Source organism: Streptomyces sp. NBC_01707, assembly GCF_041438805.1.
Classification (GTDB): Bacteria; Actinomycetota; Actinomycetes; order Streptomycetales; family Streptomycetaceae; genus Streptomyces.
In genome coordinates this window covers 9,351,912-9,467,254 of record NZ_CP109190.1, presented here as the reverse complement: position 1 = coordinate 9,467,254, position 115,343 = coordinate 9,351,912, and the positions used below count along the sequence as shown (strand labels likewise).

Here is a 115,343-nt window from a genome sequence, read left to right as displayed (position 1 = left end):
CAGCCCGACTGCCCCGCCAAAGGCACGCACCTCCTGTGCTTCCGGTGCGAAGTGTTCGTCTACACATCGGGGTTTCAACGAATCACGGCAGTACAGGACAGGCATCGGCATGACCGACACGCTACGGAACCTCCAGCTCTCGGGCCACAGGTTTCGCGCTGCCAGGCACGGCACCGTGCCAAGTGCAGAGAAGCGCGTTCGCCTCCTGCGGCCAGGAAGCCTTCTTCGAAGGCCACGTTCACGCACTGCGGACTTTGGGCGGGGCGCCGAGGACCAATGTCCGTCACAACAACCTGAAAGCCGCCGTTGCCAGGGTGCCGGGGCAAGGCCGGGAAGAGTCGAGGCTGACCGGTGGATCGCGTTCCGTTCGCACCTCGGCATCGAAAGCTTCTACTGCCGGCCCGGCATCGAAGGCGCCCACGAGAAGGGCGGGGTCGAAGGGATGATCGGCTACTTCCGCCGCAATCACTTCGTTCCCGTCCCTTCTCTGCGCGAAAGCGATTCCAGAGGTCCTGCCTGTAACTGCTGGGGGCAGGGGCGGACCAAATTGGCTTGTGCCACGAACACAGCTCGCCCTAAGGTCAGATCACTTCGACGACACGTTCCCCAGAAACACGCCGCAGAGCGGGAGCGTCCCACCTCGCTGAGGTGCCGAAGGGGCGGCAGCAGTCTTTGTCGACCCTTCCTTTCGGAGGTCTCCTTCATGAATGTCGGTATCGGCCTACCCATCGGCGACCCGACCACCCTGCTCACCTGGGCCCGGCGCGCCGACGCCGGGCCCTTCAGCACACTCGGCCTGCTCGACCGGCTCGTGTACCACAACCCCGAACCCCTGGTCGCGCTCGCCATCCTCGCGGGCGCTACCTCCCGCATCCGCGTCCAGACCGAAGTGCTGCTCGCCCCGCTGCGCGATACCTCTCTCCTCGCCAAGCAGGCCGCCACCTTGGACCGTATGACCGGTGGCCGCCTGGTCCTCGGCCTGGGCATCGGCGGCCGGGACGACGACCACCAGGTCACGGGGATCGACAAGCGCACCCGAGGCCGACGCCTCGACGAGCAGATGGCGGTGATGCGCCGCCTCTGGTCCGGCGAGCCGTACCGCGACGGCGTCGGCCCGATCGGACCCGCGCCAGCCCGGCCCGGCGGCCCCGAGGTGCTCTTCGGTGGCTTCAAGCCCGTCGCGCTCGAACGCGTTGCTCGCTGGGGGGACGGCTTCCTCGCAGCCGCGGCGCCCTCGTGGGCGGGCGGCCTGTTCGACACCGTCCGCACCTTCTGGAAGGAGTACGGCCGCGACGGCGAACCGCGCATTGTCGCGCAGATCAATGTCGCCCTCGGCCCTCAAGACGTGATCGACGACGCCCAGGCCAACATGCACGCGTACTACACCTTCACCGGCATGGCCGACCAGATGGTCGCCGGATTGCTCACCACACCCACTGAGATCCGCGATGCGATCGCCCGCTTCGCCGACCTCGGCGCCGACGAAGTCATGCTCTACTGCTACGGCCTCGACCCGAACCAGGTAGACCGCCTCGCCGATGTCCTGTGACGGCTTGAGCGCGCACGGCCGGGCGGTCGCCGGGCTGGTGGCCGAAGAATGCCGGGCCACTTACGTGGGTGCTCGGCACTCCCGATCGCGCCCGTCTCGTCGAGTACAGCGTGGGTCGGATCCCCGGACAGTCCCGCTCGAGTGACCCCCACCGGCACCCGAGCCTGACCGCGCATGGACTTCACCGGATGCCGGTATAGCGCCGTCACAGTTCCCGTAGAGATCAGCTACGGCGTTCCCCGCCGCCCTCAAGCCACATCGATGATGCCACGCAATCGGTCCAACCCGGAGCTTGTCGTCATGGCTGCTTCAGGAAACACTGAAGCCCGGCGACCGGACCGGTATCTCCGACGTCGACGCCGACGACAGTCTCACCTCCGACCAGCGCGCCGAGCGCGGTGACTACGTGCGTGGGCTGCGCGGCTCAGAGTCCCCCCGGAAAGCCCCGGTAGGAGAGGGTGTTCGGCGTGCGGAGCAGGGCATCGGTCGGTAGCCCCTTGGCTACCCGATGAGGCCGAGCCAGTGGCGGTACACGGAGGCGAAGGGTTCGATGCCATCACCACCGCGACGGCTCGCCTCCATCAACCACGCGCAGGTCCGCCGGGCCTCGTCGATGACGCTATCGGTATAGCCATAGCGCACTTGGTGTTGGGCAAACTCGTCCTCGTCCTCGACATGGACCTCGCCGGCACGAGGCCGCACGACATCGAGATCGAGGTCCACCGTGCGCACGACGGTCCCGTCCGCGTTCCACTCAGACACCGTGCACACGTCGCAATACATCTCGGGGCCCGGGTCCACACAGAACGTGGCCGTCCACCACTCACCGCGCGGGACCAACATCACGTACGCGAACCGGCTTCTCCAGCCGCCCGTATCCGAACTGATAGGGACACCCTGAGCCGTGCCCAGCCACACGCCGTGCTCGTCCTCACCGAGCCGGGTAGCAGTCCACTGGGCGCTCAGGCTGCCGTCGTACTTCCGGATGTCGACCAGCACGGAGGTGCTCTCTGTGATCACACCAAGACGCTAACCCGACGGTGGTCTCATCTTCCTGTCGTCGACATCCCGCCCAGCGCGGCGGCACCGGAACAACGCCCCTTACTGGCGCGGTGTGGCCTACCTGCCGAACCGACCTAAGGGCTGTCCCGCAAATGATCGGTGCAGGGTTCCTATCCTCCTCACCTCGTTCACCTCTGAAGTCGGTGCTGAGGAGGGTGTCCTGGAGGTCTGGGGCGTCGGCGAAGGCTGTTGGTGCTCGTGTCTGTCGGTGTCGACCACCGGGAACCGCTGCTCGTGTTCCAACTCCTCGGCTGCCCCGTACGACCACGCGCCCTACTGCCCCGCAACTGAGCATGAAGCGAAACATCCATCCGCTGGTTCACGCCCTCGTCTCGGTTCGGTGACGGGGCGGGACCGGCTTGGTGAGGGGCCGTACGTTGTATCGACATGAGACCCCGTATCGCCGTGATCGGCAGCGGCCCCGCCGGCCTTACCTTCGCCCGCGTCCTGCACCGTCATGGTCACCCTGTCACCGTCCTCGAACGCGATCCCGCCCGCGACGCCCGCCCAGCGGGCGGCACGCTGGACCTGCACGAGGGGCTGGGCCAGCTGGCGCTGGAGAAGGCGGGGGTGCTGGCGGAGTTCCAGGCGCTGTCCCGTCCCGAGGGGCAGGCCATGCGCATCCTGGACGCGGACGGGACCGTCCTCCGCGACTGGCAACCTCGTCCGGGTGACCGGGCCAACCCCGAAATCGACCGCGGGCAACTCCGTGACCTGTTGCTCGGGCCCCTGGACGTTCAGTGGGGGCGCGTCGTGACGGAGGTGGTGCCGGAGAGCCGGGATGGCGTGCTGGTCAATTTCGCGCACGGGCGACGGGAGACGTTCGACCTCGTGATCGGCGCGGACGGTGCATGGTCCCGGGTCCGCCCGGCGGTCTCGTCCGCGACGCCGCAGTACACCGGCGTCACCTTGGTCGAGACCTCACTGGACGACGTGGACACCCGCCACCCCGACCTCGCCCGGCTGGTCGGCGACGGTTCCGTGGCCGTGTACGGCGTGAACCGCGCGCTCGTCGCCCAGCGCAACAGCGGCGGCCACGTCAAGGTATACGCCCAGTTCCGCGTCCCACTGGACTGGCACACGACCCCGGACCGGCATGTGGGCCTCAACCAGCACGCGGGCCTTGGCCTGGCCGACGTCGAGGCCGTGCGATCAAGCCTGCTGGCTCTGTTCGACGGCTGGGCCGCTCCCGTCCTCGACCTCCTCCGCCACGGCACAGCTTTCGTCCACCGCCCCCTCTACGCCCTTCCCGTGTCCCACACCTGGGCCCACGTCTCCGGGGTGACGCTACTGGGCGACGCCGCCCACCTGATGCCCCCATTGGGGGCCGGCGCGAACCTCGCGATGCTGGAAGGCGCCGAACTCGCCGAGTCCATTGCCGCGGCCCCCGGCCCTGGAGATCTGGACGAGGCCGTCCGCGCCTTCGAGGAACAGATGTGGGCACGGGCCGGCAAGTGGGCGAACATCACGATGGCTGGTCTGGAACGCCTCGTGAGCACGGACCCCTCCGAAGCCCTCGCTCTCTTCGACGAGGTCCAGTCTTCCTGATTGCCGAGCGCGAGCGCATGGTCCAGTCCGCCGGTCCCTCGCCCCCGGACTGTCCCGGCGCGAATAGCGTTGCCTCTGGTGCCCCCAGGACCCGCAGGGCAGATCGACCGGCCCCTCCGTGCGCGGGTACGTCCTGGGGTTGCCTCCGTGGTGAGCGACCTGGCCGAGGCCGGTCCCAAGAACGCCGCTAGCGGTTGCCGGCCGTCGGTGTTCCGGCGGTCACAACCGGACCAAGTACGCACCCGGCGACGGCGCCGTCTGCCCAGGAATCATCTGTGGCTTCTCTGACCGATGGCTGTTCTCACCGCATGGCCGGCGCGCATTGCCAGACGACTTGTGGGGTTTCCTTTCACTTCACTGCGTACGGGTCGGCGGGAGTGCGGGTACGGCCCACACACGTAGCCCCGCGTCCGAAGTTTCCCTGCGCACGCCGCGCCCAACGCTGTGACCGAGGGGAAACGATGCGCACGACGCACGCATCCCTTCCCCCTGCCCTGGACACGGGTCCTGGCGGCCCAGTTGCCCGGTTCCTGTGCGGTGGGGGTGTCGTCGAGCACCTGCTGCACCGCAACATCACGGCATACGAACGGCGCTCGGATACTCGTCAGCCCAATCGGCCCTCCGCTTGTCCGCAGCCCCCTTCGCTCTATGCCGTGTGGCGAGGGGCAGTTGCGGCTCCGCCAACGCGGATCCGTAGCGGCCGCAGGCCCGATCGAGGGCGGCTTCAAGGTCGCATGCTTTGTCGTCCCGAGTGCCGAGGCTGAGCTGGCGAACGGCCCGCTCGGCCGGGAACAGTTGTTCACTGCGGAGCGAGATTACGCGGGCGCGTTGGAGGCCGAGGAGGGCCAGGAGGTCACGGTGGCACCGAGGTCGGAGGTGCCAGTCGAAGACAGCGCTTCCGCGGCGTTGCCCGGTTGGGTCAGTGATCTGCAAGGGCGTTCTCTGAGTCCACGACCTGCGCCAGCAATCCGTAGTACTGACTGGTGCGGCTCTCGAAGTCCGCCCGTGCTGACAGGCCGAGGTTCCGGTCGTCTGGCACGCGCAGCATGCTCAAGTACCCGGATGCGGGTTCGGCCTCAGTGAGGACCCGTTCGAACTCGCCGGCGAGTTCCTCGCCGGCGCGTGCGGTCTGGTGGACCTCGGCCCCGGCATCCAGCAGGACTTGCAGCGCGACGAGCAGGGCGACAGTGGGCGGTCCGGGGGCGACAGGATCGACGCGCACCGACAGGGTGGCCTCCATGTTGTCGGCGAGACGGCGGGCGGCGGTGTGGGCGTGTTCGGCCGAGCTGCGGTCCATGTCCATGTGCCCCAGACCCGACACTCCGGCGTCGAGTACATCGCGCGCGGTGCGGGCGCCGGCCGCCTCCACATCCCGCACCGCCCGACTGACCGACACTTCCTTGAACAGTCGCGCGACGGGGACAGCGCTCACCAAAACGCCGAGCGTCAGTACCCAACGAAAGAACGGCCGGTGCCGCATAATGTCTCCCCTCGCCCCTCGGCCGACCCCGCACCCCAACCGCTGCCTGGCCAGCCCGAGTTCATGGTCTGCCCGCACGGCCCCTTTGCTCAAGCCTTCAACGGTCTCTCTTGCGCCGACGACCACTACGCCTCGCCCCGGTCATCGCGGTGTCGGCGGCGACAGCAGGGATGCCGATCGCCTGCCCCTCGCCTCGCGATGACGTTCCTCAGACACTGGCGAGCTGGCCAACCAGGACCGTGGTGACGCTGACGTCCCTCTGCCACCTGACCCTGGTCGCGGGCGTCAACCTCGAGCGCGTGCACTCCTCCGACCTGAAGCAAGAGGAAGCCTCTTAACCCGCCAGAGGAATTACTCGGCGGCCTCACGGCCGGTCGGGCTCGGCCCGGCCGGCAGGCTCTGGACCACCCGAACCACCCGCAACCTCACCGCCACCCTGGAACGGCTCCGCGTCGACCGACAGCTCGAAGAGGCCCTGCCTCACGACGCCGACCCGATTCACCTCGCGCTCGTCTTCGGCATCGACGAGAAGACCGCCATCCGCTATGCGGACTCCGCACGGGCCCTGCTGAACCAAGCCGCCGAACAGCGACTTCGGTGAAGTCTGCTTGGCTCGTACACGCCTTTGATGGGGAGCATGCCGTCAGGGCAGATTCAGCAGCCGGGGCCGATCGGCGGAGACGATGTCAGGGCGAGCGCGGCGATCCGCAGCTCGGCCGCCCACGTCCGCTGGTCAGACCCCAACGTGTACTCAATGCAGCACCCACATTGCGGGATCAGCCCTACGAACGATTGCTCCTCAACGGTTTCGACCTCCGTCTCCCACCAGTCATCCGTCGCCAGGTCGGCGGGATCGATTTCCCCGTTGATCAGCCTCGCCGCCAGCCGACGCAGCGCGTGGCGCCGTGCCAGGCCCGGATCAGGCAACTCGATTCCGGCCTCGGAGAGTGCTTGCGTGAACGCGTCGCGGATATCGCGGGTATCCGCGTTGCGAGGTCGCGGATATCGCGGGTATCCGCGTTGCGAGGCAGACCGGCAAGCTCGCGCAACATCGGGGTGTCCAGCCCTGCCGCGAGTGCCTCGGCAGCAATCATCGGTAGGTCCTCCGGCCGGATCTCATCCGCCTGGCAACGGCACGCCACCTCATCCAGAGACGTGTGGCCCGGCCCGCGCGCTGCGCGGGCCGGGCCGGGCCGCCGGCTTCCCTCTGCGCCGTCAGCCCTGGCGGGCCTTGTAGCGCGGATTCTTCTTGTTGATCACAAAGGCCACGCCCCGCCGGCGGACTATCTGTGCCCCCGGCATGGACTTCAACGAGCGCAGCGACTTACGTACCTTCATAACTCTGCTTTCCTCGTGCCGGATCCTGTCCGGACGCCGGCCTGTTGCTTCAGTAGTGGGCGAATGCCCCGCGGCCGTAGGGGCGACGACCCCCAAAGTCCCGGTGCGGAACGGGTGGGCTGCCGACGTGATCCCGACGCCGGTCTCCGGACAGGTGTTGCCGTCCTCCCACTCAATCGACCTGGCCGGGTCCGCGGCCGAACGCGTCAGGAAGGCGACGTCCACGCCACGGTCCCGAATGACGACCTGAGCGTGACGACGGGTCGCACACCACTACGCGCCATGAAGTCCTCCTCCCACCAACACAGCGGGATTGACCCGATCATGCCAGCTATGTGAGGTGTAACAGCCGACCCGACCACTCCATTCCCGCTCATTCCGCCACAGGCCGGGCGGGTGCGGAGAACACACTGGACAACCCCGCTCACCCGCAGGCCGACCTGGAACACCAGCTTCAAGGCGGTGCAGTTCCGCGCGGCCGTGGCGAACTTACGGCAGGTAGCGCTTCACCAGCCCATCCGCGCACGGCTCACCCCACTGACGTACCGGCTGTGGATTCCCGAGCCGGGCCGATCGAAGGTTGATGATCGTGAGTTCGCGCCATCGAGAGTGGAGCGGCACGGAGTACTGGGCGTCACAAACGGCGGATCACCGTCCGGCTACCGTTGCCCCGCATGACCCACACCGACATCGAGATCACGGCGGAGTTGGTCCGGGACCTGCGGCGCGACCAGCACCCTGACCCGACCGATCACCCCTTGAAGCTCGGCGCGCGTGGTTGGGACAACCAGCTGTGGCGGCTCGGCGACGACCTCGCCGTCCGGTTGCCCTGGGCGACGCAGACCGCGGACGCGCTGCTGCGCAAGGAACACGCCTGGCTGCCCGATCTCGCCCCGCACCTTCCGCTGCCCGTGCCTGTCCCGCAGCGCCTCGGTGAGCCCTCCGAACGGTTTCCGCGGCCCTGGATCGTCACCACCTGGGTGCCGGGCAAGCCCGCCGACCGCGCCCCCGCCACGCACGCTGTGGAGGCAGCCGATACCTTGGCCGCCTTCCTGACGGCTCTGCATCGACCCGCTCCCAGCGGGGCGCCGGACGGTCGTGACCGCGGAGGACCGCTGACCGACAGTGCCGAGGGGTTCGGCAAGATGCTCGCCTCGGCCACGGAGCTGCGACTGGTGCCCGACCCGGACGGCGTCCGCCCGGTCTGGGAAGAGCCACCGCGGCGCCCGACTGGGCGGGCCCTGCGCTGTGGCTCCACGGCGACCTGCATCCGGCCAACGTTCTCACTGCGGACGGCACCTTCTGCGGTGTGATCGACTTCGGTGATCTCTTTGCAGGTGATCCCGCCTGCGACCTCGCTGCCGCATGGATCCTGCTTCCGGACGGCGCCACCGACCGCTTCTATGGGGCCTACGAGCCGACCCCCGGACGCAGCGACCCTGCGTCGCGCCCGCGGCTGGGCGGCGGAAGGCCCTCGCCTGCATCCTCATCGGAGATGCCGACGTTCACGGCCGCCCCCGCGGCAAGCCCACCTGGGGCCCACCCGCCCACGCCACGCTGCGACGCCTCATCGCAACGGCCCGCCGCTGATCACGCCCTCAAACTTCGATGACAAACACTCAAGGCTCGCTGTCACAGGACACCCCCTCCCCCACGGTGCGCGCCCCTCGGCCCGACGGTGGAAACACGGCGCAGTGAGGGGCAGGCCCAGGCAAGCCGGTCGGCGGCAGACCAGTCGACGAGCGGAAACGTGGGACACCGTCGTCGCTGACGTCGCGTCCTGGCCACCGTGTTCCAGGACTGGGCAAGCCTGCCGCACGGTGAGCTTGCCCAGGGTCCTGTCGGGCTTGCCCGGCACGCGTGACCGGTCATTCCGCGGCCGTGACCGGCGACCGAACGTGTGACCGATCTGATCGAAGCCATCGGCCGAACCACACGTCACGGCGTGACCGATCCACCCACCCTGGGTGTCCGGAGCAGCTGGATCCCCGGCCCAACGGAACTCCAGCGCCCCCAGCGGTGGAGTGCCCAGGTGTGGCTACTCGGACTGTCCAGCCGCCCTTGGGTGCGACCCCCGACCGGCCCCTCCGGCGTCCAAACAGGCCAGGGCGGGCAAGCTTCCCCGAGGGCCTGCGGTCGTCAGGCTGGGATCGGGGGCAAACCGCCCCAGCGCAGTGCGTGGCGCATGGTCGCGGTCATCCACTCCATCGCCCCGGCGTCGGTCGGTTCGGTCATCCGGAACGCGGCGCTGATCGAGCGCATGCCGCCGTTGTGGCGGGAGGTGCCGGCCATGTACTCCCGGACGTGGACGCGCGGCTCTTCGCCGCACCGCTGCCGGCGGTGCGCGCCGGCGAGTAATTGTCAATTCCGGTGGATCGGTACTGCCGCCTGGTTATGCGCTGAGGTGTTCGTGGAGCATCTGCCAGGTTCCGGCGTTACTGACGAGCACGTTGGTGCCGCGGCCGCTTCCTGATCGCGGCTGGCCGTCGATGGCTCCGGTCCAGGTGAACCGGTAGCGGCATACCGCGTGGTCATTGCCGTGGGCGATCCACTCCAGGTCGTCGATCCGGTAGATCTCATCACGGATGGTGGCGAAGGTCTTGGAGATAGCGGAGAGGACGGCTTCGCGGCCGCGATGCGATCCGTCGGAGAACCAGTAGACGGCATCGCGAGCGATCAGCGGGACAAGCCGGGTGATGTCGTGGCTGTTGGTGGCCTGCTCGTAGATGCGGATGAACTCAGTGAGCGCGGCAGTGGGTTCAGGCATGGGCTGGTCCTCTTCTTCCTCTCGCGGCGCGACAAGTGGCAGGGGGCTATGGACGAAGCCGGCGATGATGACGCCGCATGCGACGATGCCTATGAGGGTGTCTGTCCAGGCCTGTACCGGGCAGGCCTCCGGTCCTGCGCATAGGCGAGCTTCGCGTTGCGTTCCGAGTGCTGGTCTTGCGGGTGAGCACCGCGATGACCAGGCCACGCGGGTGCAAGGTGATGTCGCCGGTCAGCGGTCCGGCGGGATCCTGAGGGCGCAAGGCATAGTGGAAACCGGTGAGCACCAGGGCCTTGTCCCGGGCGCCGTGGGGGTGTCGGGACAAGAGCGGGCGATCGGTACAGCCCCTCGGCGCCGACCGCCGGGGTGCACCACCGGCACGCAGGGCGCACCAATTCCAGGACTCCACGGTGCGCCACGTCATCAGCCGTGCGCGGCAGCCGGCAGGCACCCAACCGAAACCCTCGATCGCCTCGTATGTGGACTGAAAGGTCAAGAACCCTTACCGTGGACACATGGCGCGTCCCCGAAGCTTTGACGAGAAGCAGGTTCTGCAAGACGCGCGCGAACAGTTCTGGAACCGGGGCTACTCGGCCACATCGATGGACGACCTCATGTCGGCCACCGGACTGGGCAAGGGAAGTCTGTACGGGGCGTTCGGCGACAAGCGTCAGCTTTTCCTGCGCACACTCGACGACTACCGCAACGAGCAGCTCGACAGCGTCCGGCAGATACTCGCCGGACCGGGTTCGGGGCTGGAGCGCTTGGGCCGCCTCCTCGACGGCGCCGCCGCCGGTTACGCGAACGACCCCTGTCGGCGCGGCTGCTTCCTCGCCAACAGCACCTCCGAACTACACGGCCAGGAGTCCGAAGTAGTCTCCCGGGCCCGGGCAACGTATCAGGAGATACAGGACCTTCTGGCTGCTTGCGTGAAGGATGCGCAACGCGAGGGTGTTTTGGCCACAGGTGCCGATCCACAGGAGGTGGGCAACCTACTGCTCGCGGTTCTGCAAGGCATCGAGTTCCTCGCCAAGACCGACATGGATACCTCGGCCCTCGTACAGATCGGCCGTTCCGCGCTGTTGAACCTTCCCCGGCCCTGACTCACAACAGCCGAGTCGACGCGAGGCGCGATTGCGGTGCATTCAATCCCGTCGGCGATGACTGGCAAACACCAGCCCCAGGGGGATTGGAACGACGCCCTTCCTCGGCAGCACCCACCGCGGCAGCCCGCTGTCGAGCGGCCTGGCCTGTCGGGTCGGCACTGCTGTCGTAGCGCCAGCTGCTGGGCGGCCCGCAGCGCGGTTCCCGGGTGTCCAAGGTCTTCCGCAATGGCTTTCGTAAAGGCCATGCCCGGTTGAAGAGGGCAGCCAAGTCGGACAGAAGCTGCGATCGCATCATCGCCCGACGCGTGGTCGGCAGCCACCACACGTGACCGTCCGGGCGAATTGCTGCGGTGCGTCAGGCACCGCCCCCGCCTTGCCGCGTCAATTCGACGTGCCTGGTCCGATCACTCGGAGTACGCCTGGGCGACCTTGAGCGTGTCCTCGTACAGGTACAACTTGACGATCTTGTCGCCCGCTACCTGGAAGTACATGGCTACGGGCATGCGGTACGTCCTGCCCGTGCTCTTCGCGACACGCGTGAAGTGCCCGAGCATGACCGCGCGGTCACCGTCGACGAGTAGCGCTTCGACCTCGTCGACGTTCTTCTCGGGAACGATGTTCGACCCCAGCGTCCGCAGATAGTCGGCCACCTCGCTGCCCTTGGAGCGCCGCCCGGTCCAAGGGAGGGACTCCGATCCGGGGACATACCAGTCGATGTCGTCGGCGAAGACCTCTGCGACCTTGTCCGGGTCCCCTCCGGCCAGTAGGCCGAAGAATCGCTCAACGGTGTCACGCGTGGTCATGATCAGTACCCTCCGAAGCGGGGATAGGGGCTAGTAATCCCGGGGAGTGCACAGAACCGCACGCCGCATCTGCAGCGCGGGAACGACACACACGGAATAAGAAGGGGCGGCGGCGACGCCCCGAAACGTTTTGGACCGCACGGTCAACTAAAGGAGATATGGACCGCTAGGTCAACAACTTCGGAGGGTGACACCTCCCACAGGGACCGTTGGCAACCCGGTGATCGAGGGCGCACGATGCGGGACGGCTCTTGGAGCCTCAAGACCGGGTGGCGGAAGCCGTCGTCGGCGTTCTCGTAGCCGAGGGCGGCCGGCGTGGGGACATACGGAGTGGCGGCTCCAGGGCCCCTCGCTCCCCGCTGGTCGCGACCGGTGCAGCAGGTTCGCTGCCCTGACCGCGAGGATGGGGCGGGGGCGCCATCGAGCAGACGGGCATCCTCCGAGCGCCCGTCCGCCTTGGCCGCCGCCTTGTCGACACAAGCACCGATGCCGCATCCGGGTACGGCGCCGGCTCGACGACCCCAGGACTGCAAACCGCCTCGGGCGTTCAGCCCATCCGACTCGTCGCACATTCCCGGTCACCGGCCCCTGGCCCGTCCAGGGAGCGCGGACGGCCGGGGCGAGAACTCAGCCTCGCCCCGGCCTGTGACCTTACGGTCGGTTCGCCGCTTGCGGCGGCACCTGTCAGCGCAGCGTGTACGCCGTGGGGAGGGTCTGCCTCACAGTGTTGCCCTCGCTGTCGGTCGCGCTGATCCGCAGCCCGACGCCCTTGGCGGCCTGGTCCCGCCGAGGGTTCTTGATCGTCGTGGTGAAGGTGCTCCTTCCGGTTGCCCTGGTGGTCGCCGGGCGCCAGGTCCTGCCCCCGTCGAAGCTGGTCTCCGCCTTCAAGGAGCTCACCTCGGGCGCGGTGGTGATGCGCTCCTGGTAGTAGCCGACGACGGTGATCTCGTGGGTTTCCCCGGCCTTGGCGGTGTTGTCCAGGGCGAGATCGAAGTCGTAGCGCAGGAAGATGAGCGGCTCCGGCCGGCACGCCTCCTTGTTGCTGCCGACCACGTCACCCATGCACGGGCTCAACTCCGGGGCGTCACCCTTGGCCGGCTTGGCGGAGGTGTACTCCCACACCGTCCTGACGTCGTTGGTCTTCGCCTCGAACGTGTACCGGGCCGACTTCGCCGGCAGGTCGTAGGAGACGAGGTCACCGCCCTTACAGCCGGAGAGCGCCAGCATCCCTGCGGCTGCGAGCACCATGAGGGCCCCCCTGCGGCGCCGTGCCGATGGCACACCGGTGTTCATCGTGTTGGTCTCCTTAGCGGTTTCGAGTGCCTTCACTGGGTCGCGTAGCTGAAGTCGGCGAGGTGCTCCGTGCGACGCTCGATTTCGTCACCGGACGCGTTCAGCAGCCTGAAGTCGCAGGTGGAGTCGAGGTTCGGCAGGGTGGGCGAGGCAACCGGCCCGCAGGCCGGGACATCGGCGAAGTCGTGCGAGATGAGCTCGTCGTCGACGATGCCGATCAGCGCCTGGCGGCCGCCGCCACTGCCCGTCAGATAGACCGTGGGGTAGAAGGTGTCGCCCTGTCGGCACCCCGAGCACGGTCCGGCCTTGACCGTGAAGCCGGACTTGGTCCGCACCTGCGGCACGGCCCCCGGTACGGCCGGCCCCGCGTTCCAGTGGATCTGGTTCCTGCCGGTGAGGACCATGTCGTTCACCTCGGTGCGGTTGTGCGCCAGGAAGGAGTCCGCTCCGTGGTCGGCCCAGGAGGCGGTGAACCGGCTGATCGCGTCGTCCTGCCGCTTGACGAAGGTGGTCATGGTCTGCCGCGTGGAAGGGTGCGGCAGAGACACCTGTGACGTGGTGGGGGTGGCCCGGAATTGCTGCATCCAGCTCAGCTGGTGGACCTCCCCGGGCCGTGCCGCGTGGAAGGAGAGGTCGACCCGGTCGAGATCGCCCTTCTCGACCTGGTAGGCGTTCGGCCGGATCTGTCCGTCGTCGTGGTACCTGGCGGCGTACGCCCTCGGCACGACGCTGCCGCCGAGACTGATCCCGACGTGCGACCGGTCGGCCTTGATCCGCTTGATCAGGCCTTCGGCCTGAGCGTAGGGCACGGTCACGATGGGCAGTGCGGCGTACCGCTGGACCGCCGGGCAGCTCTGCGGGCCGTCCGCACACTGGTCCAACGTCGAGGGGCGTCCCAGCGAGGTGAGGCCCGGCGCCGCGACCAGCACGCCGACGGCGCCGGCCGCGGCAGCGGCAGCCACCCGCTCGTCCCGGAGCTTCGTGAAGTCGCAGGTGTCCTGGCAGATGTCGGTCGGTGTCAGGAGTACGAGCTTGCCCCGGGCGTCGACGTCTGCGAGTTCGGCGGCGGATCCGGTGCCCGCGTGGACCACCGGCAGGTGTCCCTTGATCGGCAGCCGGGGAACCGGAATCGCGGCTTCGCGGAAGCTCGGATCCCCGTCGTCGTTCAGCCACATCTGCGTCTCGGTGAGCGCGGCGTCCGGAGTCACATAGCGGGCCGAGAGGCTGGAGGGGGCACCGCCGCCGATGGCCTGCATGGTGACGACGGGAGTCGTTCGCGAGCTGTAGAAGTCGTGAGTGAAGGTGCCCTCACTCACCTTGCCCGTGGACAGCACCCACCAGTTCGGCTCGCCGGCCTTGTAGTCGGCCGAGAGCGTGGTGCTCATCCCCCATGCCCCGGTCGCAGAGACCCGGTCGACGACGTCCGTCGCGTTGTAGGTTTCGGTGGACTCCGGGTACTGCACGCGCAGCGGCTTGGCCTTGCGCAGGTCCAGCGTCACCGTGGTCGCCTTGGTGAGGCTCACCTCCGGTGTCATCGGGGCGGCTTGCTGCCACTCGCCGGCCGCGTCCCGCCAGCTGACGGGCATCTGCACCGCATAGGTGCCACGGAAGAGCGACTTGGTCATGGTGTCCGTACCGGATTCGACCACCGGGCCCGCGTGCAGGTGGACTTTGTTGTCGACCGGCATGAACGTGGCGGTGCCGTAACGGACTTCGGTGGCACCCGCCGGCGCGACGACGTTCAGGGTCAGCGGGAACTTCTGGGCTTCGAGGAAGGTGTGGATCCCCGAGCTCAGCCGCACCGCGCCCGCATCGTCCCGGGCGGTCAGCAGCCCGTTGTAGCCGCCGAAAGCCCCGTCGGCGCTGCCGAGCACCCTGCCGTCGAGCGTCACCGATACCTCGGCGGACCCGTTGGCCGGGACGACCACCTTGTCCGCACCGAGGGTGAACAGGCCGGCCGCAGCAGGCCGGCCGTCAGCGAAGGAGACCGGCATCGTGAGATGCAACGTGAGCGGCTCGTCGCCGCGGTTGGTGTACGTGATCTTCTTCGTCACCGGCGAGTGCGGGAAGGCCAGGCGGCCGAAGTTCAGGTTCCCCTTCGGGACGATCCGCGGATTGGTCGCGGTCGCGAGGTCCACTCGGCCGGTGCCCTGGGCGTACATGTCGTGCCCCAGGTCCGTGGCGGTGTCCATCAGCAGCGCCTTGATCTGCTGACCGGTCAGCTCCGGATGCTGCTGGGCGACGATGGCTGCGGCGCCGGCCACGTGGGGTGTGGCCATCGAGGTCCCGTCGGCCGAGGTGTAGTACTGGTCGACCGGCGTGCCCATGGTCGTGCCTGCGGCGCGTGCCGCGACGATGTCGACGCCCGGAGCCGCGATGTCCGGCTTGGCGGCGCCGTCCCCGATCCGTGGTCCGCGGTTGGAGAAGTCGGCCATCTCGCCGTTCTTGTCGACGGCCGCCACGGTCAGGGCATCGTCGGCGGAGCCCGGAGCGACGACCTTCTGGGGGACGAAGCCGGAGTTCCCGGCCGCGACCACGAACAGGGTCCCGGTGGCGCGGCTGAGCTCATTGAGCGCCTGGCTCATCGGGTCGGTGCCGTCGGTGGGCTCACCGCCGAGGCTCATGTTGACGACCTTGGCCCCCGAGTGGGCGGCCCAGTCCATGGCCGCGATGATCCCGTCGTCGGGGCACTGCCCCTTGTCGTCGCAGACCTTGCCGACCAGGAGCTTGGCCCCGGGGGCGACTCCCTTGCGCAGCCCCTTGGACGCGGCGCCGCTGCCGAGGACCGTGGACGCCACATGGGTGCCGTGTCCGTGCCCGTCCTTGGCGCCCGTGGGACTGCCGGTGAAGTCGACCTGCCCGGCGATGCTTCCGGACACGTCCGGGTGGGTGGCGTCGATACCGGTGTCCAGCACCGCCACGGTCACGCCGGTGCCGTCGTAGCCGCGTTCCCAGGCGACAGGCGCGCCGATCTGCGGCACCGACTGCTCGAGGTCGACCTTGGAAAGGCCGTTGAGCCAGACCTTCTTGACCCCGGCCAGGGAGCCGGCGGACCGGGCGGCGGCGGACTTGGAGTCCGTCTTGCCCCGTACCCCCTGCCACCACCGTCCGCTGTCGGCGATGTTCATCGAGCGGCCGTTGATGCTCGGGAGCGACCTTCCGCCCGTCGCCCCGGCGACCTTCCGCGTCTTGTCGGCCCCGGCCGCGTCGGTGTAGGTGACGAGCACCGGCACCGCGTCTCCCTTGCCCGCCGCGACGAGCGTCACCAGCTGGGTCAGGTCGAAGAGACCCCAGTCGAGCAGTCCCTTGCCGACCATCGCGAGGGCGTCGTCGGGCACGAGGTACATCTGGCCCTGGCGGGTGATGGTGTGGAATGCGACCGGCGGTCCATCGGGCCGCGCCGCGCTCTCGATGTCGCGGACAACCGGCTTGCCGTGGTCGTCGACGCCGACGTGCACCTTGTCGCCGGTTATCAGGGTCACCGGGACGGACCCGCCGGACGCGGAGACGATCCGCGCCAGGTCGTGGTCGGCGATCACCGTCGGGCTCTTCGTCTGTACGACACCGGAAAGCGGCATCTGCCGGGTCGGCTCGGCAGCGTATGTCGCCGTGGTGGACGCGACCATCCCGAAGACGGTCAGACCAACGGTCACCGCGCCCAAGCGTCTACCGAGACGCTTCCTTGCGCTTCGCCTCATCTATGGGTCTCCTGTGAATGAATGAGTGGAATATCGGGGGATGTTCGACGTGGAGGCGTGCAGAACGTCGGCGATCGGATTCCCGGTACGCGCGAGGGCCCCTTGCCCTCTCCAGCGGACTGGGTCGGGTGGCGCCTCGTGCCACCGGCGATCACGGTCTGACCTGGGCCTCCGCGCTAGAGCGGTTCGTACTCGCCGACAGCGGCGGCATCACCCGCGTCCTCGGTGGTCGGGGCGTCTGCCGGGCCGGCCTGCGGTCCTGCCGGTACCGGTTCGTCCTTCGCACGGCATGCCGAAACGGCCGGGCCATCTGCCGGTTCGGGCGTCAGCGGTTCTGCGGGCAACATGGGCACGAGTGTGCAATCGAGCCGGGTTCCGGCTCGATTGGTCAGATGCGGGAATTATTCGCTCGCTCGGGCAGGCGCTTTTCTTCGTCCGCGGGCGACGGCGGTGGAATTTACTCGTCGGCCGCCGGCGATCGCCCCTGCTCGCCGGTGAGGCCCAACTCCACGACTCTGATGGCGAGCGCGGTCCGCGACGTCACGCGCAGCTTGCGCATGGCTGACTTCAGCTGGCTGGCCACGGTCTGTGTCGACACCACCAGCACCTCGGCGATCTCCCGGTTCGTCCGGCCACCGACCAGCAGGCGGGCCACCGCCAGTTCGCGCGGGGAGAGCCGGTCGCCGTAGCTTGGCCGGCCCCGGCCTCGTGCCTGGGTCTCCCACCCTCGCCCGTTCAGGAACCGCGCCACCCGGTCGGCGTCATTGTGGGCGCCGAGGGCCGACAACCCCCGCAAGACGTCGGACAGTACGGGCAGGCCGACCTCGTGCCGACCGTCGGCGAGCAGGCAGTGGGCGTGGTGCTCCCGGGCGAGCAAAGCGTCGTACGGGCGCGGCAGACCCTCCCATGCGGTGGCCGCGCCGGCGAACAGCACCGCGGCGTCGGCGAGCCGGCCCTCGGCTTGGGCCAGGATCGCGCGGCACAGGACCAGGGACGCCTGCGGCGCCTTAGCGTCCTTGTCGCCCACGGCATGCTCGAAGGCGGTCACCAGGTCGGCGGCGGGGCCGAGCCGGCCTGCGGCCACCAGAGCCGCGACCCGGACCGGGGTGACCTCGACGGCGCGGGGCCAGATTCCGGTGCCGACGGTGCTCTCGCTCGGCCCCTCGGTGAGGCGGAGCGCCTCGTCGACGTCGCCGTCGCGCAGACACAGTTGCGCCAGCGCAGCCGCGGCCTCGATGCGTTGCTGGTCGTCTCGCCCTGCGAAGCGCAGTCGCTCCTGTGCTTCCTCCCGGTCACCGGCGGCGGCCTGCAGCAGGCCCGCCACGAGGGCTGCCTCGCAACGGTCCTTCAGCCGCACCCTGTCGTCATCGTTGACCAGCCGTGCCGCCCGATCGGCCAGTCCAGCCCAGGCACCGGTGAACCAGTCGAGGTGGGCCTGGGACGAGGCGATGCTGTCGAAGCTGTCCAGGAGCTCGTAGCGCTCGGCGAGTGCCAAAGCCTTGGCCAGTCGTTCCCCCGCCTCGTCGTACCGTCCCCACCGCATCGCCTCCTCGCCGACGTTCGTGTGGCCCGCCGCGACGATGGACGCCGCCCGGGGATCGACGGGTTCGTCCGGGATCTGCAATGCCGCGGTCCACCCGGCCTCCTCGCCGAGCATGAGCAGCGCGAAGGCGCGCTCCACGGACAGGAGCAGCCGGTGGTGGGGCGCGATCGACATTGCCACTGCGGGTGCCTCGTGCAGCCACCGCAGATGCTCCGAGACCGGCCGTGCGTTCCCGAGGGGCAGGGCGAGGAGGGTACGCGCTCGCGCCGCCTCCAGTGCGTCCGGGGCGAGGTGGGGCACGGCTCTCAATATCTCGAGCCGGCCCGCTTCGATTTCTCCCGCCACCATGAGCACCCGGCCGATCTGGAAGCGGACCAGTGCCTGCTGTTCCGGCGTCAGCGCCTGGATCCCGAGGGCCGACTGCAACGAATTGATGATCTTCGAGTACGGGTCGGAGCCGGACAGCGCCTGGAACTGAATCTTCATCACCAGTCGTACCAGCGGCTCCGCCGGCAGGGCGACGCTCGTGACCAGGCTGTGCAGCAACAGTGCCGCAGTGGCCACGTCACCGGACTGCGTGGAGAGATCGGCCGCCTGCTCGGTGTACCGGCACGACGCCTCGACGTCGCCCGCCAGCCGGAAGTGCCTCGCCAACTGCGCCACCGGCTGCAGCGGTCGGCCCTCCAGCGCCCGGCCGGCACGCAGGTGCATGGCACGCCGTTCATGGGCCGGCATGGCCTCGTACACGGCGTGGCACGCAAGGGAATGACGGAACGACCACTGCCCCGGCCCGGCCTCATGCAGCAGGCCGCAGCCCAGTGCGTCGGCCGCCTGCGCAGTGAACCGGTCTTCGGGCAGGCCGGTCACCGCTTTCAGGGTCACGTAGTCAGCCGGGCCGGAGAGTACCGACACCGCGTAAAGGACCGTCCGGGTATCGTGCGGGAGCCGCCCGACGCGTTCAAGCATGGCGTCGCGGATCGTGGGCGGCACCTCGATGCGGTCCAACCGGCGCCGCGCCCACCCGCCGTCCTGGCGAATCAGGTCGGCCCGGTCGTGCATCAACCGCACGGACTCCTCCACCGCCAGTGGTATGCCTTCCGTTCGTGCATGCAGGAAGGCCGCGAACTCGGCCGATACATGGTCGTCGGCCAGCATCGAGGAGACGAAGGCGGCGGTTTCGGCGATCCCCAGCGGCTTCAGCGTCAGCCTGACCAGGTGCGCGTCGGCCGGCAACCGGGAGGTGAGCCGCAACAGCAGCGAATCGGGCGGCACCTCCTCCCGGCGGTACGTCACCACCACGCTCACGGGCTGGGGCCGGCGTGAGACCAGGAACAGCAGGAACTCCAGGGTCGCCTCGTCGGCCCAGTGCACGTCCTCAAGTACCAGCACCCCCACGTCGAGTCGGCTGAACACCTCGACGAAGGCGCGGAACAGCCGGTGCCGGGCCGCGGTCGCATCCTCCAGCGGCTCCGGCGCCGGAGGCAGGTCGTCCGCCCACTCGGGGAACAACGGCCTCAGCGCACCGCCCAGGCCGCTGAGCCGCAGCCCGGACACGCTGCCGACGCCGTCGCGCACGGCATCCACGACCGCGCCCAGCGTGTACGGCACGCGCAACTCCGGGCAGGCACCGACCATCGCGCGGCACCCGCGCTCGGCCTGGGACTCCAGGAACTCCCGCAACAGCCGGGACTTCCCGATGCCCGCCTCACCGTCGATCAGGACCACGGCGGGCGGTTTCCCGAGCGCTGCGCCGAGCGCGGCGACCTCCCGGTCCCGCCCCACGAACCGCGGTACGGAAAGCGCTGGAATCGGACTGGCATCGGTACTGGCCCGTCTGACCAACGCGCGCCCCCTCGGTCGATCACCGCTACGCCAGTGCTGAACTGTAGCCGCACCGGCGCGCGGGGCGGTGTCGCCGTGACCGCCCATCAGGCCATGGCCGAAGACCTGCCCGGATCCGTCGTCGGCCTTGTCCGTCCGCCTGGGGCGTCGGGGCGGTGTCGCCCGGCCCCGTCCCAGCATTACGTCATGCAGTAGGTACTGGTGCTGCCGCTGGGGCACGGCTATGGCCGAGTACGGGCTGCGGCACGAACCCGGCCTGATGCGGCACCAGTAGGGCTTTGTCAGGTGGTGTCGTAGGGCTGGCATGCGGAAGGTGCACCAGCGGAAGCCGTCACGACGTCACCCAACTCATGCCGCTCCTGAACGCTGTGCCCGCATTCGCGGCCCGCGGGTCGATCGCGGCTACGACTTCGACAAGTACCGCCGTCTCATCCGCACCCGTGGGATCACCCCGATGATCGCCCGGAGCGGTACCCCGCACCGCTCCGGGCCGGGAAAGACCCGGGTGGGTCGACAAGCGCACCTTCGCCCGGCTCCACCAGTTCAAACGACTCCGCATCCGCTACGAGACACGCACCGACCTCCACCGAGCCCTGCTCCAACTCGCCTGCACCATCCTCTGTTTGAGACGACTTCGAACCTCATTCTGAAACGATCAGTTACACCGTCACGTGACAGTACCCTTGGACGAGGCGCCGGGCCTGCCGGCGCCGAGTCGCCAGCAGGGTCCGCAGGGCGGACGGCAAGCGTGCCGCCAAGGGCGCTGCGGATCGTCGACCTCGGGGCAGGTGATCATGCTGCCTGCAAGGGAAACGCGGGCCCGGCTGCGGCGCTCGGGCGACGCGCCGGGAGGGGGCCCTGTGATGACGTTTCGCTGCAACGCTCATCAGCTCGCGCCACACATTGCCTTGAGCCGGGTGCGGACGATCCGGCACCCTTCCTGTTACCGTTCGCCAACCCCAACGGGGAGTCAGGGTGATTGAGGAGCTCCGCGGGCGGGCAGCGACCGGGACCCCGTACCTTCTGTACGAAGTCTGTTTGCCGCCTGTACGCCTTCTCCATGTCTCATGGCGGACGGCTGTGAGCGTGGCGGGTGCGATCCCGTATGCCCACCGCCGTTTGCATGCTCCCGCACTTTGACAACGTTGTCTTTCCCTCGACGGTGCGTGCTTATCACGATGCTGGAGACGTTTGTGCCCATCAGATCCCATGTCCTCACGCCTCGCGTGATCCTTCCGAGACCCGCCCGCAGGCATCGTCGGCAACTGCGCACGGCAGTCGCCACGCTGCTCGCCGGCGCGCTCGGCTTCGCCACACTGGCCGGTGGCGTGACAGCCGCAGCACTGCCCGTCCCGACCACATCCGCGGGGTCCGCAGGGACATCCGGCGGCGCGGACTACACGAAGCTCGTCGACCCGTTCGTATCGACCGCCGGCGACGACGGCAACGACCTGCCGGGCGCGCAGGCGCCCCACGGTCTGGCCAAGGTCAACCCGCTGACAACTCCGAACCGCAACCACACCGGGTACGACTACAACGAGGACCACATCGCCGGGTTCACCGCGACGAACCTCGACGGCGTCGGCGGCTCGGGAGGCGGTGGCGACCTGTTGGTCGTCCCGACCTCCGTGCAGTACGACAAGCGCCCTGCCCCCAGCACGTACGCGCACGCGTACAGCCACGACGACGAGACCGCGACGCCCGGCCACTACGGGGTGGGGCTCGGCGCCGTCTCCGGAACCGGGTCGTCGGTGAAGCAGGACTCCGGGACCATCGACGCGGAGATGACTGCGACAACGCGCACGGCACTGCAGCGCTACAGCTTCCCCTCCGGGTCGGATCCCGAGCTCGTCCTCGACCTCGCGAACAACTTCACCAGCCGCACCCGCTCGACCATGAAGGCGACGACGCTCCCGGACGGGACCACCTCGATCGCCGGGCTCATCGCAGGATCGTTCAACGGCGCCTCGTACCAGCTGTACTACAACGCCACCACGAACGCCCCCGTGACCTCTCTGAAGAGCTGGGGCAACGACGGCAAGCTCAGCGACGCGACCACGCAGGACGGGTCCGACACCGGCGCCGTCCTCGGGTTCGACAAGTCTGCCGGGAACGACATCGAACTGCGCATCACGCTGTCGCCGATCAGCGCGGAACAGGCCGCGACCGACCAGCAAAACGAGGTGGGCGACCTCACCTTCGACCAGGCGCGCGCGCAGACGAAGGCGGACTGGAACCGCGCGCTCGGCGCTGTCGCGGTGCGCTCCTCGGCGAAGTCCGACCCCGGGTCGACGCTCACCAAGGAGTTCTACACGCACCTGTACCGCATGTACGCCCTGCCGGTGAACGCCACCAGCACCAGCGGCACGTACCGCGGCGCCGATGGTGCGGTGCACAAGGCGAACGGGTTCACGTACTACGACGGCTGGTCCACCTGGGACGACTTCCGTAAGTACTCCGTCGAGGCCTACATCGACCCGGCCACCTACCGGGACATGATCCAGTCGCTGATCGAGCTCTTCGCCGACACGCGTACCTCAGGCAAGAGCCTCGGCGGCATCACCCATTCCGTGCCGACCGTGCGCTGGGAGCGCTCGGCCGTGCTGGTCGCCGACGCGCTGTCGAAGGGCTTCAAGAACTTCGACCGGCTGGACGAGGCGTACCCGGCACTGCTGTCCTACTCCGGTTACTACACGGGGGCGCAGTTGCGACAGGGATACGTCACCGGGGATCCCGGTACGACCGTCCAGCGCGGCTACGACCAGTGGGCGCTGTCCGTCATCGCCGACGCGCTCGGCAAGAGGGACGACGCGAAGAAGCTCCGCACCCGGTCGACGATGGCGATCGACAACCTCGTGAAGTCCGGCGCCTGGACCGCGGCCGACGGCACCGAGGTCGGTCTGCTCACCCCGCGCGCCGCGAACGGCGACTGGCAGAGCGCCGATTACGAGAAGTTCGAGGCGGCAGGCCTCTACCAGGGCACGCTCTGGCAGTACCACTGGTACGACGCGTACAACATGGGCGGCCTCATCGAGGCCATGGGCGGCGAGAAGGCCGGCAAGGCCGCGGTCAGGCACATGTTCGGCGAGGACTCCAGTGTCGACGACGGATCGACCATGCTGCACTCCAACGCGAACGAGATCGACCTGCAGGCCCCGTACCTCTTCAACTACGTCGGTGAGCCGAGCCTGACGCAGAAGTGGGTACGTGCCATCTACACCGGCACGACCTGGAACCGCTACATCGCGACGGGCTCCACGAACGAGGCGCCCAGCTCCGGTGGCCAGTTCACCCCGCCGGTCAAGACCCAGGTCTACAAGCTCTCCCCGAACGGCTTCCTGCCGACCATGGACAACGACGCCGGCACCATGTCGACCATGTTCGTCGGTGCCGCCCTGGGCCTGTTCCCGGTGACTGCCGGTTCCAGCCAGTTCCAGATCGGCAGCCCGTTCTTCGACTCCACGACGATCACCTACGCCAACGGCAGCCGGTTCACGGTGAAGGCCGACGGCGTGTCTCCGAGCAACTACTACGTGCAGAGCGCGACCCTCAACGGCAAGCGGTTCGACAACACGTGGCTCGACTACTCCCAGATCATCTCCGGCGGGACCCTGGACTTCACCATGGGTTCCAAGCCCTCCCAGTGGGGCGCCCACACGGAGCCCGCGTACTCGCTGAACACCGACGGCGGCGACACGGGTGACGGTGACGCGGGAACGGGCAAGGGCGACACCGTCGTCTCCGCCCACCCGGGCACCGTCGCCACCGCCGAGAACGGCACCCTCGACGACAGCGTGAAACTCACCCTGGACGGACCGGCGTCCTTCGCCGCCCGCAAGGGAACCAGCCTCACCAAGACCGGGGCGGCGACCGTGACCGGCCTGCCAGGCGGTGTCACGGCGGACCTGCGCGTCAGCGGCTCACGCACGGCGACGCTGTCGCTCACCGGCACCGCGAAGGTCGACGCACGCTTCGGCATCACGTTCCACGACGCGGCCTTCGCCCACGGCGTGCGGGCCTCGACGGTGAGCGGCACCGGGATATCCCCGACCGACCCGCTCGTCATCTCCGCCGCCGCAGCGCACCGCAAGGCCCTGGGCGCGCTCGTCGACCAGGCGTCCCTGGTGCGCAGTGGCAACTACTCCGACGGCTCCTGGAGTCTGTTCCGGTCGGCGCTCGAACGCGCGCGGACCGTCCTCGCGGACACCACCTCGGCGACGGGCACGATCATGGCCGCGGACGACGCGCTGCACTCCGCCATCGACGCGCTGACCATCGACGAGGGCGGTTACGCCGTCCTGCAGGCCGAGGACCCCGACGAGAAGGAGGGCCCCAGCCTCGTCAGCGAGCGGAACAACTCGGACGGCGACCTCGGCGGCGTCACCGAGGGATCGTGGGAGCGGTTCACCAAGCTGGACTTCGGCGGCGTCGCCCCGCGCAGCATCTCCGTCCGCTACGCGAACTCGCAGGCGACGAACGCGAAGCCGAGCAGTGTCGACATCCACGCCGGCGCCGCCGACGGCCCTGTCGTCGCCACCGTCCAGCTCCCCGGAACCGGCGGCTGGCAGTACTACACCACGGTGCAGGCCGCCGTCACCGACCCGGACGCCCTGCTGGACGCGAAGAGCGCGACGTTCGTGTTCCACGCCCCGGCCGGCCAGCAGTGGGTGTCCAACTTCGACTGGCACCAGTTCTCGCCGTACGAGGTCTCCTCGTCGCCCTCGACCACGCTCACCACGCTGACCGCGGTGAACACCACCGTGACCGGCGACGGCTCGCTCCCGCTCAAGCTCACGAGCGGCATCTTCGAGAACGTGACGAACGGCGCGTGGGCGCAGTGGAAGGACACCGACCTCCGCAACGGCGCCGAGACCGTCACCGTCCGCTACGACAAGCCCCAGTCGCGCGCGGCGTCGGACTCGCACATCGAACTGCACCTCGGCTCGAAGGACGGCGCGAAGAAGGTCGACATCCCTCTCGACTACACCGGATCGGGCTGGGGCACCATCGCCACCACGACCGTGCAGCTCGACCCGAACGTCTTCACCGGCGTCCAGGACGTGTACGCGGCCTTCGTCTCCGGCACGCACACCGCCGCCCAGCCCTACGTGGGCAATGTCTACTCGCTGACGCTGTCGCAGGACGCGGGCGCCCCCGTGGGGTTCGACGCCACCGCGTTCCGGTCCCACAGCGGCGGCGGCCTCAAGAGCGAGCCGGTCGGTTGGACCGGCTCGGGTTCCACCACCGACCTCGGCGGCACCTACGACGGAGCGTGGGTCGACTACGGGGACATCGATTTCGGTGACTCCCCGAAGAGCACCGTCACGATCACCTACGTCAACAACTCCGCACGCTGCGGAACCGGGTCAGCCGTCCAGCTCTACCTGGACTCCTTCGACGCGGCCGACCCCGGCACGCCGTATGCGACCGTGCCGCTGCCGGTCACGGGTAGCGCGTGGTCCTCAGGAGGGACGACGAGCCTGACGCTGCCCAAGGCGATCACCGGCACGCACGCCGTCCACCTGCGGCTGACGACGAACCCGGACTCCTCGCACCCGTACGTCGCGAACCTGGGCCGGATCACCTTCAAGCACGTCGAGACGCCCGCCGTCACGGACAAGGCCGCCCTGCGGAAAGCGATCGGCCAGTACGAAGGGCTCTCCGGCGACGCGGAGCGGTACGACGCGATCGACTTCGGTGTGTACCGGCGCGAACTCGACGCCGCACGCACCCTCGCCGACGCCGAGGACGCCACGCAGGTCGAGGTCGACACACAGACGCGCAGCCTCACCCTGGCCGCCAACCAGCTGGTTCCTCTGCCGAGACTGAAGCTGGAGGACCTGGTCGCGACCGCGTCGGCCCTCGCTGACGACCGCTACACGGACGCGTCGTGGAGGGAGTTCACCGCGGCACTCGCCGCGGCGAAGACCGCGGTCGCGGACGGCACGTCGACGGACGCGACCCTCACCGCACGGTACGACACGCTTCACCATGCCCTGTCCGCACTCATCACAAAGCCCAGGACGGTGCCGGCCGCTCCTGACGCGGTGTCGGCGACCTCGTCAGGCACGAGCCTGACCGTCGCCTGGTCCGCACCGGAGGACACCGGCGGCTCGCCGGTCACCGGCTACAAGATCACCCTCAGCGACGGCCACCAGATCAAGATCGGCGATCCGGACAGCCGCAGCACGACGTTCACCTGGCTGCGGGCCGGCAGGTCGTACACGGCACGCGTCCAGGCGGTGAACGCGGTCGGCACCTCCCGGCAGAGCGCCGCCACGGCACCCGTGGTGATCGGTGGCGGCACGCCGCAGAAGCCGGCCGTGACGGATGTGATCACCGACGGCAAGCAGGTCCGCGTGACCTGGCGGGCGGCCGGCGACGGCGGTTTCCCGGTCATCGGCTACACCGTCGCCCTCGGCGACGGAACCACCGCGCACGTTCCCGCCACGACGGACACGGCGCTGCTCACGACCGCGGGCAAGGCCAAGACGCACACGGCCACCGTGACCGCGGTGACCCTGGCCGGAACCTCGGACGACTCCGCAGCGATCGCCTCGGCGTCCGCCGCGGCGGACGCCTCCGACCCGGCGTACGAGCCGTCCCCCTTCCCGGACGACACGTTGAACGCGACCTACGCTTCGGACACGTGGCCGGGGACCGGCGACGGGAGCGACTACTTCTACGACCTGCTCAACGGTTTCGACGACCTCGGCTCCGGCATCCTCGGCGCCAACACCAAAGTGCCGCACGGCACCGCGCTCACTGCTGAGAACGACCGGATCGCCGTGCGCATCAACAACGCGGCGACGCAGAAGGAGGTGGACCGGGCCGAGGTCGACGCCACGAACAGTTCCACCGTCACGATGGCCGACGGCCTCGGCTCCCGGCTCGGCCAGATCTACAACGACGCCCTGAGCGGCGGCCGGCTGCCGAAGACCAGTGCCCTGTTCTCCCGCGTCACGAAGGGCCTCGACAAGGGCGGAGCGGCGAAGGACCACTTCGGCTACCTGCGCCCGTACGTGCGGCTCGGGTTCGTCGGCGACGGCGGCGAGATCTACGAGTCGCAGGACGGCTCCTACGGCAGCCTCACCACCAGCGGCTCGTACCCCAGCGGCCACACCTACGGCGGCTACGAAGCCGGGACCATCCTCGCCACGCTCCTGCCGGAGCTTGCACCGTCGATCCTCGCCCGCACCTCGGAGTACGGGAACAACCGGATCGTCCTCGGGTTCCACTACCCGCTCGACGTCATGGGCGGACGCATCGGCGCACAGGCCACCGTGGCACACCGGTGGGCCGACCCCGACTTCGAGAAGCTGCTGACGCAGGCCCACACCGAAATGGAGAACGTGCTGCTCGCGCAGTGCGAGAAGGAGGGATACGGCGACACGCTCGCGGCCTGCGCGGGCGACTCCTACGCCGGTCTGAGCACGGCGCAGCACGTCGACCTGTACACGCGCCGCCTGACCTACGGGTTCTCCCAGGTCGGGAAGTCCGGGCAGGCTCTCAAGACGCCGGCCGACGCGGCAGCCCTGCTGATCACGGCCTTCCCGGGCTTCACCACCGAGCAGCGCACCCAGATCCTCGAGCAGACCGCGACGGACTCCGGGTACCCGCTCGACGTCACCGCGGACGGCGGAGCGAGCTGGGAACGCATCAACCTGGCGGCCGCGTTGGCGGCGAAGGTCGTCGTCAACACCGACGGGTCGGTCACGGTGAAGAACTTCTCGGACGCCACCAAGGCCGGTGTCGCCGACGCCAAGGCGATCACCGTCGGAGGCGTTTCGATCGACGGGTTCGACCCGGCCGTGTCCACGTACGTCGTGGACTGGCCGAAGAACAAGAATGTCCCGGCCCTCTCCGCCACACCGGCCCAGCCCGGCGCGCGGGTCAAGGTCACCGAGGGCAGTTCGATCCTCTCGTCGACCGGGTCCCGGTTCACCACCCGCACCATCAAGGTGACCTCGGCCAACGGTTCGGCCACCCGGACCTACACGGTCGGGTTCCAGCCCACGGACCACGATGCCCGGCCGGTCGCGGCCGGCGGCAACGGCGGTGACCGCACCAGCGGAGCATCCGACCTGTGGAACCGCGTAGGCAACGGAGCAGGGTTCGCCGGCGGCGCCGGATTCTGGGCGCCTGCGACGGAGTGGAGGCAGCCCATGTGGATCCCTCGCGGATAGCGCACACATGACCGTCGGACCAGCCGTGCCCTGTGCGACCGCGGCAGGATCCCGCTGACTGTCGGGAGGTGCACCACCATTGGCGGCCGGCCCCTCCGGGTGAACCACTGCTGTTCACCCGGAGGGGCCGTCGGCGTGACGGCGTGGCCGTTCACGGCGTTCCATCACCGGGTGCCGACGCGGCCGGTCGGGGAGCCCGGTCTCCAAGGCCCCCACCACCTGACCAGCGACGCACTCCGGACCCGGCCCCCTGGCGGGTGCTGGCACTCATCCACTCACGCGCAGGCCACCGTACCAAGGCCGGTGCCGATATCGAGACTGCTCGGCTTCAGACAGTCACCACGAAGATTGAGCCTGGCGACGTTGGCGAACCACTCGACATCAGGGGGCGCTCGACGCCTCCGGCTTGTCGCCGGAGCAACGAGCACGGCACTTGATGCCCCTGTGTCCAGCGCCGACATGCAGATGGGGTGTGGCGACAGATCACCGACGAGCAGGGCTCGACGGTTCGCCGGATCGGTCTCGCCGACAGCAGACTCCATGCGATTTTCAACGTTGTGAGTCACCCCCATGTACATGGCGCGGTGGACGTGTTGTGATGCCGCAAGCACGATTTTCAACGATAGAAAGCCGTGGACTGCAGCACGCTGTCGGCTCCAGCGTTCTGCAACCGGTGCGGCCTGGACAAGCCACCCGGCCGACGTGAGAACGGAGTTGCCCATGAGACCTCGGCAGGCGAGGCGACGATCGAGATCCCTGCGGAAGTGGATCGGTCTCGCCGCCGTACTGAGCACCGCCGCCATGACGTTGGCCGGTGCGGGATCCGCATCAGCACACGGCACGCACAGCCATCGAATTCCGACCGTCTCATCCGGCGACGCCCGCTTCGAGATTCTCTCGCCGACGCTGATTCGCTCCGAGTACGCGGGCGACAGGAAGTTCACCGACGCCCCGACATTCAACGCCATCGGCCGCGACGGTTTCACCCCGGCCGCCTACACAGCCCGGGAGTCCGGCGGCTGGCTCACCATCAGAACCACAGCCATGACCCTGCGGTACAAGGTCGGCTCGGGCCAGTTCGACGCGCAGAACCTCTCGGTGCAACTGGCGGCCGGCGGCACCCCGGTGACCGCCACCCCCTGGCAGCACCTGAACTGTGCGCCGGGGGCCCTGTGCGAGGCCGAGGGCCTGCAGGCCGGCGGAGTCGCCGTGGCATCCGATCACCGTGGCTACACCGGGACCGGCTTCGCCGCCGGATTCACGGGCACCGGAAGCTCGGTATCCGCTGACATCGATGTCACCAGCGCCGGTAGTTACCGGTTCGACCTTCGGTACGCCAATTCCCTCGGCGGCGACGGTCAGGCCCAGACCCGTACCCTGACCCTCTCCGTGGACGGCGGCGCGCAGCAGAAGGTGAGCCTGCCGGCGACGACGAACTGGGACACCTGGAGCCTTGCCTCCGCAGGCGTCCAACTCGGCGCGGGCCACCACACGCTCACACTGACCCGTACCGCGTCGGACTCGGGCAACGTCAACATCGACAGTGTCGCGCTGGTCCAGGCCGGCGCCGCGTACCCGCCCGTCTCCAGCACCGCGATCACGGACTGCCGATTCGGCGTGAGCTGCGAGACGGAGGCCGCACGAATCGGCGGAACCGCAGTCGGCGCCACCGACCACAAGGGATACGCCGGCAGCGGGTTCGTCGCCGAACTCGACAAGGGGTCGAGCCTCACCACCCACGTGGTGGGAGTTCCCGCAGACGGCACATACACCCTCCGGGTCCGCTATGCCAACGGCGTCGGCGGCGACGGCAAGCACGAGACGCGTACCGCCTCTGTGTCCGCCGGCGGCGTCTCCGACACCCTGTCGTTCCCCGCGACGACGAACTGGGACACGTGGGAAGCCGCCTCCCTGCCCATCACGCTGAAAGCGGGAGCCAACGACATCACCCTGAACTGCCCTGACGCGGCGAGCTGCCACGTGAACGCGGACACCGTCTCCCTGGCCGCGCCCACGTCCGCCGCTCCGCCGCCGCACGTGGCACTCGGCGGGTATCGCCGCGGACTCGACGGCGTCACGGGCAACGGCGATGCCCCCGTGACCACGCCCGGCGTGCTCAACCAGGACGGCTGGTACCTGCTGGACGACACCCCGTCGGCGCTCTACGACACCGCCTCACAGAAGATCACCCAACGCCCCGACCACGACGGCACGCCGTACCGCGACGGTTACATCTTCGGTTACGGACACGACTACAAGCAGGGGCTCACCGACCTGGCCACTCTCACCGGGCCACCCGCGCTGCTCCCCCGCTGGGCGTACGGCGTCTGGTACTCGGAGTACATCGACCGCACCGCTGCAGACTACGAGAACACAATCCTGCCGAAGTTCCGGTCCGAGGGCGTCCCGCTCGACGTTCTGGTCACGGACACCGACTTCAAGGCCGTGAACTCCTGGAGCGGCTGGGAGATGGACTCCACCAAGTACCCCGACCCGAAGGGCTTCTTCGACTGGTCCGCTTCCCAGGGCCTGCACAACACGCTCAACGTCCACCCGAGCATCCTCGCCTCCGATCCTCAGTTCGCCCAGGCGATGTCGACCGCCAAGGGCAAGCTGACCAAGGGGGGTTGTGCTGGGGACGCCGGCGTCACACACGACTGCTACACCTTCGACTTCGCCGACCCCGACCAGCTCAAGGCATACATGGACCTGCATCGGACCATGGACCAGCAGGGCAACGACTTCTGGTGGCTGGACTGGTGCTGTGACGCAACGCAGTCCTCGCTGCCGGGGGTGACTCCGGACGCGTGGATCAACCAGCAGTACGCCACTGCCACCGGCAAGACCCTCGGTCGCGGGTTCGTTCTCTCGCGCGCCTACGGCTCCCTTCAGGCCGGCGGATACAGCGGCCAGCAGGCGCTTCCCACCGGTCCTTGGGCGGACAAGCGCACCACCGTGCACTTCACCGGCGACACCTCCTCCACCTGGGGAACACTGAAGCTCGAAGTCGGCTACACGCCCAGCGAGTCGGCCGCAACAGGGATGGCCGCCATCACCCATGACATCGGCGGACACAACGACACCACGGGGCTGATGGGCTCGGAGACCTACACCGTCGGCGGGCAGACCCGCACCACGACCAAGCTGCCCGACGACCTGTACGCACGCTGGGTCCAGTTCGGTACCTTCCAGCCCGTCGACCGCCTGCACAGCAACCACAGCGACCGGCTGCCCTGGCAGTACGGCGCGGCAGCCAAGGAGTCGGCGGAGAAGTTCCTCGATCTCCGCGAGAACCTCGTCCCCTACACCTACACGCTTGCCGAGGAGGCGAACCGAACCGGCGTACCGATCGTCCGGCCCATGTACCTGGAGTACCCGGACGAGCAGCAGGCGTACGCGAACGCCGGCAGCGAGTACTTCTACGGCCCCGACGTCCTGGTCGCTCCCGTCACCACTCCCGGGACCTCCACCACGACCTCGGTCTGGTTCCCACCCGGCCGGTGGACCGACTACTTCACCGGCAGGACCTACACCGGTGGCACCACCCAGGATGTCACCACCGACTTGGGCTCAATGCCGGTGTTCATCAAGGCCGGTGGCATCATGCCCACCCGAAGCCACGACGTCGCCCATGACGACCGGAGCGCGCTCACCGACGTCACACTCACCATCGCTGCTGGCGCCTCGGGGTCCGCCAGCCTGTACGAGGACGACGGGACCACCACGGGCACGGGTCACAGTGCCACCACTGAGATCCGGTACAAGGAGTCCGGCGGGCGCCACACGGTGTCGATCAGCCCCACAAAGGGCTCCTTCCACGGTCAGGTGAAAGACCGTCAGTGGACCCTTTCGATCATTGGGGGAAGCGAGCCCACCCGCGTCACAGCCACGGGCGTACATTTGTCCCCGCACGCTTACCGCTGGGACGCGGCCTCGGGAACTCTGAACATCACCGCTCCACGGCACACTGTCCACGCCCCGATCACGGTGACCTACCAGTAGAAGCTGCAACCGCCTCTGCCCAGAACCACGACGGCCGCGGCAGATCGGCGCGACGCGCGTCCGATCCGCAGGCGGCCGCCGTGGCGCGGAACCAGGCCGTTTCGTTCGGATCAGCCGGTGCGGCTGAGGGCGGTGCAGGTCGCTCGACTGAACGCGTCTTCGGAGGCGAGCCATTCGATCGGATGTGGGCGGTGCCGGCTCCGCTGTGCGAGGGCCATGTGTCTCTTCGCTCAGCAAGCGGCGTGCGGAGGTGTGCACCGCAAACCAGGCGTCTCCTCAAGGGGGCAGTCGGCTTCTTCTGACCAACCGGCCCACAGGGCCTGCCGATTGCCCTCCGTCATCGCAGCGTCGCGTAGACGATCAGGTTGTTCACCGGGTGGCCCTGGGCGTCGAAGGTGCCGTCGCAGGTGACGAGACGGAGAACCCGGCCGTTGGTCGTGCCGTACACCTTCTTCGTGGGAAATGCCTTCTTGCTCACGGATTCCGTGCCGGTGACGGTGAAGTGGGCCACCTGACCTCGCTCGTTGCGGATGACGATGTCCGCGCCCTTGCCGATCTTTTTGAGATCGTGGAAGACAGCCCTGCCGAATCGGGTGTCGTTGTGCCCGATGACCACGGCTGCTCCGCGCTCGCCGGGGATCGCGCCTCCCGTGTACCAACCTGCTGTCATACCCTTCTCCGCCGGTGGGACTTCTACGGTGCCGTCCGCGTTGAGGCCGAGTCGCATCAGGGAACTCGTCACGCCGATCGAGGGGATGGCCACTTGGGTGGGGGCCGCGGGTTGTTCGGCCTCGGGGGCGGCGGAGGAGCGATACGACGGCGTCCTGGCGGAGTGGTGCGAGGGGGCGGGCGGCGGCTTCTCCGCGGCGTGGGTCATGCAGCCGGCGAGTGGAGCGAGAGCGAGGATGAGGGCAAGGCAGACATGCGTCGGGTGTGCGGCGGATCGCCGCAGCCGGTGGTGAGTACGGGGCATGTGGGTTCCAGTCGAGAAGGTGCGGCAACAGGCAGTGGCGCCGCCCCAGCTGGGGCGGCGCCACTGCTGGTGGTCAGCCGTTGCGGTGCACGGCCACGCGGCGGCGCAGGAGGAGGGTGCCCGCGCCCGCCAGGACGAACGCGGCAGCGGCCGAGCCCGCGAGGGCAGTGGTGTTGTCGCTCGTCGTACCCATCGGGCGCTCGCCCGCGGCCACCCCGCCACGGGGCTCGGTGGCGTCGCGCTTCGAGGGGCGGGCCGGGGCCGGGACCGCGCTGGGCCGGTCGCCCGCGGCCACGCCGCCACGGGGCGCCGCCGAGGGCGCCTCGCCCCGGGCGGGCTTGCTCGCATCGGTTCCCCTGGCAGGCGCCGGGGTCCGCTCGGTGGCGGCCACCGAAGGCTTGGGCTTTGCGTCGGAGGCGACCGATGCGTCGGCCGTGGCCGACGGGACGAGTACCGCGCCCGCCGCGACAGCGGTCAGGACGGCAGTTCGCAAGGACATTCGGGGACGGTGGGACATACGTGACTCCAGTTCCAGCCGGCTTTGGTGGTGCCTGGATGCCGATTCGGACCAGGCGCCGGACATGCCGTCAGCCTGGCGGGACCTTGTGAAGAAGCTGTCAGAGCGCTGTGGTCATCGCATCAGCCCTGATGACCGGTGGACGATCCGCGACGGTCCGCGCCCTCTGCTCGCCGGCCTGGGACCTGCCCCGGCTCGCTCGCCGCCCGGCCCGACGGCAGCCGTAGCGTGAAGACCGAGCCCTTCCCTTCCGTACTCGCCACGCTCGCCCCGCCACCATGCGCCTCGGCGAGCTTCCTGACGATCGCCAGACCGAGACCGCTGCCGCCGGTTCGGCGATTCCGGGATTTCTCGGCTCGCCAGAAGCGGTCGAACACGTACGGGAGGTCCTCGGCCGAAATGCCGGTGCCCGTATCGGTGACGTCCACGACCACCTCGTCCCCCGAATCGGTCCGGTACGCGCGCAACGTCACGTGTCCCCCCGACGGCGTGTGACGCACCGCGTTGGACACCAGGTTGTCGATGGCCTGCCGCAGTCGCACCGGGTCGGCGGTCAGTTCGGGGGACGGCGATCCGGACGGCGGCATGCCTACCACCAGGGTGACACCGGCCGTTTCGGCCCGGGCCCGATGCGCCGCGGTGATCTGTCCGAGGAGGTCGAGGATCCGAACCGGTTCCGGGTGCAGGCGGAGCGCGCCCGCGTCGGCCGCGGCCAGGTCCTGGAGGTCGTCGATGATGTGCTGCAGCTGGACCGCTTCCTCCAGGAGCGAGGAGATGAACGCCGGCTCGGGGTCGGCCAGGCCGTCCTGCGCGGCCTCCAGCCAGCCGCGGATGTTGCTCAGCGGGGTACGCAGCTCGTGGGCGACGTCGCTGACCATCATCTTCCGCTGTTCCTCCAGGCGCGCACGGTGTGCCGTCATGTCGTTGAAGGCTGCGGCCAGGCGCCCGATCTCGTTGTCGTCGGCGACCAGTACGGCCGCCGACTCCTCACCGTCCCGCATCCGCTGGGCGGCCCCCGTGAGCGCCCGCAGCGGACGTACGAGCCGGGCGCCGGCCAGCACCGAAGCGCCGACGGTGAGGGCGAGGACGAGCGCGGCGACGCCTGCGATCCGAGCAGTGTTCGCCGGTGAGAGGTCGAACCCGGGCACGGTGGCGCCGTTCGCGTCCCCGATGAACAGCAGCGCGGGCGAGGCGACATACGAGCTCAGCTGCTCGTGGCGGGCGGTGCCCACGCACGACGCGATCGCCCGGTCGGCGTCACTGCTCCGGACGGCCGGTACGGGTGTGGGGGCGGAGGACCTGCGGGCCGGAGCCGCGCTCGGCTCAGGCTTGCTTCCCTGGTCCCAGGAGAGGTCCAGGCGTAGGTGGACGACCGTCCGGCCCTGTCGGGCCAGACAGGCATTGGCCAGCTTGTTGAGCGTGCCGAGCGCCTTCTTCTCGGTCCTGGTGGGCTCGTCCAGTGCGTCGGTGGCGCATCTGGTGCCCAGGATGCGGTCGGGATCGTTGCCCACGATCTGGATGTGAGGGCGCCCGCTCGGCCCCTCGACGACGTCCGAGGCGATCCCTGCGTCATTGAGACACGACACGCCTTCGTCGGCGGCGCGGCGCAACTGCGTACGCTCCGCCGTCGGCAACCGGAACGGCCCGACGGCTCGCGGGTCGACGCGGTCGGCCACTGTGTCGTTCGTACCGGCGGTCTGCGCTGCCAGCGCCGTGTCCACGGACAGCGGGTCGACGATCGCCGAGGCCTGCGTGGGCAACGACGGCGGGGACGAGCCGGTCGCGGAGTCGGCAATGACTTCCCGGTTCTGGCTGGTCAGCGCGATCCGGCGATCCGACTGGCGAGCCAGATCACGCACGGTCTCCGCGACGCCGTCCCACCGGGGATGGCCCGCCGCGTAGCCGAGCAACTTGTTGTAGATACGGGCGTCCGCCGTGAGGTTCTGGCCCTGTTCCTGCTTGATCGCACCCGAGGTGGTCTGTACGGCGAGCCATGCCGTGGCCGCCACCGAACAGGCCGCCACCAGTGCCGATACGGCGAGCAGTCGGCCGAGCAGGCTCTTGCGCAGCGGCAGACGCTGCGGGTCCCGCAGACCCTGTCGACTACGACGAGGCACGGGACGCCCTCGTGGCGGCAGGGTCGGTCAGCTTGTAACCCACGCCGAAGACGGTGAGCAGCCGGGTCGGCTTGCGCGGCGCGGGCTCGATCTTCTTGCGCAGGTTCATGATGTGCACGTCGACCGTGCGGGTGCTGATGTACCGGTCGAAGCCGTGCAGCTCCGCGAGGAGCCGCTGTCTGCTGAAAACGCGCTCGGGCTCGGCGGCCATCGCGGCGAGAATACGGAATTCGCCCGGCGTGCATTCCACCGCCGTGCCGTCGACCGATATCTCGTGCCGGGCGGTGTCCACCCTGATTGCGCCTACGCTGAGCACCTCATCCACGGCTTCCGGGGCGGGGTTCGCCTGTTCCGGCCGATTCGTGCGGCGCAGAAGCGTACGGACCCGGGCCATCAGTTCGCGCGGGCTGTACGGCTTGCTCATGTAGTCGTCCGCGCCCAGGTCGAGGCCCAGCAACAGATCGTCCTCGGTGGTCCGGGCCGTCAGCATCAGCACCGCCAGCTCCCGGTGCTCGGCGCGCAGGACACGCACCACATCGAGCCCGTCCGCCCGCGGCATCATCACATCGAGGACGAGCAGGTCGGGCTGACCGTGCCGCACCTCGTCGAGGGCGGCGAGACCGTCCCCGACGACCGTGACCGCGTGGCCCTCGCGTTCGAGGTAACGGCGTACGAGTTCAGCCTGCTTCTTGTCGTCTTCGGCGACGATGACGTTTGCGCACACGCGGTCGATCGTAGGTGAGTGCGGGGTGCAGTCCGGTGGGCAGGCTGTCGGTCGGCCGTTCCGAACTACTGTGACGGTGCAGGCCGGACGGGACAGGGGCCATTTCGCAGGTCGTGTGCCGAACACATCATGAGCTCGAGCGGTCATCCGGGCCCGCGGTCAGGCCGTCCCACTCCCCCGTGATCAGGTCCCGGCGCACCGTGCGCAGAAGCGTCGACAGCGAGGGCACCGGGTCCACGGGCGGCACAGCGGACGGCGGTGCGCTGCTCTTCGGGTTCGCCGAGCGGGTTGCGGATGCGTTCAGCTGTGGCATTCCAGGCCATCGCGGCGCCGAGCGCGATCATCATCAGGTCGGTGGCCAAGGTGAGCCCGACGCCGTAGCTGTCGGCGATCTCGGTGGATTTCGCGACGAGGGAATCGATCTCGGCTTCCGATGCCTCGGGGAACTCCGGTGCGCGCCACTGACTGAGGCGCTGGAGTCCTGGGTCGGCGACGAGGGCATCGAGCAGCGCACCGGCGTAGGAGACGTGGTCGTTTTCGTCTGCGCCCACGGCGGCCGTCACCGGTCGTCTGTCCCGTCTCGGTGAAGGTGAACCACGTCGTGGCCATGTCCAGCAGTGGGTCGTCCTGACCGAGGCGCGGTGCGGCCAGGTGCCTCAGTCAATCCGAGGATTGTGCGCCCTGTGCTGCTTCGCGCTCGGCCGCGAACTCGTCGAGGAGCTCGAACAGAACCTTGATCGCGCCTTGGTCGTCCTCATGCGGGAGGTTCCAGATGTCGTCCCAGCCGTTCGGGAGAGCGATGTGGAGGACCTGGCCGGGCCAGGCGTGATTGCAGTCGCTCCCGCGGCGGGAAACGAGCCAGTCGTGACAGCCGGCGAGTCCGTGGCCGCCGTGCCGTAGGGCGTGCTGGTCATAGCCAGTCAAGAATGCCGTCAGCATGTGGAAGGAGGTCTTGCCGACGAACATGCCGGGACGTTGGCCGACGCTGGCGAAGTACTCGCGTTCGGTCATTTCCGAGAGGGGTCTCATGCATCCGCTTCCTCGTGATCGCCGGTGTCGTCATGCGGGGCTGGACGAAACCTGCGGCGGTGTTCGGCCCACCGCCTTCCGCGGACCGGATCGGCCGGCATCGACGGCTCGATCCGATCTCACATCGCATCAGTGATCACTAAACGAACAGGCTTATCCGATCGGCTGGCCGACACATCAAAGAGGCACGCCCTTTGAGCGGGCCCCCCTCATGACGTCGCGCGGACGAAGTGGAGGGATGCGGTGACGGTGGTTGCGCCGCGTATCATGCCCAGCTGGTTCCAGCCCATGCCGAACTGTTCCCGGTCCACGGTGAACTCCGCCGTGAGCGTGACTGCTTCGGTGCTCGCCTCGGTGAGGTGCGCGGTCAAGGACTGTGGGCGGCTGATGCCCCGCGCGGTCAGCTGACCGGCGACCTGGACCGTCCTGTCGTCCGCCGGAGTCGCGCTGTGCACGGCGAAGGTGAGCTCGGGGTGCCGATCCGCATCGAAGAAGTCGGCGGACCGCAGGTGCGTGTCGCGCTTGGCGTTCTTGGTGTCCAGGGAGGTGGCGTCCAGGGTGATCGAACCGCTGGCGGAACCGTCGGGGCCCACCTCGCCCCCGCCTGTGAGACCGGTGAAGGTGCCCTTCACGGTGACCATGCCCCACATCGTCTTGTGCCGGACGCCGACGGTGGAACGGGTGGGGTCGAGCTGCCAGGTTCCGGTTTCGACTGCCATGGACATGCGGTCCCCCTGATGGGATGCCTGAGCTGGGTGGAACGGGGGCGGGGCGCGATGCCTTCCCTCCAGTCGTCCAAATTTGGATGACTGGAGGCTAGCCGATACTCCAAATTTGAACAACAGGTACACTGGGGCACCATGGCCACCCTCCCCGCCGACCTGCCCGGACGTGACGCGACCGGCGAGTCCGCCTTGCTGCCGCCCGAACTGCGGGCCTGGATGGGGCTGCTGGCCGCGGCCGGCGCGATCGAGCAGCAACTGCGTTCCCGCGTGAAGGAGACGCTCGGGGTTTCCCACGACGAGTTCCTCGTGCTGTGCCTTCTGGCCGACGGGCCTGCCACCGGCCTGCGCATGACGCAGATCGCCGAACGCCTCGGCCGCCCCAAGACTCGGCTCACCTACCAGGTCGCCTGCCTCCAGCACGCCGGACTGATCACCCGCAGCACCGCCTGCGGCGACCGACGGGGCATCCAGGTGACGCTCACCGAAAAGGCACAGCAGCTCCTTCGAGAAGCCTCCGGCGCGCTGGCCGAAGCCGTCACCCGAGCCATCAAGGGCCTGGAGGGCTCGCACGACTGCGCGCTGATGCACAGCCTGCTGCCGAAGCCGCCGGATACCGAGGACAACACAGTCCTCGGACCCAGCCCTGGGGCGCGCCCATCTCGATCAGAACTCTCCGGAGCCTGACTCACTCGTCACAGCCGGTCCGACTTCGATGGCGGACGTTCCTAGTTCACTGCCGGAGAACGGCCCGGAGCAGATTTCTCCCCGGCCGGCACCGGACGCTGTCCACAGGCCCGCCCTCCCAGTCTCGACCTTGAGCCGCCGCGACCAGCGAGGCGACCCGTGCGTGCAGAGCCGCCAAGCCCTAGACCGCTCCCCGGCGGCCGGAACACAAGATCAATCCCGGACCGCTTCTGCACCCGGTAGCCGAGCCCGGACGCCCGGGCGGCCGCTCCGGGACTGTCACCGGGGGAAGGACTGGCGGCAACGATACGGACCACTTCGAGGTGGAGGCCTTCGCCGAGCAGATCTGCATCTGCCCCCCGGTGACCCGCGCCCCGGCCACCGGGCCGGCCGCGGGCAGCGCCCACGAAGACCGACCTCCTCTACGGCCTGATCGAGGACGAGACCAGCGCAGAAGAGCAAGAGCCGACTTCGGCGGAACCGTCTTCCCGACCAACCGCAGGCGCTCCAAGGTTGGAGATCGCACTCTCCTGCTCGCCGGCGCCGTGTCACGCCCTGCTGATGCCCGTCACGTACTCGAAGGGTGGGAGATTCGTGGGGCTGCAGGCGAACGCCTGGTCAGCCGGGAGTACCGCCGCCAGTTCGGCGCGCCTCCCAGCCGGGACGCCGCCCGTCTGCGTCACAGCGTGCGCAATCCGGCAGGTGTCCTTCCCTGAACCGGCTTGATCGCGGCGGAGGACCGTGCAAGGGGCAGCGAGGATCGCTCCACGATCTCCACAGGTCACAGGGCTCAACGGGATCACTGGTTCTCCCGCAGAGCAGGGAACCACCCGCCCTGTACGAGGTGTTGGCAGCCGGTGATCAGTACTGCTCCAGCAATTTCCGCCCGGTGGCATCCAGTTGACCGCGGCTGGCAGCGGCATCCAAGGACTGCGCGCATGCAGGACCTGCCACCATGGGCGGCATGCGCACGGTGGGGATCGATCTGTCGGCTGACCGTTCGAAAACGGCGATGTCGGTGTTGGAGTGGACGGAGGACGGAATGGCCGTGGTCGGGCCACCCGCACTCAAGTGCACTGATGACGTGCTGCTCAACGAGCTCTCAGGGCTGCGTCCCGGTGACCAGGCCGGCGTCGACACGCCGTTCGGGTGGCCGGCCGAGTTTGTGCGCGCGGTCGGGGTGCATCTCGTCGGGGGCCCATGGCCGGGCCGTGGCCAGGACAGCGAGCGCTACCGGAAGGACTGCTTACGGTACCGACTGACAGACCGGATCGTGCGTGACCAGATCCACCCGGTCAAGCCGCCGCTACCGGCTCCCTTTGACCGGATCGGCGCCATGGTGGCACGGTGGGCTCACCTGGAGGACGAGCTCAACCGTCGCGGCGTTCGTGTCGACCGGACGGGACGTGGGCCCATCGCCGAGGTGTACCCGAAGGCATCCCGGCACCGCTGGGAGCTTCTCGACGGCCCCCGACGGATGGATGCCCTGCTTGCCGCCACGCCATGGCTGCGGTGCGACGCGCCGACGATGCGCGCCTACGACGTGAATGAGCATGCCTTCGACGCGCTGGTATGCGCGTTGACAGCGCGTGCGGTGGCCTGCGGCCTGACCGCGTGCCCCGAGGTGGCACAGCTCGACGACGCCCGAATCGAGGGCTGGATCCACCTGCCGGTCCCGGGGTCGTTGGCACTGTTGCCGCACCACGAAGACGTGGCTCCGATGCAGCGTTCGACGTCCACCGGATGATCAGCCACGCGGCCGGGTGTCGTCGTCATTGTCGATATCCGGGTCACGCCACTACTCGTACGGGCCCGCCAGGGCCATGACCTGGCCGTCAGCGGGATGGATGTCGCGGTCCCGATGGCACTCCTTCTCGCCCCATGTCGGCCACCCCACCGCCGCCCCTCCCGTTGAAGCACCCGAAGGCTGCCCCCACCCCCACACACCGTCACCACGCGTGAGAGGCCCCACCACCGGCACGCCCCGGCGGCTGACGGGCTGGCCGGTGGTGGGCTCGCGCTCGGCCCAGGGGCGGGGACCGGCATCCAGGCTTCCGGCTCATTGGCGACAGGGACGGCACCGGCGCAGGCGCCGGCCGTGACGATGAATGCGCGTCCCTGTCCTGCCAATTGTCCGTCAAATTGCGCATGTTGGGGTCAGGGGGAGGCGCCGAGACCGCACAAGGCAAGACTGCCGGCGGAGGTTTGGCGCGCGGCGTCGCGATCGGTGAAGTCCCCTTCGAACACCAGTGGACCGAGGTCCACGTCACACCGGATCTCTTCCTTCGCTGGCAGATCGCAGATCGCAGAGTCCGGTCCGTGTTCGCCGATCGCTGACAACCTCCACTACTCGGTGATACCGTATAGTGGTACTCGGTACTACGCAGTACCGATGCGGCCGAGGAGGACTAGCGATGGACGACCTGACGGAGATGCTGAAGGGCACGCTCGAAGGGTGCGTGCTCGAGATCATCGCCGGCGAGGAGACCTACGGGTACGCCATCACCCGTCAACTGAACGAACTCGGCTTCGCCGACGTCGTCGAGGGGACGGTGTACACCATCTTGCTGCGGCTGGAGCGGAACGGACTCGTCCAGGTGACGAAACGACCATCCGGGGTCGGTCCGCCGCGAAAGTTCTACGCGCTCAACGACGCCGGACGCGAAGAACTCGCGAAGTTCTGGGCGAAATGGCAGTACGTCTCATCACGCATCGACAGGCTCAAGGAGGGCGGGAGATGAACTTCTGGGAGACGATCACAGGCAGCGATCTCACCAGGGAATGGAAGGCGTTCGAAGCCCGGGCCGAGGCCCTGCCGGACGAATATCGGGCGGCGTGGGGACAGATCAAGGTTGATCTCTTTCCCCATGGGGGCTTCACCGGCCGCAACCTGATGCCGATCCTCGACGCAGCCCTGGGGCTGCTCGAGGAAACAGCGGCGGACGGGCAGAGCGTCCACGAGGTGCTCGGCGACGACATTCGAGGCTTTTGCACGGCGCTGGCCGGTGGAGAAGGGGCTCGAACCTATCGCGACCGGTGGCGCGAGCAGTTGAACAGGAACGTCGCCAGGAAATTGAGCCGGCTGGGAGGCTGACGTGGGCATCCAGGACATCATCGAGGGCAAGAAGCAGTGGCGGGCGCACATGGCTCGGGTCAAGGCGCTCCCGCCGGACTACCAGATCGTCTACAAGGAGATTCAGAGGTACCTGTTCAAGGTCGGACCGATCGACCTGCCTGACGGGCCCCTGCTCCCCGGGATCGTCGACTTCTTCGAGGAGGGCGCTGCCTCGGGCAAGGGGGTCTTGGCACTCATCGGCACGGACGTCGCCGCGTTCTGCGACGACCTGATCAAGGACTCACGCACCTATGCGGACGTCTATCAGGAGTCCATCAGCGGGGAGCCCGGCACGGCCGAGAAGTAGCACCCGCCGCATCCTGCCGGTGGGCGTAGCCCGCACGTGCGGTTCGTTCGCCAGGGCACAGCGCGAACAGGCGACGGGCCGACCGGCCACCAGAAGCCGCCGGAGACCTGTCCACCGAGGTGGTTGAGCCGGTCGGCGAGACCTGGCTCAGCCATGCCGGCGCCCCCGGCGGGCGGGTCTCCGGCGGCGGGCCGCACGACACCATTCCCCAAGACGGTACGAGTGACGCGTGGTCACGGACCACCACTCGATTCGAGCCGAAACAGCTTCCACTCCCCCTGCGTCTTCAGCCTCCGGAAGGAAGTCACCTTGCCTTTGCCTGTCATGCCCACATCCAGTCCTGGTGTCGGTCACCCGCCGCCGACCGCGGTTTCCGCTGTCGGGCTACGCAAGTCATACGGCGACAAGGTCGTCCTCGACGGTATCGATCTGCGCATCCCGGCCGGGTCCGTGTTCGCGCTGCTCGGGCCGAACGGCGCCGGCAAGACCACCGTCGTGAAGATCCTGTCCACGCTCATCACCGCCGACGCCGGTGACCTGCACGTCGGCGGCCACGACCTGGCCGCCGACCCACAGGCGGTCCGTGCCGCGATCGGTGTCACCGGCCAGTTCTCCGCCGTCGACGGCCTGATCACCGGCGAGGAGAACATGCTCCTCATGGCGGACCTGCACCACCTCTCCAAGCGGGAGGGACGGCGTACCGCCGCCGAACTCCTGGAGCGCTTCGACCTGGCGGAGGCCGCGAAGAAGCCCGCCTCGACCTACTCCGGCGGCATGAAGCGCCGCCTCGACCTCGCGATGACGCTGGTCGGCGGCCCGCGGATCATCTTCCTCGACGAGCCGACGACAGGGCTCGACCCGCGCTCCCGCCACAACATGTGGGGCATCATCCGCGGACTCGTCTCCGACGGCGCGACCGTCTTCCTTACCACCCAGTACCTGGAGGAGGCCGACGAACTCGCCGACCGCATCGCCGTGTTGAACGACGGCAAGATCGCCGCCGAGGGCACTGCCGAGGAACTCAAGCGGCTCATCCCGGGCGGGCACATCCGGCTCCGCTTCACCGACCCGGACCTGTACCAGTGCGCCGCTGACGCCCTGCGTGAGGTCACCCGGGACGACGAGGCAATGTCGCTGTCCATCCCGAGCGACGGCAGCCAGCGCGAACTGCGCTCCATTCTCGACCGGCTCGACTCCGCCGGCATCGAGGCCGACGAACTGACCGTCCATACCCCGGACCTCGACGACGTGTTCTTCGCCCTGACGGGCCCGGTCAACGTCCCCGACCAGGCCAAGGAGACCGTCCGATGAGCTCCCTCTCCCTCGCTGTACGCGACTCGAACACGATGCTGCGCCGCAACCTGCTGCACGCGCGGCGCTACCCGTCAGGCACCCTGAATCTACTGCTCACGCCGATCATGATGCTGCTGCTCTTCGTCTACATCTTCGGCGACGTGATGAGCACGGGCATCGGCGGCGGTGGCGCCGACCGCTCCGACTACATCGCCTACATCGTCCCGGGCCTGCTGCTGATGACCATCGGCAGCACCGTGATCGGGGCCGCAGTGTACGTCTCCATGGATATGACCGAGGGCCTCATCGCCCGCTTCCGCACGATGGCGGTCTACCGCCCTTCGGTGCTCATCGGGCACGTCCTCGGCAGCGTGCTGCAATCCGTCATGAGCGTGGTCCTCGTCGGCGCCATCGGCGTGGCAATCGGCTTCCGCTCCACGGACGCAACCGCCCTGGAGTGGCTGGCAGCATTCGGGCTCATCGTGCTCTTCGCCCTGGCGTTGACCTGGATCGCAGTCGGCATGGGCCTGGCCGGCCCGAACCCCGAGGCGGCCGGCAACATGGCCATGCCGCTGATCCTCCTCCCTCTCATCTCCAGTGCCTTCATCCCGGCCGACACCATGCCCGGCTGGTTCCAGCCCATCGCCGAGTACCAGCCCTTCACCCCCGCCATCGAAACTCTCCGCGGCCTGCTCCTCGGCACCGAGATCGGCTACAACGGCTGGATCGCGATCGCCTGGTGCGTCTGCCTGATCGCGCTCGGCTACCGCTGGTCGACGGCGCAGTTCAACCGCGACCCGAAGTAGACGCGACGCCCGCCTCCCGTAGCTCGCCCCGCCCCGTCCGCGCGCAGGTCAACACCCGTATGCCCGGGCGGAGGCGGGGCTGATCGCCATGGCCCATGACAGGCCGGCTCCGGCCCGCTCCCGCCACGTCGCACCGAGCCCGTTTCCGCAACCCCGGGCTCGGCGCGAAGCAGCTCGCCGGCTCACCGCCCGCGACGTCCTCGCGGCCGCCTTCCCGGCGCGGACGGCGCCGAACTGCTGTGTGCGGGGGTGCACGGCCCCTCGGTCACCGCACTACCGACCATGGATCCAGGCCAGGCCCGCGATGTCGACACGGCGACGGGTCCACGTGACGGCGACTTGGGCCGGACGGGCCTCGCCATCGCCGATCCCCCACCAGGGCGGGGCCATCACCAGGACGACTTGACCACTCCGGGGAGGGATCCGGCGTGGGCCTGCTCGCGCATGCGGACGCGGGACAGACCGAACTGCCGCAGGTATCCCCGGGGCCGGCCGTCCACGCTGTCCCGGTTACGCACCCGAGTCGCGCTGGCATCGCGTGGCTGCCGCCGAAGCTCCGCCAGAGCAGCAGACCGCTCCGGCTCCGGGGTGCCCGGGCGGCGGATGATCTCCCTCAACTCGGCGCGCCGTGCCTGGTGCCGCTCGACGATCGCCTTGCGCTTCTCGTTCTTCGCAATCTTGCTCTGCTTGGCCATCAGACCCTCTCCCCCCGGGCCCGGATGCGGGCCACGGCCGCCTCGACACCGATGCTGTCGATCGTCTTGATCGCCTTCGCACTGATCGTCAGACACACGTGCCTGCCCTCACTGGGCAGCCAGTACCGCTTGCGCTGGATGTTGGGGTCGAAACGCCGGGACGTACGCCGGTGCGAGTGGGAGATGTTGTTGCCGAAGCCCGTCTGGGCGCCGGTCAGTTGGCAGTGGGCGGACAAGGTGTTACCTGCCTCTCTTCGAATGGATGGTCCATTTGAAAATGGAAACCATTGTCATATACTAGCCCCCATGGCCCGCACCGAAGTACGCCCGATCATCAAGCTGCGCTCCACCGCAGGAACCGGCCACACCTACGTCACCCGCAAGAACCGGCGGAACGATCCCGACCGCATGGTCCTGCGCAAGTTCGACCCGATCGCGCGCAAGCACGTCGACTTCCGCGAAGAACGCTGACCCCACCACCCCTGCACTGAAGGACCACACCATGAAGCCCGGAATCCACCCCCGGTACGGCCCCATCGTCTTCCGCGACAAAGCGGCCGGCTCCGCCTTCCTCACCCGTTCCACCATGACCAGCGACAAGACCATCGAGTGGAACGACGGCAACACCTACCCGGTCGTCGACGTCGAGATCTCGAACGTGAGCCACCCCTTCTACACCGGCACCGCCCGCGTCCTGGACACCGCCGGCCGCGTCGAGCGATTCGAGCGCCGCTACGTCCGACGCGAGGCGCACTGATGCAGAACCAGCCCCGACTGCCCGTCGTGATCGTCGGCGGGCTCCACTCCGACGCCCGCAGGGAAGTCGTCGACCGCCTCCTGCGCACCGTCCCCGGCAGCGTCGCCCTCCACCATGACCTGGCCACAGCGGCCGAAGGCACCCTGCGGCGCCGGGTGCACGACTCCTCGGGCGAGCTGTCGTGCGGCGATGCCCCGCTCGTCAACGACTGCGCCTGTTGCGCGCTGCGCGAAGACCTGGTCCCCGAGCTGGAGCGCCTGGCCGCCGACGGTCTGACCCGCCTCGCGATCGTCGAACTGTGGGACTCCGTCGAACCCAAGGCGATGGCAGAAGTCGTCGTCGCGCACGGCGGCGAAGCCCTCGATCTCACCAACGTGATGACCGCCGTCGACCCCGCGCTCGTGCTGCCCTACCTCACCAACGGAGACGACCTGGCCAAGGTCGGTCTCGCCGCTGCCGCCACCGATCAACGCACGGTCGGCGACACCTGGGCACGGCAGCTGGAGTACGCGCCCGTGCTCGCTCTCGTCGACAGCGATGACGCCGACGACGAGGACCGCGCTCTTCTTGCCCAGCTCCACCCGACTGCCCACAGGGTGCCCGCCGGATCAGGCGAACTCGCCCGACTGGCCTTCGCCGGCTTTGACGTGGAAGCGGCAGCCGCCGCCCAGCACCCGGCCTGCGCACGGCTTCCCCAGGAAGCGGACGACGCCGGGGTCACCACCCTCGTCTGGCACCGCCGCCGCCCCTTCCACCCCGAACGCCTCTACCAGGCACTGGAAGACCTCTGCTGCAGCGCCGCCCGCAGCCGCGGCCGGTTCTGGCTCGCCGACCGCCCTGACACCCTGCTCGCCTGGGACGCCGCAGGAGGCGCACTGTGCGTGGAAAACGCCGGCCCGTGGCTGGCCTCCCTGCCGGACGCCGCATGGGACATGGTCCCCCCGATGCGCCGGGCGGCTGCCGCCTTGGACTGGCACCCCGAGCACGGCGACTGCTGCCAGCACCTCGTCTTCACCTCTCCCGGCCTCGACCGCGACGGCCTGGCACAGCTGCTCGAGTCCTGCCTGCTCACCGACGACGAGTACGCCGCCGGTCCCGAGGCGTGGAGGCACCTGCCGGCCGCGTTCGACTCCCTCCTCGACCCCGTCTCGTAGCCCTGGCATCAGACACCAAGCCGGAATCCGAACCGACGAAGGAACACTCATGGCCCGCCGTCACTACCCCCACAAGCCGCTCAAGTCCCGCCCCAACCCACTCGACGGGGCCGGGATCACGTACATCGACTACAAGGACACCGACCTGCTGCGGAAGTTCGTCTCCGACCGCGGGAAAATCCGCAGCCGCCGCATCACTCGCGTCACCGCCCAGCAGCAACGGCAGATCGCCGCAGCAATCAAGAACGCCCGGGAGATGGCGCTCCTGCCGTACGCTGCCCGCGTGGGGGCGGCGCAATGAACCGGTGATGCACACGGCGGGGCGGAATTGCGCCGTCCCGAGGAGATCAGGACGGCGGCTTTCACCACTTCGATCCGGCAAACCCTGGCGCGCGCATCCTGCGGTCGACGGAGTTGTCATCCGTGTCGGGGTAGAACGGTGTGAGAGCCTCTGCCAGCGCCCCATCGATCTCGTCTGCGGCCTCGGTCGGCAGACAGACCGTCACCCATACACCAGCATCCACGTCCCCCTGCCGTGTCAGCGAACGCATGATCGCACGCATGCGGGTACGCCTGCGGAAACATGATCACGCTGGGGGCTCCTGCAGAACTCTCACAATTTGAGCGATGGCACCTGCGGGCCATGCTTCATTCCCGCTGACGGCCCGGTCGCGTTCGGCGTTGGCCTTGTAGAGCATGTCGGCGTAGGAGCCATCGGTGGCCGCGCTCTCAGGTGTTCGCCTGGTCAAAGGGCCGGGCGAGCCGGCCGCGCGCGAGGGGGCTCCACACCGTCGAGGTACCGGCAGGAGCGAGGGGTGAGGATCTCGGCGAAAGCGCGGACGAATCGACTCGCGGCATCGAGTCAAGGGCAACGGGCAAGGCCTCCGGCGCGCCGTTTGCGCTCTTCGTCCCGGAGCCGGTCAGGGCGGCGCAACATCCAACCGGTGACCTGCAGGACGGTCGAAGAGGGTAAGGACGATGGAGTGCCCCACGGATGCGGGCTTCGATCGGGGACAGCGCCCCTTGGCCGTTCTGGTCGGGTTGACGGAAGACATGATCACGGCCCGGTCCGGTTCCGCCCTGACCACTCCGCCGATACCACCCGTCGGACGGTTGAGGGCAGGTCAGCAGCCCAACTGACTAGGATCAGCGGATGTCGAATCGCTACCTCATCCGCACAGACCGCGTCGCGATACGCCACGTCTGCGGCAACGACTACGAGGAGATCACCACGCTGACGCACGACAGCGCCGAGCTCCACCACCCGTGGATACCTATACGTGACAGCACCCGGGAAGCGTTCGACGGTTTCCTCGACCGCATCGCCCAGCCCACGCACGAAGGACTGGTCATCTGCCTCCGGCAGACCGGTGCAATCGTTGGTGGCGTCAATATCAACAACATCGTGCGAGGCTCCATGCAGAGCGGCATGCTGGGCTACGTCGCCTATGCGTCCACCACCGGACGCGGCTACATGTCCGAAGGCCTCCGTCTCGTCATGCAGTTCGCCTTCACGGACCTCGGGTTGCACAGGCTCGAGGCGAACATCCAGCCCGAGAACACAGCATCGCTGAAGCTGGTCAAACGCCTGGGTTTCCGTCGCGAGGGGTACTCACCGGGCTTTCAGTACATCAACGGGACCTGGCAGGACCACGAACGATGGGCTCTGACCGCCGACACGATTCCGGCACCTCCGCAACAGGCCACCCGTAGATGACCCCCGTCATCGGCTCGTAGTCCCGCTCGCAGACCTACCCGCACCACCCACATGCGGATCCGGGTAACCGAGGCAGGGCACTCGCACCGTCGCAGGGCCGTCCTGGTCCCACTGCTCCCAGCTGGAAGCCCTCACCGCACACGTCCGCTCGCTCGCTCAGATCCTCACCTCCTCACCGCGCGCCAAGGCCAGCGGCTGCCCGACTGACTCGATGGCGTCCGCAACGACGATCGCCCCGGCCTCCACACTCTCGCAGCGGGCATGGACCGCGACCGTGACGCCGTCATCGCCGGCCTCACCCTCCCCTGGAACTCCGGCGTCGTCGAACGCCCTCCTCCGCAAGCACGTTCTCCTGGCGACATGATCCCTGCCAGAAAAAAACGGCACCTTGGGCCGTGCGAGGCGACACGGAACAGTGCTGATCGTGGACGCCGTACTGGAAACCGTGGACGCCACTGGCCTCTCTTGTGGCCGGCGGCTGACCTGCCTCCCTATCGTCTCCTGGCACTCTCTCATCGCATGTCCCTGCCGGAAATCGGTGCTGCACTGGCGGCCCTGGCTGAATACAACTCCTATGCGTCCGGCGACGACAGTCCTGTGACAGACACAGGCGAACAGGTTCGTCGCCTGCTGGAGGCGGAGAAGATCATCGCGCCAGGCGGTCTGCGCATCCGCCGCACCGACATCGGCGTCACAGTGAGCCCGGGATGCTTTTGCGGCTTGGAGGACTGGCGCGAGTGGCTCGACGTCCTGACTGGAGAAACGCCGTGGCTCGGCCACGATCCCGCCGAGGATCGCGCATGCCGACAAGCTCATCCGGCTGTGGGCCGACGGCGGAGAAGAAGCAACAAGGGCTCCTTCAGCGCGTCCTATCGAGATCCCGGTGCGTGACCTGGTGGGAATTCTGAATTCCGGGCGTGACGCATTGCACGGCTTCCTCTCCCTCGCCAAGCAGTGGGCCACCTGCCACGTCCCGTCCCTTGCCATGGACCTGGCTACCAAACTCGACGAAGACCTGGCGATCAGCGCGCCGCTGCCAAGTGACTTCCGCCGACACATACTGCGACTGAGTAAAGAAGTTGAGCCATAACTCGATCTCGTGGACAAACCACAGGCGCGTCAGGCAAGGGCGTGCTGGTGCGCAGCCGCCAGTTCAGCCAGGTCAGGGGCTCCGAATGTGTTGCGCAGGGCCTGGAAGGCGGCCACCTTGTCGTCACCGAAGCGGCTGATGTATGTGGCGTAGGAGTCTGCGGTGACGAACTTCGGCGGCGTGGTCTTGGTGTGGAATTTGTCGGCGTACATCACCAGCCGCTCCTCGGCAGTCGCGGCGAGGTAGTCGGCCGGCGGCAGCGGAAGGCGCTGACGCTCCACGTCTTGCTTCGTCAGCGCTACTCCTGTGTGGCACGAGCAGAATCGGCCCAGCTCCTCCGGAAAGCCCTCGTCCACGAGGATCTCGTGGCCCAGCACGCCGTGTCGCACATAGTTCTGCTGGTCCAACACCCCGTCCCGGTCGTAGAGGCGATAGACGCCGATGTCATGGAGGAGGCAGCCGGCCCGAACGAGATCAGCATCAACACCGCAGTCCGACACCGCAATCAGTTGCTCAGCGATAGTCCACACAATCTCGCAATGCGTGAAGACAAGATCAAATGCCTCAGATGAAGGCGCATACTTCTCATGCAACTCACGGATATCGTCCGCACTCGGTGCCGCCATCCCGCGAGCCTAACAACGACAGAGCCGCAGGCCTGCGTCCTCCAGGCACCGGAACCCCGCGAGGTTTCCCGCAGCCCGCCCGAGGGCGCATGGGCACGCAGGCCCGATCTCCCAGGTCAGCGACAGTACCTTGTGCCTACTCGACGTCCGCATCGGCCGCGGGCGATCGCAGCGTGCTGTCCGCGACGCGACGGGCACGGAGGATGCCCCATCCCACCATCGCCGCAGCCAAGACCGTGAGTGCGAGGCCGGCCCAGGTGATCGCCTCGCGGAATTCCGTGGTCTGGTGAGTGCTCCAGCTCGATGTGGCGAGATCGCCGGTGAAGAACGCTGCGAGGACGGTCCCGCTGACGGCGATGCCGATTCCGGTGGTGACCTCGCCGGCGGTGTCCACCAGCGCCGCGCCGATGGTGGTGCGGTCGGCAGGGAGGCCACGCATCACGTTGGTCCCTGCGACGACACCTACGACGCGCATGCCGGCGGCGACAAGCACGAGCGCGAGGGCGACCCACACGTACCCGAAGCGGCCCAGCAGCCCGTAGACGGCGAGGCCGCACACGACAGCACAAGCGCTGAGCCAGGCTGCCTTGTCGAGGCCGACGCGCATGACCAGCGGACCGATGAGAGCACCGCCGGGGATGAGCACGACGACCTGCGGCAACATTCCCATGGCCGCTTCGGCGGGGGTCCAGCCCCAATCGAACTGGAGCTGCAGGGTCACGAGGTAGCCGAGGCCGGCAGTCGCAAGGCCTGCGGCGGCCTTGAACGCCAAGCCGCTCGACACGAGTGGGCGAGTGACGAGTTCGAGATCGAGCAACGGATGGCGGGCAGAACGCTCGCGTACGACGAACAGCACTGCCATCACGATGGCCGCTGCCGTGGCCAGCCACGGGAGAGGCGCTGCGGTGCCCGCGTGGACGAACAGCGTCGGTGCAACCAGCGCGAGCACGATCGTGGCCGTGCCGAGCAAGGCACCTGCGCCATCGATCGGGTCGCGGTGCAGCTCGTCCGGCTTGTCAGCGGGGATGCCGCGCCGGATGCCGACGAACGCGAGTGCGGCGATCGGCACGTTCACCAGCAGCAGCACCTGCCACGGAGCGAACGCGAGCACGAAGCCACCTGCCGTGGGCCCGATGCCGAGCCCGACCAGGCCCACGGTCGAGATCAGTGTCGTCGCACGGACGCGGAGCCCGTCATCGTCGAACAGACGGAACGCCAACGCGAGCGAGCCCGGCGTCGTCATCGCCGCCGCGACGCCCATCGCCGCGCGGATCGCGATGAGCTGCTCCACCGTGGTGACGAACGCGGTTGCCAGACTTGCCACACCCAGCAGCACCAGCCCGACCAGCATGACCTTGCGGCGGCCAACTCGGTCAGCCAGCGCGGCAAGGGCCAGCATCAGCCCGCCGAACACGACGGCATACACGCCCGTGACCCACTGCAGCACAGTCGTCGACGTCGACAGCTCGCGGCCGATGGTCGGCAGGGCGACGTTGAGGATCGAGTTGTCCAGCATCTCGAACAGAAACACCGTCGACAGCCCTGCCAGGGCTACCCCTACTTCACGGAGGGAACGCGGCGAACCAAAAGCAGCCGGGGCGCCGATATTCTCGGCAGCTCCATTACGACGGACATTCACTGCGCACTCCTTCGATGTGAAGAAGTGGCGGATCGTCCGATACCGCGTATACGCGTGTGGCCCCTACTTCATCAACCGGCGTCGATACCCAGCAGTGAACACACGTTTTTACTTCCAGTGCTCTGATACTACACACGGCCCGGAGATCACATCGTGGCGCTCAGAGTCTCGCTCTGTGCCCGAACCCGACCTGGCCGATGCCGCGCGGCCGAGAACAACTCCGGTCACACAGCCTATCCGGACCTGGCACGGGCAGCCCACGCGCGGCCCCGCGCGACGGTGGCACGGGCCGTCGACGAACGCGTGGGAGCAGGCCGGCCGCGTGCTACGAGCGGGATCGAGCATCCAGACATCGAGCAACCAGATGCGACACCCGGATCTTGATCGCCGAGGCATATGAGGTCCCCTTCAGTGACCTCGAGTTGTACAGCTGGGCGGACCGGCTGGGCGGCATGGAGCCTCCGTTGCCGCTCGGATCGGGTGACGGGACGATTTTGCCGTCCGGGCTCGGCAGGACGCGCGGCAAGGTGGCTGTCACGGAGGTACTCGAGCATGTCCGGGGTGCTCCCGGGTCGGCCCGGGTGCGGGACGAACCCTTCACTCGCGGGTGGAGGGCCGCCTTCTCACTGGGTGTGTCCGCCGTGGATGTCCCCGGCACGGTGCCCGTGCTGCATGTGGTCGGCGTGGTCATGGCCGGTGCCGGGTGAGCCGCCCATCTTGCGCAGCATGGACAGGCCGCCGGTTCGCCAGAAGCGCACCAGGAGCATGCCGGCGAGGACGAGGAAGGCGATGTTGAGCCAGGTGGTGTAGTTCCAACTGATGCCTTCCATGGGGACCTTCGCCCGGGCCTGGTCGGGGATCAGGCCGAGGCCGCCGAAGGCGAACTCGACGACGTACCCGGCGACGACCATCGCGAGGTAGAAGGTGCCGAGGAGGAAGGCGGTCGTCTTGGCTCCGTAGTACTTCCGGTAGATGTTGAGGATCGGCAGGATCAGCAGATCGGCGAAGATGAACGCCACCACGCCGCCGAAGCTGATGCCGCCCTTCCACAGCACCACCGCCAGCGGCACGTTGCCGATGGAACACACGAACGAGGCGATCGCCACCAGCGGGCCGACGACGGGCCCCCACAACTTGGCGGCGAGCGGGTGGCCGTCGAAGAAGAAGGTGCGCCAGAACGAGTCCGGCACCCAGGCGGCGATGGCGCCGGCGATGAGCAGGCCGACGACCAGGTCGCGCAGGATGGCCGCCCACTCCATGACGAACACGTGGCTGGTGGCGGTGAAGCCTTCGCGGGAGAACAGGCGCCGGGTGAAGGAGCCTTCGCGCTGGACGGACATGTCCATCGCGGCATGGCCCTCCATCGACCCGGAAAGCCCCCGTTCCGCCTGCTCGCGGGCCTGGCGCAGGAGCTTTTCACGCAAGGACAGGCGGAACAGGACAGCCAGTACGACGATCATGATGGGGCCGCCGACGAATTCGGCGGCGGTGAACTGCCAGCCCATCAGCAGCGCGAGGATGACGCCGAGCTCGACGACGAGGTTGGTGGAAGCGATCTCGAAGGCCATCGCGGCGGTGAAGTTCGCACCCTTGCGGAACAGGGAGCGGGCCAGCGCCACCGCGGCGTAGGAACAGGACGAGGACGCCACGCCCAGGCCCGCGGCGACGGCAAGGGTGCGGGGACGGTCGTCGCCGAGCAGGGAGACGATGGTGGACTTGCGGACCACGGCCTGGACGACGGCGGACAGGGCGAAGCCCAGGATCAGGGCCCAGGTGATTTCCCAGGTCATGGATCCGGTGATCGACAGTGCGTGCAGTACGGCGTGCATCTGTGCAGCCTTCCTTGCACGGCGCGGCGTACGGCCGGCGGACACGCCCCCATTGAGAGGTGGGTTCGCCGGGCCGGGGTACGGGACGCCGCCGCATGAGGCGGCGCCCCGCCAGGGGTCAGCCGACGCGCAGGGTCAGGGCAGCGGTGTGGAGCGTGCCGCCGGTCCGGAACTGCAGGAACAGCCGCCAGTTGCCGGAGGTGGGCAGTTCGGCGTGGAAGTTCAGGTCCGGGCCGCCGTGATCGCCGGTCACCTTGGTGGTCGGGTGGAGGTGGGCGAACGCGGCGTCCCCTTCGTGGAAGGCGGTCAGGTGGGCGTAGGTGTCCAGATAGGGCTGCAGATCGGTGACGGGCTTGCCGCCCTTGGAGACGGAGACGGTCAGCGGGTGCGCCATCCCTGCCATGGGCTCTCCCTCGACCGTGATGGTGTACCCGTCGACCTCGGTGGTGGTGGTCGGCGCGGACAGTGGGGTCTTTGTAGCGTTGCCGGGCACGGTGAGAGTGCGCGACAGCACGAAGTCCTTGCCCTTGCCGGAGCCGGCATCCGGGGTGAAGGAGGCGAACATGCGCCAGGAGCCGGGGGCGAGGGAAGCCAGGTCCGCACTCCAGGTGTCGTCAGCCGCCCGGGTGGGGTGGATGTGCTGGAAACCGGTCAGGTCGGAGCGGATGGCGTAGAAGTGCATCCGCTTGGTCTGGTCGAGGGCGAAGTCGGTGACCGGCTTGCCGTCCGGGCCTGTGATCGTGAACCGGTAGGCGGTCCGCTTGCCGGACGGCAGGGTCGCGTCCTTGGAGGTGAGACGGTAGCCGCACTGGGTGTCGGACAGGCCGTTGCCGGAGGCCATGTCCATGCCGGGCATGCCACCCGTCGTCGGCGACGCGCCGGGCGAGGAAGACGCGGAGGACACGGCGCCGTGGTCCATGCCGGGCATGGACGAGGAGTTACCGGGGGAACCGCAGGCGGCCGACGTCAGTGCGAGAGCGGCTGCGACACACGCCGCTGCGAGGCCCCGGCGGCGCGCGGTGAAACGGGACGAGGTGATCATCGAAGTGGGGTCTTTCCGGGTGGGCGCACCACACCGGTGATGCGCGGAAACGAGCAGGGCACGGTGCCGGTCCCGGCCTGTGGCCGGGATCCGGCGCGCACCTGTCACGTCCGCGCGGTACACACCTTCAGCAGGAGGTCTCGTCCACCTTCCGGTGGTCCGCGCCGCCCCGTCCCGCCGAACGCTGCCCCCAGTCGGAGCAGGCTCCAAAGAGCGAGCACCGCTGCGCCTGCCACGCCGAGCATGGCGGGCGCGGGCAGGGGAATCCGCTCGTGGGCCGGGGTCGAGACGCACAGAGCGCCGGGCATTCCCGATGCGTCTGCGGCCCGGACAGCAGGGCCGGGACCGTGCGAGGCGGGGGCGTGGACCGTGGTCATCATGGTGGCGTCGTGGCCGCCGGTCATCGGCGAGGCCGCGCTCGCGGTCATGGTGCCGTGGCATCCCTCCGCGGCAGTGGCCGGTGCGCCGTGCATGAAGAACAGGCCGAGCAGCACAGCGCACACTGCCAGCAGTCGGGCGATGCCCTGCCTGCCTGCCTGAGTGCTGTCCACGGCGATGCTCCTTCTTCCTTCTCGCTCTGCGCGTGTTACCGACCATACCCGGGGAGGGTATGAGCTGTCTCGGTAGGATTCACGCGAACCTCGGAACGACAAGCCCGTGTGCCGGTCCGACCTCACATAGTTCAGGCGCGAGATGGGGCGAACTACCCTCTTGTCGTCAGCTGCGATGCACATGACGGCCGAACCCCGTCGGCGCCGTGATCTTCACGACAATGGCAGCCAGGACGGCACCGACAGCCCAGAAGCCGCCAGGGAGAACTGGCCGCGGGCCAGGATGCACCCGGGCCGCCGTCCGCACCTCGATCTCACGCCGACACCCCGCCCCCGCATTCCGGACCGCACCAGGTCAGGGGGTGTCGCCCTGCCAGTCCCAGAACCTCGGGTCAGCAGCCCGGGGGCCGTACACGGCACGCCCGCCGGGCCCGTGAGCACCGATCTCCGTACTCAGCGCGGCACCCTCGCGCAGGGCATCCTCTTCCCATCCGGTGACGTCCACAAGCAGCCCGTCCAGGGGGCCGCCGACCAGTTCGCGGTAGGCGTGGCCCGGCCGCGGTCCGGGATCGGGATCATCATGGTCGGCCCCGTACACCCGGCGTCGCATCAGCTCATCCATGTATGCAGGATCGCCGGTGCCACTGACACTCGGACGCAACGGGGTCCCCCCATGGAATTGCCGACCGGACTCGTGGACCGCCGGCGCAGGCCGACGCATCCGCACCCTGGCTCCGCCTTCATCGGCCGGCTGCGGTAGCCGGCCGCACTCATTTCCCTGCTGCCACGGCAGGGAGCCCGGTCGCCGGGGCCCTCGCCATGCCGCTGCCGAAGGAAGCGTCAAGCGGCGCGGCAGCTCTGGCCTGACAGGTCCTACGCGGCTGGTCAGTCGGCGGTGAGCAGCGGCCCGAAGGTCGTCCGGCCGATCTCCTCGGCGCGCGTCCGGTCCACGATCTGGCCGTTCACGTTCGGGTGCTGCATGATCCACGTCTGGGCAGAGGCGGCGCCGGTGAAGAAGTTCACGGTGTCGCAGCACACCTCGGCCGCAGGTCCGGCGCTTCCGCCCCGGCGTCCGACGCACACCACCGATGACGCGGGTTCCCACACCGTCCGCCCGTTCTCGCCGGTCACCGTGACGGACTCGCCGGTGACCGGATCGGCGGAGGCGATCACCACATCGCGGCCGAGCATGGCGGGGATGCCGAGCGCGTCGATCGCGCACATCGACCACACCTGCATGCCGCTTCGGCTTCGGGTAGGCACTGAGAAAACGGGTATGCCTTGGTTCCGGCCAGTCCGCTCCCGTACAACAACTGGATGTGGATCGAGCAGTCGGCGTCCATGCCGACGCACTTGGCCATCCAGATGAGCAATACATCGTCGAGACTGCCGGCGTTGAACAGCTGAACGCAGCCCAGTTTCATCAGCTCGGTGTCGCCGTCACCCTGAGCCTGCCGCTCCAGCCGGATATGTACCCTGCGCCGCCCGCGAACCTCACCGACAGGACGCAGACCGTAGCGGTGAAGGCACTCGCCCTCGTCCATCGCCATGCCTTTTCTCCGCGGCGGCAGCCAGTGCGACTGGCCTGGTGACTCATGCTACGTGGGTCTCGGTGCGCTCGATGAGCTGCCGTGTTCGAAGCGGGCTCCGGCGCGGACGGGGGCGACGAGATGGGGTGCGTTCACCGCCCCCACCGTTGCTGGGCCAACTCGACGAGCTCGAAGACCATGGCAAGTCCGACGGCGGCGCACTCAGCGTCGTACGCATGGGCCTGGGCCGACAGGCCGGCCCACCCAAGGGCTTCCTGGCCGAGCCGGCCGACACCTACGAGATCGACCTGGACACCTCCGCACTCCTCTTTGCGAGCGGTCAGCTCACCGACGTCGTCTTCTTCCAGCAGTTGGACAGCAAGGACGGCCCGGTCCGGCACGTGGCTACGAGGACAGGTTTGCACGTGAGGACAGTGGTGACTACGGTGCCTGGGATGTCTGACAGCATCGCCACAGCCACAAACCTCCTAAGACGCGAATGTGCCCGTCGGGGTTCCATCCATCGCATACAGGAGTCGAGGTGAGCAAAACGATACGGCCCACGCGGCCGCAGGAAACGACATCGCCGCGCCCCGGGGCGACTGCAGGCAGCGGGACGACACAATGGACGACGCCCTCGGCACAGCCTCCTTCCAAGCCCGCGCAGAGGCGGGACGCGTTCTTCGACAACGCCAAGTACCTGGCGATCGTGCTGGTGGCGATGGGGCACGCGTGTGAGCCGCTGCGCGGTGACAGCCAGGCGGCGGCCGCGATCTACATCACCGTCTATGCCTTCCACATGCCGGCGTTCATCGTCATCTCCGGCTACTTCTCGCGCAGCTTCGACGCGAGCCCGGCACGACTCAGGCGACTGGTGACGGGCGTCGCCGTCCCGTATGTGGTCTTCGAGGTCGCGTACTCGCTGTTCAAGAGGTGGGCGGACGACGACCCTGGCTATCCGATCAGTCTGCTGGATCCCTGGTATCTGACATGGTTCCTGGCGGCGCTGTTCATCTGGCGGCTGACGACCCCGCTGTGGAAGGTGGTGCGGTGGCCGCTGCCGCTCGCACTGGCCATCGCGGTGCTGGCCTCGGTCTCGCCGGACATCGGCGACGACCTGGACCTGCAGCGCGTCCTGCAGTTCCTGCCTTTCTTCGTCCTGGGCCTGTGCCTGAAGCCGGAACACTTCCGGCTGGTACGCCGCCCCGAGGTCCGTCTCCTTGCCGTCCCGGTGTTCGCCGGGGCCCTGGCCTTCGCGTACTGGGCGGCTCCGCGGATGAACGCGGCCTGGTTCTACCGCCGCGACAGCGCGCAGGAGCTGGCCGCTCCCGGCTGGACCGGTGCCGTCATGACGCTCGCCCTCTTCGGCTGCTCGATGGTCCTGGTCGCGTGCTTCTTCGCCTGGGTGCCCGGGCGCACGCTGTGGTTCACCGCGCTCGGCGCCGGAACGCTGTATGGCTATCTGCTGCACGGATTCCTGGCCAAGGGCTCCCGGTTCTGGCACTGGTACGACCACGACTGGATCCACCAGCCGCTCGGCGAGATCGGCGTCACGCTCATCGCCGCTACTGTCATCACGCTGCTGTGCACCCCGCCGGTACAGCGAATCTTCCGGTTTGCCATGGAACCGAAGATGGAGTGGGCCTTCAGAGGGAATCCCGCCGAATCACGGCGATTGAGGTGACCGACCCAGACCGGCTGCATGCCGTCCACTTCGAGCGCCTCACCGCGGCCATGCCCGCGGGGCATCAGACCGTCGTCGTACGGGTCGGTCAGGCGCGGGAGATCGGACGGCTGGACTACCGCGTCTGTCACCCGTGCCAACTGGGCTACATAGAGCGCATAGCCGTCGTCGGCTCCTGGCAGCGCAAGGGGTTGGGGCGCGATGCCCTGCACACCGCGCTGGCGCCCTGCCCGGGTTACGCCTGGTCCACATCGCGACAGTCGCCCGAGGGTCGCCGGTTCTTCGCCGCCATGGCGGAGGAGTCGGATGTGGCGTTCCCTCCGCGGGACGCGCGTTGCTCACACATGCTCTGCGCAAACCCTGAGACCGCACCAGCCGCGATCTCACCAGCGCGACGGCGGGAACAACACAGCGCGAGCCGCGGGGAGAACACGGATTCAGCCACGCATGTTCCGCGGGCCACTCCCCTCGACAACGAGCCACGCCCTGTCCGCCAGACCGACGGACCCTCCGGGGCACGGTCTCCGACCGTCCCGCCAGAATATTCCTGAGCACGGCACGCGGCGGGCGGCGAGAGCCCGGACCTGTGCTGAAGCTCAAGGCTGCCGCGCCAGGGGCGAAGCCGGTCAGCCCCCTCCCCGAGCGACGCGGCGTCCGCGTCACCGACGGCCGAAGCCCTTGAGCCCTCGTCCTCTCCCGTCGCCGAGGCGAAGAACGACGACGATGACAACAGCGGTCTGTGGGGCGGCATCGTGCGGCCGATGTGGTCGCGCTCGCGGCGTGCTACTTCGTCCGGCGCCGGTCCGGCGCGCAGCATCGGCGGACCGGCCCCTCACTCGGCGGGCGTCGTCAGAGCGCGTCGCGGAGTGAGGGGCCGTCGCCAGTCACCTGGCTGCCGACAAGTGCGCGGTATCGGCAGGCAATCCTCGCGCCCGAAGTCTCCCCCTTTGCCCCGGCACGGCCGCGCCGCCCCTTTCGCGGGATGCAGCAACTCCGCACAGAGGAACGGCAAATGCCGCTCAGGTACTTTCGCCTCCGGGTCAGTCGTGCGGAGCCTTCCCACTGACGCGGTGGTCGGCGTAGCTCAGGGCCTCCACCACGAGCCGCCGCAGATGCCCGTCGCGAAGGCTGTAGTAGACGTGCCGGCCCTCCCGCCGCGTCTCCACCAGACCCGCCAGCCGCAGTTTCGCCAGATGCTGACTCACCGCGGTCCGCGACGCCTCGCATCGTTCGGTCAGCGAGCTCACGTCCGACTCCTGCTGCGCGAGCAGCCACAGCAGGTGCAGCCGGGTGACGTCGGACAGCATGGAAAATACCTCGGTCGCCTCTGTGAGGCGCACGCTGTCCGGAGCACGCAGATGCCCATCAGGTGCAGTTGGCAAGGGCTCGCGAGCAGGCATGGAGACAGCGTAGAGGCCGGGCGGGCGGCGGCGGGAATCGGCTGCGCGAACCACAAAGTCAACATGTGCGCAGATGTGCACCTGTGGGTACAGTGGGGAGCAGTCGTGCCCGCCCCGACCGGCCGAGGGACCGCCGCATGCTCTCCGTGCTGTGCGACCGCACCTACCGCCATCTCTTCACCGCCCAGATCATCGCTCTGGTCGGCACCGGCCTGGCCACTGTGGCTCTCGGGCTGCTGGCGTACGACCTCGCAGGCGCCAACGCCGGATCAGTGCTCGGCACCGCGCTGGCGATCAAAATGGTGGCGTACGTGGCGATCGCTCCGGCTGTTGGCGCGGTCGCCGACCGGCTGCCGCGCCGCGTCCTGATGGTCGGAGCGGACCTGACCAGGGCCGGGGTCGCGCTGACGCTGCCGTTCGTGCATCAGGTGTGGCAGGTGTACGTCCTGATCTTCTTGCTCCAGGCGGCGTCGGCCGCGTTCACCCCGACGTTCCAGGCGGTCGTCCCGGATGCGTTGCCTGCCGAGCGCGACTACACCCAGGCGCTGTCCCTGTCGCGGCTCGCCTACGACCTCGAGAGCCTCTTCAGCCCAGCTCTCGCAGCCGCGCTCCTCTCGCTGACCACCTACAACTGGCTTTTCGTCGGCACGGTGTTCGGGTTCCTGGGCTCGGCCGCGCTCGTGGTCTCCGCCGTGCTGCCCGAACCGGTCGCCGCTTCCGCCACAGGCGGCGGCACCGTGTACGCGAAGGCGACCAGGGGCACTCGTCTCTTCTTCGCGACCCCGCAGCTGCGCGCACTGCTCGCCCTGAACCTCGCGGTGGCCGCCGCGAGCGCGATGGTCACCGTCAACAGTGTCGTGTACGTCCGTGACCAGCTCGCCCGCAGCGTCACCGACGTGTCGCTGGCGCTCGGCGCATACGGTGGGGGCTCGATGATCGTCGCACTGCTGCTGCCTCGGCTGCTCGACCGGGTGGCCGACCGTACGGTGATGCTGCGCGGGGCGATGGTGCTCCCCCTGGTCTTCGTCGCGCTGGGCACCATCACGGTCGCCGGTAACGGCGCTTGGCGGTGGCCCGCGCTCCTGGTCACCTGGGCGGCCTTCGGTGCCGCCTGCTCGATGGTGCTGACGCCTACGGGGCGGCTGATCCGCCGCGCGGCTCCACCCGAGGAGCGGACGTCCGCGTTCGCCGCCCAGTTCTCGCTCTCGCACAGTTGCTGGCTGCTGACGTATCCGTTGGCCGGGTGGCTCGGCGCGGTGGCGGGCCTGCAGTCGGCGGTTGTCGCCCTTGGCGCGATCGCACTGGCAGCGTCACTACTGGCCGTGCGTCTATGGCCGTCGCGCGATGGGATGAGCGTGGAGCACGAGCACACCGACCTTCCGGACGGGCACCCGCATCTCGTGGGTGCCAGCCGTATTCCGGCCGGATGGCGCCACAGTCACGACCGTCCGGTCGGCGCCGACGGGCTGCACGCCGGCTGACGAAGGTCAGTCTTCGATGGCCATTCGTACGCGTCGCGAAGGGTCGAAGGCGTACGGGTCGAGGATGTCGGCCGGTTCGGCGAGGCCTGGTCCCCCGGCGCGTATCCAGGCGGCGATGTCACCGGTCGCGTCCGGGTCGTTGACCAGCCCGAGCCAGACAGGTCGGCCGCCGGCCGAGCGTCCGGCGGGAGACGGTTGTACGACGATGACGTTGGCCTGCTCACAGGCATCGAGGCAGTCGACGGCCCGGACTTGCGCGATCGTGGCCACCCGGGCCTTCAGTTCGGCGAGTTGAGCGGCGTGGTCCACACCCGGGACCTTCGGTGTACCGCAGCAACAGCCTCGGCAGACGGTGACCGTGCAGCGTGCCGCCATGGCAACGACGGCCTTGCGGCGGCTCATGCGGCGGCCCGACGCCACGCGGCGTCCCGCAGCAACCGCAATCCGTTGATGCCCACAATGACGGTGGAGCCCTCGTGGCCCAATACGCCAAGCGGCAGAGGCAGTGTGCCGGCCAGGTCCCAGACGACGAGGCCGGTGATGAACAGACCAGCGATGAAGAGGTTCTGGACGACCAGTCGGCGGGCGCGCCGGGAGAGAGCGATCACCGTGGGGACGGTGGCGAGTTCGTCGCGGACGATCACCGCGTCGGCGGTCTCCAGTGCGAGGTCGGAGCCTGCCCGGCCCATGGCGACACCGGTGTGGGCGGCGGCCAGGGCCGGGGCGTCGTTGACACCGTCGCCCACGACGAGAACCCTGCGGCCCGCGCTTTCCAACTCCTTGACCGCGCTCACCTTGTGCTCCGGCAGCAGACCGGCCCGGACGACGCGAATGCCGACGTCCTGGGCCAGGCGAGCGGCGGCGCGGGGGTTGTCGCCGGTCAGCAGCAGTGGTGCGGTCCCTGTGAGGGTGGTGAGGGACGTGACGGTGGCGGCGGCGTCCGGGCGCAGCCGGTCGGCGATACCGAGCACACCCGCCGGCGCTCCGTCCGCCATGACCAGCACCGCCGTACATGCGTCGTCCTCCAGTTCGCGCACGACGACAGCCGCACCGGCGGAGGCGGCGTCGGCCGCTCGGTCGAGCAGCCGCGCCGGTGCTCCCACGGTGACCGTGCAGCCGTCGATGGTGGCGCTCACCCCGACGCCCGGTGCGGAGTCGAAGTCCTTGGCGACGGGCAGCTTCAGCCCGCGCTCGCGCGCTTCGTCCACGACGGCGCGGGCCAGTGGGTGCTCGCTCGGGTGCTCCGCCGCGGCCGCGAGGACCAGCAGTCCGGTCTCGTCCAGGCCGGATCCGGCGAGCGGCCGCACATCGGTGACGCGCGGTGTGCCCTCGGTGAGCGTGCCGGTCTTGTCGAGTGCCACCGTGTCGATCTGTCCCAGGCGTTCCATCACGACGGCGGACTTCACGAGGACGCCGTGCCGTCCGGCGTTGGCGATCGCGGACAGGAGCGGAGGCATGGTCGCCAGCACCACCGCGCACGGCGAGGCCACGATCATGAAGGTCATCGCGCGCAGCAGCGAGCCGGTCAGCTCCGCACCGAAGGCGAGCGGCACGAGGAACACGGCGAGGGTCGCCCCCACCATGGCCAGCGAGTACCGCTGCTCGACCTTCTCGACGAACAACTGCGTGGGCGCCTTGGTCTCCGACGCCTCCCCCACCATCCGCACGATCCGCGCGATCACCGAGTCGGAGGCGTCGCGCTCGACGCCGACTCGCAGGGCACCGGTGCCGTTGAGGGTGCCCGCGAAGACCTCGTCCCCCGTGCCCTTGGCCACGGGGAGCGGCTCACCGGTGATGGTCGCCTGGTCCACGTCACTGGCCCCGTCCAGAACACGACCGTCGGCGCCGACGCGTTCGCCGGGCCGTACAAGGATGGTGTCGCCCACCGCCAGCTCCTCGGTGGCGACGGTCTCCTCACCTCCGTCGGCGTCGAGGCGGGTGGCTGTGGCAGGTGCCAGGTCCAGCAGCCCTCGTACGGATTCGGCCGTGCGAGCCGTGGCGAGCGCCTCCAGTGCGCCCGAGGTGGCGAAGATGACGACCAGGAGAGCACCGTCCATCACCTGTCCGATCGCCGCAGCCCCGAGCGCCGCGACGATCATCAACAGGTCGACGTCGAGCGTCCTGTCCTTGAGTGCCTTGAGGCCCTCCCAGCCGGGTTCCCAGCCACCGGTGGCGTAGGACAGCGCGTACAGCGGGCCCCACGCCCACGCGGGGGCTCCGGTCAACTGGAGGGCCAGCGCGAGCAGGAACAGAACGGTCGCGGTCGCGGCCCAGCGCACCTCGGCGAGCGCGAACGCGTGGGTACGCCGCCGGGGCGCGGCCCCTCCGCGCGGGGCGGCCGCGCCCCGGTCGGTCGACAACGGAGTCAGGGTGGAGGTCATCAGAGGGGTGGTCCTTCACGGGGGGACGCATGAGGCCGTACGGGCACACGGGAGTGCCCGGAGTCGCGCCCCACGATACAGGAACACATGAAGACTTATTCATTTCAGAGTCTCCGTAGGATGAACGCCATGGGCCACGGAGCTGACGCCAAAACCACCGCCACCGCACGCGAGCGGCTCGAAGCTGTGGGTGCCACCGATGTGGCCGCCACCCTCCAGGCCTTGGCCACGCCTTCCCGGCTGCGCATCCTCACCCGGCTCCAGGAGGGCCCGTGCGGGGCGACCGAACTCGCCGGCGCCGTCGGCATGGAACAGTCGGCCTGCTCCCATCAGCTGCGCCTGCTGCGCAACCTCGGCCTGGTCACCGGCGAACGCCGAGGCCGCTCCGTGATCTACGCGCTGTACGACAACCACGTCGCGGAGCTCCTGGAGCAGGCCCTCTTCCACGTCGAGCACCTGCGCCTGGGCCTCCGCGACACCCCCGCCGACGCCACGGCGCCTACCGCCCGCTGACCGACCGGGGCCGGACCACCGCGCACGGGACCCCGACCCCAGCGCGTCATCCGGGTACCGGAACCGCCTGTGGCGCCGGCCGGCGGCGACCGCCCGCCAGGCGGGTTCGGCACCCCGGTCGGCCGACGGGCGCGCAGGCGACGCGCGAGCCTGGAGCACGGCGAGGGCGCCGAAGACGAATGCCGGGACGGTGCACACCACGCTGAAACCCCGGGCCAGCAGGGCCATTTCGGCGATCGGGCCGATCAGGATGCCGGCCTGGCAGAAGACGTTGAAGGCGGCGAACGCTTCGACTCGTCCGCTCGGCGGCCAGCTAGGCACGGACGGCCGCGTCGCATGAGCTGTCGGCTCGGATCGCCCCGGCACTCGCCGTGCGGATCAGGGCGCGTATCGGGTCGTGATCGATGAACGCAGCTTCCGGGGCGGGTGCTCCTTCGGGGACGGGCCCCGCGATCTTCGGCTGCGCCGTGTGGGCGCGAGTGACGGGAAGCGGTGCCGCCGGCAGGCAGCGGGGCCCCAGGACCCCGGCTGCGTGCCCTCCGGGACGGCGTGTCAGACCATGGCGAGCCGGTCCACCAGCAGTTCCACCCTCCGCTCGGTGTCCTCCGGCGGCAGCCGTCCCGCCCGGGTCAGGGTGGCGAGTCCATGCAGGGCCGCCCAGAACGCCTCGGTGAACAGTGCCGGGTGGACGCCGTCCCCGGCGACCTCGCCGAGGTTCTCCAGCAGTGCGGCGAAGGCGTCCTTCAGTGGCTCGGGGGTGTCTTCGTGTGCGAACGCCAGGCCGCCGTCGAGCTGGAACATGGCGTCATAGACCGCCGGGTTGCGTTCGGCGAAGTCGAGGTAGGCGCGGGCGAGGGCGGTGACCCGGGCGCCAGGGCCCTCCGCGGCGGAGGTCGCGGCCCGCAGCGCCGCGGCCATCTCGGTGGCACCCTCGAGGGCGACGGCGCCGATGATCTCGCGCTTGCCACGGAAATGGCTGTACAGGACGGGCTGGCTGTATTCGATGCGCTCGGCAAGCCGGCGGGTGGTGACCGCGTCCCAGCCCTGCTGCTCGGCGAGTTCGCGGGCCGTCGCCACGATGAGGCGCTCACGGCCCGCCCGTTCGCGCTCCTTGCGTTCTTGTACCGACATGATTCGATCCTAGCACCGCTAGACAATCGAGCGGCAGCAGTACTAGCGTTGCCTCATCACCTAGCGATGCTAGATCCCAGGAGGGGTCATCATGCTGAACGCACTCGAGGTCTTCACCACCGTGGTCGTCGGCCTGATGGTGGGGGTGGAGTTCTCCGTCGCCTTCGTCATCAACCCGATCCTCAACGCACTCCCCGAAAACAGCGGCCAACTCGGCCGCGCTCACGGGGGCCGGATGCTCGGTGCCGTGATGCCGTTCTGGTACATCGGCTCCCTCGTCCTGAGCGCGGTCTGGGCCGTCGCCGGATGGCATCACCCCGGTGCCGGCCTGGTCGTCATCGCCGGCGCGCTGCTGATCTTGAGCGTGATCATGTCGCTTCTGCTGCTCGTCCCGATCAACAACCAGGGCAAGACCTGGACCCCCGAGAACCGGCCTGAGGACTGGAAGGAGCAGATGAACCGCTGGGACCGCTTCCACTACATCCGCGTCGCCGTCATCATCGCCGCCTTCACCCTGCTGACCACCGCCCTCGCCTGAGCCCGCGAGCCGGACACCGCACTGATGGCGCACGATCCCCCGAGCGAGGGCGGCATCGACCGCCGTCGCTTCGGTGAGCCGGACGGCCCGGTCGATCTCCCTCTGGTCGAGGTCGACGTGCTTCCGACCGAGGGACTCGGGACTGCGGATCTCGTCCGGCCACCGCGTGGCGTGCACGTCATGGGCGGGCTTCGAAGGTGTCCGCCGTCCCCTTGATGGTGTGCGGCGGCGGGTGTGAATAGTCCGGGTGGAGAAAATGCCGCTGAGATTGATCTTGCTGGAGTGGGTCCACCGCGTCGGCGCTTCGAGCTGACGGAGCACGGCACCTGCGCGCAGCTCGCGCAGGTCCGGGATGTGGTTGCACAAGGTGCCCGGGGAGAGGCCGAACAGTTCGGCGATCGAGTTGACGGGAGGGGCCCGGGTCGGGCAGCAGGTCGCGGACAGTGCGGATGAGCGCAGCGAACGGCTCGGCGAGCACACGTACGGACCGCGGCCCGGGGCCGCGGTCCGTACCGGCGGGTGCAGCGCTCAGGTCGTCAGCCGGCCTGGTTCACCGCCCCCAGGGCCCGTGCGAGTGCCGGGCCTGCGCGAGTCCGGTGGCCCACAGCTGGTCGACACGCGCGCGCTCGGTGGCGTTCGGATAGCGGTTGGTGCAGGACGGGCCGGGGCCGCCGCCCGACATCAGCTCACTGCACGGCCCGCTGTAGTCGTCCGGCAGGCCCAGCACGTGCCCGGTCTCGTGGGTGACGACGCGGATCGTGTCGTTCTGCCGGCTCTGGGTGTAGTCGAGGAAGATGTAGCCGCTGCCGTGGCCGTTGCTGTCGGCGTGGGACCCGCGTGAGTCGTTGCCCTCGTGGTACGAGAAGTCGGCACCGCTCGACCTCTCCTGGAGCTTGACGTTGGACTCGGAGCTGTTCCATATCGAGGCCGCGCTCGATATCTCCGAACGGAAGCTCGGCGCCTGGGAGGCGTCGTAGTAGACGGTCACCGCCCGCGCGTTCGGCTGGGCGGCGCGCTTCTCCGCGACCGACCGGAGCACGGCGCCGAAGAACGCCTTGTTGTTCGCAGCCTCCTGGACCGACCCGGCGTACCGCGCCACGGAGGTATCGGCGGCAGCGGGTGGGGTGGCGGCCGTCAGGGCGCTCGCCGGCACCGCCACTCCCAGCGCACTGGAGGCCAGACCCAGGCCGAGAGCAAGGGCGAGAATCCTCGCGGAGGTTCGAGACGACTTCATACGGGGGGGCTCCTACTCACTCGGTGACGCCGAGCGCCCGGTGCGTGGTCGACTGCGTGAACACCGGTTCCGAACTGCGGCGACGTCCTGTGGGTCGCCATTCTTAGAACGCCTCGACAGGGAGCACAAGGGGTCCCTCCACTAGGTCGCCCCGTAGGTCCCGGGGCCTCTCCAGGGGTGTGTGCGGGCCTTCGGTCCACACATGGCGGCAGGAGCGGGAAGCTGTCGCGGCGTCAGAAGCGTTACACCACAGGACAACGGGCGTGCGGGCCGGCCGGGCGGAATCCCCGGACGCACGACAGGATCCAAATAAGGGGCAATACGGACATAAGCCCTGATATCCGCCGTGCTGTATCTACTAAGTGCACCCGTTGGCAGGCGGGCCGCTGTGACCGATGCCATAGAACATGGGCTTCCGCTTCTTTCGCGAGCGGATCCAGCACGGACAACACTCCGGCCGCTGCTGTCTCCACCGCCAAGACGACCGGCTAGCACCGCCCGAACGTCGCCTCGGCCCCGTACGCACCCCCGTACGGGGCCCTGGCCTGCCGTTACATGCGAAACCGGGCACCACAGCACGCCGTCCCGCCTTGACCGTCAGGGCCAGACGCCTCACAGACAGGGACCTCACGCCATGGCCAGGGGCTTCACCCGCCGACGCATCAAGCAGACGGCACTGAAGCTCTTTAGGGACCAGGGTTATGACAAGACCTCCCTGCGTGAGATCGCCGAGCACCTCGCCGTCACGAAGGCAGCGGTGTACTACCACTTCAAGACGAAGGAAGGCATCCTCGCCGAGCTCTTCGACGAGCACCTCGAGCCCGTCCAAGACGTCATCGCATGGGCAGAAGGCCAACTTCCCGGTCTGAGCACCCGGCAAGAGGCGCTCCGCCGGTACGAAGCCGCACTCTCCCATGCAGCACCGCTCCTCGCGATCCTCCAAGAGAACCACGGTGTCCTGCGCGACCTCGCGGTCGGCGCCGCGTACCGCGATTTGTGGACGCGCGCCCTGGCTCTCTTCCGGGACCCGGAAGCCGACCTGGCCGGCCAACTGCGTTCTGTAACCGCTCTGGTAGCCGTACACGCAGCCCCAAGAGCGTTGGAAGACGCCAAAGGCAGCGTGGAGGACAAACGGCGTGCCGCCCTCGTAGTAGGACTCGACCTGCTCACTTCCGCCGACTCAGGCGACCGTCCAACCTCACCCACGACGTCCATGGACACCGGGTCGAGCGATCCGCCTCACCGCAGCGCCCCCGTACCCGCCCCGGAAATGCGAGATGCACCGCCACGCCGAGCATAAGAGCGCCGTTCCGTTGGTCCGGAGCCGACCAAAGGCCTTCAGCGCGCTCGCTGCCGCGAAGCAGCTGTAGCACGGGCTGAGGTCTGTTGACCCCAGCACCGTCCGGGTCCAGCACCGCGCCGGACTCGCTCCGAGACCTCTCCGCGATCTCGGAATGAGTCCGGCCAGGACAGCATGACTTCCGTCCGAGCGGACTGATGGTCAGCACCAACCGTATGCAGGGACTGTTCCAGGCAGTCGTGGCCGGACGCCTGACGGCCACGACAGACCAGGTGGTCCTCCGTGACGTGGACGGGTTCGCCCTGCCAGCCCGCAAGGTGGTCACCCTCATGCGCGAACACACCACGATCGAGGCCGGTCCAGAGGACCCCGCTTGCCTCGGCGAGCTGTCCGGCGGGCTCCGCCGGGCAGGCGGCGGGGGCACCGTCGATGCCGATCCTCAGCCAGGACCCGCCGTCGGCGGGCTCGAGTACGTCGGCGTGGGCGGCGAGGGTGTGGGCCGGCCACTCCCAGGTATAGGTGCAAAGCGCACGCGTCCACCATCGCTCTGCCGCATCATGATCCGTATGGATCTCGACTTCGCCCGTCGCTTCGCCGCTCAGTGGCAGGACGACTGGAACTCCCACGACCTGGACCGCATTCTCGCGCACTACCACGACGACGTGACCTTCAGTTCGCCCATGATCGCCCGGCTGACGGGCGACCCGGCCGGCACCGTGCACGGCAAAGCCGCCCTGCGTGCGTACTGGGCGGCGGGGCTCCAGCGGATCCCCGATCTGAGCTTCGAGGTGATGGACGTACGGGCGAGTGTCGACGCACTCGTCATCGACTACCTCAACCAGATCGGCGGCAGGGTGAGCGAGGTGCTGACCTTCCGGGACGGCCTGGTGGTGGCGGGCTTCGGCGCGTACGGCGAGACGCCCGCCAACTGACCCGCCCCGCCCGTCCGCCGGGGCCTTTCGTTTGGATCAGGCCTCGCACGACCCCAGCATGATCCGGACGAGAGGCCCTAGCCGAGCGAGCAGACCAGCAGTCGCCCGTCACTGGTGCCGATGAGCGGCCGACCGAGCCCGGCCACGGTCAGCGCGGTTGGCAGGACGGCCACTGCCGCAACAGTGAGATGCCGACGCCAGCGCAGGGTGCCGTCACGGAGATCGAGCCCGACGATCTCGCCATCGTCGTAGGTGACGTAGACGGTCTCGGTGTCGGAGTCGAGACCGGTGGCCCTCCGGTCTGTCCGAAAAACCCAGGTCGGCTCTCCTGTCGTTGTTTTACGCCGAACGACGAACGAGCCACCGGGCTGCAATCCGCGACCGTGGTGAACCGTGCCGGCGTGGACCAGGTCACCCTCCGCAGTCTCCACGCCAGGCCCCGCGAAGTGCGTCTCACCTGCCGCCCAGGAGTACGGAAACAGCCGTCGAACTTCCGCTTCCGCCGGCTCACGCGGCTGCTCGGCAACCGGAATCGCCTCCAGACTGGCGGCGGCGAGCCAGGTTTCCCCCCGTCCAGGAATGCGCTTGCCCTCCTTGCGTACGGTCTCCCGGAAGTAGATCCGGCTGCCGTGCCGGATACGAAGCCTGCTGCGCCCACCGAGGGATCCTGCGGGCCCGAGGGCCGGCAGACCGTCGGCGCAGCGCACCAGAGACATCGGGGCGGAGGAGGCGAGGCGGTCGAGCTGTCGCCCGTCCTCGAGTGAGAGCCGGACCACGGCCTGGCGAGCTTTCTCCCACTCAGGACGCGCCAAACCGACCCAGGCCGATCGCTCATCCGCAGCGATGACGATGTCACGGCCACCGCCGTCGTCGTCCGGAACAGCCCACTGCCGCTGTCCCGAGGGGAGCCAGGACTCCAGTCGGGCACCGTCGAGCGCCGCCACGATCCTGCCGTCGGACAGTTCCTCGACCGCGCGAACGTTGCACCGCGGATCCCAGTCCGTGCTCAGACCGGAAACCGTTCGGCGGGCACTCTCCCTGCCGTCGGGCCGCGGTGCCGCCACCCGTGGTCCGGCAAGGTCGTGCCCGGTGATCGACTGGGGCGGTAGGGCCCTCCAGTCGGCCCGATGTACCACCGCCATGTGCCCCTCGCTCCACGCGTCTTTGTCCTGCCAGTCGTCAGGCGGTGCCATGAGCACGCGTAGTTTCTGTTCGTCGAGCCATTCCAGACCCAAAACCTGGCGGCCGAGCTCGTGCTCGATGAGCGACGTGGCCGCACCCGTCTCCAGGTCCAGCAGGAGCAGTTCCCCTTCGAAGAAGTAGCCACCGTCGTAACCACCCGTTCCGATAGCGAGGAGGGGAAGCCTGGGGTGAAAGGCCATCGCGTGTACGGGATAGCGCCCGTGGAGAAGGGCGCGGCAGGCCAGGTCGTCCGTGCTGTAGACACCAACCGGCGCTATACGGCGGAACCCGGGTATGCCTCCCACTGTCAGGTGCGTGCCCGCCACTGCCAGGAGGCGGCGACCCTCGTCACCGACGGCGAGAGCGGGATCACCGACCTCGGCGAAGGGACGGTCACCGAGAATTCTGTCCATGCGCAACGGGGTGGTCATGATGGTGATCATCTCAATGCGGGCGAGGTCATCACCAGCGCCCACGATCACGGGTCGCCTCTGCTCGCTGAGCCGCCGCCAACCTGGCCGCACTGAAGATGAACGAGCAGGTCGTCCTGGTGTCCTGCCTGGGCGCGCGCCTTCCGCATGAGGGTGTCTGCTGGTCGCATGACGGCCATGTCGGTCTCCTGGATCGGCTGGGCCCGGCGCGACTCGGCGCGGGGCGCATGCAGGTTCTGCGGGACCTTCGTCCAGGTGTGGCTGTCCGGCCCAGCGGGACGGCTTCGCTGCCGGCGCGTACCGCTTGGCCGGGAGCCGTTCCCACTGGCCTCGTCCGATAGGCCCATGCTCCCGTTCGTGAGCTCTGCATCTTGGGGTGGTAGCCGGCGTGCCAGGGACGTCACTTGAGCAGCGGTGGCACCGTGGGCACCTCGATCGCGTTCTCGATGTCCGCCACTGTCAGCTTGAAGCTGTCGGGGTAGGCGTCGCGCCGGGTGCGGCGGGCTGGTTCGCCGGTACGCCAGGTGTAGAGGCAGCGGCCGCACTGGAGCACGTCCCACACCCCGGGGACGGGGGACGTGGCAAGCCGGAAGATCTTCTCAAAGGCGCAACGAGGACATTCAACGGGAAGGTGGTTCATGGGAGTTGTCCTATTCGGCGAGGAAGGGGGGTGTCAGCCGCGGTCCGCAATGAGGCGCTGCAGGCGGTCGGTCCACTCGGCGGTCTCGGGCAGGTCCTTGGCCGGAGTGGAGAAGTTGCCGCGGACGTCGGGTTCGACCGGTGTCGTCGCATCGATGATCATCTTGCTGGTGATGCCTGCGGGCTCGGCGACAGGCGCGAGTTCGACCACCGAAAGGTTGGGGACGATCACGACGTCGTCCTTCGGGTTGACCTTGGCGGACATGGCCCACATGACCTGGGGCAGGTTGAAGGGGTCGACGTCCTCGTCGACGAGGATCACCTGTGCCACGTATCCGAGCCCGTGCGGCGTCGTCATGGCGCGCATGCCGACGGCCTTGGCGAAGCCGCCGTACCGCTTGGCCGTGGAGATAATCACCAGCAGGCCGTGCGTGTACATGGCGTTGACGGCCTGCACCTCGGGGAATTCGGAGCGCAGCTGCTTAAGCAGCGGTACGCACGTGTTGGGTCCGACAAGGTAGTCGCACTCGGTCCACGGCATGCCGAGGTAGAGCGACTCGAAGGCCGGGTTCGTGCGGTACGAGACGCGGTCCACGCGGATGACGGGCATGCGGCGGCCGCCCGAGTGGTGACCGGTGAATTCCCCGAAGGGGCCCTCGATCTGGCGCTTGCGGGACTCGATGACGCCCTCGATGACGACCTCGCTGCCCCAGGGCACGTCGAAGCCGGTGAGCGGCGCGGTGGCGATCGGCGCGGGTGCGCCGTGCAGGGCGCCCGCCATCTCGTACTCGCTCTGGTCGTACGCCATCGGCATCCCGGCCACGATCGCCATCACGGGATCGTTGCGCCCTTTTCCTCGGCCTTGCGCAGATGCTTGGCCACGTCGTGGATGGGCACGGGCTGGAAGGCGAGCCGGTTGGTCCCGATGACCTGGATGCGGTACGTACCGACGTTCTGCTTGCCGAAGTCGTCCGGGCCCTCTGGGTCGCGGGAGACGACGGCGGCCTTGTCGAGATAGAAGCCACCGTCGCCGTCGTTGAGGCGGAACAGGGGAAGCACCGAGAACAGGTCGACGTCCGCGCCCTCTTGCGTGTTCTCGCGCCAGGGGGCGTCCTCGCGGCGCTCGGGCGCGACGGGGAATGCGTCCCAGCGCCGCGCGAACTCCGCCACTTGCTCCTTGACCGGCGTGTGCTTCGGCAACCCGAGCGCGAGCGCGTGGTTGGCCCAGGAGCCGTGCACGTTCATCGCGATCCGGGCGTCGGTGAAGCCCTTGACGTTGTCGAAGTGGAGAGCGGGGGCGTTCCCGCCGATGCGTTCCGTCGCTTTCACACCGCCGTCGAGCGGGACCACGCGGTGACCCGGCGCGTCGAGGACCACACGGCCGCGCTCGGCTACAGCCCGCGCACTCTGACCCGTGCCACGCTCGCCGCGACGGGACGTACGGCCGAGCAGTACGTCGACGACCGCGTCCTGCTGGAGGCCAAGCGCCTGTTGCAGCACAGCGGCCTGACAGCGAAGGAGGTCACCGTGCGGCTCGGGTTCACCGATGCGAGCGACTTCACCAAGTTCTTCCGCCTGCGGACGGGCATGACACCCGGAGCGTTCCGCGAGGGCCCGGGGTCCAGGGGATGCTGAGCCGGAAACCGAAGTCAAAGCGATCATGCAGGGTCGCCGGACCGGGCCCGGTGAGCTGCTCGACGGGCGCGGGCCGTGGTGGTGGAGGTTCCGCTCGGCCGCGGTGAAGGAGCCCGCATACGTCGTGGACGTCCGGCACCCGTGTACGGGAATGCCCCGGCTGGTCGGGGGGAGACCAGCCGGGGCGGTAGGGGTGCGGGTTCGGAGGGCGGTCGCCTCTCGGCGGAGGGCTCCATGGGGCTTCAGCCGAACGATCTTCCCCATGGGCTACAGGTGAGGCCCGGGGACACTGTCCCCTCCGTACCCACGTACAGATGAACGGTCAACCACCGAAAGATGTTCCGACCCACCCCTCCCCCGGCACGTGACTCGCATCACCGTGGACACAGGGCACTGCGGTCACCCGCAGCAGCACCCGCTTGCCGAGGCACCTCTACGCGTGTGTGCGCCGGGCAGATCGGGCTGCCCGGCGCACTACCTGCATCGGATGGCGGTGCGCTCAGCCCGCCGTAAGGCGGTCGGCCGCGCACCGCCGGGGATCAGCGGCGGTGGTGGCCCCGGCCCCAGGACTCGGTGTCGACGGTGCGGCCACGACCGTCGCGCAGCGTCGCGGTGTCGGAGCGGTCGTTCCACACGTAGTTGCGGCGGTCCTGGTAGAGGTCCGTACGGGTGTCGCGGCCGATACCGGTGTGGATGCGGACGGTGGCCCGGCCGGCGAGACGGAGATTGCCGAAGCGGTAGCGGTTGCCGTCCTCGCCGCGCAGCGTCCAGCCGTTGAGGTTCACCGCGCGACGGTCGTTGTTGGTGATCGCGACCCACTCGCCGTTCAGCGACCGGTTGGTCCGGGTGTCACGGCCGGGGCTGTCGGCCCGGACGGCGCTGATCTCGACCCGCGAGTGCCGGTTGCGGTCGTTGTCGTGAGCGGAGGCCGGCAGGGCTACAGCGGAGACGACGGCGCCGGCGGCCAGGACAGTGGCCGCGATACGGCGGGCGGTGACAGAAGCAGACATAGGGTGATGCCCCCTCAAGAACAGTGCCCCACCAGCCGATATAGGCCAGGAGGACGGTGCGGGATCCCGGCCCCTCGTGGGCCGAGGACCAAACTGTGACCCGTCGGCGGGGCCGGCGGCAGGCCCACCGCGACCAGTTACCGATTACGGACATTTCCGTTACGGTCGCCTGTAGCGGGCACCCATGGTGGGCGGGCGTGGTCCCGACCTCCCCTGACCGCTACACCCACCCTTCAATGATCAACAGCAAGCCCTTGCATGCTCCGGCGCACAACCCCCCACACCACCCGGCGCACAACCCCCGCAACGGGCACGATCTTGGTAACGGGTGCCCTGCACGTTTCTTCGCACACTCGGACCCGCATCGCACAACAGAACGGGAAACAAGGGTTCCTGTCGCGACGAGGGAAACACGGCAGGAACCTTCACCGGACCAAGTGCCCCGACCCCCGCCAGCAACACACAACGTGGCTTTGTCCACGGGTAGCGGTTCGGGCTCAGCTTCTGTGGTGGCGGCACTTGAGGTGAGCCGGCCTCGGACAGCATCGCCCCCTCGGCGACTTGGTTCCGCGTCTGCGGGAAGCGGATGTTCCTCCGGTCGTGACGGCGACTTCGACAAGACCGAGCAGTTTGTCGTGCGGGAGGCGTTCTTCACCCTCGGCCTGCCTCCGCACGGGTTCGGTCTCTGAACCGTTCGCCGTCTGCGTCAGGCCCGAGGTCGTGGACTGCGGTCCCGGCTCAGGCATCAGAGATTCACCGTGAAACCGCCGTAGGATTCGTGGTTCAGCACAGGGTGGCCAAGGGGGCGGAACGTGAGCAGTGCCGAGAACATGAGAGCTCGGGGGGAACAGGCCCAGTCCGCACCCGGCAGAAACCGTCCGGCGAAGGTGAGCCTGTTCTTCGCCGCCTGCGGGTACGCCTCACTCGGAAACTTCTTCACGGGCATCGCCTGGCTGAACCCCGGCATCTTCGTCTCGATGGCCGTGCTGTCCGCCCTGACGGCCATCGTCTCCGGGCACGTCGGCCGCCACCGCGGCCGCCGGCTCGGTGACGACGGGCGTGGAATGGCTTTGGCCGGAATCCTGCTCGGCTGGCTGCTGCTGTTCATCTGCGCCCTGATCGGCCTCGCCTTCATCGGGTTCATCGCTGGTCTGACTTTCCTGGCGGACAACCTCTGAACAGCGGTTCTTTACAGTGGCGTTGCCGCGCGGACAAGCGCGCTCACCGTAACCGCCGAGCCGGCGGACAACGCCGCCGACTCTGCACCCAGCTGCTCCGACTGAGGACCACACCGGAAAGCCCATGTCCACATCCGTGGCCCCGCCGCACGGCGGGGCCACGGTTCGCCCACACCCTGGGCTGCTTCCAACCTGGTGCGTCGATACCGCAGTTGCTCCAAACAGATCGACGAAGCCCCTGGCGAGTGGACTTCGGCCGGGAGAACCGTCTGGGCATTACCGGCCCGCGGCGCCGAGCGGCTTTCCGACAGAGGGGTCCATGAGGCCGGTGCGCCGAGCCCGCCACCACGGTACAAGCTGGACCACGCCGAACGTCACCTCGACGACGAAGAACAGCCACAGCCAGCGCGGGGCACCGTGGGCCAGGGCGTACACCTGCCACGCGGCGAACAGCGTGCGGGCGACGCCGTCGAACAGCCCGTGCACCGGCAGCGGTTTGACGATCCGGAGGAGCGCCCAGACGACCACCACCGAGCCCATCAGATTCGCGTAAAGGATCTCTATCGGGTCGAGGGCGGGCAGGGCGCCCAGCCCGAGCGCGTCACCGAGCTTCGACAGCGCCTCGTGCACCAGCGCGTAGGTCCAGGGCGTGGCGAATCCGGCTGTGACCACGAGGTCGTACCAGGCACTCGTGCGTACGGCGCGGAGATAGGCGGGGCGGGAAGGGGCGAAAGGACGGATCACGGCGAGGCTCCTGCTGTCTCCTGCTTGGACGCCATGACGGTAAACAGTGGAGTACTGTCCAAGGTCAAGTCCGCAGTTCAGGGGGAGAGCCGTGCGTATCGGGGAACTGGCCGCGCAAGCGGGACTGACCAGGGACGCCATCCGCTTCTACGAGAAGACCGGCCTCGTCACCGGGCGGCGGCTGGCCAACGGTTATCGCGACTTCCCGCCGGAGTCGGTGCCCTGGCTGCAGTACGTCCGCACGGCACAGACGCTCGGCTTCTCGCTGGCCGAGATCGCCCGGACCGGCAAGGAACTGCGTGACGCGCCCGACACCGCTGAGGCGTTGTCCGCGCTGTTCGAGGAGAAGATCAAGGTCATCGATGCGCGCATGGCGGAGCTTGCCGCCCTGCGGGCCGACCTCGACGCACGCGTGGGCACCGGATGCCCGCTGCGGGCGGCCGGCTGAGCCGGTGAGTATCGCCGAGCAGGCCACGACCGTTCTCAAGGCGATGGTTCCAGCTGGTGACACCATAGGCGAGTTGGTCAGCTGTACACCCTCGCAGCCACGGCACCGGTCCTGACCATCGACGAGGGCGACATGCCCCTGGACGCAACCGAAGCCTGAACTGGCCCCTCAGATCGGCATGGCCGCCCTGTCGAATCGGGACCAACGCCGACCGGAAGCCGGAGCCACTTCAAGCCCGAACACGCGCACCAGAAATCTCGAACTGGGGCCGGCGAGGACCGGAGGAGTGGGGCCACGTCAGACCATTGACGTCGGCACGGATATGCGCCGAGGCCACCGCCTGCGGTCGGTGACCTCGGGGAGTGGTTGTGGAGGGAGTGCGGCAACCGGCTTACTGGCCGACGGCATCGAGCTCGGCGATGGCGTCGGCAGGAAGTACCAGCTCGGCGGCGGCGACGTTCTCGCGCAGGTGGGCGACGGACGAGGTGCCGGGGATCAGCACCATGGACGGCGACCGCTGCAGGTGCCAGGCGAGAGCCAACTGCTGCCGGGAGGCGGGGAGGCGGTGCGCGATTCCAGCCCTGCGATATCCGGTTGAACGGGGGCCGGCGGAACGGCACACTTGCGCGGTGTTCATTGAGCTGGCCCCTGCCGACCTGAGCTGGGACGAGGTGGATCCCGCCCGTCATTCCTTCGACAGCTCTACGGCGGCGCAGGTGGTGCGGTCGCTGGGGCCGGCCCGGTGTGTGCCTCGCCGTCCCGACGTCCCACTCGGCGACCCGGCGATGAGCGCCTGGAGCTGGGACCAGGGCAAGGTCTGGGCCGATGCCATGTCGCATGCTCTGGCCCGCCGCTACGGCCGGTGGGTCACGGGCTGGCGCTGGGCGCACGACGAGGGAGACTTCGACGGCGGGCCGGTCGGCAGCTGGTGCTGTCCCCGCGACTCGATCACCACCTCGGAGGAGACACTCGACCGTGTCGTCGCGGCACTCTGTGAGTGGCGCGCCTGGTTGGAGAGTCTCGCCGACTGGTTCGAGAGGTACCCGCTGGAACTGCGGCCGGTCGAGGACCAGCGGATCCTGTGGGAGCGGGCCGCCCGCAACCTGATCCTCCAGGTTGTCGACCGCACCGGCTGCGGCAGTGGCTGGCACGGCCACTGCCGGCAGGTGCTCACCTGGTTCCTCAGCCGCTGGGGAGTCCGCCCCGATGTCGCGGAGGCTTTGGTCGACAAGGCGATCGGCGGGCGATTTGAGAGCTGGATCGGCCCGGACGTGGTGGTGGTCGACGGCGTCGCCGAGCGCCTCGCGCGGTCGTTGCGGTCGGACGCCACCTCACGGGCCTCCGAGCCGGCACCTGACCACCTGCAGAGCTGGCTCTCGGCGCGCGAGATCGTGCCATGGCATGAAGCCCCGGATGGTGGCGAAGGGCCGGTCGCCCCGTCACGCGACGGGGCGGTCGAGGATATCCGGGCCTTCGACGGCGCCTTGGACCCTGTCCGGGCCGAAGGTCTGCTCTCGGCCCTGCAGTTGCTGCGCGCAGATGCGGCACGCGGCGCCACCCTGGACTTCGACCTGATCCGCCACTGGCAGCAGCACGTCCTGGGTACGCCTCAGCCACCTTCCTTCCGAGACGTGCCTGCTTTCGCCAAAGGAGGCAAGGAGCGCTACGGCATCGCCCCGGACGCCCGCGCTCGCTTGGACGCCTGCCTGACCCAGGCCACACAGGATGACGCTCGACCGCTTCCTCTGACCGCACGCGCCGCACGCGCCTACCTCGACATCTGCTTCTTCCACCCCTTCGACAACGGCAACGCCCGATCGGCCTTCCTCGCCCTGGTCTTCGTCCTCGCCCGCGAGGGCGTCGCACTCGATGGGGTCAGCCTGCTCCGCCGCGTCACCTTCCAGGCCGGCGATCCCCAGGACGCGCTCAGCCTCGCGCGCTACATCCACATCCACTTGGCGGAGACCCGACGTCGTGCCGCCTCACTTGACTCCTAGCCGCTTGCCGGCGTCTCAGCAGCTCAGTTGGCGAGCTCTGCCACTCAAGTACTCAGTCACAATTCGTCGTTGTGTCTGAGCGCTGTGGCCGACTCGACCGGCCGGAAGCGTGCTCGGTTGCATGCGACGTCCCGATGTCGGGCCCCAGTCGCCGCGTGCGGCGCTCGGCCCCTCCTGCGGGCCGCCTGTACCGCTCGCTCGGACCACCTCGAACGGTAACGGGCCGAGTAGCGTGCTGACTTGCGGGACAGGGCGACGTCAATCCAGTCCGACGGCCGGTCGCGTGTCGTCCACGCCGAGGAGCTCGATCAGCAGGCACATCACCAGCCCGTCGATCGGGTGCTGTCTGCACGCGAACAGCCCCGCGCGTTGTGCAGGCTCTACGACTACTGGCCGTCCGTCCGAACAGGCCGACTCACGGGTGGACCGGGAATGCCGACTGGAAGGCCAGGCGACGGCCGGCGTCCGCGCCGAGGCGCGCGAGCAGGTCGTCGAGCGCGAGGAACTCCTCCCAGGGCTCCCGCCCCGTCGCCCCGGCCAGTGCCCGGACGAGCCTGTCCTCAAGGTCGGGGACACGCTTGTCCTTCCACACTTTGTCGGCTGTGCTGACGAGGAGGTCCTCGATCGTCACGACGGGGTCGTCCCAACTCGCGTGGGTGGCGGCGAACCGAGCCAGGGCCGGCGCGAAGCCGTGGTCCAGAAGCAGGTCACGGCCGGCGGCCTCGTGTGCTGAGCCGGGACCGGCAAGCTCCTCGGGGTGCAGGGTCTTACCTACGTCATGGGTCGCGGCGCCGAAGAGGACGGCGTCACGGTCGACGGCAAGATCCGGGTAGCGGTCCTGTACCCAATCGGACAGCACGACCGCAACGTCGTGGACCGCTCGCAGGTGCGCCGCCAGACGGGGCGGGACCACCAGAGAACGCAGGAGTTCCGTCACCACGGGGGGCAACGGTCGTAGAGGCGGCTCGCCCGGGGCGTCCAGCGCACGGAGCAAGAGGTCCGAAGGCGTCGCGGTCATCCCGCAGACACTACTGGTGTCGGTCGGCCCCGGGTAGGCAGTACTGATGTCGGAGGGCCGAATCGGGAGCCCCGGACTCGCCGGGTCCGGGGCTCCGGCGTTCGTTCTCAGCTACCGACGAGCCTGCGGAACGCCATACCTCTGGCTGCTTCTGCCGCGGGACCGGTCGGCATCGCTCCTGCCGCATCGCCATCGCTGATGCAGGTCAACATTCCGGCGGCTGTCCCGACGAACATGGCAGCCAGCAGAACCAACGCTGTGCGAGAGGTCAGGAGGGGCCGGGAGCATCTCCCGGATGGGCCTGTGGTGCGGGGTGAGAACACGGCATAGGCCCCCCGCTGTCGGTGAGAGGCACCGCTCTGCCCTGCACTCGCCGTGGTGGGTGCTGGCGCGCCCTGCGCGCAGTGCGGTTGCTCTCGCTGCCGAAAGGCTTGGCGTGCTAAGGGTGTTCCCGCCGCGGTGCCGAAGGGAGCGAGGCCCGGCAGCCGGTCGGGACGCCGACGGGGCGGCGTCACTGACGTGGTGTCGGTGGACGCCGCCCCGGGTGGGATCAGTTGCGCAAGGTGGCCCGCGCTGTCATGGCGACTACTTCGGGTCATGCTTGAACGAGGCAGTCGACCAGCGGTATCCGAGCGCTGCGAGCACCAGGCACCTTGGCCACCGCCAGCCACCCGTTGTGGCCGATCTCGGTGCCGAGGAGCAGGCCGCGCAGGGTCTCGACCTTGTCGCCGTAGGACTTGCGCAGCCCGTTCGCTGCGATGGCCAAGCTGGTCATGAGTGGTGCTCCTTCTGGAAGCTGCGGGTCAGGCTGCGGTCACAGGCTGCGGGCGGTGATGTCGCCCTGGGAGGTGGTCGCGTGGATGGCGAGCTCGGCGGTGCCGTCGTTCTTGAGGTCGTTGCTGACGCGGCCGTAGGAGGTGCCGGCGTCCAGGGAGGCCGACACCCCGGCAGCGGCGGCGACGGAGATGTCGCCGGACTGGGTACTGAGCACGACCTTGCCGTGCACGGCCTCGGCGATCCGGATGTCACCCCGGGCGGTACTGATCTCCGCAGGACCGCCCAGCCGGCCGACCTCGACATCACCGTCGACCGCACTGAGACGGACACCCGCGGCCTCGTCGATCTTGATCTGGTGGTACGCGCCGTCGAAGACGATGTCACCGAGCCGGCCGACGGCCCGGAACTCGGTACCGGCCGCCTTCGCCTCGATGCGGGACCCGGCAGGCAGCTGAACAGTCACCTCGACAGCCCCCGACGGACCCAGGTACTGGTTCTTCACCGGGACCTCGACCCGCAGGACTCCGTCCACGTACTCGGTCGTGGTCTGCTCCGCCGCCTTCACATCCCGGCTCTTCGAAGCATTCACGGGCCGGACCTCGACCACCGTGTCGGCCCGGTCGGCGGCAATGACCTGGATCCGCCCCGCAGGGATGACCAGGACGGCGGAGATCGGGGCGAGAGTGTCGAACTTCTACATGGTGCTCTCCTTTGTCAGCAGCGCACCTTGTCGGCCCGCTGTTTTCCGATGACAGAAAAGCTACGTTGCGTTCATGAAGACGGCAATGTAGTTGTTGCGCACGAATGGCTTAACTGCAGGTGAGAAGGATATATTGTTGCAATGCTCCTGACGCCTAACGCAACAGCCTCTCCCCGTTCGTTGCAATGCATAGAGGGTGAACGCTATGCTCAAGGACGTCAGGATCACCACAGGCCATGAAGGAGACCTCGATGCCAGGAGGCAGGCTCACCCAGAAGGACCGCCAGCAGATCGCGCTGGGGCTGGCCGACGGGCTCGCCTACGCGGAGATCGCCAGAGGTCTCGAACGGCCGACATCGACGATCACGCGTGAGGTGATGCGCAACGGCGGCCCCACCGGCTACCGCGCGGACCTGGCCCACCGAGCCACGGAACGGCGAGCCCACCGGCGCAAGCCTGGCTCGTCCCGAGGGGTGGAGCCGGCCCCCCAGCCACACGGACGCGACGCCGAGGCCGTGCGTGAGTACGAGGAGCTGTTCACCACCGTCATGATGCAATCGGGCCTGTCCCAGATGATGTCGCGGGTGATGGTCTGCCTCCTCACCACCGATTCCGGCAGCCTGACGGCGTCCGAACTCGTCCAGCGCCTTCAGGTCAGCCCGGCGTCCATCTCGAAGTCGATCGCCTTCCTGGAGAGCCAGTCGCTCGTCCGCAGGGAACGCGATGAAGGCCGTCGCGACCGCTATGTCGTCGACGAAGACCTCTGGTACCAGTCGACGGTCGCCAGTGCCCGGGCCCTCATCCAGCAGGTCGAGATCTCACGCCAGGGCGTCGCTGTCCTCGGCCCCGGCACTCCGGCCGCCGTCCGCCTGGAGAACGTCGCCCGCTTCCTCGACTTCGTCGCCGAGAGCCTCACCCGCGCCGCGGAACAGGCCCGCGAGATCCTCTACACGAGAGCCGAAACAGCTTCACCCAGCACGGCCACGCCGAGCTCAGATGGCGAATAGACACCTCGGCTGCCACCGCCGGGACATCGGCGACCGCGGGGGATCCAAAGAAGCGGCCCAGCCCTCGAACCGAGTGAGGCCACCGAGTCCGACACCCACGTTCCGCGTCGGCTCGGCCCCGAGGACCCGCGCGCCGTCACACTGATCGTCCTGTCGACCGGGCTCGGTGAGCCGGACCGGTCGCGCTCTCAGAGCAGCGACTCGGTGACCGCGGCCAGGCGCCGCCGGTACTCCCGGTCGTATGCCTCAGCTGCCGCCCGCCCCTCCTGCTCGCCGTCGAAGTAGCGCCCGGTGACGCCCGCCAGCTCGGGCAGGTCGACCAGGCGCCGGGTGGCGGCAACTCCTTGCTCGAGCGAGTCGACGATGTCCAGACCGGTTTGCCGGGACATGTTCGTCGGCATGAACGTTGCGGGGTGGAGGCTGTTGACGGTGACGCCGGTGCCTGAGAGTTCTTCGGCGAGGTCCAGGCTGTGGCAGATCAGCGCCAGCTTGGAGCGGCAGTAGGCGGCGACGTCCGAGTACTCCCGGGTGAGTTGCGGGTCGTCGAGGTCGACCGGCTGCTGGCCCATGGAGGCGATATTGACGATGCGGGAAGGTGTCGCGCGGTGGAGCAGCGGGAGGAGTTCCCGGGTGAGTGCCACGGGCGCCAGGTAGTTGACCGCCAGGCGGAGTTCGTACCCGTCCGCGGAGGTCTGCCGCTCGGTTCCCTCGGCGTGGAAGCCGATGCCTGCGTTGTTGACGAGGACGTCCAGCCGGTCGTGCGTGGCTGCGACGTCGGCGGCGAATCGCCGGACTTCGGCGAGCGAGGCGAGGTCGGCCTCGTAGGACTCGCCGCCGGTGGCCGCGGCAACGTCGGAGAGCCGGGTCTTGTCGCGGCCGTGCAGCAGTAGCGTGTGCCGGCCGTCGGTGGCCAGGCTCTCCGCGAGGGCCCGGCCGAGCCCGTCGGAGGCGCCGGTGATGAGGATCGTTGCCATGCTGTTCACCTTTCGGGTGCGGAATGCACGAGGTACTGGGGGGAGATGACGGGACCGCTCGCTCAGGGGGTGCGGGCCGGTTCGGCCCCGTGCCTGCTCCCGGTGGACCGCCCGCGGCCTCGTCCGGCACCCCTGCGGGCCGGGGTCATGCCGAAGCGCGCGAGGACCGCGATCAGTGCGAGCGCGGCACCGGCCAGGGCGAAGCACAACGTGAAGCGGGACTCGGCGGGGGGACGGCCCGGGTCCCCTGCTGCAACGAGCGTGGCGACGAGGGCACTGGCCATCGCGCTGCCCACCGAACGGGCGACGGAATTGACGCCGTTGGCGACTCCCGTGTGCTCGGGTGGCACGACGGCGAGCAGGACGGCCGGCAGCGTGGCGAAGCCGAAGGCGATGGCGATTCCGACGAGCAGTCCGGAGCCGATGACCGCGGCACTGCTGCCGTGCGAGACGGCAAGCAGCGCGAAACCCGCAGCGCCCGCCAGGGCTCCCAGCGCGAGGGTCCGCCGTGGTCCGGTCCGGCGCCCCAGGACGCCGGCGAGCCGGGCGGTCGCCATCGAGGCCAGCGAGGACGGCAGGAGGTACTCGAGCGAGGCCCTGAGGACGGAGGCCCCGAAGCCGTAGCCCGCCGCGGGCGGGATCTGCACCAGTGCCGAGACCAGGATGAACTGAGAGAACATCGCGAAGCCCAGCAGCAGTCCCGCCAGGTTGGCGAGGAGCACCGGCCGGTGGACGAGTATGCGCACATCGACCAGCGGATCCGGGGCGGCCCGTTCCACCCTCACCCAGAACATCGCAGCCACCACGCTCGCCGCGAGGCATCCCGATGTCCAGCCGGACGCCCAGCCCCACACGGTGGCCCGCGACAGCGGGAGCAGCAGCAGGACGAGCGCCACTGTGAGGCCCGCGGCGCCTCGCCAGTCCGTGTGCCCGCCGCACGCCGGTCGGGACGGGGGGACCAGCACGGCGACCGCCGGCAGGCTCAGCGCGGACACCGCGGCCGCCAGCCAGAACACCCGGTGGTAGTCGGGTGCGTCCCCACCGGTGAGGAGACCGGCACCCGGCCAGGGCCAGGCCGGTGCCGAACGCGAGGGTTCCGCTGATCGTCCCCATGGCCGCGGGGAGTCGCTCGGCGGGCAGTTCGGCGCGCAGCACCGCCTGGGCGAGCGGAAAGACCGCGGTGGCAGCGCCCTGCAGGACCCGTCCGGCGATCAGCAGGGGCAGGCTCTCGGCGAGGGCGGCGAGTACGGAGCCAGCGAGGGTGAGAGCCAGCACGGCGAGCAGGACCGGCCGCGCGCCGTACCGGTGGCCCGCCCGGCTGAGCAGCGGGGTGCAGACGGCGGCGGAGAGCAACGTTGCCGTGGTGAGCCAGCTGACGTCGGCGGCCGATGCGTGCAGGTCCCGTTGGACGATGCCGAGGACCGGCACCATCAGGGTCTGCATCATCGAGACGACCATGGCTCCCAGCCCCAGCGCGAGGACGAGCCCTCGGCTGCCGCGCGGACGGCCGGGGTACGGGATGCCCACCGGTGGATCCTCTGCGTCGGACGGGACAGGAGATACAGGCCGGGGTGGGTGTGACCGCCGGCACGGCGTCGTCATCACGTGGGTGCTTCCGTGTGCGGGGTGGGTGTGCCTTGCCGGCGGTTCAGCCGATGGTGTTCAGGAGCGCAGCGGCGAGCGATGCGGAGGAGGCGGGGTTCTGCCCGGTGTGCAGGGTGCGGTCGACGACCACGTGCGGCGCCCAGGGCTCGGCAGCGGAGTACTCGGCGCCCAGGGCCATGAGCTGTTCCTGCAGCAGCCAGGGCAGCCCGTCGGCCAGCCCGGTCTGCTTCTCCTCCGCCTCGCTGAAGCCGGTGAGCCGGTATCCGGCGAACGGCCACGTGCCGTCCGGCTCCTGAGTGGCGAGCAGGGCGGCCACGCCGTGGCACACCACGGCCAGCGGCCTGCCCTGGTCCAGCACGGTGCGCAGCAGCCGGGCGGAGTCGGCGTCCTGCGACAGATCCTGCATCGGGCCGTGTCCGCCGACGTAGAAGACGGCGGCATAACGGGTCGGGTCGACGTCGGCCAGGGTCAGCGGGCGGCGGAGTTCCGCGGCGGCGTCGAGGGCGGCGGCGGTCGCGGCGGCACCCGCCGGGCCGCCGTTGACCTCAGGCCGGAGGCTGACGGGGTCGACGGTGGGCGTGACGCCGCCCGGGGTGGCGACGGACACTCGGTGACCGGCCTCGGTGAAGGCCCGGTAGGGGGCCGTGAACTCCTCGGCCCAGTAGCCCGTGGGGTGCTCGGTGCCGTCGGCCAGCGTCAGGTGGTCGGCGCCGGTCAGCACCATGAGGATCTCTGCCATGTCGTACGTGCTCCCTGGTCGTCCCGGGTTTGCCGGGAGGGATGGCGGGGCCACCGGTGAAACCGGCGGCGGAACGCTCACGACATTAGGTCGCACATCCATCGTTGAACCAATAGGGTGACCGACATGTCTCATCAGAAGACCGATGGCTCTGACGTCGGACCCGATGTCCCCCCAGCAGGTCCGGCCTCCGGCGGCCCGCTGGACCTCGGGCTGCTGCGGACCTTTCTGGCCGTCCATCGCGCGCGCTCGTTGACCACCGCCGCCCGGGTGCTCGGTATCTCCCAGCCCACCGTGACCGCACAGGTGCGGGCCCTGGAGCAGCAGCTCGGCCGCCAGCTCTTCGAGCGGCTGCCCCGGGGCGTGGCCCCGACCACGGTCGCCGACGAACTGGCCGGCGAGGTCGCCGGGCCGCTGGACGCTCTTGCCGCCGTCGCCGACCGAGGGCGGCCCGGAGTGGAGGCGCCTCCCGAGCCGGTGCATCTGGGCGGCCCCGCCGAGATGATCTCCGTAAGGGCGCTGCCCGCCCTTGCACCGCTGACGGAGCAGGGCGTCCTGCTGCGCTTCACCATGGGACTCGCCGAAGATCTGCTCGAAGGCCTGCACGCCGGGCGCTTCGACCTGGTTCTGTCGGCCGTGCGGCCGCGGGGCCGCTCCCTGATCTCGGTCCCGCTCATGGACGAGGAGTTCGTCCTGGTGGCGGCGCCGGCCTGGGCGCGACGGATCGGGCCGCTCGCCTGTGACGACCCGAGCCCTCTCCTCGGCGTCCCGCTGGTCGCGTACGCCGAGGACCTGCCGATCCTGCGCAGGTACTGGCGCCACGTCTTCCGCACCCGCCTGTCCGCCCGGCCCGCTGTCGTCGTCCCCGACCTGCGCGGCGTGCTGGCCGCCGTCGCGGCAGGGGCTGGAGTCACCGTCCTGCCCCGCTACCTGTGCGAGGACGCCCTCACCTCCGGCGCGCTGGTGCCCCTGGTGACCCCCGAGGACCCGCCCATCAACACCGGCTTCCTGGTGGAACGGACGGGTGCCCTCCCCCGCGCTCCGGTCTCCGCCGTACGAGAACGCCTCCTCCGCGCCGCTCGCTCCTGGTAACGCGTCGCCGCCCGCTGCACACCCGCGCAGTTACCCCACCGCAAACCACTTCCTCCACCGGCCCGGCCCGGTGGGCGCAGCCGGAAGGGAGACCTCAAAGCGCCTCCCCCAGCGCGTCGTTCAGAGCCTCGGCCACTCCCTCGCGGCACGACTTGGAGGCGGGCAGGGGATGCCGGCAGGAGCATGGTCGGCCGACGCCGGGGAGCCCGGCTGCTGGACCTCCTCGGGCTCCCGGACGACGCAGCGAGGTGCGATGCCACGCGGCGCGGGCCAGGCACGATCCGGACAACCCACCCAGGCCGCGTCCGATGGCCCGCGGACGGTCGGACGCAAGCCATCCGGGCGGGGCACCGGGCCCCTACGGCATGGCGCCCAGGACCATGGCGCTCCGCAGCGCATGCTGATCCCTCCCCCTGCAGGAGAGGCCTGTGAGTGATCCCAGCCCCCGAGTGACCCCAAAACCGGCATCCGTCGCAGCCGGCGATGGCATTCCCGCTCCCGGGGTCATCGGCATCGGACTCGCCGCGGTGCTCACGTTCGCGCTCGCCCAGGGCTCGTGGCAGTGGTTCGCCACGTTCATCGGGGTGACGCTCCTTGCGGTGATGCTCGCTTTCCAACGTCGGGCCGAGTGGACGCCGGACATCCGCTCGGCGTACATGCGCGGCCTGGTCGCGTACGCGCTGGTCGTCGGCCTGTGCGTGGCGATCGCACTCGCCCCCCTTCTGCAGCGCCAGGCCTGGCTGTTCCCCATGCCGGGCACGCGCAGCGAGTGCCCGCTGCTGGGCAGGTACCAGGCCCTCCAGGCGAAGGCCGCACTGGGGAACCTGGCCGGCAGTGACAGCGCGGCCCTCGCGTTCGCGCAGGAGGTCCAGGCCCGTAACGCCGTTGCCGAGTGCCTGGCAGCCACAACGACCCTGTGGCTGCCCCTGTACGGCGTGGGAGTGGCCGCACTCGTAGGAGCAGGCGCATGGTTCCGCGACCGGGCCCGGGCCACCCGGTCGGGCCCCGCCGGCTAGCAGCCGAGCCGAGGGCGGGCGGACAGCCCGGTGGGCAAGGCGCTCAGGCGGGAAGGATGCATGCGTCCCATACCCGGTTCAGGTACGCGTCGGCCGTTGTTCCAGGTCAGCGGATTGGCAAGTCTCGGGGAGCGCGGCGGGCAGGCCTGTGACGTCGCCGGCAGGCTACGCGCCGACGCGCGGTCGGCGCCTTCGCCGGACAGTGGTGGCCGATCCTGACCAGGACCCGTGCGGTGATGCCATCGATCTTCGCGTCCCGTCCTCGTCACAAGGACGCGATCCGGTAGGACGCCCGGCGTGACGTTCAGTCAACTCACTTACAGGAACTGATATTTCATTGGCTCTCATCTGCCGACGACGCGCCCGTTCCCGCCCGTGTCGCGTCCGTACCCCAGCTGGCCAGCAGTCGTAGCGCCTCCGCCGACGGTGACCCCGGTTCGGCGTGGTAGGTCACCAGCGACTGTTCGCGGTCGTCGGCCAGGTGGAACGACTCGAGACGGAGATCGAACTCGCCGACGAGCGGGTGCCGCAGATGTTTGATGCCGTGGCACTTCTCCTTGACGTCATGGGTGGCCCACAGTTGCCTGAACTCCTCGCTCTTCACGGAGAGTTCCCCCACCAGCGCGGACAGTCGCGAATCGTCCGGATGGCGGCCCGCGTCCATACGTAGCTGGCAGACTATGTCGATCGCCTTCTGCTCCCAGTCCACGAACAGGTCGCGGTACTCGGGCCGCAGGAAGACCAGCCGCGCCCAGTTCCGCTCCTGCGCCGGCATCTCCGCCCAGTCGCCGAAGATTGCCGCGGCCATGCGGTTCCAGGCGAGGATGTCCGAGCGCCGCCCCACGACGTACGCCGGGACGCCGTCCATGGCGTCCAGCAGCGTTCGTAGGGTGCCCCGCACCTGCTGGCTGCGGCCGGCCGCCTTCTTCTTCTGCTTCGGCTTCGCCAGGTGCGTGAGATGGGCATGCTCCGCGTCGGTCAGCTGGAGCGCGCGGGCGATGGAGTCGAGGACCTCCGCCGACACATTGCGCCCGTTGCCCTGCTCCAGGCGCGTGTAGTACGCCACGGACACCCCGGCCAGCTGCGCCAGCTCCTCACGCCGCAGCCCCGGCACCCGGCGGTGCCGCCCGAAGTCCCGCATTCCCACGTCCTCGGGCTTCAGCCGGGCCCGCCGGGTGCGCAGGAACTCGCTGAGCTCGGCACGCGGGTCCAGGTCGCCGGCGGCGGGCTCGTGCACGGGTTCGGGGTATTCGTCCATGACTCAAGTATTCACGGTCGGACGCACACCAACCTGACCCCGCCAGTAGTAGGACCAGTGGACATACGCAAAGCCGTGGCCTGGGTGAATGCCGGATCGTCCGGAACGCTGGAGACCGTGCCCGGCCGGAAAGCAGCTGGGCACGACACAACCGCTAGGAGAACCCTCGGCATGACCACTGTTGCTGCGTACGCCGCCCCCGCCGCCAAGGCTCCGTTGGAGCGCACCACCATCGAGCGCCGCGCGGTACGCGAGTTCGATGTACTGATCGACATCAAGTTCGCCGGTATCTGCCACTCGGACATCCACCAGGCCCGCGAGGGCTGGGGCGAGGCGATCTTCCCGATGGTCCCCGGCCACGAGATCGCGGGCGTCGTCTCCGAGGTCGGTCCCGGCGTGACGAAGTTCGCCGTCGGCGACCGCGTGGGCGTCGGCTGCATGGTCGACTCCTGCCGTGAGTGCGACAACTGCAAGGCGGGCCTGGAGCAGCACTGCACGGGCTCGGTCGGTACGTACAATGCCATCGGCAAGGACGGCGAGCCCACCTACGGCGGCTACTCCACGCACGTCGTCGTCGACGAGAACTTCGTCGTCCGCATCCCCGACGGCCTGTCCCTGGACGTCGCCGCACCGCTGCTGTGCGCGGGCATCACCACGTACTCCCCGCTCAAGCAGTGGGGCGCTGGTCCCGGCAAGAAGGTCGCCGTGATCGGCCTGGGCGGCCTCGGCCACACCGCCGTCAAGATCGCGCATGCTCTCGGCGCCGAGGTCACCGTCCTGTCACAGTCCCTGCGCAAGAAGGACGACGGCCTGAAGCTGGGCGCCGACCACTACTACGCGACCAGCGACCCGAAGACGTTCGAGGAACTCGCCGGCTCCCTCGACCTCATCGTCTCCACCGTGTCGGCGCCGCTGGAGTTCGGCGCCTACCTCAGCCTGCTCCGGACGGGCGGCGCGCTGGTGAACGTGGGCGCCCCGGAGGAGCCCGTCACCCTCCCCCTGTTCTCCCTCATCGGTGGCAACAAGATCCTCGCCGGTTCGGCGATCGGCGGCATCGCCGAGACCCAGGAGATGCTGGACTTCTGCGCCGAGCACGGGATCGGCGCGGAGATCGAGCGGATCGCCGCCTCCGAGATCAACGAGGCGTACGAGCGGGTACTCGCCAGCGATGTGCGGTACCGGTTCGTGATCGACGCGGCAACCATCTGAGACCGGCCGTGCGAGCGAGGGCCCCGGCGGACGATCCGCCGGGGCCCTCAGCCTGTCGCCGTACGCCGGCCCAGCAGCTCGCGGCCGTCATCAGGTACGGCGCTCAGCGACTGCGCCGCCATCGCAAGGGCGGGAGCTCGGCGCGCAGGCTCAGCTCGGGATCGAGCGGATCGCGCGCAATGGGGATCCCGGAGAAGCGCTCGGCAACCGCCAGATCGCCCCGCCCCGTGTCCACACTCGCGATCCGGATTTGACGTAGCCACATGATCGGCCGGACAGGCCCTGGGACACGCCCGCGCGCAGCCGACGCCCGCGACGCCCACCGGTGGGCGCACTCATCACCCTCACCGACGGCGAGTTCGACACGCTCAGCAGCCCCGTCTGACCGACGCTGGATACCGACGTCGGACACCGAACCACTCTCGAAGGACAGCTCATGAAGATCGGCATCATCGGAGCAGGCAATATCGGCGGCAATCTCACCCGTCGTCTCACCGCCCTCGGGCACGACGTGTCCGTGGCCAACTCCCGCGGCCCCGAGACCTTGGCCGCCCTGGCCGAGGAGACCGGTGCCACCCCGGTAACTGCCGCCGAAGCCGCCCGCGGCGCGGAAATCGTCGTGGTGACCATCCCGCTCAGGAGGGTCCCCGGCCTGCCCTCCGGCCTCTTCGACGGCGCGGCCGAGGGGTTCGCCGTCATCGACACCGGCAACTACTACCCCAAGGAGCGCGACGGACGGATCGCCGCGATCGAGGACGAGGGCCTGACCGAGAGCCGCTGGACCGAGCGGAACCTGGGCCATCCGGTCGTCAAGGCGTTCAACGGCACCCTCGCCCAGGACATCCTCGACATGCCGCGGCCGGCCGGGCACCCCGAGCGGCTCGCGCTCCCCGTCGCCTCGGACGACGAGACCGCCAAGGCGACGGTTCGCGCCCTGATCGATGAACTCGGCTTCGACACCGTCGACGCCGGCGGCATCGACGGCTCCTGGCGCCAGCAGCCCGGCAGCCCGGTCTACGGGCTCCGCGCCGACGTCGACGGCGTGACGAAGGCTCTCGCCGATGCCTCACCCGAGCGCAAGTCGGACTTCCGGGCCTGAGGACTGACCGGTGATCCCTGGCGGGCGCACGACGACATCTACGGCAAACCGGTTCTGCCGTTACTGGTCACGGCGTCCAGGGATGGCGTGCTGGATTCTGCGGCGTCGCAGGTAGCGGCGGTCCATTTCGGGACGTGTAGGCGTGGGATGTCTTGTCGGCCAACAGGCGGTCGGGAGGGGGACCAGGCCGGGCACCTCCGGCACGGGCAGCGGAAGCCTGTTCCGGCACGTGCTTCAGGGTGGTCCGCGGCCGGGTGGTGCGGGAGTGTCGGCGCAGTCCGGCGGCAGGTTGCTCCGGGAGGGGAACCACGGCCCTGGGCGCGCTCGTGTCCTGATACGGGTGGAAGGGAAACCGAGCGTGCTTCGGGGGGAATCATGCAGATCATCGAGGTGACCGGGTATGCCGTCCGATCTGCTGTGATCACCATGAGGCGGACAGGTACGCCACTTGAATTCGTGATCTTCCCGATGCTGCATGTTGCTTCGCCTACGTTCTACTCCCAGGTCCGCATCAGGCTCAGGGAATGCGACCTCATAGTCATGGAGGGAATCCGAGGGAAGTCAGCCGGAGTGAGCGCCCTGACGCTTGCTTACCGGTTCGCCCCACGCCGACGGCGCAACGGCCTGCAGGAGCAGCGCGAAGAGTTGCTGCTTCCCGAAGCCGTGCAGGTCATCAACCCGGATGTGACCGCGGCGGAGGCGATCGCCGACCTGAAGACACTCCCGCGGTGGATGTACGTGCTGCTCATGATCTCGGCTCCCGTGATGGGCCTGGTGTTCGCGCTGCGCGGTCCGCGCGCCTTCCTCGACGAAGACCTGGTGGTCGAGGATCTGCCCTCCACGCTGCGGGCGGAGATGCTTGCCGACGATCCTGTGGAGCACGCGATGACGGATCGACGCGACCAGCGGTTGCTCGACGCGCTCGGCGAGATCCACGCGGAGCGCGGCGCCGAGCCGATCCGGGTGGCCATCGTCTACGGAGCCGGCCACGTCCCGGCGATCGTGTCGGGGCTGAGGAATCGTCACGGGTACCGGCCACGTGAAGCGGAATGGCTGACCGTCCTCATCCCGGTGTAGACCGCCGGGCAACACCGCGTGGCAGAGCCTCTACGTCCGCCTGGTGGAGGTGGTACGGAAGGTAAGGGCCCGACCGCCCGCGCGGCGGGTTCACCACCGAACTCCACCTGAGCGCGGACGGCCGTTGCCGCCCGATGTCTCTGGTCGTCACACCAGCAGACGGATCACCCTCGTTCGGTGACCTCCCGGTCAACATCATGGAGTGCTGACCGGCGCCGCCACCGCAGCGGTGTCACAGAGTCGCGGTCGTCGCCTCACCGGAGGCGCTGCCCGCGAGCCACTGGTCCCATCCCAGGTTGAAGGCGGCGTAGCCGTTGTCGGCCGGCGCCTTGGCACGGGGCGAGCCGGTGATGGTGACGGGGTCGCCCTGCTTCACCTGGCCGTAGAACCACTTGGCGTCCGACAAGGACAGGTGGACGCAGCCGTGCGAGCCGCGTGCGCTGCCGCTGCCCGGATTCGGGTCGCCGGTCGAGTAGTGCACGTATGTGCCGGACTGGGTGAGGTGGACGTCCCAGGGCAGCGTCAGGTCGTAGTAGTCGGGGCTGCCCTTGTCGCAGCTGATACCGACGCTGCAGGAGGTCATGTGGACCTTCTCCTGCTTGTCGATGACGGCCATCGTGCCGTTCCACGTCGGATACTGGGCGCTGCCCGCATTGATCGACAGGGTGCGCACCATCTTGCCGTTGCGGGTCACCTTCATGGTGTGCCCGGTCACCGAGACATCCGCGCGCACGTCGTCGCCGACCTTGAAGGTGTGCGTGTAGCTGTGCACGCCGTAGCGACCGTTGCCGTTGCTGACGCCCTTCATGTCGGCGTCGATCTTCACCGTCGTACCGGAGGGCCAGTACGTCTTCGGCCGCCAGTCGGCACGCTTGTCACCGAACCAGTGCCAGGCGCCGGACACGGGCTGCGAGGCGCTCACCTTCATGTGCTTCTCCACCGTGGCCCGAGCCTTGGCCGCCACCGGGTTCGTGAAGATCACCGAGATCGGCATGACCACACCGACCGTGGTTCCCGTCTGAGGCGTGATCGTCTCCAGCAGCATCGGCGGACCCGCAGGCTTCGTCGGTGACGGCGAGACACTCGCGCTCGGCTTGCTCGACGGCTTTGCGTCGTCCCCGCTCGCCTTGTCATTGCCGCCCCCGCCGCCGCAGGCACTCGCGCCCACCAGCATCGCACCCGTGACGAGTGCGATCCCTATGCCACTCCTGCGCCGTCCCACGACCTGCCCCGCTCTTTCGCTCCACAGCCCTGACGGGCCCGACTCACTGTCAGACGGCAACGGCGTGGGACCCAGTTGCGTGCGTCGCGTAAAGCCTGTCCCAAGTCTCTTTGCACACCGCTGGATCGCACCCCGCTCTGTCACTCTGCCCAGGTGACAGCGCTGTCTCCCGGACCGGGTCCTCTGTACCGCTCATCGACTCGGGGTGGTTCCGTTCAGCAGTGCCGCGATGTGCTCAGCAGTCTTCTGACCTGCACGCTGCTTGATCAGACCTTCCTTGGCAATCGCCCGCACGTGCAGGACGGTGGTCCGCTCGCTGCTTCGTGTCACGCCAACGGTGACGACCACCGGATTCATGTTGAGGGCTCCGCCTCCGGTGATCACGCGGAAGGTCGCTCGGTCCGCTCCTCCTTCCTCCGGCTCCGGGTTCGCGCCGGGGGACAGCTCTACAAGCACAGCGCGGACGCGCTCAAGCGCGGGATCGAAACCCAACTGCAGTTCGCGGTCGAACTCGCTGATGTCATTCTTGAGGAAGCGGGAGGCGATCTTCCCACCGCGGTTGATGCGGCCGAGGGCTTCCGCGAGAAGCTCGTCCTCTGTCTGCGACATCCCGCGCCCCCTTGTTACGTGCACAGTCGAAACGGCTCCGCCAAGAATGCGCCACCACAAACGCATTTTCAACGGCTACGGTCCGTCACGCGTGTCCGACGCCTGCGAGGCGCCGTCGGGTCCCACCGCACGCGACTAGGCATACTTGCGGCTCCGACCGGCCACCTGTCCGGCAGCCGATGCTTCCGGCCGCCGGGCTCCGCGGTCGAGATGTTCAGGGAGCCTCGCGGGCGCCGCCGGAACGCGGCAGGGCGCATGTGGTGGGTTCAGCGAATGGCGGGCTGGTTGGGATCTCCGGGTGCGCGCGGGCCTGTTCGATCGTCACACACCAGACAACTTGCGCTGCCGTCTCTGTGACTCCCACCGACCAGGATCATTCGCAGGTCCACTCGTTAGGGTCGGAGGCATGACGACACCCCTTGCCGACAGTGCCTTCGACTCGCTCCGCCTCGACGCCGTGCCCGACCAGGAGGCGTTGCGCCGGGTGTACGAACTGCCCCGCGATGCGGCCCTGCGTAAGCAGATGACCGAACTCACCGAGCACACCCGACGGTTGATCGGCTGCTCATCGCTGGTTCTGGTCGCCAGCGCGGACGCCGAGGGCAACTGCGACGTCTCGCCGCGCGGCGGCCCCGCAGGGTTCGTCGCCGTTCTGGACGCACGGACGGTGGCGATTCCGGACGCGACCGGCAACAAGCGGCTGGACACCCTGCAGAATGTCATCGCCACCGGACGGGCCGGGCTGCTGTTCGTCATACCCGGGCGGACCACCACCCTGCGGGTGAACGGCCGGGCGGTCGTCTCCACCCGCCCGGAGCTGCTGTCGCAGCTGACCGCCGTGGGAAAGCCGCCGGCCAGTGCGCTGGTGCTGGGGATCGAGGAGGTCTACCCGCACTGCCCCAAGTCGCTGCTGCGCAGCGGCGCCTGGAAGCCGGAGCAGTGGCTGCCGGGGGACGCCCAGCCGACCTCGGCCGAGGTGACGCTGGCCCAACTGCGGATGCCGGAGCTGACGATCGCCGACATCGAGCAGGCGGAGGCGGACTCGCTGAAGTACCGGTACGAGTAACGGGCCGATCTGCGAGTGAACACCAGCCGGCCGACCGACCTCCCAGGCCAGCGCGCCACGACATCAATCGCGGGTCGGCCGGTAACGTTGCGTGCCTGCCAATACCCCGACTGCACCGCGCCGCCCGACGCTTGGCGCCGTCGGGCCCCAGGCACTCGACCCCGCGTCGGCCTCGGGACCCGCCACAGCACCTTGTTGAAGCCTGCAGCAACCAGGGAGGCGAGCTGGCATGCGGGCACGTCGGCCGCACAGCTGACGCCTGGGCAACCTTCCGCGAGGCGAACCAGGCAGGAGGGCCCACGGGTTGACCGAAGAGTCGGCTGTACTCCAAGGCTGGGCAGCCGGCGCCGTCGTCGTACAGGCCGACGTCGACCAGGTCCTCGTCCTGGCCGTCCATCTCGTGCTCCCGCCACGGGCTCAGCGCTGTACGAGGGCCTGCGCGACCTCTGAAGATGGCGCACTCCTGAGCGATGTCGTCGCCCGTGAAGTCGTCCCCGATCGCATCGGCGGAAGGGCTACGTCGGCAGGGGGGTGCGCAGGGCGAGGATGGCCATGTCGTCGTGGCCGTCGCTGGGGTGTTGGTCGGCAAGCGACTGGCAGAGGTCGTTCAGGCACAGGTCGCCGAGGGTCGCCGCGATGTGGGCGAGAGCGTCGAGACTGCTGTCGATGGGGTGCTGGGGGTGCTCGACCAGTCCGTCGGTGAAGAAGACGACCGTGGAACCGGCCGGGAGTGGGTGGGTGTGGTCACGGCGGGGTCGGTCGGGATCCACTCCGAGCGGGATCCCGGGATCGGCGTGCAGGTATGTCGGCCGGTGACCGGGGGTGATGAGCAGGGGCGGGAGGTGGCCTGCGGTGCTCCAGCGCAGCGTCCAGGTGGAGCCTTCGGGTTCGATGCGGGCCAGGCAGGCGGTGGTGAGGGGGTTGTTGGTGATGGCCTGCAGAGTCCGGTCGAGCTGTGTGAGGACTGCGCTGGGCGGGGTGCGGCGGTCGTAGAGCAGGGCGCGCAGCATGTTGCGGGTCTGGGCCATGGCTGCCGCAGCTTTCAGGTCGTGGCCGCAGACGTCGCCGATGACGGCTGCGCACGCCCGGTCCGGGAGCAGAAAGGCGTCGTACCAGTCACCGCCGACCCGTGCCGGGGTGGTCGCCGGCCGGTAGACGGCGGCGCCCTCATACGGTCGCAGGTCGGACAGCGTCGGCAGCAGCAGACGCTGGAACAGCTCGCTGCCTGCCCGGGCATGCTCGAACAGGCGCGCGTTCTCGATGGCCACTCCGGCGGCCCCGGCCAGTGCAACGACGATGTCCTCGTCGTACGCGTCGAAGGGCTCCCCGTCACGCCGGTCGGCCAAGTAGAGGTCTCCGTAGACCTCGCCCCGGACGCTGATCGCCACCCCGAGAAGGCTGCGCATCGGCGGGTGACCGGGCGGGAACCCTGCGGAATGCGGGTGGGCGGAAATCTCCTGGACCCGGAGCGGTTCGGGACGGCGGATCAGGGTCCCGAGCAGACCCCGCCCGCGCGGAAGCTCCACACCGCCCAGGTCGGCCAGTTCCTGCTCGCTCAGCCCCACGGGGATGAAGTGCGCCAGGCCCGTGCCCTGCTCATCGAGGACGCCCAGCGCACCGTAGCGGGCCTGGACCAGATCCATGGCAGCCGTGATGATCCGCTCCAGCACCACTGGCAGCTCCAACTCCCGGCTGACTGCCATGACCGCGTCCAGCAGTGCCTGCAACCGGTCCTTGGTCCGGGCCAGACCCTGAAGCTGCGCTGAGATCTGGTCGAGTTGGTGGTCCAGGAAGTCATGAAGGTCAGCGACGTTCGCAGGTTGCGGTTGATCACGTTCCATGGGCTCTCCCGATGCTGCCGCACAAGCCGTCCCACCTGCCGGGCGTGCATTGCTCGCCCTGACCCACCGGCACGGGGAACCCCACGCAGGTCACACCGCTCGGGCCGAGCCTGTCCCGAGCCGACATTCGGCTCGGTGTCGGTCATCCCTCCTGTCTATCGCCTCGAGCGGGTCACCGCCCCTCGAAGCTCCGGGTTCAGCCGTGGGTGGCGCAGGGTGAAGCCGAAATGGCCGAGGTGTGCGGCCGGCCCTTCGTGCAAGAGCCGGGGTCCGGTTCACAGGCCGACAGTGCCGACGATCCACATGGGAGCGGGCCAGGTCGCTGCACAGCCACAGGTCGAACGTGCCGACCAGCAGTTCCCTGTCCCGCTTCCGGACCTTCGCCCGTGGATCAAGAGCACGGCCCCGTCCCGGCGCATGGGCATCCGAGTGCGCTCGAACGGAGCGGGCCGGTCGTCGTAGGCGTCGCGCAGGACGCCGGCGGCCTCTGGGCCGACGGTCCGCTCCTGGTCGGGGGCGATCTTCGAGTTCGGCGGCCCCTGCCCTGCCCAGGCTCGTCCCCTGGCGCGGGCAGGCCCGACTGCAAGATCCCGCCCCACCTGCGGCTCGTGGATACCTTCCGGACAGCCGTCAGCGGCATGGCGGTCGGACTCCGGGGAGCGGTGGCGCGGGACCTTGCGGCCGGGTGATGAGCCGGATCAGCGGATTTCGGTGACCCGCTGCTCCTTGAACGCTGCACAGTTGGAGTTTTCCACCGACACGTACACGTTGGCGATGTTGCCGCCCCAACTCACGCAGTGGGCCTTGCCGTAGACGTAGGCCGGCCCCGCGTACGACGTGTAGTTCCCGGAGTCCCCGGCCCACTCGTCGGTGTCGGGGACGTAGATGTACGTGGACATTTCCTTGGCCGTGCCCGGGTTGGCACGGATGGTCGCCACGCAGTTCTTGCCGTTCGAGGAGTTGTACGTCAGATAGACGGTACCCAGCGAGCCGACGGGCACCGAGTTGACGGTCTTGTAGGCACTGCCGCAGACACGCTGCGGTGTGACGTTGGGTGCGGCAGAGGCAGACGTGCTGAACACGGCCGTGGCGCCCACCACGAGTGTGGTTAACGCCCCAACAGCCGCGGCCTTACGCATGCTTCCCATATTTCCCCCTTGTTTCTCTGAGAGCGGTTTGCTCCCACTTGATGTGACCGCCGAGCGGCAAGGATGGTTGTGCTGAGTGCGCGCAGAGGTACCGCGTGATCCCGGCGGCTGCCGCAGCCCTTGTCACGCGTGGACGATGAGCACCCCGAATGCGCACGCCTTCAGGGGCAGCACGACAGCGATCGCGGCCGGCATACGTCTCATGCACGCCGGACAACCCTCCGACGCGGAGGTGGCCATTGCCCCAGCACACAGCGGTCTCCCGTATCGGGTGAGGAAGTTCCTCCACGCCGACCAATCGACCGGCGAGGCTGCCACGGTGGAGCAGACAGTGGCACTGGCGGTCACCAGCTCCCAGCAGATCTCGGGCCGGCCACCGTCAGGACGGCCGATCCGAACGGGTGACGCCTCCGCGACGACGGTGCCACGAGCCCACACCGCCCATCGTTTCTCGCGGCATGACAGCCGCCATCAGGAAGGCGTCACTCACACTGGGGATGCTCGGACTCTCCTGTGAGAGGCGTGGTCGCCGTCATGTCGAAAACGGATCGCTGGGGCTCGGCCATCGCCCGGATCGACGGGTGTTTGCGCTTCGGCGGTCTCGTCCTGGTGGTACGTGGTTACGCGACCTGGCGGGTGCCCAGGGCACGTTGGTGGAGCCGTAGCTGCCGTGTCCCCGCGCGATCGCATGTCCCCGCATCGCGGCGCGCGTCCTGCTGTGACGGCTTGTAGCATGGTGATCAAGAACGGGAGGACATCTATGCGCGCCGGAGATGACGCAGACTCCCTTGACCGGGCAACGAGGGAGTTCATCGCAGCGCGTCCCCGACTCTTCGGCATCGCTTACCGCGTCCTCGGCAGTGCTGTGGAAGCCGAGGACATCGTCCAGGAGGCGTGGCTACGGTGGCAGAACGCCAACCGTGCCGACATCCAGGAGCCGACAGCGTTCCTGGCCACCGTCACCGTCCGTCTGGCAATCAACTTCGCCCAGTCCGCCAGGGTGCGGCGTGAATCGTACATCGGGCCCTGGCTTCCCGAGCCCGTCGATACAAGCATGGATCCGCAGGTGGGTGCGGAACGGGCGGAGGCGCTCGACATGGCGGTTCTCTTCATCCTGGAGAAGCTGGGCCCCGCGGAACGGGCTGCCTACGTCCTGAGGGAAGCCTTCGACTACCCGTACAAGCAGATCGCGGACATTCTGGAGACGAGCGAAGCCAATTCGCGTCAGTTGGTGAGCCGCGCCCGGAAGCATCTGTCAGCAGAACACCGGGAGCCGGTCAGCCCTGCCGCTCACCGGCGGCTGCTGGAGGTGTTCCTCGCCGCGGCGCAGACGGGCAGCCTGTCGGCGCTCGAGCAAGTTCTCGCTGAGGACGTGGTCAGCTACTCCGACGGCGGAGGGGTGCGCGGGGCATCCAAGATTCCGGTCGTCGGGCGTCCGCACGTCTCCAAGTACCTTGCCGCCTTCGCCCCGCGTTTCTGGCCTCCGACAGACGTTCGCTGGGTCGAGGCCAACGGCAGACCGGCCGTCCTCGTCTCGGCAGGTGGGAACGCGGTGGCTTTGCTGACTGTCGATGTGTCGGCGCGAGGCATCGAACGCATCATGTGGGTGATGAATCCGGCCAAACTGGCTCCTTACGTGGCTTCACTGGCCAACTGAGTCAGTCTTTTCACAAGCTGTGTCCGAACGCCCCGCATGACGGTGGCTGTCACAGGGGGCCGACATCGTGCCGCGCAGGCAGGCATGGGTGTGGTCGCGTGGGATGTCATGGACCCGATCCGGTCCCTCATCACATCCGCGTGGGGCTTTGACGACATGCCTCTCTGCGCCCCGGAGGCACCCCCTGGACCGCGTCCCGCTGTGACGCCCCGGGTTGGGGGCAGGACCTGGGCCGGATCTCACACCGTCTCTCCCCTGTGTGCTGCCAGTCGCCGCCACCCGCCATGGGTACACCGGCGCACCGGTGACGAAAGATGTCACAGATCCCGGGATCGCCTGGTCGTAGTGAGTGACACCCCAGGCGATCGGAGCAGAACGTGGCTATCACTGAAAAGCGTCTTTCCACCATGGTGCTGGTGATCGGCACCGGAGGCGCCGGGCTGCGAGCAGCAATCGAACTGGCCGAGGCAGGTATCGATGTTCTCGCGGTCGGCAAGCGCCCCAAGGAGGATGCCCATACGGCACTCGCTGCCGGAGGAATCAACGCAGCCCTGGCCACCATGGACCCGGAGGACAGTTGGCAACAGCACGCAGCCGACACCCTCAAGGAGAGTTATCTGCTCGCCGACCCCCGCACCACCCAGATCGTCACCGAGGGCGCCTCCCGAGGCATCGACGACCTGGAACGCTACGGCATGGACTTCGCGAGGGAAGGGGACGGCCGTATCTCCCAGCGCTTCTTCGGGGCGCACAAGTTCCGACGGACTGCCTTCGCCGGCGACTACACCGGTCTGGAGATCCAGCGCACGCTCATCAGACGTGCGGATCAGCTCGACATCCCCGTGCTCGACGGCATCTACATCACCCGGCTCCTGGTGCACGACGGCGCCGTTTTCGGCGCCTACGGCTTCGACCTCACGCACGGTACGCGCTACCTGATCCACGCCGACGCCGTCATTCTGGCTGCGGGCGGCCATACCCGTATCTGGCGGCGCACGTCGTCACGGCGCGACGAGAACATGGGCGACTCCTTCCGCCTGGCCGTGGAGGCCGGATGCCGCCTGCGCGATCCTGAGCTGGTCCAGTTCCACCCCTCCGGGATCATCGAGCCGGAGAACGCGGCCGGCACCCTGGTCAGCGAGGCCGCTCGGGGTGAGGGCGGGATCCTGCGCAACGCGCTCGGGGAACGGTTCATGGCCCGCTACGACCCTGACCGTATGGAGCTGTCCACCCGCGACCGCGTGGCCCTGGCCGCCTACACGGAGATCAAGGAAGGGAGAGGGACTGCCAAGGGAGGCGTGTGGCTGGACGTCTCCCACCTGCCACGGCAAACGATCATGACGCGACTCCCCCGCGTCTACCAGACTCTTCTGGACCTGCAGATGCTGGACATCACCCGCGAACCGATCGAGATCGCGCCCACTGCGCACTATTCGATGGGCGGCGTGTGGGTACGTCCCGAGGACCACAGCACTGACGTCCGCGGCCTGTACGCCATCGGTGAAGCGTCGAGCGGGTTGCACGGCGCCAATCGCCTAGGTGGGAACAGTCTCATAGAGCTGCTGGTCTACGGCCGCATCACAGGCCAGGCAGCCGCCGACTACTCACAGTCACTGACGGCGCAGCCGCGGTCGGCGTCGGCAATAGCGCATGCTCGGGCGGAGATCGACGACCTTCTCGCAGCCGACGGACCGGAGAACGTCCGTGCCCTGCAGCGCGCCATCCGCAACACCATGACCGAGCATGCGGGAGTCGTACGCGACGAAGAGGGCCTGCGCGCCGGGCTGGCGGAGCTCTCGGCGATCGAGAAGAGGATGGCGGACGTCGGCGTGCACCCGGACATCGCCGGCTATCAGGACCTCGCGCACGCCTTTGATCTCCTGTCCGCCGCCCTGGCGGCCCGGGCCACCCTGGAAGCCGCGCTGGAGCGTCGTGAGACGCGTGGCTGTCACAATCGCAGTGACTACCCCGACTTGGATCCGGCTCTGCAGGTCAATCTCGTGTGGTCCCCGAAGGCCGGTATCACCCGCGAAACCATTCCAGCCGTCCCGGACGAGGTTTCCTCCTTGATGGAGGAGGTCTCGACCGACGGAAAGCTTGCCGAATGACCTCGCACGACGCGGCGAAGCGCGCCATGCCCGGGTGCTCTGCCGTCAGCACTTCAAGCGACCCCCGGCGGTGTCGTGACGCGAGCTCATGAACAGCTGCGTCGTCTCGTGCGGCAGAGCCCCTGAAGGCCGCATCGGGAAGGAATTCTTGGAATCCTGCGCCCCGTTGTCACAAGCAGATCCGCTGCGCTGTCTCCTGCGGTGAAGAAGGACTTCGCACGGTGCAGGTGAACGGCTCATCGCAAGATGCGCGCTCGGAAGTTGCCTGGACCGGCAGATGACTGTCGGCGCATCAGCTACCTGGCTCAGGGAGCATGATGCGCCGGCAGCACCTCCCCGGGCACCCCTATGGGTTCCGCGACTGTCGTCCCGGCGGGGCAGGCCTTCCCACACGCCGGACGGCTCCGTGGGGTCGTGGCGGCGAACATTCATCCGGTCTCTGCCGCAGAAGGAAACACGATGACTCGATCCACCGAGAACCAGATCGACATCGCGGCCACAGTCATGTCGCTGGCCGCCGAAGCCACCGAACTGGCTGCCCGTGTCAACGGACTTCGCCAGGAACTCGTAGACCTCAACGAGCGGATGAGCGCCATCTCCAACAGTCTGTACCGGCTTCCCCCAGTTCAGCAGCCGTAGGCGATGCAGCCGTCGGTGACGGACTCCGATGGCGCCTGTCACTCGAGCCGGCCGGCCGCGGGCAACCGACGGGTCGACACGGTGTGGGAGCTGTCCGGTGCGCGGGGCGCCGGGGGCACACGACTGTGATTCCGGATGGCAGACGGGACGTACCGGCGGGAGAGTCTCAAAAAAAGTGCTGCAAAGCCGACCTGTAGGTGTCACAAAACAGGCAGCTGTGCAGTCACATATACAGAAGTCCAAATCGCCCCAATCATGTCCATAGCTGAGCGGAACGCCGCACCTCCGACGTGATTGCCCTGGTCGGAATGGAGATGAAACAGCATGTCGCAGACGGACAGGCATCTTGCACAGGGCGTATCCACGGTCGGCGTTCCTGCTCCCGAGAGAGTCTTGGGCACCGACTTCTCCGATTCGAGCGGGCGTGATCGAATTGACGGTGCGCGAGTTCCCTCCGGCTCGCACCTCATGGATCATGACAAGTGGCTGGTGGGCCTGCGGTTCCACACAGCCAACCGTCAACGCGTTTGGCTGTACTACGTTGTCGATGAGGTCTTCGACACCACTCACGCGGTGCCCATGGCCATCCAGCGAGCCAACAGCGACCCGAAGCGGGTGGCCCGGGGCGGGATCCAGGCCGAGGCAGATCAGGTCGAGGTCCAGCAGATCCATCGGGATGGTATCGGCCGCTTCAGTCTCACCCGTTGTTCGGTATGACGGGACGAGGGGGGCACCGCCCATCCTTTTCCGGGACAGCCTCCGCAGGACAGCGCGCTGTCAGGGCTCCTGGCGGCAGGACGGTGCCCGAGTCCTCCGGTCAGGCGTGGAAGCCTGTGTCACAGGATTCATGGCTGCCCGGTCTAACGGGTTGAGCCGAGAATCAGAGGAGGTATCCCATGCGCGAGCACTCAGCCGTCGGCTACCACAGCCGTTTCCCCCTGGCGGAGAGGGCGTGCGTGGTGGGGTCCTGCCATCGGTCCGCCGATACCGCCGAAGCCCTCCCGAACGGTAACAATATGCATGCATGCGGACGCACTGCGTGGTGCCGTGCGAAAGGATGGATGCCGTATGGACCATGCTGACGCGGTTCCGATCGCGGAGTTGCTCAACGAGCGTCGGTATCTGCTGGATATCGCCTACTGGATGCTCGGCAGCACCGGTGCGGCAGAGAGCGTTGTCGATGAGACCTACCGCCGGTGGTACGGGCTGTCCGGCGCGACGCGTCGGCAGATCACGACGCCCCGGTCCTGGCTCGCGAAGACCGTGGGCGGGATTTGTCTGGACCTGTTGCCCGACCGGGGTGCGGCCGGACGGAGAAGGGGCGTCCGTGGGCAGGGGCAAGATGCTGAGGGGCCGCAGGAGAAGCTGGAGGAGGAGGTCAGCCGGGTTCTGCTGAATGCTCTGGATTCCCTGTCCCCTGCCGAACGGGCGGCATTCGTGCTGAAGAACGCCGGGATGCCCCCCAATGCAATCGCCGACATCGTGGGACGCACGGAGCCGGAGTGCGCCGAACTCGTCGACCGGGCGCGCCACCACCTGCGGGTGCAGCGCTCACATCCCACAACGCCGGAATGGCACGATGCCCTTGCCTGCGCCGTCCGCCGAGCCTGTCTGACGGAGGATGCCAGGCTGCTGGTCTCGCTTCTCTGTCCGGACGCCACCGCGTTCTTCGACGGCGGCGGCAAGGTCCGGGCACTGGTCAGACCCGTCCACGGCAGTCGGCAGGTCGCACACAGCCTGCTGACGCTGCTGGCCCGCCACCCGCGCACCACACTGACCACCCAGTCCGTCAACGGCCGCACCGGCCTCGTCGCCCGCTACGACCACCAGGTCGCCGCCGTCATCAGCCTCGACATCGCCGACCACCACGTCGCACAGGTGTGGGTCGTACTCAACCCCGACAAACTGCATTCCTGGAACCAGCCGCCCACCCCTGGCGGTCCGAGCTCGCACCCGAGTCCCTCACCGCAAGGATGACGGCTGATCCTGATCACTCCTGAAAGGTCTGTCCCACGGCTGCTTCGGTGACACGACAGCCACCATGTACGTCAGCCGGCACCGTGTACGTGGGAAACCGGGCGGTCGTGGCCCCTCGGCAGCGGGCAGCCATGGTCCGATATGGGTTTCCCGACGCACCCGCGCAGACTTCGCCACGTCGATGGCCAAGCGGGTCGTCGTGCTCGCGAGGAAGGCCACGGGGAGACCACCGCGGAGCGGTCGGTCTTCTGCCGCCGCAGCCATACTTCCTGACGACGTCTTCGGCCTCGACCGCGCTGCCGAGCACTCGGTAGGCGATTCCGAAGAGACGTGTCCGGTGCTGCACAAAGTCAGCAACAGCCTCTTCAGGGAATGTGTTGTGGGGGACGGCTCGACATGCATGATCGTGCGGTATCCGTTCCGGCGGTGACGGCGTGGTGTTCGCCCGGGCCGAGGGAGACGTCGGTGTCGGTGCCGATCGCGTGCGGACACCGCCCTGCACCCTTTCGTCCGGCCCTGGCACGTCACCGAGCTGCCATATCCGCGTTGCGGAGCGCTCTTCCGGTTCAGGTGAAGCCGGTGCCCAAGCCGCTCGTCAGTGTTCCGCCGAGGCCTCCGGGCCCGGCGACACCCTGAGATCATCAATGTCAAAGGTGTCGTGCCGGACGCGGAGGCCGGAGGCCTGTTCCGGAGCCACGAAGAGGGTGCCGAAGCGCTCCCTCGCCGTCCTGGCTTCGACCGGTGTGTCCGGGGGCAAGGAGCGCCGGCGACCGACCGGCATCCCGATGGTCGCTCGTCGGCCCTGGCCGGCCAGACGTTCACCGTGTGACGATCAGGGCGTTGCCGTCACGTCGGACTCGTACACCAGCCCGACTCGGTGGTTGTACTGAATGGTGTACATCTTCTTGCCGCCGGTCACGACGCTGCCGCTGGAGGGGAAGTAGTCGTCGGTGGCCGCGGCCTCACCGGTCGCGACATACGCCTGACCGGCAGGGACGCTGTAGAAGCTCAGCGGAGCCTGGGTGGAGGGCGAAAGCCCGGCAGGATATTCGTCCTTGTCCGGGTAGCTGCTGCCGTACACCGCCGCCGGCGAGTCCCCGGCAACCTTGACCACGGTCACGCCGCGGGCGGGGGTCGTGTTGCGTCCGTGCGGGTTGTGGAACCACACCTTGTCACCGCTGTACCAAATGGCTGTCCAATCGCCCCGACGGCCTGCGACGACGAACTGTTGTCCTGCCTGCGCGGTGCTCCCCCAGTCGTTGACCCGGTTGGTCCCGATACCGTCCGTGTGAATCGCCTGGTCACCGAAGAGCGGAGCGATGCGGTCGGGCGCGGTGCGCAGGTAGACGAAGTTCGACGGCTGGCGCCGTTCGACGCATTCGGGCGTGGCACCCGTCGGATCGTCAGCTGGGCAGACCTGCACGGTCTGCTGGTTCCGGGTGAAGCCGGGGGTGATGGTGACCGCCGATCCGATCGGCCCTACGCCGTGAACGCCGTTCACGGGAGCATGAAGGAGACGCATGAAACGCTCCCAGTCCCAGGACGGACCCGGGTCCCAATGCATGCCGGAGACGAGCGAAGAATTCGGCCCAGGAACGTTGTCGTGCCCGATGATGTGCTGCCGATCCAGCGGAATGTCGAAGCGGTCGGCCAGGTACGCGACGAGTTCCGCGCTGGTCTCGTACTGGACCTGGGTGTACCAGGTGCCTCCGGACGCAGCGTAGCCCTCGTGCTCGATACCGATCGAATGCATGTTGGTCGAGTAGTTGCCCGCGTGGAAGGAAAGGTCCTTGGTGGGCACCATTTGGGTCACGGCACCGTCGGACGACCGGATCACGTAGTGCGCTGAACCGCCGCCGGGCGTCTGGAAACTGTTGATGGCCGATTCGTAGGACGACTCGGTGTCATGAATGACGATGGAATCGATCCGGATGTTGTTGGCGGGCCGGTTGGACACCTGACCGTTGGCAGACCCAGCGGGAACGAAGGCGCAGTCGAGTGTCGGCGGGCATTCGGTCTCCGCAGCGGCCGTCGCTTTCAGCCGCAGGCCGGCCAGCTGGCTCGTAGCCGGCCGGACATCCGCGACGGCGTCCAGCCGGACCTGCTGCCCGTCCCGGGTTGTTTCGCCGACACCCTTCTTGACCGTCGCAAAGACGCGGTCGGCGAACGCCTTTGCCGCACGCTCCTGCTCGGAGCCGCCGTAGCGGGCCACCGCTGCATACCACTGGCCCGGATCCACCGGCGTGCGCCCGGTCGTGGCCTTTGCGTATGAGGCCAACAGAGCAGCGCCGCCACGGATGTTGGCGACCTCGTCGTCGCGAAGCTTCCCGGCAGGCAATCCGGTCAGCTTCGCAGCCGTCCGAAGAGTGTGCAGGGAAGGGTCGGCGGCCATCTCCTTCAGATCACCGCGGCCGGCCGCTCCGGTATCGCCACCGGCCATCATCTCGGGCGTCACGTCCGTCAGATGCATCGGCCCGTAACCGCCGCTGGTGCTGTGTTCCCCGGGATGCGCTTCCCACGTCGACTCGTGGTAGGACACACCGAGAAGAACCGGCAGGGGAACGTCGTACTCGGCTGCGGCCTGCTCGAACGCCTGCTGGCGGCCGGCGGTTCGCCCATCCGGTGCGGACGCGTTGGCGAGCAGCGGAAGGGCTGTGACGCTCGCCGCTGCCAACGCACCTGCCGTGATCGTGAGTGGCAGCCGCCACCGCGGCTTGCGCTTATGCACTGCAATACCTTGCTTTCACATGATGGTGATGAGCTCTGAGTAGTCATGAGTTGCACCACGTCATCGCTGGAGTGAACTCGGAGCCAGAGCCCTGCTGTTGGATGCCAGCATGCGGACTGTACATGATGATGTGACGCGTCTCCTGCCCGGTACAAGCAGATCACACTGTCTATAGTTGCTGCGCGGCTCGAATTCGTAGCGCTGGACAGCAGGAATGCCCTGCGTGACATATCCCACTCGCACAACATTCACACTGAAACGACTGCGAAGACCGTTCCGGGGAATCCCAGGTACCCGAGGGATAATTTCACGCTGGGAGGTTCTCGGTTGAGGATCTGGACGAGAGTGCGATGCCGCCCAGGGGCGGGACGGTGGTGCGGTGCCTGGAGGAGGGCGGCCATGCAGCCCCATCCACGGTCACACACTGTGTGAATTGTGTGTTCGCTCCCCCGGGCCCAGCCTCACGTACTGAGAAGCTCGCGATCGGTACAGGTCAGCGCAGATTCTCTCTGCCGCATGTCACGCACCTGACGAGGTCACCGGGATGACCCGGCCATGCAGTCATGGCCTCCCCACCTGCCCAAATGCCCAAGTTCGCGCCGCTGACAGGGTCCTGTCCTCCTGCGGACCACGGCGCGCGATCATCCGGTGCGGCGTCTGTCCCCGCTGCGGACACCGAGCTCGCAGTAAACCGGCAGGCACACCGTTGGGACGAGATCCACCACTATTCCAACCCTTCACATCCCAATCGTGTGGGCATACGATCACGTCGCCCCGGTGACACCCACCGTTCCGGTTGGCACCGTTGGACGGCGGGGGGCAACCGTCCCCTGCCCTGACCATCGCAGGGACACACTCTTGAAACCATACGACAGACGCTGGAGCGTGCCGGTCATCGCCGCTGCTTCGGTGTTCGCACTGACGAGCCCGTTCAGCGCGCAGGCCGCGGGCTCACCCAAGGCCCCCGCTACGCCGTCCGCCGCCACCGCGGTCCACGTACCCGCCGGCGAGCACACCGTCACGCTGATCACCGGCGACGTGGTGACTACCCGTCAGAGCCCCGGCACCGGCGGCGATCCCGGGGGCATCGTCACCGTCCGGGACGCGGACGGACGACCCGCGCGGACCCGCATCTCGACATCGGGCGACGAGCTCTACGTGTACCCCGAGTCCGCGCTGCCCTTCGTGGCCCAGGGCGCACTGGACCGGCAGCTGTTCAACATCACGGACCTGATCGCGGATGGGTACGACGACGCGCACCGCGACCGGCTGCCGCTGATCGTCTCCTACTCGAAAGCCGGTGCCGCACGCCGCGCGTCCGCCGTTCCCGACGGTGCGGTCAGGGTGCGGAACCTGGACAGCATCCAGGGCGCCGCACTGACCACGGACCGCGAGCACTCCGCGGACTTCTGGAAGTCCGTGGCCGGGACGGCGACGACCGACGGAGCCCGGGCGCAGAAGGCCCAGCCGTCGTTCATCGGCGGCATCTCGCACATCTGGCTCGACGGCCTCGTCCACGCCGACCTCGCCGAGAGCACCGCGCAGATCGGCGCCCCACAGGTCTGGCGCGACGGCAGCACCGGGCAGGGCGTGGACGTCGCCGTCCTCGACACCGGCGTCGACGCCGACCACCCGGACCTGACGGACCGCATCGCGACCCGGCAGAGCTTCGTGCCCGACGAGAACACGGACGACCACGTCGGGCACGGCACCCACGTCGCGTCCATCATCGCCGGCACAGGTGCGGCTTCCCACGGTCAGGAGAAGGGTGTCGCGCCGGGCGCCCGGCTCCACATAGGCAAGGTGCTGGACAACTACGGGAGCGGGCAGATCTCCTATGCCCTGGCGGGCATGGAGTGGGCGGCGGTCGATCAGCACGCCAAGATCGTCAACATGAGTCTCGGCACCGACGAGGTGTCCGACGGTACCGACCCGATGAGCCAGGCCGTCGACCGGCTGAGCGCCCAGACCGGCGCGCTGTTCGTGATCGCCGCGGGCAACCTAGGGGCTCCGGGCACCATCGGCGCGCCGGGAGCGGCCACCTCCGCGCTGACCGTGGGAGCGGTCGACTCCACCGACTCGCTCGCCTCCTTCTCCAGTGAAGGCCCCCGTGTCGACGGTGCGCTGAAGCCGGAGATCACCGCCCCCGGAGTCGACATCCTCGCGGCCAACTCCCAGTTCAGCGGCAACGGCCAGGGCGCCTACCGGTCCCTGAGCGGCACATCCATGGCCACGCCCCACGTCGCGGGCGCCGCAGCCCTGCTCGCCGCGGCGCGTCCGGGGCTGTCCGGCGCCCAGTTGAAGGACCTGCTGGCCAGCACTTCGCGGCAGACCCCGCAGTACGACGCCTTCCAGGCCGGCAGCGGACGGCTGGACGTCGACGCGGCAGCACGGACCAAAGTCTTCGCCACGGCGACCGCCTGTGCGGCGCAGTACACGGGCGGCACCGTCCAGCGCCCGGTGACCTACACCAACGCCACCGACGCGCCGGTCGCGCTCACACTGTCCGTCGACGCAGCACACGCCCCGGCCGGGATGTTCCGCCTGTCCGACTCCCACGTGGTCGTCCCCGCTCACGGTACCGCCGACGTCACGGTGACGATCGACGGCTCCGCAGGCACCGGCGACGGTCACTACTCGGGCCAGGTGTTGGCAACGGACACGGCCGGCAAGGCCACGGCGCACACCGCCGTCTCCCTCGGTATCGCGCTCATGCACAAACTGACCCTCACGTTCAAGGACGCCGACGGCAACCCCACGTCCGGTCAGGTCGAACTGCTCACCGTGGACGAGGGGAGCTCATTCCCGGTAGGCGTCGGTCCCTCCGGCACCCGGGAGATCTTCCTGCCCGAGAACGTGTACTCGGCGCTCTCCTTCCACGAGGTCCAGGGCATCCACGGTCCGCATTCCAAGGGGCTGGCGCTGCTCGGCGACCCCGACGTCCTTCTGGATCGCGACACCACCGTCACGTTCGACGCTTCCAAGGTCAAGCGGATCCAGATGACCACCCCTCAGCGAAGCGAGGTGACCTTCCACAAGCTCGGCTACAACCGCGTCATGAACGGCGTCAGGTCCGGGCTTTCCGCCGAGAGCCTGTACTACGACAGCATCTGGGCGCAGCCGACCACCCACAAGGTCACCCACGGCGATTTCCAGCTGACCGCACGTTCACGCAACGAGAAGCCGGCACTGGCCCTCTCCACCCGCACGACCGAGTTCACCGACATACGGCGTCAGGAGGGCATCACCCCGCTGCCCAAGGGCACCTACAAGTTGCCGCTGGTCTTCGCCGCCGAGGGGACGGGCGCGGACTACGAACACCTCGACGCGCGCGGCAAGGCCGTGGTGGTCCGCCACAGCGACGACGTCAGCGACGTCGACCAGGCGCGTAACGCGATGGCCGCCGGCGCGAAGCTCATGCTGGTCGTGGAGAACGGGTACGGCCGCCCCTTGCGCTACTACGCGCCGCCGCAAGAGCCGTTCATCGCACTCGACGTCGCTCTGCTCGGCTTCGAGGAGGGCGAGAAGCTGATCGAGCAGGCGAAGGACAGCGGGGCCAGGATCACCGTGGAGTCCGAGCCCGCGAGCCCGTACGTCTACGACCTCGCGCACGTCTGGCAGAACGAGATCCCGTCGAAGACGACGGTCAGGAGTGACGCCACCGACCTGGCCAGGATCGACGTCACCTTCGCGAGTCCGAAGCCGGACGCAACCGCCGGCGAGTTCCGCTTCGAATGGCTCGACGGCGTCGACTGGACCTCCGGCAACATCATGCCGGAGCCCGTGAACGGGAAACGGACCGACTGGGTGTCCACCGCGAAAGTCCGCTGGCACCAGGAGGCGTACGCCGATTACGTGGGCTTCGAGAAGGGGGCGACAACCGCCTACCGGGCCGGCAGCAGGCAGTCCGAGGAGTGGTTCAAGCCGATCCAGCGCCCCTACCTGAACAACACCTTCTACGGGAACCTCCCGCCCACCCGCAACGGCAACAGACTGTACGTCGACATCCCGGCCTGGGGCAGCCGGAACCATGTGGGGTGGAACCAGGACGTAGAGGCAGGTCAGCACCAGACCCTCTACCAGGGCACCACCGAACTGGGCCAGGGGAACTTCACGAACGTGTGGGGCGACGCTCCCGGCGCCGGCAAGCTGCCGTACCGGCTGGTCGTCACCGGTGAGCGCGGCACGAACGCCGTCACGAAGTACTCCTCCAGCACACGCACCGAGTGGGACTTCACGTCGAAGGCACCGCCGGAGGACGTCTCCGCGGTACTGCCGCTCGTGCAGCTCGACTACGAGATCGGCACGGACGCGGCAGGGCGCGCCGGGCGGCACGACACCCTGTCCGTCACCGCCGGCCACCTGACCGACGCCGTCGGCGCCGGCAAGATCGGCGCGGTCGGCCTGGAGCTGTCCTACGACGACGGCAGGACCTGGCACAAGGCCGCCTGCGGCAGCGACGGGAGGTTCCGACTCGACGCGCCGAAGAAGGCGTCCTACGTGTCGATGAGGACGAGCGCCAAGGACTCGGCGGGCAACGCGATTCACCAGACGGTGATCAGGGCGTTCGGCCTGCGCTGAGGCACGACGGTCCAGGACCGCAGAACAGGCAGCCAGTTCGTCCGCGGTGGTCGTCCCACCGCGGACGGACCCTCCCCCGGGCTTCGGTGTACCGACGTAGGGCATTCCGGCAGCCCACTCCGTGGCGATGGTGAAGCTCTGTGACGGGGGTGGAGCGAAGGGGCAGGTTCGTCGGCGATCGACGAGATACCGAACAGCAAGCGTGTGACGTCATCGAGCGGGCAGTGACCTGCATGGAACCCAACATTCGCCGCACTCACCACGGGACGACAAGAGTATGCACAATCTGTGCCGCAAGGAGCCGTTGACCCTACTCGCCTGTTTGTCCCTTCCTGGCGCCGCGTGCTGCTGCGCGGCTGTCAGACCTTCCGCAGCTGTTCGGTCAATGCGGGCGGTTAAAACCCGCTCGCAGCGACCAACCGAGGCCGCCCTGCTGAAGGCCCGTCTCCACCTACGCCGAGAGGCAGTTGTCACTGTCGACGCACAGATCAAGGAAGCCGCCGACGCGCTGCGCCTGTTGTGTCGCGCGCCCGCCACCTCCACCGGAGCTGCAGACAGTGAGAATCGCTGCGGATCACCTGGCCGACAGGACACCGGCGGTCTCTCGGACCACGCGTGCGCGCAGCGGCCAGAACGATCCATGCCCTGCCCGCCGTGAAGGGGCCGACTGGCAGCGGGTGCACGGCCCCCGAGTCGAGAATCTGCATGGCTCTGACAGTGAGTGTTTCCCTGTCCATTGCGTCCGCCGCGAACAGTGGCAATAATTGGTGGACAGCTTTCAATGTGTGTTGGCCGTTCCTGCCACCTCCGGGAGGGCCTTCCTGAGCGCGTGAGCAGCCCTGTCTCGTGCCCCTTCACCAGTGAGATCAGTCTCCTACCGAACCCTTGGGACCCGTCCGGTACAGCAACATCCCGATGAGGTCACTGCGTATGATGTCGTGGTTACCCATTCCCGCGTCCAGACGGAGCGGCACCGTAGGTGTGCCGAGGCGCGGCACGAAGGGTTGAGGATGAGAGGAACACATGGTCTCTGTAACCCGCGCGGCACATGACATCGAGATCACCGCTGAGAGCCTTCACGAGGACCTCGCCCGCCTGCAGGTCCAGAAGCAGGCGCTGGAAAGAGAACTGGCTGCGGTCGTGGCGCATCTCGGCTCGGTGCAGCGGGCCCTCAGTGCCCTTGAGACCCTGATGCTCAACCCGGTCACTACGGGCGCGGCCGGTGCTGCAGCCGCGGAACGGGGCCAGGCTGCCACGCCCGTCGAACCGCAGACGGACAGTGCCTCCTCCGGGCTCGCAAACGCCGAGACGCAGTCCGCGCTGCGGGCTCACAGGCCGGAGAGCGGCAACGACGCCGAACGTCCCGCTACCGCCGGCGACGACTCGGACGGGCACAAGAAGTACGGCCAGCTCACCGAGCAGATCATGGAGTACTTCGCCGAGGTCGGTGACGCCGACGTACGGGCGCGTGATGTCGCCGCGGCTCTCGGTCGTGACTCCGACAGCGGAAGCATCAACGGCGTCCGCAGCACACTGGACCGTCTTGTCGGTGCGTCCCGTGTCCAGCGGACCGGCCGAGGCCTCTACCGCGCCAAGCATTCCTAGGCGTAGCCTCCCCGCCGGTTCACGGGTGCGGACGGCAAACGGTCCTCGGTGCTGAGCGTGGATGTGCGGCGGCCCGGAAAACGTCTGTCGTCCTTGTCCGGTGCGGAAACCAGCGGATGTACGCCTCCGGCGTCGAGCGGGATCTGCGCAGCGCCCGCTACCGGTGTCCTGCGCATCGGCTGCAAAGACCGGGACCCGCCGGCCTCGCGATGCCGGCCCCACACCGTCGTGGGTCGGGCTTCACGGAATGCGCGGACGATTTCAGCGCTTCTCCGCGTCGCCGGGCCAGACTCCGATGTGGTCCTGTTCCAGCTCCAGCATCACCCGGTGTTCCATATCCAGGGCCGCCGTGTACTCGGCGGGCAGCTGCAGTCGGCCCGCCCGGTCCAATGTCGCGTACTCCCGTGCCACCACCGACTCGTGTCCCTCGGCGTCGATCTCGGTGCGGCGCAGCACCTCCGACGACGTACGGCCGTCACGGATCGCAACGGTTCGGCGGACCTCGCTCGCGACCCCCTGGTCGTGCGTGACGATCACAATCGTTGTGCCCAGCTCCTCGTTGGCACGACGGAAGGCTGCAAAGACCTGTTCTCCGGTCGCGGAGTCCAGCTCGCCGGTGGGTTCGTCGGCGAGGAGGACGGACGGGGAATTGGCGAGGGCGACAGCGATCGCGACGCGCTGCTGCTGGCCGCCGGACATCTGCTGTGGGCGGTGGTCACGGCAGTCCGCGACACCGAGCATGGACAGCAGCTCCTCTGCGCGTTCGGCCTTCTTCCGCGTATGGCCGCGCAGCTGCATGGGCAGGGCCACGTTCTGGGCGGCCGTCAGATACGGCAACAGGTTGCGCGCCGTCTGCTGCCAGACGAAGCCGACGGCGTCGCGACGGTAGCGCAGCCGGGCCTTTGCACCCATCGCCAGCAGGTCACAGCCCGCGACCTTCGCGGCGCCCGCGGTGGGGACGTCCAGGCCCGCGAGGATGTTCATCAGCGTCGACTTGCCGCTGCCGGACGCGCCGACCAGGGCCATCAACTCGCCTTCCCGGACGAGGAGATCGAGCCCCTGGAGCGCTTGCACCTCCACGCCGTCCGCGGAGAAGATCCGTACGAGCCGGTCGCAGGCGATCAGCGCGTCGTGCCCGTACGCGGGCCGGTCACGACGCGTAGCCGCCCGCTGCTCCAACTCCGCCAGCGTGGTCGTCGTCGTGTCTGTCATCGCATATCTCCTGCCCTGAGTTCAGTGATCGATCCGCGGCGCCCCGCCCACCACGCCTGTCCCACAGCCACCGCCCCCGCCAGCGCCACCACACCCACCGCAGGCAAAGCCAGCGACCACGCGTCGGCACGCAACGAGACATCGGCCCCTGACACGAGGCCGGGAACGGAAGCGAGTGCCAGTTGGGTCAGATCCACTCCCGGCGCCAGCAGCCAAACCGTTGCCCAGCCCACCAGGAGGCCACCCAGAGCGGCCACGGCCGCCTGCGGCAACGCCTCCAGGAGAAGGAGCCGACGCCCCTGTCGACGGGTGAGACCCATGGTGCGCAGCCGGGCCAGCAAAGCGGTCCGCTCCGGCGCGGACTGGAGCACCGAGAGCAGGAGCG

The 115,343-nt window shown here is 68.6% G+C and carries 98 protein-coding genes and 8 pseudogenes (2 of these 106 cut by a window edge); 46 read left to right on the top strand and 60 right to left on the bottom strand.

The window, feature by feature from the left end; translation table 11 throughout:
• Positions 1–111, bottom strand: the beginning of a protein-coding gene (locus tag OG963_RS42330; RefSeq protein ID WP_371800196.1) for an ATP-grasp domain-containing protein. The gene continues 768 nt to the left of window position 1, outside the view; the window shows 111 of its 879 coding nt (coding positions 1–111); the start codon lies at positions 109–111; the stop codon falls past the left edge of the window.
• A 592-nt stretch (positions 112–703) separates the two neighbouring features.
• Between OG963_RS42330 and OG963_RS42325 the strand changes: the two genes are divergently transcribed.
• The gene (locus OG963_RS42325; RefSeq protein WP_319740555.1) at positions 704–1,549 is read left to right on the top strand and encodes an LLM class flavin-dependent oxidoreductase; all 846 of its coding nucleotides are present in this window, start codon (positions 704–706) and stop codon (positions 1,547–1,549) included.
• Here OG963_RS42325 and OG963_RS42320 read toward each other — a convergent pair.
• Positions 1,501–1,758, bottom strand: a complete 258-nt coding sequence (locus OG963_RS42320) for a hypothetical protein (RefSeq protein WP_319740554.1) — start codon at positions 1,756–1,758, stop codon at positions 1,501–1,503. The two genes, OG963_RS42325 and OG963_RS42320, sit on opposite strands and share 49 nt — an antisense overlap.
• A 292-nt stretch (positions 1,759–2,050) precedes the next feature.
• Positions 2,051–2,548 carry a DUF402 domain-containing protein gene (locus OG963_RS42315; RefSeq protein WP_371800195.1) on the bottom strand — a complete coding sequence of 166 codons (498 nt, stop codon included), beginning with the start codon at positions 2,546–2,548 and terminating at the stop codon, positions 2,051–2,053.
• A gap of 450 nt (positions 2,549–2,998) precedes the next feature.
• Between OG963_RS42315 and OG963_RS42310 the strand changes: the two genes are divergently transcribed.
• Positions 2,999–4,159 (top strand): FAD-dependent oxidoreductase, encoded by a 1,161-nt coding sequence (locus OG963_RS42310; protein ID WP_371800194.1) that lies wholly within the window; start codon positions 2,999–3,001, stop codon positions 4,157–4,159.
• Positions 4,160–5,078: 919 nt separating this feature from the next.
• Here OG963_RS42310 and OG963_RS42305 read toward each other — a convergent pair.
• From OG963_RS42305 to OG963_RS42295, 3 genes are all read right to left on the bottom strand, one after another.
• The gene (locus tag OG963_RS42305) at positions 5,079–5,639 is read right to left on the bottom strand and encodes a hypothetical protein (RefSeq protein ID WP_371800193.1); all 561 of its coding nucleotides are present in this window, start codon (positions 5,637–5,639) and stop codon (positions 5,079–5,081) included.
• 654 nt (positions 5,640–6,293) lie between these two features.
• Entirely contained in the window at positions 6,294–6,566 is a 273-nt protein-coding gene (locus tag OG963_RS42300; protein ID WP_371800192.1) for a hypothetical protein, read from the bottom strand.
• A 288-nt stretch (positions 6,567–6,854) separates the two neighbouring features.
• A complete protein-coding gene (locus tag OG963_RS42295; protein WP_327128840.1) occupies positions 6,855–6,977 on the bottom strand; it encodes a ribosomal protein bL36 in 123 nt (40 codons plus the stop codon).
• Between the two features lie 674 nt (positions 6,978–7,651).
• Here OG963_RS42295 and OG963_RS42290 point away from each other — a divergent pair.
• Positions 7,652–8,567, top strand: a pseudogene (locus OG963_RS42290) (aminoglycoside phosphotransferase family protein).
• Positions 8,568–9,116: 549 nt separating this feature from the next.
• Here OG963_RS42290 and OG963_RS42285 read toward each other — a convergent pair.
• Together OG963_RS42285 and OG963_RS42280 are read right to left on the bottom strand one after the other, a co-directional pair.
• Positions 9,117–9,269, bottom strand: a complete 153-nt coding sequence (locus OG963_RS42285) for a hypothetical protein (RefSeq protein ID WP_362275461.1) — start codon at positions 9,267–9,269, stop codon at positions 9,117–9,119.
• 100 nt (positions 9,270–9,369) lie between these two features.
• On the bottom strand, positions 9,370–9,744 hold the full coding sequence (locus tag OG963_RS42280; protein ID WP_371800191.1) for a DUF4440 domain-containing protein: 375 nt from the start codon (positions 9,742–9,744) through the stop codon (positions 9,370–9,372).
• Between the two features lie 515 nt (positions 9,745–10,259).
• On the opposite strand from OG963_RS42280, the gene OG963_RS42275 reads away from it, so the two are divergent.
• Positions 10,260–10,847, top strand: a complete 588-nt coding sequence (locus OG963_RS42275; protein ID WP_371800190.1) for a TetR/AcrR family transcriptional regulator — start codon at positions 10,260–10,262, stop codon at positions 10,845–10,847.
• Positions 10,848–11,254: 407 nt separating this feature from the next.
• Here OG963_RS42275 and OG963_RS42270 read toward each other — a convergent pair whose 3' ends face one another.
• The 5 genes from OG963_RS42270 to OG963_RS42250 all read right to left on the bottom strand — a co-directional run bounded on the left by OG963_RS42270 (position 11,255) and on the right by OG963_RS42250 (position 19,969).
• Positions 11,255–11,653, bottom strand: coding sequence for a nuclear transport factor 2 family protein (locus OG963_RS42270; RefSeq protein ID WP_319740543.1), 399 nt, complete (start codon positions 11,651–11,653; stop codon positions 11,255–11,257).
• A 684-nt stretch (positions 11,654–12,337) separates the two neighbouring features.
• Positions 12,338–12,901 (bottom strand): hypothetical protein, encoded by a 564-nt coding sequence (locus OG963_RS42265; protein ID WP_371800189.1) that lies wholly within the window; start codon positions 12,899–12,901, stop codon positions 12,338–12,340.
• Between the two features lie 77 nt (positions 12,902–12,978).
• Entirely contained in the window at positions 12,979–16,599 is a 3,621-nt protein-coding gene (locus tag OG963_RS42260; RefSeq protein WP_371800188.1) for a S8 family serine peptidase, read from the bottom strand.
• Positions 16,600–16,820: 221 nt separating this feature from the next.
• The gene (locus OG963_RS42255; protein ID WP_319740540.1) at positions 16,821–16,991 is read right to left on the bottom strand and encodes a hypothetical protein; all 171 of its coding nucleotides are present in this window, start codon (positions 16,989–16,991) and stop codon (positions 16,821–16,823) included.
• 110 nt (positions 16,992–17,101) lie between these two features.
• Positions 17,102–19,969 carry an AAA family ATPase gene (locus tag OG963_RS42250; protein WP_371800187.1) on the bottom strand — a complete coding sequence of 956 codons (2,868 nt, stop codon included), beginning with the start codon at positions 19,967–19,969 and terminating at the stop codon, positions 17,102–17,104.
• 377 nt (positions 19,970–20,346) lie between these two features.
• Here OG963_RS42250 and OG963_RS42245 point away from each other — a divergent pair.
• Both OG963_RS42245 and OG963_RS42240 read left to right on the top strand, forming a co-directional pair.
• Positions 20,347–20,679 (top strand): annotated as a pseudogene (locus OG963_RS42245) (IS5/IS1182 family transposase); the annotation flags it as partial.
• Between the two features lie 528 nt (positions 20,680–21,207).
• On the top strand, positions 21,208–28,215 hold the full coding sequence (locus OG963_RS42240) for a glycoside hydrolase domain-containing protein (protein WP_371800186.1): 7,008 nt from the start codon (positions 21,208–21,210) through the stop codon (positions 28,213–28,215).
• A 275-nt stretch (positions 28,216–28,490) separates the two neighbouring features.
• On the opposite strand, the gene OG963_RS42235 is transcribed toward OG963_RS42240, so the two are convergent.
• The gene (locus tag OG963_RS42235; RefSeq protein WP_371800185.1) at positions 28,491–29,183 is read right to left on the bottom strand and encodes a hypothetical protein; all 693 of its coding nucleotides are present in this window, start codon (positions 29,181–29,183) and stop codon (positions 28,491–28,493) included.
• 76 nt (positions 29,184–29,259) lie between these two features.
• Here OG963_RS42235 and OG963_RS42230 point away from each other — a divergent pair, with 76 nt between their 5' ends.
• Positions 29,260–32,217 (top strand): TIM-barrel domain-containing protein, encoded by a 2,958-nt coding sequence (locus OG963_RS42230; RefSeq protein WP_371800184.1) that lies wholly within the window; start codon positions 29,260–29,262, stop codon positions 32,215–32,217.
• Positions 32,218–32,554: 337 nt separating this feature from the next.
• On the opposite strand, the gene OG963_RS42225 is transcribed toward OG963_RS42230, so the two are convergent.
• The 7 genes from OG963_RS42225 to OG963_RS42195 all read right to left on the bottom strand — a co-directional run bounded on the left by OG963_RS42225 (position 32,555) and on the right by OG963_RS42195 (position 38,302).
• The gene (locus OG963_RS42225) at positions 32,555–33,190 is read right to left on the bottom strand and encodes a class F sortase (RefSeq protein ID WP_362275441.1); all 636 of its coding nucleotides are present in this window, start codon (positions 33,188–33,190) and stop codon (positions 32,555–32,557) included.
• Between the two features lie 73 nt (positions 33,191–33,263).
• Complete coding sequence (locus OG963_RS42220) at positions 33,264–33,707, bottom strand: hypothetical protein (RefSeq protein ID WP_371800183.1); 444 nt, start codon at positions 33,705–33,707, stop codon at positions 33,264–33,266.
• A 122-nt stretch (positions 33,708–33,829) separates the two neighbouring features.
• Entirely contained in the window at positions 33,830–35,824 is a 1,995-nt protein-coding gene (locus OG963_RS42215) for a sensor histidine kinase (protein ID WP_371800182.1), read from the bottom strand.
• On the bottom strand, positions 35,811–36,548 hold the full coding sequence (locus OG963_RS42210) for a response regulator transcription factor (RefSeq protein ID WP_319740532.1): 738 nt from the start codon (positions 36,546–36,548) through the stop codon (positions 35,811–35,813). Before OG963_RS42210 ends, OG963_RS42215 begins: the two co-directional genes overlap by 14 nt.
• A 143-nt stretch (positions 36,549–36,691) precedes the next feature.
• The gene (locus tag OG963_RS42205; protein ID WP_371800181.1) at positions 36,692–37,099 is read right to left on the bottom strand and encodes a hypothetical protein; all 408 of its coding nucleotides are present in this window, start codon (positions 37,097–37,099) and stop codon (positions 36,692–36,694) included.
• 109 nt (positions 37,100–37,208) lie between these two features.
• Complete coding sequence (locus tag OG963_RS42200; protein WP_371800180.1) at positions 37,209–37,559, bottom strand: hypothetical protein; 351 nt, start codon at positions 37,557–37,559, stop codon at positions 37,209–37,211.
• A 227-nt stretch (positions 37,560–37,786) separates the two neighbouring features.
• Positions 37,787–38,302, bottom strand: a complete 516-nt coding sequence (locus tag OG963_RS42195; RefSeq protein ID WP_371800179.1) for a YceI family protein — start codon at positions 38,300–38,302, stop codon at positions 37,787–37,789.
• A gap of 135 nt (positions 38,303–38,437) precedes the next feature.
• On the opposite strand from OG963_RS42195, the gene OG963_RS42190 reads away from it, so the two are divergent.
• From OG963_RS42190 to OG963_RS42155, 8 genes and pseudogenes are all read left to right on the top strand, one after another.
• Positions 38,438–38,986: a MarR family winged helix-turn-helix transcriptional regulator gene (locus OG963_RS42190; protein ID WP_371800178.1), complete on the top strand. Its 549-nt coding sequence runs from the start codon at positions 38,438–38,440 to the stop codon at positions 38,984–38,986.
• A gap of 620 nt (positions 38,987–39,606) precedes the next feature.
• Positions 39,607–39,702: pseudogene (locus OG963_RS42185) on the top strand (AraC family transcriptional regulator); the annotation flags it as partial.
• 239 nt (positions 39,703–39,941) lie between these two features.
• Complete coding sequence (locus OG963_RS42180; RefSeq protein WP_319740528.1) at positions 39,942–40,733, top strand: DUF429 domain-containing protein; 792 nt, start codon at positions 39,942–39,944, stop codon at positions 40,731–40,733.
• A 667-nt stretch (positions 40,734–41,400) separates the two neighbouring features.
• Positions 41,401–41,727 (top strand): PadR family transcriptional regulator, encoded by a 327-nt coding sequence (locus OG963_RS42175; RefSeq protein ID WP_030927653.1) that lies wholly within the window; start codon positions 41,401–41,403, stop codon positions 41,725–41,727.
• Positions 41,724–42,080, top strand: coding sequence for a DUF1048 domain-containing protein (locus OG963_RS42170; RefSeq protein ID WP_371800177.1), 357 nt, complete (start codon positions 41,724–41,726; stop codon positions 42,078–42,080). The genes OG963_RS42175 and OG963_RS42170 overlap by 4 nt, the downstream gene beginning before the upstream one ends.
• Before the next feature lies 1 nt (position 42,081).
• Entirely contained in the window at positions 42,082–42,408 is a 327-nt protein-coding gene (locus tag OG963_RS42165) for a DUF1048 domain-containing protein (RefSeq protein WP_371800176.1), read from the top strand.
• Positions 42,409–42,732: 324 nt separating this feature from the next.
• Positions 42,733–43,719: an ATP-binding cassette domain-containing protein gene (locus OG963_RS42160; protein WP_371800175.1), complete on the top strand. Its 987-nt coding sequence runs from the start codon at positions 42,733–42,735 to the stop codon at positions 43,717–43,719.
• The gene (locus tag OG963_RS42155; RefSeq protein WP_319740525.1) at positions 43,716–44,507 is read left to right on the top strand and encodes an ABC transporter permease; all 792 of its coding nucleotides are present in this window, start codon (positions 43,716–43,718) and stop codon (positions 44,505–44,507) included. Before OG963_RS42160 ends, OG963_RS42155 begins: the two co-directional genes overlap by 4 nt.
• 389 nt (positions 44,508–44,896) lie before the next feature.
• Here the strand turns inward: OG963_RS42155 and rpsN are convergent, their stop codons facing one another.
• On the bottom strand, positions 44,897–45,202 hold the full coding sequence (rpsN, locus tag OG963_RS42150) for a 30S ribosomal protein S14 (protein ID WP_319740524.1): 306 nt from the start codon (positions 45,200–45,202) through the stop codon (positions 44,897–44,899).
• Entirely contained in the window at positions 45,202–45,438 is a 237-nt protein-coding gene (gene rpmB / locus OG963_RS42145; protein WP_371800174.1) for a 50S ribosomal protein L28, read from the bottom strand. The genes rpsN and rpmB overlap by 1 nt, the downstream gene beginning before the upstream one ends.
• A 70-nt stretch (positions 45,439–45,508) precedes the next feature.
• Here rpmB and rpmG point away from each other — a divergent pair, with 70 nt between their 5' ends.
• The 4 genes from rpmG to rpsR are packed head-to-tail and all read left to right on the top strand — an operon-like array spanning position 45,509 to position 47,414.
• The gene (rpmG, locus tag OG963_RS42140; RefSeq protein WP_371800173.1) at positions 45,509–45,673 is read left to right on the top strand and encodes a 50S ribosomal protein L33; all 165 of its coding nucleotides are present in this window, start codon (positions 45,509–45,511) and stop codon (positions 45,671–45,673) included.
• A 31-nt stretch (positions 45,674–45,704) separates the two neighbouring features.
• Entirely contained in the window at positions 45,705–45,959 is a 255-nt protein-coding gene (locus tag OG963_RS42135; RefSeq protein WP_362275419.1) for a type B 50S ribosomal protein L31, read from the top strand.
• Positions 45,959–47,113 carry a GTP-binding protein gene (locus OG963_RS42130; protein ID WP_371800172.1) on the top strand — a complete coding sequence of 385 codons (1,155 nt, stop codon included), beginning with the start codon at positions 45,959–45,961 and terminating at the stop codon, positions 47,111–47,113. Before OG963_RS42135 ends, OG963_RS42130 begins: the two co-directional genes overlap by 1 nt.
• Before the next feature lie 49 nt (positions 47,114–47,162).
• Entirely contained in the window at positions 47,163–47,414 is a 252-nt protein-coding gene (rpsR, locus tag OG963_RS42125) for a 30S ribosomal protein S18 (RefSeq protein WP_371800171.1), read from the top strand.
• 61 nt (positions 47,415–47,475) lie between these two features.
• On the opposite strand, the gene OG963_RS42120 is transcribed toward rpsR, so the two are convergent.
• Positions 47,476–47,676 (bottom strand): hypothetical protein, encoded by a 201-nt coding sequence (locus tag OG963_RS42120; RefSeq protein WP_371800170.1) that lies wholly within the window; start codon positions 47,674–47,676, stop codon positions 47,476–47,478.
• A gap of 590 nt (positions 47,677–48,266) precedes the next feature.
• Here OG963_RS42120 and OG963_RS42115 point away from each other — a divergent pair.
• On the top strand, positions 48,267–48,830 hold the full coding sequence (locus OG963_RS42115) for a GNAT family N-acetyltransferase (protein WP_319740519.1): 564 nt from the start codon (positions 48,267–48,269) through the stop codon (positions 48,828–48,830).
• A gap of 156 nt (positions 48,831–48,986) precedes the next feature.
• Here OG963_RS42115 and OG963_RS42110 read toward each other — a convergent pair whose 3' ends face one another.
• A complete protein-coding gene (locus OG963_RS42110) occupies positions 48,987–49,172 on the bottom strand; it encodes a hypothetical protein (RefSeq protein WP_371800169.1) in 186 nt (61 codons plus the stop codon).
• Between the two features lie 177 nt (positions 49,173–49,349).
• Between OG963_RS42110 and OG963_RS42105 the strand changes: the two genes are divergently transcribed.
• Positions 49,350–49,721, top strand: a complete 372-nt coding sequence (locus tag OG963_RS42105; protein ID WP_319740517.1) for a hypothetical protein — start codon at positions 49,350–49,352, stop codon at positions 49,719–49,721.
• A gap of 228 nt (positions 49,722–49,949) precedes the next feature.
• On the opposite strand, the gene OG963_RS42100 is transcribed toward OG963_RS42105, so the two are convergent.
• The 7 genes from OG963_RS42100 to OG963_RS42070 form a co-directional block, all read right to left on the bottom strand.
• On the bottom strand, positions 49,950–50,546 hold the full coding sequence (locus OG963_RS42100) for an HD domain-containing protein (RefSeq protein ID WP_371800168.1): 597 nt from the start codon (positions 50,544–50,546) through the stop codon (positions 49,950–49,952).
• A 136-nt stretch (positions 50,547–50,682) separates the two neighbouring features.
• Positions 50,683–52,185, bottom strand: a complete 1,503-nt coding sequence (locus tag OG963_RS42095) for an MFS transporter (protein ID WP_371800167.1) — start codon at positions 52,183–52,185, stop codon at positions 50,683–50,685.
• 623 nt (positions 52,186–52,808) lie between these two features.
• The gene (locus OG963_RS42090) at positions 52,809–54,014 is read right to left on the bottom strand and encodes a permease (protein ID WP_371800166.1); all 1,206 of its coding nucleotides are present in this window, start codon (positions 54,012–54,014) and stop codon (positions 52,809–52,811) included.
• Between the two features lie 118 nt (positions 54,015–54,132).
• On the bottom strand, positions 54,133–55,056 hold the full coding sequence (locus OG963_RS42085) for a hypothetical protein (protein WP_371800165.1): 924 nt from the start codon (positions 55,054–55,056) through the stop codon (positions 54,133–54,135).
• A 104-nt stretch (positions 55,057–55,160) separates the two neighbouring features.
• The gene (locus tag OG963_RS42080) at positions 55,161–55,607 is read right to left on the bottom strand and encodes a hypothetical protein (protein ID WP_362275391.1); all 447 of its coding nucleotides are present in this window, start codon (positions 55,605–55,607) and stop codon (positions 55,161–55,163) included.
• 355 nt (positions 55,608–55,962) lie between these two features.
• Positions 55,963–56,229 carry a hypothetical protein gene (locus OG963_RS42075; protein WP_319740511.1) on the bottom strand — a complete coding sequence of 89 codons (267 nt, stop codon included), beginning with the start codon at positions 56,227–56,229 and terminating at the stop codon, positions 55,963–55,965.
• Positions 56,230–56,492: 263 nt separating this feature from the next.
• Complete coding sequence (locus tag OG963_RS42070; RefSeq protein WP_371800164.1) at positions 56,493–56,831, bottom strand: alkylmercury lyase family protein; 339 nt, start codon at positions 56,829–56,831, stop codon at positions 56,493–56,495.
• A 95-nt stretch (positions 56,832–56,926) separates the two neighbouring features.
• Here OG963_RS42070 and OG963_RS42065 point away from each other — a divergent pair, with 95 nt between their 5' ends.
• On the top strand, positions 56,927–57,199 hold the full coding sequence (locus OG963_RS42065; RefSeq protein WP_371800163.1) for a hypothetical protein: 273 nt from the start codon (positions 56,927–56,929) through the stop codon (positions 57,197–57,199).
• Positions 57,200–57,288: 89 nt separating this feature from the next.
• Here the strand turns inward: OG963_RS42065 and OG963_RS42060 are convergent, their stop codons facing one another.
• Positions 57,289–57,537 (bottom strand): hypothetical protein, encoded by a 249-nt coding sequence (locus OG963_RS42060; protein ID WP_371800162.1) that lies wholly within the window; start codon positions 57,535–57,537, stop codon positions 57,289–57,291.
• A 140-nt stretch (positions 57,538–57,677) separates the two neighbouring features.
• Between OG963_RS42060 and OG963_RS42055 the strand changes: the two genes are divergently transcribed.
• Complete coding sequence (locus OG963_RS42055; RefSeq protein WP_319740508.1) at positions 57,678–58,820, top strand: acyltransferase family protein; 1,143 nt, start codon at positions 57,678–57,680, stop codon at positions 58,818–58,820.
• A gap of 1,040 nt (positions 58,821–59,860) precedes the next feature.
• Here OG963_RS42055 and OG963_RS42050 read toward each other — a convergent pair.
• Positions 59,861–60,220 (bottom strand): metalloregulator ArsR/SmtB family transcription factor, encoded by a 360-nt coding sequence (locus tag OG963_RS42050; RefSeq protein WP_319740507.1) that lies wholly within the window; start codon positions 60,218–60,220, stop codon positions 59,861–59,863.
• A gap of 137 nt (positions 60,221–60,357) precedes the next feature.
• Between OG963_RS42050 and OG963_RS42045 the strand changes: the two genes are divergently transcribed.
• A complete protein-coding gene (locus OG963_RS42045; protein WP_319740506.1) occupies positions 60,358–61,701 on the top strand; it encodes an MFS transporter in 1,344 nt (447 codons plus the stop codon).
• Positions 61,702–61,707: 6 nt separating this feature from the next.
• Here OG963_RS42045 and OG963_RS42040 read toward each other — a convergent pair whose 3' ends face one another.
• Positions 61,708–62,103 (bottom strand): (2Fe-2S) ferredoxin domain-containing protein, encoded by a 396-nt coding sequence (locus tag OG963_RS42040; protein ID WP_371800161.1) that lies wholly within the window; start codon positions 62,101–62,103, stop codon positions 61,708–61,710.
• On the bottom strand, positions 62,100–64,082 hold the full coding sequence (locus tag OG963_RS42035; protein ID WP_371800160.1) for a heavy metal translocating P-type ATPase: 1,983 nt from the start codon (positions 64,080–64,082) through the stop codon (positions 62,100–62,102). The genes OG963_RS42040 and OG963_RS42035 overlap by 4 nt, the downstream gene beginning before the upstream one ends.
• A 129-nt stretch (positions 64,083–64,211) precedes the next feature.
• On the opposite strand from OG963_RS42035, the gene OG963_RS42030 reads away from it, so the two are divergent.
• Positions 64,212–64,595: an ArsR/SmtB family transcription factor gene (locus tag OG963_RS42030; protein ID WP_371800159.1), complete on the top strand. Its 384-nt coding sequence runs from the start codon at positions 64,212–64,214 to the stop codon at positions 64,593–64,595.
• Positions 64,596–65,147: 552 nt separating this feature from the next.
• On the opposite strand, the gene OG963_RS42025 is transcribed toward OG963_RS42030, so the two are convergent.
• Complete coding sequence (locus OG963_RS42025; protein WP_371800158.1) at positions 65,148–65,726, bottom strand: TetR/AcrR family transcriptional regulator; 579 nt, start codon at positions 65,724–65,726, stop codon at positions 65,148–65,150.
• A 91-nt stretch (positions 65,727–65,817) separates the two neighbouring features.
• On the opposite strand from OG963_RS42025, the gene OG963_RS42020 reads away from it, so the two are divergent.
• Complete coding sequence (locus OG963_RS42020; RefSeq protein WP_319740502.1) at positions 65,818–66,264, top strand: DUF1772 domain-containing protein; 447 nt, start codon at positions 65,818–65,820, stop codon at positions 66,262–66,264.
• Between the two features lie 550 nt (positions 66,265–66,814).
• Here OG963_RS42020 and snpA read toward each other — a convergent pair.
• Positions 66,815–67,498, bottom strand: a complete 684-nt coding sequence (gene snpA, locus OG963_RS42015; RefSeq protein WP_319740501.1) for a snapalysin — start codon at positions 67,496–67,498, stop codon at positions 66,815–66,817.
• Positions 67,499–68,132: 634 nt separating this feature from the next.
• On the opposite strand from snpA, the gene OG963_RS42010 reads away from it, so the two are divergent.
• Both OG963_RS42010 and OG963_RS42005 read left to right on the top strand, forming a co-directional pair.
• A complete protein-coding gene (locus tag OG963_RS42010) occupies positions 68,133–68,798 on the top strand; it encodes a TetR/AcrR family transcriptional regulator (RefSeq protein WP_371800157.1) in 666 nt (221 codons plus the stop codon).
• A 215-nt stretch (positions 68,799–69,013) separates the two neighbouring features.
• Positions 69,014–69,730 carry a nuclear transport factor 2 family protein gene (locus tag OG963_RS42005; RefSeq protein WP_371800156.1) on the top strand — a complete coding sequence of 239 codons (717 nt, stop codon included), beginning with the start codon at positions 69,014–69,016 and terminating at the stop codon, positions 69,728–69,730.
• A gap of 77 nt (positions 69,731–69,807) precedes the next feature.
• Here OG963_RS42005 and OG963_RS42000 read toward each other — a convergent pair whose 3' ends face one another.
• From OG963_RS42000 to OG963_RS41990, 3 genes and pseudogenes are all read right to left on the bottom strand, one after another.
• Positions 69,808–71,343 carry a hypothetical protein gene (locus OG963_RS42000; protein WP_371800155.1) on the bottom strand — a complete coding sequence of 512 codons (1,536 nt, stop codon included), beginning with the start codon at positions 71,341–71,343 and terminating at the stop codon, positions 69,808–69,810.
• A gap of 400 nt (positions 71,344–71,743) precedes the next feature.
• Positions 71,744–71,983, bottom strand: a complete 240-nt coding sequence (locus tag OG963_RS41995; RefSeq protein WP_319740498.1) for a non-oxidative hydroxyarylic acid decarboxylases subunit D — start codon at positions 71,981–71,983, stop codon at positions 71,744–71,746.
• A 33-nt stretch (positions 71,984–72,016) separates the two neighbouring features.
• Positions 72,017–73,305, bottom strand: a pseudogene (locus OG963_RS41990) (non-oxidative hydroxyarylic acid decarboxylases subunit C); the annotation flags it as partial.
• Positions 73,306–73,335: 30 nt separating this feature from the next.
• Here OG963_RS41990 and OG963_RS41985 point away from each other — a divergent pair.
• Entirely contained in the window at positions 73,336–73,617 is a 282-nt protein-coding gene (locus OG963_RS41985) for a helix-turn-helix domain-containing protein (protein ID WP_371800154.1), read from the top strand.
• A 539-nt stretch (positions 73,618–74,156) separates the two neighbouring features.
• Here the strand turns inward: OG963_RS41985 and OG963_RS41980 are convergent.
• Positions 74,157–74,627 carry a lamin tail domain-containing protein gene (locus OG963_RS41980; RefSeq protein WP_371800153.1) on the bottom strand — a complete coding sequence of 157 codons (471 nt, stop codon included), beginning with the start codon at positions 74,625–74,627 and terminating at the stop codon, positions 74,157–74,159.
• 812 nt (positions 74,628–75,439) lie between these two features.
• On the opposite strand from OG963_RS41980, the gene OG963_RS41975 reads away from it, so the two are divergent.
• Entirely contained in the window at positions 75,440–75,805 is a 366-nt protein-coding gene (locus tag OG963_RS41975; protein ID WP_371800152.1) for a DUF4190 domain-containing protein, read from the top strand.
• Between the two features lie 276 nt (positions 75,806–76,081).
• Here the strand turns inward: OG963_RS41975 and OG963_RS41970 are convergent, their stop codons facing one another.
• Entirely contained in the window at positions 76,082–76,549 is a 468-nt protein-coding gene (locus OG963_RS41970; protein WP_371800151.1) for a hypothetical protein, read from the bottom strand.
• Positions 76,550–76,640: 91 nt separating this feature from the next.
• Between OG963_RS41970 and OG963_RS41965 the strand changes: the two genes are divergently transcribed.
• Entirely contained in the window at positions 76,641–76,997 is a 357-nt protein-coding gene (locus OG963_RS41965) for a MerR family transcriptional regulator (protein WP_371800150.1), read from the top strand.
• 391 nt (positions 76,998–77,388) lie between these two features.
• On the opposite strand, the pseudogene OG963_RS41960 reads toward OG963_RS41965, so the two are convergent.
• A pseudogene (locus OG963_RS41960) lies at positions 77,389–77,571 on the bottom strand (aldo/keto reductase); the annotation flags it as partial.
• 55 nt (positions 77,572–77,626) lie between these two features.
• Here OG963_RS41960 and OG963_RS41955 point away from each other — a divergent pair.
• Positions 77,627–78,994, top strand: a complete 1,368-nt coding sequence (locus OG963_RS41955) for a Fic family protein (RefSeq protein ID WP_371800149.1) — start codon at positions 77,627–77,629, stop codon at positions 78,992–78,994.
• Between the two features lie 415 nt (positions 78,995–79,409).
• Here OG963_RS41955 and OG963_RS41950 read toward each other — a convergent pair whose 3' ends face one another.
• The 3 genes and pseudogenes from OG963_RS41950 to OG963_RS41940 form a co-directional block, all read right to left on the bottom strand.
• Positions 79,410–80,012, bottom strand: coding sequence for an HD domain-containing protein (locus tag OG963_RS41950; protein ID WP_371800148.1), 603 nt, complete (start codon positions 80,010–80,012; stop codon positions 79,410–79,412).
• Between the two features lie 585 nt (positions 80,013–80,597).
• Positions 80,598–80,733, bottom strand: a pseudogene (locus tag OG963_RS41945) (ABC transporter permease); the annotation flags it as partial.
• A gap of 93 nt (positions 80,734–80,826) precedes the next feature.
• Positions 80,827–81,462, bottom strand: a complete 636-nt coding sequence (locus OG963_RS41940) for a DUF4097 family beta strand repeat-containing protein (RefSeq protein ID WP_371800361.1) — start codon at positions 81,460–81,462, stop codon at positions 80,827–80,829.
• A 278-nt stretch (positions 81,463–81,740) separates the two neighbouring features.
• Here OG963_RS41940 and OG963_RS41935 point away from each other — a divergent pair, with 278 nt between their 5' ends.
• Entirely contained in the window at positions 81,741–82,496 is a 756-nt protein-coding gene (locus OG963_RS41935) for a helix-turn-helix domain-containing protein (protein ID WP_319741140.1), read from the top strand.
• A gap of 188 nt (positions 82,497–82,684) precedes the next feature.
• Here the strand turns inward: OG963_RS41935 and OG963_RS41930 are convergent, their stop codons facing one another.
• From OG963_RS41930 to OG963_RS41915, 4 genes and pseudogenes are all read right to left on the bottom strand, one after another.
• Entirely contained in the window at positions 82,685–83,470 is a 786-nt protein-coding gene (locus OG963_RS41930) for an SDR family NAD(P)-dependent oxidoreductase (protein WP_319741137.1), read from the bottom strand.
• A 62-nt stretch (positions 83,471–83,532) separates the two neighbouring features.
• Positions 83,533–84,486 (bottom strand): MFS transporter, encoded by a 954-nt coding sequence (locus tag OG963_RS41925; RefSeq protein WP_371800147.1) that lies wholly within the window; start codon positions 84,484–84,486, stop codon positions 83,533–83,535.
• 112 nt (positions 84,487–84,598) lie between these two features.
• A pseudogene (locus tag OG963_RS41920) lies at positions 84,599–84,901 on the bottom strand (MFS transporter); the annotation flags it as partial.
• A 217-nt stretch (positions 84,902–85,118) separates the two neighbouring features.
• Positions 85,119–85,814 (bottom strand): type 1 glutamine amidotransferase domain-containing protein, encoded by a 696-nt coding sequence (locus tag OG963_RS41915; protein WP_319741135.1) that lies wholly within the window; start codon positions 85,812–85,814, stop codon positions 85,119–85,121.
• Positions 85,815–85,940: 126 nt separating this feature from the next.
• Here OG963_RS41915 and OG963_RS41910 point away from each other — a divergent pair, with 126 nt between their 5' ends.
• Positions 85,941–86,906 carry a LysR family transcriptional regulator gene (locus OG963_RS41910; protein WP_371800146.1) on the top strand — a complete coding sequence of 322 codons (966 nt, stop codon included), beginning with the start codon at positions 85,941–85,943 and terminating at the stop codon, positions 86,904–86,906.
• A gap of 449 nt (positions 86,907–87,355) precedes the next feature.
• A complete protein-coding gene (locus OG963_RS41905) occupies positions 87,356–87,922 on the top strand; it encodes a hypothetical protein (RefSeq protein ID WP_371800145.1) in 567 nt (188 codons plus the stop codon).
• 334 nt (positions 87,923–88,256) lie between these two features.
• Here the strand turns inward: OG963_RS41905 and OG963_RS41900 are convergent, their stop codons facing one another.
• Positions 88,257–89,180, bottom strand: a complete 924-nt coding sequence (locus OG963_RS41900; protein WP_030934133.1) for a helix-turn-helix domain-containing protein — start codon at positions 89,178–89,180, stop codon at positions 88,257–88,259.
• 171 nt (positions 89,181–89,351) lie between these two features.
• Here OG963_RS41900 and OG963_RS41895 point away from each other — a divergent pair, with 171 nt between their 5' ends.
• The 3 genes from OG963_RS41895 (at position 89,352) to OG963_RS41885 (ending at position 92,565) form a co-directional block, all read left to right on the top strand.
• On the top strand, positions 89,352–90,389 hold the full coding sequence (locus OG963_RS41895; protein WP_319741132.1) for an NAD(P)-dependent alcohol dehydrogenase: 1,038 nt from the start codon (positions 89,352–89,354) through the stop codon (positions 90,387–90,389).
• A 436-nt stretch (positions 90,390–90,825) separates the two neighbouring features.
• The gene (locus tag OG963_RS41890; protein ID WP_371800144.1) at positions 90,826–91,488 is read left to right on the top strand and encodes an NADPH-dependent F420 reductase; all 663 of its coding nucleotides are present in this window, start codon (positions 90,826–90,828) and stop codon (positions 91,486–91,488) included.
• Positions 91,489–92,058: 570 nt separating this feature from the next.
• Positions 92,059–92,565, top strand: coding sequence for a hypothetical protein (locus tag OG963_RS41885; RefSeq protein WP_371800143.1), 507 nt, complete (start codon positions 92,059–92,061; stop codon positions 92,563–92,565).
• A gap of 232 nt (positions 92,566–92,797) precedes the next feature.
• Here the strand turns inward: OG963_RS41885 and OG963_RS41880 are convergent, their stop codons facing one another.
• The gene (locus OG963_RS41880) at positions 92,798–93,739 is read right to left on the bottom strand and encodes a L,D-transpeptidase (RefSeq protein WP_319741139.1); all 942 of its coding nucleotides are present in this window, start codon (positions 93,737–93,739) and stop codon (positions 92,798–92,800) included.
• Between the two features lie 240 nt (positions 93,740–93,979).
• Complete coding sequence (locus OG963_RS41875; RefSeq protein ID WP_371800142.1) at positions 93,980–94,396, bottom strand: hypothetical protein; 417 nt, start codon at positions 94,394–94,396, stop codon at positions 93,980–93,982.
• Positions 94,397–94,802: 406 nt separating this feature from the next.
• Between OG963_RS41875 and OG963_RS41870 the strand changes: the two genes are divergently transcribed.
• Positions 94,803–95,462, top strand: coding sequence for an MSMEG_1061 family FMN-dependent PPOX-type flavoprotein (locus OG963_RS41870; RefSeq protein ID WP_319741128.1), 660 nt, complete (start codon positions 94,803–94,805; stop codon positions 95,460–95,462).
• A gap of 515 nt (positions 95,463–95,977) precedes the next feature.
• Here OG963_RS41870 and OG963_RS41865 read toward each other — a convergent pair.
• Positions 95,978–97,303, bottom strand: coding sequence for a GAF domain-containing SpoIIE family protein phosphatase (locus OG963_RS41865; RefSeq protein WP_319741127.1), 1,326 nt, complete (start codon positions 97,301–97,303; stop codon positions 95,978–95,980).
• 698 nt (positions 97,304–98,001) lie between these two features.
• A complete protein-coding gene (locus OG963_RS41860; protein ID WP_319741126.1) occupies positions 98,002–98,451 on the bottom strand; it encodes a spore-associated protein in 450 nt (149 codons plus the stop codon).
• A 760-nt stretch (positions 98,452–99,211) separates the two neighbouring features.
• Here OG963_RS41860 and OG963_RS41855 point away from each other — a divergent pair.
• From OG963_RS41855 to OG963_RS41835, 5 genes are all read left to right on the top strand, one after another.
• A complete protein-coding gene (locus OG963_RS41855; protein WP_319741125.1) occupies positions 99,212–100,108 on the top strand; it encodes an RNA polymerase sigma-70 factor in 897 nt (298 codons plus the stop codon).
• A gap of 407 nt (positions 100,109–100,515) precedes the next feature.
• The gene (locus OG963_RS41850; RefSeq protein WP_371800360.1) at positions 100,516–102,216 is read left to right on the top strand and encodes an L-aspartate oxidase; all 1,701 of its coding nucleotides are present in this window, start codon (positions 100,516–100,518) and stop codon (positions 102,214–102,216) included.
• 459 nt (positions 102,217–102,675) lie between these two features.
• Positions 102,676–102,855 carry a hypothetical protein gene (locus OG963_RS41845; protein ID WP_319741124.1) on the top strand — a complete coding sequence of 60 codons (180 nt, stop codon included), beginning with the start codon at positions 102,676–102,678 and terminating at the stop codon, positions 102,853–102,855.
• A gap of 324 nt (positions 102,856–103,179) precedes the next feature.
• The gene (locus OG963_RS41840) at positions 103,180–103,572 is read left to right on the top strand and encodes a hypothetical protein (protein ID WP_371800141.1); all 393 of its coding nucleotides are present in this window, start codon (positions 103,180–103,182) and stop codon (positions 103,570–103,572) included.
• A gap of 351 nt (positions 103,573–103,923) precedes the next feature.
• A complete protein-coding gene (locus OG963_RS41835; protein WP_371800140.1) occupies positions 103,924–104,832 on the top strand; it encodes an RNA polymerase subunit sigma in 909 nt (302 codons plus the stop codon).
• 123 nt (positions 104,833–104,955) lie between these two features.
• Here OG963_RS41835 and OG963_RS41830 read toward each other — a convergent pair.
• Both OG963_RS41830 and OG963_RS41825 read right to left on the bottom strand, forming a co-directional pair.
• Positions 104,956–105,178 (bottom strand): annotated as a pseudogene (locus OG963_RS41830) (sigma factor); the annotation flags it as partial.
• Positions 105,179–105,664: 486 nt separating this feature from the next.
• Complete coding sequence (locus OG963_RS41825; RefSeq protein ID WP_371800139.1) at positions 105,665–107,560, bottom strand: N-acetylmuramoyl-L-alanine amidase; 1,896 nt, start codon at positions 107,558–107,560, stop codon at positions 105,665–105,667.
• An 858-nt stretch (positions 107,561–108,418) separates the two neighbouring features.
• Between OG963_RS41825 and OG963_RS41820 the strand changes: the two genes are divergently transcribed.
• Both OG963_RS41820 and OG963_RS41815 read left to right on the top strand, forming a co-directional pair.
• Positions 108,419–112,141 (top strand): S8 family serine peptidase, encoded by a 3,723-nt coding sequence (locus OG963_RS41820; protein ID WP_319741120.1) that lies wholly within the window; start codon positions 108,419–108,421, stop codon positions 112,139–112,141.
• Between the two features lie 1,023 nt (positions 112,142–113,164).
• Positions 113,165–113,746 carry a hypothetical protein gene (locus OG963_RS41815; RefSeq protein WP_319741119.1) on the top strand — a complete coding sequence of 194 codons (582 nt, stop codon included), beginning with the start codon at positions 113,165–113,167 and terminating at the stop codon, positions 113,744–113,746.
• A gap of 261 nt (positions 113,747–114,007) precedes the next feature.
• Here the strand turns inward: OG963_RS41815 and OG963_RS41810 are convergent, their stop codons facing one another.
• Positions 114,008–114,958: an ABC transporter ATP-binding protein gene (locus OG963_RS41810; RefSeq protein WP_362276562.1), complete on the bottom strand. Its 951-nt coding sequence runs from the start codon at positions 114,956–114,958 to the stop codon at positions 114,008–114,010.
• Positions 114,955–115,343: the end of an FtsX-like permease family protein gene (locus OG963_RS41805; protein WP_371800138.1), read on the bottom strand. The gene runs 2,407 nt beyond the window's last position; only the last 389 of its 2,796 coding nucleotides appear in the window; its start codon lies off the right edge, out of view — the gene reads right to left on this strand; its stop codon occupies positions 114,955–114,957. Before OG963_RS41805 ends, OG963_RS41810 begins: the two co-directional genes overlap by 4 nt.

Excerpts from the sequence above, each read along its gene's own strand:
- OG963_RS42070 (WP_371800164.1), bottom strand. The coding sequence starts at position 56,831 with ATGTGCGCGATCGACGCGCTCGGCATCCCCGCCATGCTCGGCCGCGAT.
- OG963_RS41995 (WP_319740498.1), bottom strand. The coding sequence starts at position 71,983 with ATGAACCACCTTCCCGTTGAATGTCCTCGTTGCGCCTTTGAGAAGATC.
- OG963_RS41865 (WP_319741127.1), bottom strand. The coding sequence starts at position 97,303 with ATGGAACGTGATCAACCGCAACCTGCGAACGTCGCTGACCTTCATGAC.
- OG963_RS42045 (WP_319740506.1), top strand. The coding sequence starts at position 60,358 with ATGCTCTCCGTGCTGTGCGACCGCACCTACCGCCATCTCTTCACCGCC.
- OG963_RS42035 (WP_371800160.1), bottom strand. The coding sequence starts at position 64,082 with ATGACCTCCACCCTGACTCCGTTGTCGACCGACCGGGGCGCGGCCGCC.
- OG963_RS42075 (WP_319740511.1), bottom strand. The coding sequence starts at position 56,229 with ATGGATGAGCTGATGCGACGCCGGGTGTACGGGGCCGACCATGATGAT.
- OG963_RS41860 (WP_319741126.1), bottom strand. The coding sequence starts at position 98,451 with ATGGGAAGCATGCGTAAGGCCGCGGCTGTTGGGGCGTTAACCACACTC.
- OG963_RS41875 (WP_371800142.1), bottom strand. The coding sequence starts at position 94,396 with ATGTCGCAGACAGAGGACGAGCTTCTCGCGGAAGCCCTCGGCCGCATC.
- OG963_RS42005 (WP_371800156.1), top strand. The coding sequence starts at position 69,014 with ATGCAGGGACTGTTCCAGGCAGTCGTGGCCGGACGCCTGACGGCCACG.
- OG963_RS42160 (WP_371800175.1), top strand. The coding sequence starts at position 42,733 with ATGCCCACATCCAGTCCTGGTGTCGGTCACCCGCCGCCGACCGCGGTT.
- OG963_RS42000 (WP_371800155.1), bottom strand. The coding sequence starts at position 71,343 with ATGACCACCCCGTTGCGCATGGACAGAATTCTCGGTGACCGTCCCTTC.
- OG963_RS42275 (WP_371800190.1), top strand. The coding sequence starts at position 10,260 with ATGGCGCGTCCCCGAAGCTTTGACGAGAAGCAGGTTCTGCAAGACGCG.
- OG963_RS42240 (WP_371800186.1), top strand. The coding sequence starts at position 21,208 with ATGCTGGAGACGTTTGTGCCCATCAGATCCCATGTCCTCACGCCTCGC.
- OG963_RS42170 (WP_371800177.1), top strand. The coding sequence starts at position 41,724 with ATGAACTTCTGGGAGACGATCACAGGCAGCGATCTCACCAGGGAATGG.
- OG963_RS42025 (WP_371800158.1), bottom strand. The coding sequence starts at position 65,726 with ATGTCGGTACAAGAACGCAAGGAGCGCGAACGGGCGGGCCGTGAGCGC.
- OG963_RS42040 (WP_371800161.1), bottom strand. The coding sequence starts at position 62,103 with ATGAGCCGCCGCAAGGCCGTCGTTGCCATGGCGGCACGCTGCACGGTC.
- OG963_RS42310 (WP_371800194.1), top strand. The coding sequence starts at position 2,999 with ATGAGACCCCGTATCGCCGTGATCGGCAGCGGCCCCGCCGGCCTTACC.
- OG963_RS41835 (WP_371800140.1), top strand. The coding sequence starts at position 103,924 with ATGGACCATGCTGACGCGGTTCCGATCGCGGAGTTGCTCAACGAGCGT.
- OG963_RS41930 (WP_319741137.1), bottom strand. The coding sequence starts at position 83,470 with ATGGCAACGATCCTCATCACCGGCGCCTCCGACGGGCTCGGCCGGGCC.
- OG963_RS42325 (WP_319740555.1), top strand. The coding sequence starts at position 704 with ATGAATGTCGGTATCGGCCTACCCATCGGCGACCCGACCACCCTGCTC.
- OG963_RS42155 (WP_319740525.1), top strand. The coding sequence starts at position 43,716 with ATGAGCTCCCTCTCCCTCGCTGTACGCGACTCGAACACGATGCTGCGC.
- OG963_RS42135 (WP_362275419.1), top strand. The coding sequence starts at position 45,705 with ATGAAGCCCGGAATCCACCCCCGGTACGGCCCCATCGTCTTCCGCGAC.
- OG963_RS42020 (WP_319740502.1), top strand. The coding sequence starts at position 65,818 with ATGCTGAACGCACTCGAGGTCTTCACCACCGTGGTCGTCGGCCTGATG.
- OG963_RS42100 (WP_371800168.1), bottom strand. The coding sequence starts at position 50,546 with ATGGCGGCACCGAGTGCGGACGATATCCGTGAGTTGCATGAGAAGTAT.
- OG963_RS41870 (WP_319741128.1), top strand. The coding sequence starts at position 94,803 with ATGACGACACCCCTTGCCGACAGTGCCTTCGACTCGCTCCGCCTCGAC.
- OG963_RS41850 (WP_371800360.1), top strand. The coding sequence starts at position 100,516 with ATGGTGCTGGTGATCGGCACCGGAGGCGCCGGGCTGCGAGCAGCAATC.
- OG963_RS42280 (WP_371800191.1), bottom strand. The coding sequence starts at position 9,744 with ATGCCTGAACCCACTGCCGCGCTCACTGAGTTCATCCGCATCTACGAG.
- OG963_RS42255 (WP_319740540.1), bottom strand. The coding sequence starts at position 16,991 with ATGTTGCCCGCAGAACCGCTGACGCCCGAACCGGCAGATGGCCCGGCC.
- OG963_RS42225 (WP_362275441.1), bottom strand. The coding sequence starts at position 33,190 with ATGCCCCGTACTCACCACCGGCTGCGGCGATCCGCCGCACACCCGACG.
- OG963_RS42090 (WP_371800166.1), bottom strand. The coding sequence starts at position 54,014 with ATGCACGCCGTACTGCACGCACTGTCGATCACCGGATCCATGACCTGG.
- OG963_RS42190 (WP_371800178.1), top strand. The coding sequence starts at position 38,438 with ATGGCCACCCTCCCCGCCGACCTGCCCGGACGTGACGCGACCGGCGAG.
- OG963_RS42175 (WP_030927653.1), top strand. The coding sequence starts at position 41,401 with ATGGACGACCTGACGGAGATGCTGAAGGGCACGCTCGAAGGGTGCGTG.
- OG963_RS41935 (WP_319741140.1), top strand. The coding sequence starts at position 81,741 with ATGCCAGGAGGCAGGCTCACCCAGAAGGACCGCCAGCAGATCGCGCTG.
- OG963_RS41855 (WP_319741125.1), top strand. The coding sequence starts at position 99,212 with ATGCGCGCCGGAGATGACGCAGACTCCCTTGACCGGGCAACGAGGGAG.
- OG963_RS41895 (WP_319741132.1), top strand. The coding sequence starts at position 89,352 with ATGACCACTGTTGCTGCGTACGCCGCCCCCGCCGCCAAGGCTCCGTTG.
- OG963_RS42130 (WP_371800172.1), top strand. The coding sequence starts at position 45,959 with ATGCAGAACCAGCCCCGACTGCCCGTCGTGATCGTCGGCGGGCTCCAC.
- OG963_RS42200 (WP_371800180.1), bottom strand. The coding sequence starts at position 37,559 with ATGACCGAACGCGAGTACTTCGCCAGCGTCGGCCAACGTCCCGGCATG.
- OG963_RS42050 (WP_319740507.1), bottom strand. The coding sequence starts at position 60,220 with ATGCCTGCTCGCGAGCCCTTGCCAACTGCACCTGATGGGCATCTGCGT.
- OG963_RS41915 (WP_319741135.1), bottom strand. The coding sequence starts at position 85,814 with ATGGCAGAGATCCTCATGGTGCTGACCGGCGCCGACCACCTGACGCTG.
- OG963_RS42085 (WP_371800165.1), bottom strand. The coding sequence starts at position 55,056 with ATGATCACCTCGTCCCGTTTCACCGCGCGCCGCCGGGGCCTCGCAGCG.
- OG963_RS41845 (WP_319741124.1), top strand. The coding sequence starts at position 102,676 with ATGACTCGATCCACCGAGAACCAGATCGACATCGCGGCCACAGTCATG.
- OG963_RS42265 (WP_371800189.1), bottom strand. The coding sequence starts at position 12,901 with ATGGTGCTCGCAGCCGCAGGGATGCTGGCGCTCTCCGGCTGTAAGGGC.
- OG963_RS42180 (WP_319740528.1), top strand. The coding sequence starts at position 39,942 with ATGGGCGGCATGCGCACGGTGGGGATCGATCTGTCGGCTGACCGTTCG.
- OG963_RS41815 (WP_319741119.1), top strand. The coding sequence starts at position 113,165 with ATGGTCTCTGTAACCCGCGCGGCACATGACATCGAGATCACCGCTGAG.
- OG963_RS42295 (WP_327128840.1), bottom strand. The coding sequence starts at position 6,977 with ATGAAGGTACGTAAGTCGCTGCGCTCGTTGAAGTCCATGCCGGGGGCA.
- OG963_RS42115 (WP_319740519.1), top strand. The coding sequence starts at position 48,267 with ATGTCGAATCGCTACCTCATCCGCACAGACCGCGTCGCGATACGCCAC.
- OG963_RS41890 (WP_371800144.1), top strand. The coding sequence starts at position 90,826 with ATGAAGATCGGCATCATCGGAGCAGGCAATATCGGCGGCAATCTCACC.
- OG963_RS42010 (WP_371800157.1), top strand. The coding sequence starts at position 68,133 with ATGGCCAGGGGCTTCACCCGCCGACGCATCAAGCAGACGGCACTGAAG.
- rpsN (WP_319740524.1), bottom strand. The coding sequence starts at position 45,202 with ATGGCCAAGCAGAGCAAGATTGCGAAGAACGAGAAGCGCAAGGCGATC.
- rpmG (WP_371800173.1), top strand. The coding sequence starts at position 45,509 with ATGGCCCGCACCGAAGTACGCCCGATCATCAAGCTGCGCTCCACCGCA.
- OG963_RS42105 (WP_319740517.1), top strand. The coding sequence starts at position 49,350 with ATGTCCCTGCCGGAAATCGGTGCTGCACTGGCGGCCCTGGCTGAATAC.
- OG963_RS41880 (WP_319741139.1), bottom strand. The coding sequence starts at position 93,739 with ATGCTGGTGGGCGCGAGTGCCTGCGGCGGCGGGGGCGGCAATGACAAG.
- OG963_RS42270 (WP_319740543.1), bottom strand. The coding sequence starts at position 11,653 with ATGACCACGCGTGACACCGTTGAGCGATTCTTCGGCCTACTGGCCGGA.
- OG963_RS41980 (WP_371800153.1), bottom strand. The coding sequence starts at position 74,627 with ATGTCTGCTTCTGTCACCGCCCGCCGTATCGCGGCCACTGTCCTGGCC.
- OG963_RS41840 (WP_371800141.1), top strand. The coding sequence starts at position 103,180 with ATGTCGCAGACGGACAGGCATCTTGCACAGGGCGTATCCACGGTCGGC.
- OG963_RS42235 (WP_371800185.1), bottom strand. The coding sequence starts at position 29,183 with ATGGCGTTGAATGTCGGGGCGTCGGTGAACTTCCTGTCGCCCGCGTAC.
- OG963_RS42120 (WP_371800170.1), bottom strand. The coding sequence starts at position 47,676 with ATGCGTGCGATCATGCGTTCGCTGACACGGCAGGGGGACGTGGATGCT.
- OG963_RS42030 (WP_371800159.1), top strand. The coding sequence starts at position 64,212 with ATGGGCCACGGAGCTGACGCCAAAACCACCGCCACCGCACGCGAGCGG.
- OG963_RS41910 (WP_371800146.1), top strand. The coding sequence starts at position 85,941 with ATGTCTCATCAGAAGACCGATGGCTCTGACGTCGGACCCGATGTCCCC.
- OG963_RS42285 (WP_362275461.1), bottom strand. The coding sequence starts at position 9,269 with ATGGCCGGCACCTCCCGCCACAACGGCGGCATGCGCTCGATCAGCGCC.
- rpsR (WP_371800171.1), top strand. The coding sequence starts at position 47,163 with ATGGCCCGCCGTCACTACCCCCACAAGCCGCTCAAGTCCCGCCCCAAC.
- OG963_RS42195 (WP_371800179.1), bottom strand. The coding sequence starts at position 38,302 with ATGTCCATGGCAGTCGAAACCGGAACCTGGCAGCTCGACCCCACCCGT.
- OG963_RS41950 (WP_371800148.1), bottom strand. The coding sequence starts at position 80,012 with ATGACCGCGACGCCTTCGGACCTCTTGCTCCGTGCGCTGGACGCCCCG.
- OG963_RS42305 (WP_371800193.1), bottom strand. The coding sequence starts at position 5,639 with ATGCGGCACCGGCCGTTCTTTCGTTGGGTACTGACGCTCGGCGTTTTG.
- OG963_RS42220 (WP_371800183.1), bottom strand. The coding sequence starts at position 33,707 with ATGTCCCACCGTCCCCGAATGTCCTTGCGAACTGCCGTCCTGACCGCT.
- OG963_RS41900 (WP_030934133.1), bottom strand. The coding sequence starts at position 89,180 with ATGGACGAATACCCCGAACCCGTGCACGAGCCCGCCGCCGGCGACCTG.
- OG963_RS42230 (WP_371800184.1), top strand. The coding sequence starts at position 29,260 with ATGACCCTGCGGTACAAGGTCGGCTCGGGCCAGTTCGACGCGCAGAAC.
- snpA (WP_319740501.1), bottom strand. The coding sequence starts at position 67,498 with ATGAAGTCGTCTCGAACCTCCGCGAGGATTCTCGCCCTTGCTCTCGGC.
- OG963_RS41810 (WP_362276562.1), bottom strand. The coding sequence starts at position 114,958 with ATGACAGACACGACGACGACCACGCTGGCGGAGTTGGAGCAGCGGGCG.